General features: G+C 73.8%; 104 protein-coding genes and 4 pseudogenes (1 of these 108 cut by a window edge). 53 read left to right on the top strand and 55 right to left on the bottom strand.

All coding sequences use genetic code 11. The features are described 5' to 3' along the window. Both ABT023_RS06395 and ABT023_RS06390 read right to left on the bottom strand, forming a co-directional pair. A protein-coding gene (locus ABT023_RS06395) for a DUF1206 domain-containing protein (RefSeq protein WP_350882317.1) crosses the window boundary here: on the bottom strand, positions 1–3 show its start. It extends 822 nt beyond the left edge of the window; the window shows 3 of its 825 coding nt (coding positions 1–3); the start codon lies at positions 1–3; its stop codon lies off the left edge, out of view. A 60-nt stretch (positions 4–63) separates the two neighbouring features. Next, complete coding sequence (locus tag ABT023_RS06390; RefSeq protein ID WP_350882315.1) at positions 64–429, bottom strand: hypothetical protein; 366 nt, start codon at positions 427–429, stop codon at positions 64–66. Positions 430–578: 149 nt separating this feature from the next. On the opposite strand from ABT023_RS06390, the gene ABT023_RS06385 reads away from it, so the two are divergent. Further along, positions 579–863 carry a GNAT family N-acetyltransferase gene (locus ABT023_RS06385; RefSeq protein WP_350882313.1) on the top strand — a complete coding sequence of 95 codons (285 nt, stop codon included), beginning with the start codon at positions 579–581 and terminating at the stop codon, positions 861–863. 78 nt (positions 864–941) lie between these two features. On the opposite strand, the gene ABT023_RS06380 is transcribed toward ABT023_RS06385, so the two are convergent. Next, entirely contained in the window at positions 942–2,483 is a 1,542-nt protein-coding gene (locus ABT023_RS06380) for a glycoside hydrolase family 3 protein (protein ID WP_350882311.1), read from the bottom strand. Between the two features lie 148 nt (positions 2,484–2,631). On the opposite strand from ABT023_RS06380, the gene ABT023_RS06375 reads away from it, so the two are divergent. The 3 genes from ABT023_RS06375 (at position 2,632) to ABT023_RS06365 (ending at position 5,063) form a co-directional block, all read left to right on the top strand. Next, positions 2,632–2,757, top strand: a complete 126-nt coding sequence (locus tag ABT023_RS06375) for a hypothetical protein (protein ID WP_350882309.1) — start codon at positions 2,632–2,634, stop codon at positions 2,755–2,757. A gap of 96 nt (positions 2,758–2,853) precedes the next feature. Beyond that, on the top strand, positions 2,854–4,485 hold the full coding sequence (locus tag ABT023_RS06370) for a RecQ family ATP-dependent DNA helicase (RefSeq protein ID WP_350882307.1): 1,632 nt from the start codon (positions 2,854–2,856) through the stop codon (positions 4,483–4,485). Positions 4,486–4,559: 74 nt separating this feature from the next. Then, entirely contained in the window at positions 4,560–5,063 is a 504-nt protein-coding gene (locus tag ABT023_RS06365; RefSeq protein WP_350882305.1) for a hypothetical protein, read from the top strand. A 65-nt stretch (positions 5,064–5,128) separates the two neighbouring features. Here the strand turns inward: ABT023_RS06365 and ABT023_RS06360 are convergent, their stop codons facing one another. From ABT023_RS06360 to ABT023_RS06345, 4 genes are read right to left on the bottom strand one after another with little or no spacing between them, the layout of a single operon-like run. After that, the gene (locus tag ABT023_RS06360) at positions 5,129–6,358 is read right to left on the bottom strand and encodes an ABC transporter permease (protein WP_350882303.1); all 1,230 of its coding nucleotides are present in this window, start codon (positions 6,356–6,358) and stop codon (positions 5,129–5,131) included. Next, on the bottom strand, positions 6,355–7,047 hold the full coding sequence (locus ABT023_RS06355; RefSeq protein WP_350882301.1) for an ABC transporter ATP-binding protein: 693 nt from the start codon (positions 7,045–7,047) through the stop codon (positions 6,355–6,357). The genes ABT023_RS06360 and ABT023_RS06355 overlap by 4 nt, the downstream gene beginning before the upstream one ends. Beyond that, entirely contained in the window at positions 7,044–8,084 is a 1,041-nt protein-coding gene (locus ABT023_RS06350; RefSeq protein ID WP_350882299.1) for a peptidoglycan-binding protein, read from the bottom strand. The genes ABT023_RS06355 and ABT023_RS06350 overlap by 4 nt, the downstream gene beginning before the upstream one ends. Positions 8,085–8,096: 12 nt before the next feature. Continuing rightward, positions 8,097–8,753, bottom strand: a complete 657-nt coding sequence (locus tag ABT023_RS06345; protein ID WP_350882297.1) for a hypothetical protein — start codon at positions 8,751–8,753, stop codon at positions 8,097–8,099. Positions 8,754–8,885: 132 nt separating this feature from the next. On the opposite strand from ABT023_RS06345, the gene ABT023_RS06340 reads away from it, so the two are divergent. The 10 genes from ABT023_RS06340 (at position 8,886) to ABT023_RS06295 (ending at position 19,226) form a co-directional block, all read left to right on the top strand. Continuing rightward, a complete protein-coding gene (locus tag ABT023_RS06340) occupies positions 8,886–9,548 on the top strand; it encodes a response regulator transcription factor (RefSeq protein WP_350882295.1) in 663 nt (220 codons plus the stop codon). A gap of 44 nt (positions 9,549–9,592) precedes the next feature. After that, positions 9,593–10,828, top strand: a complete 1,236-nt coding sequence (locus tag ABT023_RS06335; RefSeq protein ID WP_350882293.1) for a sensor histidine kinase — start codon at positions 9,593–9,595, stop codon at positions 10,826–10,828. 251 nt (positions 10,829–11,079) lie between these two features. Further along, positions 11,080–11,487, top strand: coding sequence for a YciI family protein (locus ABT023_RS06330; protein ID WP_350882291.1), 408 nt, complete (start codon positions 11,080–11,082; stop codon positions 11,485–11,487). Between the two features lie 8 nt (positions 11,488–11,495). Beyond that, the gene (locus ABT023_RS06325; RefSeq protein ID WP_350882538.1) at positions 11,496–12,641 is read left to right on the top strand and encodes an RNA polymerase sigma factor; all 1,146 of its coding nucleotides are present in this window, start codon (positions 11,496–11,498) and stop codon (positions 12,639–12,641) included. Between the two features lie 207 nt (positions 12,642–12,848). Further along, complete coding sequence (locus ABT023_RS06320; RefSeq protein ID WP_350882289.1) at positions 12,849–14,447, top strand: ABC transporter substrate-binding protein; 1,599 nt, start codon at positions 12,849–12,851, stop codon at positions 14,445–14,447. Next, positions 14,417–15,466 carry an ABC transporter permease gene (locus tag ABT023_RS06315; RefSeq protein ID WP_350882287.1) on the top strand — a complete coding sequence of 350 codons (1,050 nt, stop codon included), beginning with the start codon at positions 14,417–14,419 and terminating at the stop codon, positions 15,464–15,466. The genes ABT023_RS06320 and ABT023_RS06315 overlap by 31 nt, the downstream gene beginning before the upstream one ends. Beyond that, the gene (locus ABT023_RS06310; protein ID WP_350882285.1) at positions 15,459–16,337 is read left to right on the top strand and encodes an ABC transporter permease; all 879 of its coding nucleotides are present in this window, start codon (positions 15,459–15,461) and stop codon (positions 16,335–16,337) included. The genes ABT023_RS06315 and ABT023_RS06310 overlap by 8 nt, the downstream gene beginning before the upstream one ends. After that, positions 16,334–17,338, top strand: coding sequence for an ABC transporter ATP-binding protein (locus ABT023_RS06305; RefSeq protein ID WP_350882283.1), 1,005 nt, complete (start codon positions 16,334–16,336; stop codon positions 17,336–17,338). Before ABT023_RS06310 ends, ABT023_RS06305 begins: the two co-directional genes overlap by 4 nt. Continuing rightward, positions 17,335–18,039 (top strand): ABC transporter ATP-binding protein, encoded by a 705-nt coding sequence (locus ABT023_RS06300; protein ID WP_350882281.1) that lies wholly within the window; start codon positions 17,335–17,337, stop codon positions 18,037–18,039. Before ABT023_RS06305 ends, ABT023_RS06300 begins: the two co-directional genes overlap by 4 nt. Positions 18,040–18,188: 149 nt before the next feature. Then, positions 18,189–19,226 (top strand): AraC-like ligand-binding domain-containing protein, encoded by a 1,038-nt coding sequence (locus ABT023_RS06295; RefSeq protein ID WP_350882279.1) that lies wholly within the window; start codon positions 18,189–18,191, stop codon positions 19,224–19,226. 319 nt (positions 19,227–19,545) lie between these two features. Here the strand turns inward: ABT023_RS06295 and ABT023_RS06290 are convergent, their stop codons facing one another. The 8 genes from ABT023_RS06290 to ABT023_RS06255 are packed head-to-tail and all read right to left on the bottom strand — an operon-like array spanning position 19,546 to position 28,409. Further along, on the bottom strand, positions 19,546–20,529 hold the full coding sequence (locus ABT023_RS06290; protein ID WP_350882277.1) for a DNA topoisomerase IB: 984 nt from the start codon (positions 20,527–20,529) through the stop codon (positions 19,546–19,548). Beyond that, positions 20,513–21,511: a glycosyltransferase family 9 protein gene (locus ABT023_RS06285; RefSeq protein ID WP_350882274.1), complete on the bottom strand. Its 999-nt coding sequence runs from the start codon at positions 21,509–21,511 to the stop codon at positions 20,513–20,515. The genes ABT023_RS06290 and ABT023_RS06285 overlap by 17 nt, the downstream gene beginning before the upstream one ends. Further along, the gene (locus ABT023_RS06280) at positions 21,508–22,194 is read right to left on the bottom strand and encodes an SDR family oxidoreductase (RefSeq protein WP_350882537.1); all 687 of its coding nucleotides are present in this window, start codon (positions 22,192–22,194) and stop codon (positions 21,508–21,510) included. Before ABT023_RS06280 ends, ABT023_RS06285 begins: the two co-directional genes overlap by 4 nt. 11 nt (positions 22,195–22,205) lie before the next feature. After that, positions 22,206–23,705 carry a PfkB family carbohydrate kinase gene (locus ABT023_RS06275; protein WP_350882272.1) on the bottom strand — a complete coding sequence of 500 codons (1,500 nt, stop codon included), beginning with the start codon at positions 23,703–23,705 and terminating at the stop codon, positions 22,206–22,208. Positions 23,706–23,717: 12 nt separating this feature from the next. Further along, on the bottom strand, positions 23,718–24,494 hold the full coding sequence (locus tag ABT023_RS06270; protein ID WP_350882270.1) for a D-sedoheptulose-7-phosphate isomerase: 777 nt from the start codon (positions 24,492–24,494) through the stop codon (positions 23,718–23,720). Further along, positions 24,494–25,711, bottom strand: coding sequence for a glycosyltransferase (locus ABT023_RS06265; RefSeq protein WP_350882268.1), 1,218 nt, complete (start codon positions 25,709–25,711; stop codon positions 24,494–24,496). The genes ABT023_RS06270 and ABT023_RS06265 overlap by 1 nt, the downstream gene beginning before the upstream one ends. Beyond that, the gene (locus tag ABT023_RS06260; protein WP_350882266.1) at positions 25,696–26,670 is read right to left on the bottom strand and encodes a glycosyltransferase; all 975 of its coding nucleotides are present in this window, start codon (positions 26,668–26,670) and stop codon (positions 25,696–25,698) included. The genes ABT023_RS06265 and ABT023_RS06260 overlap by 16 nt, the downstream gene beginning before the upstream one ends. Further along, positions 26,667–28,409 carry an HAD-IIIA family hydrolase gene (locus ABT023_RS06255; RefSeq protein WP_350882264.1) on the bottom strand — a complete coding sequence of 581 codons (1,743 nt, stop codon included), beginning with the start codon at positions 28,407–28,409 and terminating at the stop codon, positions 26,667–26,669. The genes ABT023_RS06260 and ABT023_RS06255 overlap by 4 nt, the downstream gene beginning before the upstream one ends. Before the next feature lie 160 nt (positions 28,410–28,569). On the opposite strand from ABT023_RS06255, the gene ABT023_RS06250 reads away from it, so the two are divergent. Both ABT023_RS06250 and ABT023_RS06245 read left to right on the top strand, forming a co-directional pair. Continuing rightward, a complete protein-coding gene (locus ABT023_RS06250; protein ID WP_350882262.1) occupies positions 28,570–28,998 on the top strand; it encodes an SRPBCC family protein in 429 nt (142 codons plus the stop codon). Positions 28,999–29,118: 120 nt separating this feature from the next. Further along, complete coding sequence (locus tag ABT023_RS06245; RefSeq protein WP_350882260.1) at positions 29,119–29,886, top strand: polyprenol monophosphomannose synthase; 768 nt, start codon at positions 29,119–29,121, stop codon at positions 29,884–29,886. A 140-nt stretch (positions 29,887–30,026) separates the two neighbouring features. Here ABT023_RS06245 and ABT023_RS06240 read toward each other — a convergent pair whose 3' ends face one another. After that, positions 30,027–31,631, bottom strand: a complete 1,605-nt coding sequence (locus ABT023_RS06240) for a phytoene desaturase family protein (RefSeq protein WP_350882258.1) — start codon at positions 31,629–31,631, stop codon at positions 30,027–30,029. Between the two features lie 72 nt (positions 31,632–31,703). Here ABT023_RS06240 and ABT023_RS06235 point away from each other — a divergent pair, with 72 nt between their 5' ends. Continuing rightward, the gene (locus ABT023_RS06235) at positions 31,704–33,137 is read left to right on the top strand and encodes an aldehyde dehydrogenase family protein (RefSeq protein WP_350882256.1); all 1,434 of its coding nucleotides are present in this window, start codon (positions 31,704–31,706) and stop codon (positions 33,135–33,137) included. Positions 33,138–33,210: 73 nt separating this feature from the next. Here ABT023_RS06235 and ABT023_RS06230 read toward each other — a convergent pair whose 3' ends face one another. Then, positions 33,211–33,612: a ChaB family protein gene (locus ABT023_RS06230; protein WP_350882254.1), complete on the bottom strand. Its 402-nt coding sequence runs from the start codon at positions 33,610–33,612 to the stop codon at positions 33,211–33,213. A gap of 187 nt (positions 33,613–33,799) precedes the next feature. On the opposite strand from ABT023_RS06230, the gene ABT023_RS06225 reads away from it, so the two are divergent. From ABT023_RS06225 to ABT023_RS06210, 4 genes are all read left to right on the top strand, one after another. Further along, positions 33,800–34,780, top strand: coding sequence for a YihY/virulence factor BrkB family protein (locus ABT023_RS06225; RefSeq protein ID WP_350882252.1), 981 nt, complete (start codon positions 33,800–33,802; stop codon positions 34,778–34,780). Between the two features lie 75 nt (positions 34,781–34,855). Next, complete coding sequence (locus ABT023_RS06220; protein ID WP_350882250.1) at positions 34,856–35,272, top strand: DUF2795 domain-containing protein; 417 nt, start codon at positions 34,856–34,858, stop codon at positions 35,270–35,272. Positions 35,273–35,324: 52 nt separating this feature from the next. Beyond that, positions 35,325–35,786: an SRPBCC family protein gene (locus tag ABT023_RS06215; protein ID WP_350882248.1), complete on the top strand. Its 462-nt coding sequence runs from the start codon at positions 35,325–35,327 to the stop codon at positions 35,784–35,786. Between the two features lie 111 nt (positions 35,787–35,897). Then, positions 35,898–36,161 (top strand): hypothetical protein, encoded by a 264-nt coding sequence (locus tag ABT023_RS06210; RefSeq protein WP_350882246.1) that lies wholly within the window; start codon positions 35,898–35,900, stop codon positions 36,159–36,161. Positions 36,162–36,226: 65 nt separating this feature from the next. On the opposite strand, the gene ABT023_RS06205 is transcribed toward ABT023_RS06210, so the two are convergent. Continuing rightward, the gene (locus tag ABT023_RS06205; RefSeq protein ID WP_350882244.1) at positions 36,227–37,414 is read right to left on the bottom strand and encodes an MFS transporter; all 1,188 of its coding nucleotides are present in this window, start codon (positions 37,412–37,414) and stop codon (positions 36,227–36,229) included. A 198-nt stretch (positions 37,415–37,612) separates the two neighbouring features. Here ABT023_RS06205 and ABT023_RS06200 point away from each other — a divergent pair, with 198 nt between their 5' ends. Then, positions 37,613–37,825, top strand: a complete 213-nt coding sequence (locus tag ABT023_RS06200; RefSeq protein WP_350882242.1) for a hypothetical protein — start codon at positions 37,613–37,615, stop codon at positions 37,823–37,825. Between the two features lie 38 nt (positions 37,826–37,863). Here ABT023_RS06200 and ABT023_RS06195 read toward each other — a convergent pair whose 3' ends face one another. After that, positions 37,864–38,310 carry a hypothetical protein gene (locus ABT023_RS06195; protein WP_350882240.1) on the bottom strand — a complete coding sequence of 149 codons (447 nt, stop codon included), beginning with the start codon at positions 38,308–38,310 and terminating at the stop codon, positions 37,864–37,866. Between the two features lie 163 nt (positions 38,311–38,473). Between ABT023_RS06195 and ABT023_RS06190 the strand changes: the two genes are divergently transcribed. Continuing rightward, entirely contained in the window at positions 38,474–38,848 is a 375-nt protein-coding gene (locus ABT023_RS06190; RefSeq protein ID WP_350882238.1) for a DUF6401 family natural product biosynthesis protein, read from the top strand. A 53-nt stretch (positions 38,849–38,901) separates the two neighbouring features. Here the strand turns inward: ABT023_RS06190 and ABT023_RS06185 are convergent, their stop codons facing one another. Further along, positions 38,902–39,789 carry a mechanosensitive ion channel family protein gene (locus ABT023_RS06185; RefSeq protein WP_350882236.1) on the bottom strand — a complete coding sequence of 296 codons (888 nt, stop codon included), beginning with the start codon at positions 39,787–39,789 and terminating at the stop codon, positions 38,902–38,904. A gap of 211 nt (positions 39,790–40,000) precedes the next feature. Here ABT023_RS06185 and ABT023_RS06180 point away from each other — a divergent pair, with 211 nt between their 5' ends. Next, positions 40,001–42,127, top strand: coding sequence for a SpoIIE family protein phosphatase (locus ABT023_RS06180; RefSeq protein ID WP_350882234.1), 2,127 nt, complete (start codon positions 40,001–40,003; stop codon positions 42,125–42,127). 58 nt (positions 42,128–42,185) lie between these two features. On the opposite strand, the pseudogene ABT023_RS06175 reads toward ABT023_RS06180, so the two are convergent. Both ABT023_RS06175 and ABT023_RS06170 read right to left on the bottom strand, forming a co-directional pair. Next, positions 42,186–42,365, bottom strand: a pseudogene (locus ABT023_RS06175) (DUF397 domain-containing protein); the annotation flags it as partial. Beyond that, a pseudogene (locus ABT023_RS06170) lies at positions 42,362–42,609 on the bottom strand (Scr1 family TA system antitoxin-like transcriptional regulator); the annotation flags it as partial. The pseudogenes ABT023_RS06170 and ABT023_RS06175, both read right to left, overlap by 4 nt. A gap of 161 nt (positions 42,610–42,770) precedes the next feature. On the opposite strand from ABT023_RS06170, the gene ABT023_RS06165 reads away from it, so the two are divergent. Beyond that, a complete protein-coding gene (locus tag ABT023_RS06165; protein WP_350882232.1) occupies positions 42,771–44,048 on the top strand; it encodes a cation:proton antiporter in 1,278 nt (425 codons plus the stop codon). Positions 44,049–44,189: 141 nt separating this feature from the next. On the opposite strand, the gene ABT023_RS06160 is transcribed toward ABT023_RS06165, so the two are convergent. Beyond that, positions 44,190–45,155: an NAD(P)/FAD-dependent oxidoreductase gene (locus ABT023_RS06160; protein ID WP_350882230.1), complete on the bottom strand. Its 966-nt coding sequence runs from the start codon at positions 45,153–45,155 to the stop codon at positions 44,190–44,192. Positions 45,156–45,358: 203 nt separating this feature from the next. On the opposite strand from ABT023_RS06160, the gene ABT023_RS06155 reads away from it, so the two are divergent. After that, entirely contained in the window at positions 45,359–45,958 is a 600-nt protein-coding gene (locus tag ABT023_RS06155) for a helix-turn-helix domain-containing protein (protein WP_350882228.1), read from the top strand. A gap of 230 nt (positions 45,959–46,188) precedes the next feature. On the opposite strand, the gene ABT023_RS06150 is transcribed toward ABT023_RS06155, so the two are convergent. After that, positions 46,189–46,689 carry a metallophosphoesterase family protein gene (locus tag ABT023_RS06150; protein WP_350882226.1) on the bottom strand — a complete coding sequence of 167 codons (501 nt, stop codon included), beginning with the start codon at positions 46,687–46,689 and terminating at the stop codon, positions 46,189–46,191. Between the two features lie 132 nt (positions 46,690–46,821). On the opposite strand from ABT023_RS06150, the gene ABT023_RS06145 reads away from it, so the two are divergent. Continuing rightward, a complete protein-coding gene (locus ABT023_RS06145) occupies positions 46,822–48,198 on the top strand; it encodes a glycoside hydrolase family 6 protein (protein WP_350882224.1) in 1,377 nt (458 codons plus the stop codon). A 130-nt stretch (positions 48,199–48,328) separates the two neighbouring features. On the opposite strand, the gene ABT023_RS06140 is transcribed toward ABT023_RS06145, so the two are convergent. Together ABT023_RS06140 and ABT023_RS06135 are read right to left on the bottom strand one after the other, a co-directional pair. Next, complete coding sequence (locus tag ABT023_RS06140) at positions 48,329–49,108, bottom strand: glucose 1-dehydrogenase (protein ID WP_350882222.1); 780 nt, start codon at positions 49,106–49,108, stop codon at positions 48,329–48,331. Next, the gene (locus tag ABT023_RS06135) at positions 49,108–50,952 is read right to left on the bottom strand and encodes a glycoside hydrolase family 15 protein (protein WP_350882220.1); all 1,845 of its coding nucleotides are present in this window, start codon (positions 50,950–50,952) and stop codon (positions 49,108–49,110) included. The genes ABT023_RS06140 and ABT023_RS06135 overlap by 1 nt, the downstream gene beginning before the upstream one ends. 223 nt (positions 50,953–51,175) lie before the next feature. On the opposite strand from ABT023_RS06135, the gene ABT023_RS06130 reads away from it, so the two are divergent. After that, positions 51,176–51,763 (top strand): general stress protein, encoded by a 588-nt coding sequence (locus ABT023_RS06130; protein ID WP_350882218.1) that lies wholly within the window; start codon positions 51,176–51,178, stop codon positions 51,761–51,763. Positions 51,764–51,840: 77 nt separating this feature from the next. Here the strand turns inward: ABT023_RS06130 and ABT023_RS06125 are convergent, their stop codons facing one another. Further along, positions 51,841–52,392 carry a GNAT family N-acetyltransferase gene (locus tag ABT023_RS06125; protein ID WP_350882216.1) on the bottom strand — a complete coding sequence of 184 codons (552 nt, stop codon included), beginning with the start codon at positions 52,390–52,392 and terminating at the stop codon, positions 51,841–51,843. A gap of 154 nt (positions 52,393–52,546) precedes the next feature. Between ABT023_RS06125 and ABT023_RS06120 the strand changes: the two genes are divergently transcribed. After that, on the top strand, positions 52,547–53,026 hold the full coding sequence (locus ABT023_RS06120) for a MarR family winged helix-turn-helix transcriptional regulator (RefSeq protein WP_350882214.1): 480 nt from the start codon (positions 52,547–52,549) through the stop codon (positions 53,024–53,026). A 10-nt stretch (positions 53,027–53,036) separates the two neighbouring features. Beyond that, positions 53,037–54,023, top strand: a complete 987-nt coding sequence (locus ABT023_RS06115) for a pirin family protein (protein WP_350882212.1) — start codon at positions 53,037–53,039, stop codon at positions 54,021–54,023. 19 nt (positions 54,024–54,042) lie between these two features. Here the strand turns inward: ABT023_RS06115 and ABT023_RS06110 are convergent, their stop codons facing one another. Further along, positions 54,043–54,207 carry a hypothetical protein gene (locus ABT023_RS06110; RefSeq protein ID WP_350882556.1) on the bottom strand — a complete coding sequence of 55 codons (165 nt, stop codon included), beginning with the start codon at positions 54,205–54,207 and terminating at the stop codon, positions 54,043–54,045. Positions 54,208–54,352: 145 nt separating this feature from the next. On the opposite strand from ABT023_RS06110, the gene ABT023_RS06105 reads away from it, so the two are divergent. Then, positions 54,353–55,942, top strand: a complete 1,590-nt coding sequence (locus ABT023_RS06105; RefSeq protein WP_350882210.1) for a phospholipase D family protein — start codon at positions 54,353–54,355, stop codon at positions 55,940–55,942. Here ABT023_RS06105 and ABT023_RS06100 read toward each other — a convergent pair. Beyond that, a complete protein-coding gene (locus tag ABT023_RS06100; RefSeq protein ID WP_350882208.1) occupies positions 55,891–56,643 on the bottom strand; it encodes a hypothetical protein in 753 nt (250 codons plus the stop codon). The genes ABT023_RS06105 and ABT023_RS06100 overlap by 52 nt on opposite strands. A gap of 471 nt (positions 56,644–57,114) precedes the next feature. Between ABT023_RS06100 and ABT023_RS06095 the strand changes: the two genes are divergently transcribed. Then, positions 57,115–57,939: a SigB/SigF/SigG family RNA polymerase sigma factor gene (locus ABT023_RS06095; RefSeq protein WP_350882206.1), complete on the top strand. Its 825-nt coding sequence runs from the start codon at positions 57,115–57,117 to the stop codon at positions 57,937–57,939. Positions 57,940–58,063: 124 nt separating this feature from the next. Here the strand turns inward: ABT023_RS06095 and ABT023_RS06090 are convergent, their stop codons facing one another. The 3 genes from ABT023_RS06090 to ABT023_RS06080 are packed head-to-tail and all read right to left on the bottom strand — an operon-like array spanning position 58,064 to position 60,849. Further along, positions 58,064–58,657 (bottom strand): GNAT family N-acetyltransferase, encoded by a 594-nt coding sequence (locus tag ABT023_RS06090; protein WP_350882204.1) that lies wholly within the window; start codon positions 58,655–58,657, stop codon positions 58,064–58,066. After that, the gene (locus tag ABT023_RS06085; RefSeq protein ID WP_350882202.1) at positions 58,654–60,180 is read right to left on the bottom strand and encodes an APC family permease; all 1,527 of its coding nucleotides are present in this window, start codon (positions 60,178–60,180) and stop codon (positions 58,654–58,656) included. The genes ABT023_RS06090 and ABT023_RS06085 overlap by 4 nt, the downstream gene beginning before the upstream one ends. A 42-nt stretch (positions 60,181–60,222) precedes the next feature. Then, positions 60,223–60,849 (bottom strand): GOLPH3/VPS74 family protein, encoded by a 627-nt coding sequence (locus ABT023_RS06080; RefSeq protein WP_350882200.1) that lies wholly within the window; start codon positions 60,847–60,849, stop codon positions 60,223–60,225. 144 nt (positions 60,850–60,993) lie between these two features. Here ABT023_RS06080 and ABT023_RS06075 point away from each other — a divergent pair, with 144 nt between their 5' ends. Next, positions 60,994–61,125, top strand: coding sequence for a hypothetical protein (locus ABT023_RS06075; protein WP_350882198.1), 132 nt, complete (start codon positions 60,994–60,996; stop codon positions 61,123–61,125). Between the two features lie 30 nt (positions 61,126–61,155). Next, positions 61,156–63,687, top strand: coding sequence for an ATP-dependent helicase HrpB (hrpB, locus tag ABT023_RS06070; protein WP_350882196.1), 2,532 nt, complete (start codon positions 61,156–61,158; stop codon positions 63,685–63,687). A 56-nt stretch (positions 63,688–63,743) separates the two neighbouring features. On the opposite strand, the gene ABT023_RS06065 is transcribed toward hrpB, so the two are convergent. Beyond that, positions 63,744–64,472, bottom strand: a complete 729-nt coding sequence (locus tag ABT023_RS06065) for a PP2C family protein-serine/threonine phosphatase (protein ID WP_350882194.1) — start codon at positions 64,470–64,472, stop codon at positions 63,744–63,746. Between the two features lie 221 nt (positions 64,473–64,693). Here ABT023_RS06065 and ABT023_RS06060 point away from each other — a divergent pair, with 221 nt between their 5' ends. Continuing rightward, positions 64,694–67,315, top strand: a complete 2,622-nt coding sequence (locus tag ABT023_RS06060; protein WP_350882192.1) for a glycoside hydrolase family 9 protein — start codon at positions 64,694–64,696, stop codon at positions 67,313–67,315. Positions 67,316–67,563: 248 nt separating this feature from the next. Here the strand turns inward: ABT023_RS06060 and ABT023_RS29070 are convergent, their stop codons facing one another. The 7 genes and pseudogenes from ABT023_RS29070 to ABT023_RS06030 all read right to left on the bottom strand — a co-directional run bounded on the left by ABT023_RS29070 (position 67,564) and on the right by ABT023_RS06030 (position 73,436). Continuing rightward, positions 67,564–68,283 carry a S1 family peptidase gene (locus tag ABT023_RS29070; protein ID WP_502890607.1) on the bottom strand — a complete coding sequence of 240 codons (720 nt, stop codon included), beginning with the start codon at positions 68,281–68,283 and terminating at the stop codon, positions 67,564–67,566. Between the two features lie 3 nt (positions 68,284–68,286). After that, positions 68,287–68,694, bottom strand: a pseudogene (locus ABT023_RS29065) (snapalysin family zinc-dependent metalloprotease); the annotation flags it as partial. 186 nt (positions 68,695–68,880) lie between these two features. Continuing rightward, complete coding sequence (locus ABT023_RS06050; protein ID WP_350882188.1) at positions 68,881–69,138, bottom strand: UBP-type zinc finger domain-containing protein; 258 nt, start codon at positions 69,136–69,138, stop codon at positions 68,881–68,883. After that, the gene (locus tag ABT023_RS06045; RefSeq protein WP_350882186.1) at positions 69,138–70,709 is read right to left on the bottom strand and encodes a Na+/H+ antiporter; all 1,572 of its coding nucleotides are present in this window, start codon (positions 70,707–70,709) and stop codon (positions 69,138–69,140) included. Before ABT023_RS06045 ends, ABT023_RS06050 begins: the two co-directional genes overlap by 1 nt. A gap of 37 nt (positions 70,710–70,746) precedes the next feature. After that, on the bottom strand, positions 70,747–71,709 hold the full coding sequence (locus tag ABT023_RS06040; protein WP_350882184.1) for a TIGR03885 family FMN-dependent LLM class oxidoreductase: 963 nt from the start codon (positions 71,707–71,709) through the stop codon (positions 70,747–70,749). A 38-nt stretch (positions 71,710–71,747) separates the two neighbouring features. Then, complete coding sequence (locus tag ABT023_RS06035; protein WP_350882182.1) at positions 71,748–73,160, bottom strand: NADP-dependent succinic semialdehyde dehydrogenase; 1,413 nt, start codon at positions 73,158–73,160, stop codon at positions 71,748–71,750. 12 nt (positions 73,161–73,172) lie between these two features. Next, the gene (locus ABT023_RS06030) at positions 73,173–73,436 is read right to left on the bottom strand and encodes a DUF6343 family protein (protein ID WP_350882180.1); all 264 of its coding nucleotides are present in this window, start codon (positions 73,434–73,436) and stop codon (positions 73,173–73,175) included. Positions 73,437–73,613: 177 nt separating this feature from the next. Between ABT023_RS06030 and ABT023_RS06025 the strand changes: the two genes are divergently transcribed. After that, positions 73,614–74,462: a GDSL-type esterase/lipase family protein gene (locus tag ABT023_RS06025; RefSeq protein ID WP_350882178.1), complete on the top strand. Its 849-nt coding sequence runs from the start codon at positions 73,614–73,616 to the stop codon at positions 74,460–74,462. A 17-nt stretch (positions 74,463–74,479) separates the two neighbouring features. On the opposite strand, the gene ABT023_RS06020 is transcribed toward ABT023_RS06025, so the two are convergent. From ABT023_RS06020 to ABT023_RS06010, 3 genes are all read right to left on the bottom strand, one after another. After that, the gene (locus ABT023_RS06020; protein WP_350882176.1) at positions 74,480–75,253 is read right to left on the bottom strand and encodes an EcsC family protein; all 774 of its coding nucleotides are present in this window, start codon (positions 75,251–75,253) and stop codon (positions 74,480–74,482) included. 43 nt (positions 75,254–75,296) lie between these two features. Continuing rightward, positions 75,297–75,443 (bottom strand): hypothetical protein, encoded by a 147-nt coding sequence (locus tag ABT023_RS06015; RefSeq protein WP_201754126.1) that lies wholly within the window; start codon positions 75,441–75,443, stop codon positions 75,297–75,299. 100 nt (positions 75,444–75,543) lie between these two features. Next, positions 75,544–76,551 (bottom strand): peptidase M23, encoded by a 1,008-nt coding sequence (locus ABT023_RS06010; protein WP_502890602.1) that lies wholly within the window; start codon positions 76,549–76,551, stop codon positions 75,544–75,546. A gap of 410 nt (positions 76,552–76,961) precedes the next feature. Between ABT023_RS06010 and ABT023_RS06005 the strand changes: the two genes are divergently transcribed. The 3 genes from ABT023_RS06005 to ABT023_RS05995 are packed head-to-tail and all read left to right on the top strand — an operon-like array spanning position 76,962 to position 79,085. Further along, on the top strand, positions 76,962–77,882 hold the full coding sequence (locus tag ABT023_RS06005) for a proteasome assembly chaperone family protein (protein WP_350882172.1): 921 nt from the start codon (positions 76,962–76,964) through the stop codon (positions 77,880–77,882). A gap of 37 nt (positions 77,883–77,919) precedes the next feature. Continuing rightward, on the top strand, positions 77,920–78,717 hold the full coding sequence (locus ABT023_RS06000; protein WP_350882170.1) for an exodeoxyribonuclease III: 798 nt from the start codon (positions 77,920–77,922) through the stop codon (positions 78,715–78,717). A 47-nt stretch (positions 78,718–78,764) separates the two neighbouring features. Next, the gene (locus ABT023_RS05995; protein ID WP_350882168.1) at positions 78,765–79,085 is read left to right on the top strand and encodes an antibiotic biosynthesis monooxygenase family protein; all 321 of its coding nucleotides are present in this window, start codon (positions 78,765–78,767) and stop codon (positions 79,083–79,085) included. A gap of 517 nt (positions 79,086–79,602) precedes the next feature. On the opposite strand, the gene ABT023_RS05990 is transcribed toward ABT023_RS05995, so the two are convergent. After that, a complete protein-coding gene (locus ABT023_RS05990) occupies positions 79,603–80,283 on the bottom strand; it encodes a class F sortase (protein WP_502890601.1) in 681 nt (226 codons plus the stop codon). An 8-nt stretch (positions 80,284–80,291) separates the two neighbouring features. Next, complete coding sequence (locus ABT023_RS05985) at positions 80,292–81,008, bottom strand: hypothetical protein (protein ID WP_350882166.1); 717 nt, start codon at positions 81,006–81,008, stop codon at positions 80,292–80,294. 128 nt (positions 81,009–81,136) lie between these two features. Between ABT023_RS05985 and trmB the strand changes: the two genes are divergently transcribed. From trmB to ABT023_RS05965, 4 genes are all read left to right on the top strand, one after another. Then, entirely contained in the window at positions 81,137–81,850 is a 714-nt protein-coding gene (trmB, locus tag ABT023_RS05980) for a tRNA (guanosine(46)-N7)-methyltransferase TrmB (protein WP_502890600.1), read from the top strand. Positions 81,851–81,905: 55 nt separating this feature from the next. Next, positions 81,906–84,419, top strand: coding sequence for a DEAD/DEAH box helicase (locus tag ABT023_RS05975; protein WP_350882164.1), 2,514 nt, complete (start codon positions 81,906–81,908; stop codon positions 84,417–84,419). A gap of 120 nt (positions 84,420–84,539) precedes the next feature. Further along, entirely contained in the window at positions 84,540–85,187 is a 648-nt protein-coding gene (locus ABT023_RS05970) for a hypothetical protein (protein WP_350882162.1), read from the top strand. 712 nt (positions 85,188–85,899) lie between these two features. After that, entirely contained in the window at positions 85,900–86,493 is a 594-nt protein-coding gene (locus ABT023_RS05965; protein WP_350882160.1) for an endonuclease domain-containing protein, read from the top strand. A 98-nt stretch (positions 86,494–86,591) separates the two neighbouring features. On the opposite strand, the gene ABT023_RS05960 is transcribed toward ABT023_RS05965, so the two are convergent. The 5 genes from ABT023_RS05960 to ABT023_RS05940 all read right to left on the bottom strand — a co-directional run bounded on the left by ABT023_RS05960 (position 86,592) and on the right by ABT023_RS05940 (position 92,713). After that, positions 86,592–87,533 carry an ABC transporter substrate-binding protein gene (locus tag ABT023_RS05960; protein ID WP_350882158.1) on the bottom strand — a complete coding sequence of 314 codons (942 nt, stop codon included), beginning with the start codon at positions 87,531–87,533 and terminating at the stop codon, positions 86,592–86,594. Between the two features lie 11 nt (positions 87,534–87,544). Further along, positions 87,545–88,393: an ABC transporter ATP-binding protein gene (locus ABT023_RS05955; protein WP_350882156.1), complete on the bottom strand. Its 849-nt coding sequence runs from the start codon at positions 88,391–88,393 to the stop codon at positions 87,545–87,547. A 98-nt stretch (positions 88,394–88,491) separates the two neighbouring features. Next, positions 88,492–89,556 carry a FecCD family ABC transporter permease gene (locus ABT023_RS05950; RefSeq protein WP_350882154.1) on the bottom strand — a complete coding sequence of 355 codons (1,065 nt, stop codon included), beginning with the start codon at positions 89,554–89,556 and terminating at the stop codon, positions 88,492–88,494. Then, the gene (locus ABT023_RS05945; protein ID WP_350882152.1) at positions 89,553–90,599 is read right to left on the bottom strand and encodes a FecCD family ABC transporter permease; all 1,047 of its coding nucleotides are present in this window, start codon (positions 90,597–90,599) and stop codon (positions 89,553–89,555) included. Before ABT023_RS05945 ends, ABT023_RS05950 begins: the two co-directional genes overlap by 4 nt. 53 nt (positions 90,600–90,652) lie before the next feature. After that, complete coding sequence (locus tag ABT023_RS05940; protein WP_350882150.1) at positions 90,653–92,713, bottom strand: multicopper oxidase family protein; 2,061 nt, start codon at positions 92,711–92,713, stop codon at positions 90,653–90,655. Between the two features lie 140 nt (positions 92,714–92,853). Here ABT023_RS05940 and ABT023_RS05935 point away from each other — a divergent pair, with 140 nt between their 5' ends. Further along, positions 92,854–93,213 carry a YciI family protein gene (locus tag ABT023_RS05935; protein ID WP_350882148.1) on the top strand — a complete coding sequence of 120 codons (360 nt, stop codon included), beginning with the start codon at positions 92,854–92,856 and terminating at the stop codon, positions 93,211–93,213. A 37-nt stretch (positions 93,214–93,250) separates the two neighbouring features. Here the strand turns inward: ABT023_RS05935 and ABT023_RS05930 are convergent, their stop codons facing one another. After that, positions 93,251–93,688 (bottom strand): cytidine deaminase family protein, encoded by a 438-nt coding sequence (locus ABT023_RS05930; protein WP_350882146.1) that lies wholly within the window; start codon positions 93,686–93,688, stop codon positions 93,251–93,253. 105 nt (positions 93,689–93,793) lie between these two features. Here ABT023_RS05930 and hrpA point away from each other — a divergent pair, with 105 nt between their 5' ends. Next, positions 93,794–97,843: an ATP-dependent RNA helicase HrpA gene (gene hrpA / locus ABT023_RS05925; protein ID WP_350882144.1), complete on the top strand. Its 4,050-nt coding sequence runs from the start codon at positions 93,794–93,796 to the stop codon at positions 97,841–97,843. Positions 97,844–97,927: 84 nt separating this feature from the next. On the opposite strand, the gene rfbB is transcribed toward hrpA, so the two are convergent. Together rfbB and ABT023_RS05915 are read right to left on the bottom strand one after the other, a co-directional pair. Next, positions 97,928–98,968: a dTDP-glucose 4,6-dehydratase gene (rfbB, locus tag ABT023_RS05920; RefSeq protein WP_350882142.1), complete on the bottom strand. Its 1,041-nt coding sequence runs from the start codon at positions 98,966–98,968 to the stop codon at positions 97,928–97,930. Positions 98,969–99,167: 199 nt separating this feature from the next. After that, complete coding sequence (locus tag ABT023_RS05915) at positions 99,168–100,097, bottom strand: LysR family transcriptional regulator (protein WP_350882140.1); 930 nt, start codon at positions 100,095–100,097, stop codon at positions 99,168–99,170. Between the two features lie 77 nt (positions 100,098–100,174). Here ABT023_RS05915 and ABT023_RS05910 point away from each other — a divergent pair, with 77 nt between their 5' ends. Genes ABT023_RS05910 through ABT023_RS05900 form a run of 3 tightly spaced genes read left to right on the top strand, consistent with a single transcriptional unit; the run spans position 100,175 to position 103,562 of the window. Further along, on the top strand, positions 100,175–100,864 hold the full coding sequence (locus ABT023_RS05910) for a succinate dehydrogenase cytochrome b subunit (protein WP_350882138.1): 690 nt from the start codon (positions 100,175–100,177) through the stop codon (positions 100,862–100,864). A 2-nt stretch (positions 100,865–100,866) separates the two neighbouring features. Next, entirely contained in the window at positions 100,867–102,804 is a 1,938-nt protein-coding gene (locus ABT023_RS05905; protein WP_350882136.1) for a fumarate reductase/succinate dehydrogenase flavoprotein subunit, read from the top strand. Then, the gene (locus tag ABT023_RS05900; protein WP_350882134.1) at positions 102,801–103,562 is read left to right on the top strand and encodes a succinate dehydrogenase/fumarate reductase iron-sulfur subunit; all 762 of its coding nucleotides are present in this window, start codon (positions 102,801–102,803) and stop codon (positions 103,560–103,562) included. Before ABT023_RS05905 ends, ABT023_RS05900 begins: the two co-directional genes overlap by 4 nt. An 87-nt stretch (positions 103,563–103,649) precedes the next feature. Here ABT023_RS05900 and ABT023_RS05895 read toward each other — a convergent pair whose 3' ends face one another. Beyond that, complete coding sequence (locus ABT023_RS05895; protein WP_350882132.1) at positions 103,650–104,618, bottom strand: peptidoglycan DD-metalloendopeptidase family protein; 969 nt, start codon at positions 104,616–104,618, stop codon at positions 103,650–103,652. A gap of 230 nt (positions 104,619–104,848) precedes the next feature. On the opposite strand from ABT023_RS05895, the gene ABT023_RS05890 reads away from it, so the two are divergent. From ABT023_RS05890 to ABT023_RS05880, 3 genes are all read left to right on the top strand, one after another. Further along, a complete protein-coding gene (locus tag ABT023_RS05890; protein WP_350882130.1) occupies positions 104,849–106,033 on the top strand; it encodes a zinc-dependent alcohol dehydrogenase in 1,185 nt (394 codons plus the stop codon). A gap of 131 nt (positions 106,034–106,164) precedes the next feature. Then, positions 106,165–107,175: a serine hydrolase gene (locus ABT023_RS05885; RefSeq protein ID WP_350882128.1), complete on the top strand. Its 1,011-nt coding sequence runs from the start codon at positions 106,165–106,167 to the stop codon at positions 107,173–107,175. 155 nt (positions 107,176–107,330) lie between these two features. After that, positions 107,331–108,470 carry an MBL fold metallo-hydrolase gene (locus ABT023_RS05880; RefSeq protein ID WP_350882126.1) on the top strand — a complete coding sequence of 380 codons (1,140 nt, stop codon included), beginning with the start codon at positions 107,331–107,333 and terminating at the stop codon, positions 108,468–108,470. Positions 108,471–108,485: 15 nt separating this feature from the next. On the opposite strand, the gene ABT023_RS05875 is transcribed toward ABT023_RS05880, so the two are convergent. Beyond that, positions 108,486–109,997, bottom strand: coding sequence for a deoxyguanosinetriphosphate triphosphohydrolase family protein (locus tag ABT023_RS05875; protein ID WP_350882124.1), 1,512 nt, complete (start codon positions 109,995–109,997; stop codon positions 108,486–108,488). 135 nt (positions 109,998–110,132) lie between these two features. On the opposite strand from ABT023_RS05875, the gene yidD reads away from it, so the two are divergent. Both yidD and ABT023_RS05865 read left to right on the top strand, forming a co-directional pair. Further along, positions 110,133–110,645: a membrane protein insertion efficiency factor YidD gene (gene yidD / locus ABT023_RS05870; RefSeq protein ID WP_350882122.1), complete on the top strand. Its 513-nt coding sequence runs from the start codon at positions 110,133–110,135 to the stop codon at positions 110,643–110,645. A 125-nt stretch (positions 110,646–110,770) separates the two neighbouring features. Further along, positions 110,771–113,155: pseudogene (locus tag ABT023_RS05865) on the top strand (Tex family protein); the annotation flags it as partial.

The following is a 113,155-nucleotide window of genomic DNA, read 5'->3' as shown; positions in this document are numbered from 1 at the left end:
CATGGCGCCACAATCTCCGATTGCGGAGATCCCCAAACGTCAGCCACCGCCGCCGCGGCGCTGCTAGCTGCCGGGATTACGCGAGACCCGGATCTTGACCTCCTGGTCGGTGACGCTGTCCAGGGTGACGGCGAAGCCGCCGACCTCGGTGGCCTGCTGGCCGACGGTCAGCGACAGCTGTTCACCGGCGACCTCGACGGTCACCTGGTCGCCCTGGGCGCCGACCAGTTTGGCCTCGACGCCGAGGATGGTGGCGCTGGCCTCGACGCCACGGTCGAAGGTGACCGTGCAGGCGTCCAGGCCGCAGTCGGTGGAGGCGCCCTCGCTGCTGCAGCCGGCGAGCAGGGCGACACCGAGTGCCAGGCCGGCCAGCAGGCCGACGGCCCGGCGGGCGGGGGTGGACGGGGGGGTACCGGGTCGGTTCGTCACCCGATCAAGGGTACGAGATCCGCGCGAACGCCGTCCGGCACGCGATCGCCCCTGCTCAACGCCTTCACACCCCGGTTGCCGGCCGAGAGGTGGACCCGGTTGCCGGCCGAACTGGACCAGCTGGCCGGGGCCCGGGGCACAATGGCCGGGTGAGCTTCCTGGTCGAGGACAACCCCGCCCGCCGTCGCTTCGAGATCCTGGTCGACGACGCGCTGGCCGGGTTCACCGCGTACCTGCCCCGGGGCGAGGTGCTGGTCTTCACCCACACCGAGGTCGACCCCGGGTTCCAGAACATGGGGGTCGGATCCGCGCTGATGCGGGCCACCCTGGACCAGGTCCGCGAGCGCGGCGGCCGGGTGGTGCCCAGGTGCCCGTTCATGGCCGCGTTCATCGAGCGCCACCCGGAGTACGCGGACCTGGTCGACTCCGCCTGAACCGGCGGGCACGCCCGACCGCCCCGCGGGCCGTCGGGCGACGGGCCGTGGGGCGGTGGGCCGTGGAGCGCGGGGCCGTCAGCCGGCGATGGGCTTCCCGAGGCCGGCCAGCGGCGCGGCGAGGGTGCCGGCGAGCAGCTCGGCGGCGGCCCGGGCGGCGGCCCGGGTGGCACCGTGGGTGGCCACGTGCACCACCCCGGCGACCAGCGCGGGCACGCCCAGTTCGACCACCACCGCGTCGGGCCGGGCGGCGATGGCCCGACCCACGGCGGCGCGCATCCACTCGTGCCGGTGCAGGTCACGCACGACCAGCACGAGCGGCCGGCCGGCCGCCCCGGCGGTCGGGTCGGCGGGCAGGTCGGCCTCGCCGAGGCGTACCGAGGTGGTGCCGGTGAGCAGGCCGGCGAGGGGGGCGGCGACCCCCCACGGGGTCTCCTGGCCGATCGCGATGTTGCGCGGCGGCTCGAACTCGACCACGTGCGGGGCGGCGACCAGGGGCAGCGCCGCCTCGGCGCCGGTGCGCGCGGTCACCCGGACCGCCCGGCGGGCGGCGGCCAGCCCGACCACAGAGCCGCCGACCGCGACGCCGGAGTGGACCGGATCGGCGGCCCGGGCCGCCGTCGTCCAGCTCGCCAGCTGGCCGACCCGCTGGGCCGCCTCGGCCAGCCGCTCCTCGGGCAGCTCGCCGGACACGACGGCGGCGACGATGGCGTCGCGCAGCTCGCGGGCGGAGTCCTCGTCGGCCCGCTCCCCGCCGACGCAGATCGCGTCCGCGCCGGCGGCAAGGGCGCGCACGGCCGCCCCGGCGAAGCCGTACCGGTCGGCGACCGCGCGCATCTCCACCGCGTCGGTGACCACCACACCGGTGAAACCGAGCTCGTCGCGGAGCAGGCCGCCGAGGATGCGCGGGCTGAGCGTGGCCGGCAGTTCCGGGTCCAGCGCCGGGACGAGCAGGTGGCCGGTCATCACCGCCCGCACCCCGGCCGCCACGGCGGCCCGGAACGGGACCAGCTCCGCGGCGTCGAGCTGTTGCCGGGTGCCGCCGATGCGTGGCAGGTCTTGGTGCGAGTCGACGCGGGTGTCGCCGTGGCCGGGGAAGTGCTTGGCGCAGGCCGCCACCCCGCTGGACTGCAACCCCCGGATCCAGGCGGAGGTGTGCCGGGCGACCAGGGCCGGGTCGGCCCCGAAGGCACGGACCCCGATGACCGGGTTGGCCGGGTTGGAGTTGACGTCGGCGTCCGGGGCGTAGTTGAGGGTGACACCGACCGAGGCCAGCTCGCGGCCGAGGTCGCGGGCCACCTCGTGGGTCAGCTCCGGGTCGTCGACCGCGCCGAGGGCGAAGTTGCCGGGGCGGGAGCTGCCCCGTCCGGACTCGATCCGGGTGACGTCGCCGGCCTCCTCGTCGATGCCGACCACCACATCGGGCCGCTCCGCGCGCAGATTCGCGGTGAGCTCGGCGACTTGGTCGAGGTCGACGATGTTGCGGGCGAAGAGGACCACCGAGCCGAGCCCTTCGCCGAGCCACCGGCAGACCCAGGGCGGTGGGGTGGTGCCGACGAATCCCGGTTGCAGGACAGCGGCCGCCAGGCTCGCCAGTCTTCCCGTCGGTGTGCTGCTCATGCGGCTGCGGTACCCCCGTCATTCCCGTTTCGGACCCGGCCGCGGGCTGCGGCGGTGCTTGCCATGGTCACACCGGGCACCACTAATAGTCAATAAACCTTACTGTTAATCCGTGGCGCGGCGCCGCCCTGCGTGGGAGAGTTCCCACATGCCACTGCCGCCCCTCGCCGACGCGACCAGCGCGGCCGACGTACCCGGTGTTCGGCTGCTCGGCCTGATCGTCGGCGGCCTGCTCCTGCTCGCCGCCATCCGGGCGATGTTCCGCCGGCGCTGACCCCGGCGGGCCGCCGCCGACCCGGGACGCGGGCGGGCCGGCGCGCTCCCGCCGCGGGGTTTCGCCGCTGATCGCGTCGGGTACCTCCGGCCCTCGATGAAACTGTCAACGCACTCGATGACGCTGCGCCGCGCGGCGCGCAGCCTGTTCGGTTGGACCGCCCTGCGGCCCAACCAGCTCGCCGCCATGCGCGCGGTGATGAAGCGACGCGACGCCCTGGTGGTGCTGCCCACCGGTGCCGGCAAGTCGGCGATCTACCAGATCCCGGCCAGTCTGATCCCCGGCCCGACCGTGGTGATATCCCCGCTGCTCGCCCTCCAGCAGGACCAGATCGCGGCGCTCAACGAGCGGCAACGCCCGGAGTTGCGGGCGGTGCGGATCAGCTCCGACGAGACCGCCGCCCAGCAGGCGGAGGCGATCGCCGAGATCCGCGAGGGCCGGGCGGAGTTCCTGTTCATCACCCCGGAGCAGCTCGCCAACCCGGACCGGATGGCGGAGGTGAAGTCACTCAAGCCGGCGCTCGTGGCGATCGACGAGGCGCACTGCATCTCGGCGTGGGGGCACGACTTCCGCCCCGACTACCTGGCGCTGGGCCACCTCATCGACGGCATCGGCCGGCCGCCGGTGGTCGCGCTGACCGCCACCGCCTCGCCGCCGGTCCGCGACGACATCATCGCCCGCCTGCGGCTGCGCGACGCCGAGGTGGTGGTCTCCGGGCTGGACCGGCCGAACCTCTTCCTCGAGGTGGCGCACTGCCCCACCGAGGACTACCGGTGGCGGCGGCTGATCGCGCTGCTGCGCGAGGACAGGCGGCCCGGGATCATCTACGTGCCGACCCGGCGCGCGGCCGAGGAGCTGGCCGGCCGGCTCACGGACGCCGGCTACCCGTCGCAGTACTACCACGGCGGCATGCCCGCCGGGGCGCGCGGCGAACTGCACACGGCGTTCCTCGCCGACCAGGTGCCGATCATGGTGGCCACCTCCGCGTTCGGCATGGGCATCGACAAGCCCAACATCGCCTGGGTGGTGCACATGGCCCTGCCCGACTCGCCGGACAGCTACTTCCAGGAGATCGGCCGGGCCGGACGCGACGGGGAGCCGGCCCGGGTGCTGCTGCTCTGGCAGGCCGAGGACGTCGGCCTGCAACGCTTCTTCTCCGGCGGCCTGCCGGACGCCACCGAGCTGCGCGACCTGGCCGCCCTGCTGCGCAAGAAGCCGGCCACCAAGAAGGAGCTGCGGGAGCTGACCGGCCTGGGGCCGCGCAAGCTCGGGCAGTACCTCGCCCTGCTGGAGCAGATCGGCGCAGCCGAGCCGCGGTCGAAGCAGCGGATCGGCGCGCCCCGGTATTCCCCCACGCCCGCCGAGGCCGGCGAGGCCGCGCGGGCCGAGGCGGAACGCCAGCAGACCGTGACCCGGTCCCGGACCGACATGATGCGGGCCTTCGCCGAGACCACCGGCTGCCGGGGGCAGACGCTGCTGGCGTACTTCGGCGAGCAGATGACGAAGGTGTGCGGGCACTGCGACAACTGCCTGGCCGGCACGAGCGTCGCGGACGACGGCGCCAGCGGGCCGTTCCCGGTGCACAGCAAGGTGCGGCACCCGGAGTGGGGGCCGGGCATGGTGCTCAGTTACGAGGACGACCGGATGACGGTGCTCTTCGAAGAGGTCGGCTACAAGACGCTGTCGGTGCGCGTGGTGTCCGAACAGGGGCTGTTGACCCTCGACTAGCCTGAGCCGGGCCCCGGCGACCGGGGTGCGGTGGCAGTCGAGCCGAGTGGGATCAGGATGAGAGGAGCGTGGACGTGATCGAGCAGCCGGCGTACACCGGGTTCGGTTTCTCCGACGAGGAGTGGGGGCTGCTGGCCGGCCTGCCGCAGGCGGTCCTCGCCGCGGCGAGCGTCGCCGAGCACGACAGCGCCCGTCGCACCATGGCCGAGAACGCCGCGGGCCTGGAGACCATCGCCACCGGCCGGGAGTCGGCCAGTCCCCTGGTCGCCGCCGTGGCCGGCGAGATCGTGTCCCGGGTGGGCGACCCGGAGGCCGGCGAGGAGCTGCCGGTGATCGTGCCGGCCGACCCGCGGGCGATGATCGAGGACGTGCTGAACCGGGCGGCCTCGGCGGCCCGGCTGCTGGCCACCAGGGTCGACGAGGGCGAGGCCGGCGCCTACAAGCACTGGCTGATGAAGATCACCGAGCACGTGGTGGGCGCGGCGTCCAGCGGCGGGATCCTCGGCCTCGGCGGCGACCAGGTGAGCGACTCCGAGCGGCGGTTCCGCGACCGGCTCTCCCAGGTCCTCAACGACTGATTCCGGGCGTCACTCCGGCCGTCCCCGCGCCGGGGGCGGCCGGAGTGAGCCCGCTTGCCGCCCCGTCAGGCGGTGCGGAGTGCTTCGTTGGGTGCAAGCCGGGTGGCTCGCCAGGCGGGGTAGGCCCCGGCGATGATCCCGACGATGAGAGCGAGCGCGGGTGCCGCGACGATCGCGGTGATGGGAAGAGCTGCGGCTTGCGCGTTGACTGCGGCATAGCCGATGGTGACCAGGATGCCGGTGCTGATGCCGATGGTCGCGCCGATGGCGGCGAGAGCAAGCGCTTCGAAGATGAACTGAGCGGCGATATGTGTGCGTCGCGCTCCGAGGGCGAGCCGGAGTCCGATTTCGCCGCGGCGTTCGACGACGGCGACGATCATGGTGTTGGCGATGCCGACCCCACCGATCAGGAGCGCGATCGCGGCAAGGGCCGTGGCGAGGTTGCCGAGGCTGGTGTCGGCAAGTTCCCGCATGTCGGCATAGTCGGAGAGCTGCGACACTCCGACGTACTGGGGTGCGGCGGGATTGGCGGTACCGGCGAGCACGGGACGCACCTGAGCGGCGGTGCCGGGGTGGGTGTTGACGTAGATGATGGCGATGCTGCCTGGTACAGCGCCGGTGGTGTCGGTGAATCGTGGCCAGATGGCGGCTTCGGCCCAGCCGTCGCCGAGGAAGACAGCGTGGTCGATACCGTCTGCGAGGACGACCGGGCGCAGAACACCGATTACGGAGTGCCATTGGTCGGCGACCCAGATGCGCTGTCCGGGGTGGGCGATGCCGAGCGTCGTGGCGGCTTGTGCTCCGAGCACGACGGTGGGCAGGATGCGGCTGGCGTTGCTGAACCACTGCCCCCAGGCCAGGTCGGCGTCGATCGCTGCCGGGAGACCGGGGCCTGCGGCCTGCACGAGCAGCCCGCTGGTCTGGTTGCTCGGGACGCGATCGGTGCGGTAGGCGTGCACCCTGTCGGGTACGGCATACACCGCGGCGGCCTTCGTGACGGGGGCGATGCGTTCGATCATCTCCAGCGCCGTGTCGGGCAGCGGTACGGTCCTGTCGTCCGTGTCCTTCCCCGGCTCGACGGTGAGCAGGTTCGCCCCCATGCCATCGAGCTCGCTCAGATACTGGGCCTTGTTGGAGCCGGCGACGCCGGTGATGGCGACGAGTGCGGCGATGCCGATCGCGATCCCGATGGTCGACAGGACGGTGCGCAGCGGTCTTGCCCAGGTTCCGGCGGTGGCGTCGCCGAGAAGGTCGCGGATGCGGATCCGGATCGGATCAAGGTCAGAGATGCTCATGCGGTGGACGCCCCGGTGTCGGTGGTGATGCGGCCGTCGCGGATTCGGACACGGCGCGGCATTGTGTCGGCGATGGCGTGGTCGTGGGTGATGACGATGACCGCCGTTCCGGAGCCGGCAATCTCGCTGAGGTGACGGATGATGTTCCCCCCGGTGGCCGTGTCGAGGGCACCGGTGGGTTCGTCGGCGAACACGATGCTCGGCCGCTTGACGAGTGCGCGGGCGATCGCGACGCGCTGCTTCTCACCTCCGGAAAGCTGCCCGGGCCGATACCGGGTCCGGTGGGCCAGCCCGACGGCTTCGAGAGCGTCTCGGGCCTGACGGAGGCGTTCGGCGTGTCCGGCGCCGGTGTAGAGCAGCCCGGTCGCGACATTCCTCTCGGCCGTGAGGGTGGGGATGAGGTGAAACTGTTGGAAGACAAAACCGATGTGCCGTGCCCGCAGGGCAGCACGCTGCGCGTCGCCGAGTCGAGCGACCGGGTGGCCCCGCACACGCACCGTTCCGCTGGTGGGGTCCTCAAGGGTGCCCATGATCGAGAGCAGAGTGGACTTGCCCGACCCGGACGGTCCCACGATCGCGACCAGCTCTCCGGCACGCACCGCCAGGTTGGCTGCGCTGATCGCGTGCGTCGGCGGGTCTGTCGGATACGTCTTGGAGACCTCCTCGACGGTGAGGACGAATTCGGTCACGGCGCCACCACCTCCTCCCCTTCCTTGAGGTCCCCGGTGATCTGTAACCGAGAATCGGCGACCAGCCCCACCTTCACGGGTACGAGGACCCGCTTGCCGTTCCGGAGCACTTCGACGCCGTACCCGCCGTCGGCCAGGGCGAGGAGCGCGGTGACCGGTACGACGATGGCTCCGTCGACGGTGTCGCTGGGGATGGTGACCCGCACCGCGGAGAGGCCGATCCTCGAGACCGGGGACTGGTCGGCGAATTCGATGACCGCACGGTCCGGCAGAGGTTTTCCGTCCTTGTCGGACCCGCGGTGCTTCTGGATCTGGGTGATCTGAGCGCCGATGGTCGACCCGTCGGGCAGGGCCACGGTCACCGGTTTCCCGGGCGTCAACGATCCGGCCTGCGCGGTGCTGAGGTTGGCGACTGCGTGCACGGTGGTGTCGGTGTAGTCGAGGATGTCTCCGTTGGCGGATGCCCCGAGCTTCACGTGAACGGTCTCGACACGGATCGCATTCGCCTGGGTGACGACGACATCGCCCGGGGCGAACACACCGGTGCGTTTGACGCGGAGGGAGTCCTGCCAGCGTTTGATCGCCAGGACGGTGGACCGGGTGAACGTGTCGTCCACGGTGAGGCCCACGCTGGAGCCCAGCTTGACGAGATTCCGTTCGAGTTGGCGCACGTCCTCGCCCGGGGCGACTCCGATTCTGAGCTCGCGCCAGAATGGCCGGGCGCCTTTCAGGAGCACGACGGGTCGCCCGTCCGTCTCGTAGACGCGTTGACCAACCCTGACCACCTTGCCGGGGGGCGGCAGCACCGTGAGGATGCCACCGCCGCCACCGATGAGAGTGTTTGGGTCGCCGTAGCTGAGCTGCGCGTTCAGGATCGTGTTCGACGTCAGTGCCTCTCGCACGATCGTCTGGGTGTTCACCTTCGGACCCGGTACGGCGGCATCCCTGCGCCAGGGCTGCCACACGTAGGCGGCAGCCACAGCACCGAGCGCCAGGACGACGGCTGCGGCGACGACGACGCGGTTACGGCTTCGCACTGCCCGCCTCGCCTAGGAGTTCGGGCCATCGATGATGCGGGAGTACAGCTCCTCGCTCCAGGCTGCGTCGAACGCGCCCGTGAAGTTCGGGGCAACGAACGTACCCTTCTTGTCGCCGGCCGGCACGATCGTCCTCTTGCATGCCGCGAACATGGCGAAGAACTGTTCCTTCGTCGTCCCGGCCGGCACTGCCATCTCCGCGGACGCGCCTTCCGGGTCCGGAAAGGCCGCGATGCCGTTCTCCCTGGCACACTTCGCGAACGCACGGGACGCCTCCGCCAGGGCCGGGTCGGTCCCGTCGCCGTTCCGTGGCGGCTCGTACTGGGGCACCTTCGCCCGGCAGACCTTTTCGGCGGCCGCGGAGAGTTCGGCCGCTGCCGCGTCAAACTTGACCGCGCCGGGGCTGCTGTTTCCCTGAGCGGAATCAATCGAGATACCGGGTCCGACATAGCCGTCCGGTCCGACCATCACGTTCTGCACCCCTTCGGCGCGCAAACAGTCCGCGTACGCTTCCGCCGCCGCCTTCGCATCGCCCTTACCCACGGGTACGTCGCCGGCGGAGGGCACCTTGGGCGTGGACGTGCAGCCGGCAAGGGTGAGAGCCGCGGCAAGCGCGGCGCCCACGACGAACAGCCTCGTCATGGCTGGCCGGTGGTCGTTGCTGAACATGGTTCGTCCTCACTGACGGGTTGCATCCCGGTGTCGCGGGATCGGTCAGGAGAAGTTCTAGACGGTCGGCGGTCAGCGAACGGTCAGCGCGCTCCTGACCGTTTCCTTACCGTCCGGCCGGACAATGGGGTGATGAGAGTGCTGATCGTGGAAGACGAGATCGACCTCGCCACGAGCCTGGCCGAGGGGCTGCGCGCCGACGGGTACACGGTCGACGTCGCTCACGACGGCGCGACCGCGCTCAGCCGGCTCCAGCTCAGCGATCCGGAGGTGATGGTGCTGGACCGCAACCTGCCCATCCTCGACGGTGACACCGTCTGCCGGACCCTGTCGGCCATGCGCCACCCCGTACGCATTCTCATGCTGACCGCCGCCGCCGGACTTGACGACCGCGTCGAAGGCCTGGACCTCGGGGCGGATGACTACCTGACGAAGCCCTTCGCCTACCGTGAGCTGACCGCCCGCATCAACGCCCTCGCCCGCCGACTCGACCCCGGCGATGCCTCCCGCAGCGTTGCGGACCTCGTCGTGGACACCGCTGGTCAGAAGGTGACCCGGCGTGGAACACCGGTGCGCCTCAGCACCAAGGAGTACGCGGTACTCGAAGCCCTTGTTGTCGCAAACGGAGGTCTCGTGACCTATCGGCAGCTCATCGACCATGCCTGGGACGAGGACTACGACACCGAACGCGCCGCCGTGAAGATGGCCGTCTACTCCCTGCGCCGTAAGCTCGGCACACCGGACCTGATTGTCGCTGAGCATGGACGCGGTTATCGAGTCGAGGCCCCGTCATGAGTCGCCGGACGCCCCGCCTGCACAGCTTCCGCACCCGACTCACGGTGACCTTCACCGCAGCGTTTCTCACCGCCGGAATCGTCCTGCTCGCCGTCGTCTACATCGCTGTGGCTCACCTGTTCGACACCGCTCAGCACGGCGGGGTCAATGAGTTCATCGGCACCGACGGCACGGTGGTTGCCTGGCAGAGCGGCGACCCGCTACTCGAACCGGGTTCCGTCACATACCCCGGCGAGCTGCCGACGGGGGGAATCCAAGGAGTTATTGATCGGACCCAGATCACGCTTCGCGACGACATACTCGCCGGCCTCGTGTGGTGGTGCCTGGGAATCCTCGCCGTCTTCGCCGTCTTCGCTGCTTTCGCCGCATCCAGGCTCTCCCGCGCCGCCCTCACCCGGATCGCCGACATCACCTCGTCCGCTCGTTCCATCACCCAACACCAACTCGACGCACGACTGAAGCTGCCCGGCCCGACCGACGAGATCAAAGAACTCGGCGACACGATCGACCAGATGCTTGACCGACTCGAAGATTCCTTCGCCCGGCAACGCGAGTTCATCGCCAACGCGTCCCATGAACTCCGTACCCCCGTCGCCACGGCCCGCACGGCCCTCGAAATCCCCCTCGAACAGGGACGAGTCCCAACCCACCTCGAACCAGCCGTCACCCGTGCGCTCACCGCGACCAAGCGCAGCGAGACCATCCTCAACGCCCTCCTGGATCTCGCCCGCGCCGAAACGTCCAAGATGGGGGAGCCAGAGCCGGTCGACTTGGCTGCGGCGATCCGCGAAGCCCTGACCGACCTCGACGGGCTGGTCGCCGTCCGCGGCCTGAACATCACCGTCGAGACAACGGATCGGCCGCTCACCGCGGACAAGACGCTGATCGAACAGTTCCTTCGCAACGCCATCATCAATGCCGTGCGGCACAACATCGACGACGGCCAGGTCGACATCCGAACCCTGGCCCGCGCCGGCGGCATCGACATCACCATCTCCAACACCGGGGAGCCCATCGACCCCGACACGATCGACGATCTCACCGCACCCTTCAACCACGGCAAAACCACTCGGCTCGCACAGGAGCAGAACCCGGGCTACGGGCTGGGCCTGGCCATCATGAAGCGCATCATCGAACGCCACAACGGCACACTGACCATCAACCCTCGAGAGAACGGCGGCCTCGTCGTCCATGCCCACGTACCGGACCGCCCTTTTACCAGCCGCGCGCAGAAACTGGTCACGCCGAATCCGAGCGTAGAGCTAGCGCCTCGTCTTTGAACGTTGGTTGGTAAACCCCTTGTTTCTTCGGATCCGCAGTCAGCCGACGAGAAGAGGATCCGCGAGCTCGTCGGGCGGACCCAAGAGGCGCAGTTCGACCCGGACGTGCTGCCGGCGCTGCACACCTCCGGTCTGGTGGCCGACGCCCCACCCGAAGAGACTCGGACGGCGATGTCGAGATCTCGTGACTGGCTCCGTCCCCGAGGCGAAGGTGACCAGAATGGGTCGCACCAGCATCGAGGAGAAACACGATGGCCAAGTATTTGCTGCTCAAGCACTACCGCGGCGCCCCGGCTGCGGTCAACGACGTGCCCATGGACCGGTGGACGCCGGAGGAGATCTCGGCCCACGTGCAGTACATGAACGACTTCGCGGCCCGGCTCGAAGGGACCGGCGAGTTCGTCGACGGTCAGGCGCTCGCCCCCGAGGGGACGTTCGTCCGGTACGACGGCGAGGGTCGCCCGCCCGTCACCGACGGTCCGTTCGCCGAGACCAAGGACCTCATCGCCGGCTGGATGGTGATCGACGTCGACAGCTACGAGCGCGCCGTCGAGCTGGCCGGGGACCTGTCGGCCGCCCCTGGGGCGGGCGGGAAGCCGATCCACGAGTGGCTCGAGGTACGCCCGTTCCTGGCCGCGCCGCCCACCATCACGGAGTGACCTTTCCGGTGACCGAGGTCCTGCTCCGGAGCCTCACGCCGAGCGTGCTCGGGATCCTCGGCCGCCGCGGAGCCGACTTCGCGGCGGCCGAGGACGCCGTGCAGGAGGCGCTGGTCGAGGCGGTCCGCGTCTGGCCGGCCGACCCGCCGCGGGACCCGAAGGGCTGGCTCGTCACCGTGGCCTGGCGCCGGTTCCTCGACGCGACCCGGGCGGACGCCGCCCGCCGCCGGCGTGAGGACCTCGTCGACGAGGAGCCGACGGCCGGGCCCGCGCCCACGGTGGACGACACGCTCCAGCTCTACTTCCTGTGTGCCCACCCGTCGCTGACGCCGTCGTCCGCGGTCGCGCTCACGCTGCGCGCCGTCGGCGGGCTGACCACCCGCCAGATCGCCCAGGCCTACCTGGTGCCCGAGGCGACCATGGCGCAGCGCATCAGCCGGGCCAAGCGCACCGTCTCCGGCGTGCGGCTGGACCAGCCCGGCGGCGTCGCCACCGTGCTGCGCGTCCTCTACCTGGTCTTCAACGAGGGTTACTCCGGTGACGTCGACCTCGCCGCCGAGGCCATCCGGCTCACCCGGCAGCTCGCGGCCGCGATCAACCACCCCGAGGTGGCGGGGCTGCTCGCCCTCATGCTGGTCCACCACGCCCGGCGCGCCGCCCGGACCGCGCCCGACGGCAGCCTGGTGCCGCTCGCCGAGCAGGACCGCCGACGGTGGGACACCAGGTCGATCGCCGAGGGTGTCGAGATCCTGCAGGCGGCCCTCGCCCGCGACCGGCTGGGCGAGTTCCAGGCCCAGGCCGCCATCGCGGCGCTCCACGCCGACGCGCCCACCGCCGAGGAGACCGACTGGGTGCAGATCGTCGAGTGGTACGACGAGCTCGCGCGCCTGACCGACAGCCCGGTCGTCCGGCTCAACCGCGCGGTGGCCGTCGGCGAGGCCGACGGGCCGCGCGCCGGCCTGGCGGCGCTCGCGGCGCTGGACGACTCATTGCCCCGCCACGCCGCAGTGGCGGCACACCTCCACGAGCGCGACGGCGACCTGGCGACGGCGGCACGGCTGTACGCCGAGGCAGCCCGAAAGGCACCGAACCTCGCCGAGCGCGACCACCTGACGCGCCAGGCCGCCCGGCTCAACGCCCGGGGGCATCGCTGACGGGTCGCGCCCGGACGCTTCCACAGCGATTGGCGCGGCGCCGCAGGCCCAGGACCTTGGGGTACGAAGACCACACCTGTTCATAATGCGGATATATGGCAATTGCAAAAGAGTTGCAACTATGCCACCGTAATGATCCACGGGTGCGGTTGCGGACGTGCTGCGCCCCCGCGCCCACACATCCACTCCCCACCACAGGAGCGTTCTGTGATCCGGTTGCGTCCGACCTTCCGGCGCCTCGTGGCGATGACCGCAGCGGCCGGGATGCTCGCCCTGGCCGCCTGCTCGGCCCCGGCCATCCCCGACGGTTCGGCCGGCGGCACGACGATGGTCGTGGCCACCTCCGACGAGCCGGACGCGTTGAACCCCGTGCTCAACTACGGCGTCGACGGCGCCTCGCTGATCTTCGACGGGCTCGTCGCCCGGGACCGCGACAACCGGCTGGTCCCCGGCCTGGCCGCAGATCTGCCGACGGTGTCGCCGGACGGCCGCACCGTAACGGCAAGGCTCCGCGACGGCGTGCTGTTTCACGACGGCACCGCGCTGAGCGCGCAGGATGTCGTCTTCACCTATCAGGCCGTGCTGGATCCGAAGGTGGACTCGACGCTGCGCTCCGACCTGGACATGGTGGAGTCGGTGGCAACGACCGACCAGGCTACGGTCGTGTTCCGGCTGCGCTACCCGTACGCGCCGTTCCTGCAGCGCCTCACCCTCGGCATCGTGCCGGCCAAGCTCCTTGCCGGGCAGGACATCAACACGGCCGGGTTCAATCGGAAGCCGGTCGGAACCGGGCCGTACAAGGTCGAGTCCTGGACGCCGGGCGACCGGCTGGTGCTCGCGGCGAACGAACGCCACTTCGGTGGCCGGCCGGCGAACAACCGAGTGGTGGTCGCGTTCGTCGCGGACGACAACGTCCGCGCCCAGCGGATGCGGGCCGGCGAGTTCGACGCGGCCGAGTTGCCGCCGAAGCTCGCCGCCGGTTTCGACCCGGACGCCGCGTACAAGGTGCAGCGGGTGCCGACCGCCGACTACCGCGGCGTGATGCTGCCGATGGGCAACCCGGTCCTCGCCGACCCCGCAGTCCGCCGGGCGCTCAACCTGGCCGTCGACCGGTCCGCGATGGTGTCCGGCATCCTCGGCGGCGCGGGCGATCCGGCGTTCGGCCCGGTCCCACCGACCTCCGAGTTCGCCGAGCCCTCGATCGTCGGCACGCCGACCGCCGACGTCGTGGCCGCGTCGGCGCTGCTGGACGCGGCCGGCTGGACGCCCGGACCGGGCGGGGTACGGGTCAAGGACGGCCGCCCGGCCCGGTTCGCGCTCATGTATCCGGCGACCGACACGCTGCGCAAGGAGCTGGCCCTGGCCGTGACCGCCGACGCGAAGAAGGTCGGCATCGAGGTGACCCCCGCAGGGCTGACCTGGGATGCCATTGACCCGCGGATGAAGTCCGACGCCCTGCTGATGGGTTACGGCACGCCGTACGACCCGGACTTCATCTCATACAAGCTCTTCGGTTCGCGGTTCGCCGGGCAGGGCTACTTCAACTCCGGCTCGTACCGCTCCGCGGTGGTGGACCGGGCCCTTCAGGAGGGCCGGGACCAGGCCGATCCGGCCCGCCGTAAGGCCGCGTACGCGCAGGTGCAGAAGGAACTCGCCGCCGACGTACCGTGGCTGTTCCTCACCTACCTGCGGCACAGCTACGTGCTGAAGTCCTCGGTCCAGGGGGTGACCCCCCGGGTCGAGCCGCACGAGCACGGGGTGGCGAACAGCCTCTGGTGGAACATCAACACCTGGACCCGGTCGTGACAGGCCGGGTGCCCTTGCCCCGCAGCCGCCCCCGCTCCGGTCGGCTGGCCGGGGCGGGGGCGGTGGTCCGGCGTCGGCTCCTGGTCGCCGTGCCGGTGCTTGCCGTGACCAGCGTCGGGATGTTCGCCCTCGGTGCCGCGTCACCGGTCGACCCGGCGAAGCAGTACGCGGGCGCGGCGGCCTTCACCACCAGCGAGGAGAACCTGGCGCAGATCCGCGCGAACTGGGGCGTCGACGACCCGCTGCCGGTGCAGTACCTGCGTTGGATCGGCAACCTGGTCCAGGGGGACCTGGGCTGGTCGACCAGCCGACACGAGCCGGTCGCCTCGGTGCTCGCCGCCCGGGCCGGCTGGACGCTGCTGCTGATCGGCGTCGCCCTCGCCGTGGTTCTGGTCGCGAGCCTGCTGCTGGGCGCGCTGGCCGCGTACCGGCGGGGTGGGTTGTTCGACCGGGCGTTGCGGGCGACCGCGTACGCGGTCGAGTCGATGCCGGTCTTCTGGCTGGGCCTGGCCGCGATCGCCGTGTTCGCCCTGGCCCTGGGGTGGTTGCCGGCCGGCGGGCTCACCGACGTCACCGCGACCGGCACGTCCTGGCCCGACGTGGCGCACCACCTGGTCCTGCCGGTCGGGGTGCTGGCCGTGTCCCAGGCACCGTGGTTCGTGCTGTTCGTCCGGGACGCGGTCGCGGAGAGCCTGCGCGATGACCACGTGCTCGCGGCGCGGGCCCGCGGGCTGCCCGGGCGGACGGTGCTGTTCGGGCACGCGCTGCGTACCGCGCTGCTGCCGTTCCTCACCCTGATCGGCACCCACCTGCCCGAGCTGGTCGGCGGGGCGGTGCTGGTCGAGACGGTCTTCTCCCTGCCGGGTCTCGGCGCCGTCACGGTCGCCGCCGCGTTGGGCAGCGACTTCCCGCTGCTGGCGGCGATCACGCTGGTCACCACCGCGGTGGTGCTGGCCGCGAATCTCGTCGCCGACCTCGCCTACGCCGCCGCCGATCCGAGGGTACGACTCGATGGCTGACCTCGCTGCCCGGCCCCGGCTGCTCCGGCCGGTCCGGTCCCGGCTGCGGCCCCGCCGGGTCGGTGCCGTCACGGCCGGCCTGGTCCTCCTGGTGGCCGTCGTCGGTTCGCTGCTCGCCCCACTCGTCTGGCCGCTCGACCAGAGCGCCGTCGCGTTGGACCAGACCCGGCTGGCACCGTCCTGGGCCCATCCCGCCGGCACCGACGACCTCGGTCGGGACGTGGCACATCGTGCCGTCTACGGCCTGCGGGTCTCGCTGCTCGTCGGCGCGGTCGCCGCGCTGGTCGCCACCGTCCTCGGCGGCGTCGTCGGCGGGATCGCCGGTACGCTCGGCGGCCGGGTCGACCGGATCCTGATGCGGATCGTGGACACCATCGCCGCGCTGCCACACCTGCTACTGGGCATCTTCATCGTCGCCATGCTGCGTCCTAGCCTCGGCGCGGTGATCGCCTCCGTCGGGCTCACCCACTGGCTCTCCACCGCCCGCATCGTCCGATCCGAGTTGCTCAGCCTCCGTACCCGGCCGTTCATCGACGCCGCGATCAGTGGCGGGGCAGGTCGGGGCCGGGTCCTGACGCGGCACCTGCTGCCGCACGTGCTGCCCCGGTTGGCGCTGGCCACCACCCTGATGATCCCGCACGCGGTGTGGCACGAGACCGCCCTGTCGTTCCTCGGCCTCGGCCTGCCACCGCACCTCGCCTCGCTGGGCAACATGATCAACGATGGCCAGGGATCGCTGCTGACCGGCGCCTGGTGGGCCAGCCTGGGGCCGGGCGCGATGATCGTCGTCGTCACCCTCGCCATCGCGGTTCTCGCCGCTCACTGGCGCGACCGCCTCGATCCCCGGGTCCGAGCGGAGCTGCAGCTGTGACCGCCACCGAACCGGCCACCGCGCCGGCTCCACCCGGCTGCCCCACGAGCCGGCCGCTGCTCGCCGTCGACGGCCTCGGCGTCCGGTTCCGGCTGCCCGACGTGAGCGTGCACGCCGTCACCGACCTCAGCCTCTCCGTACGGGCCGGCGAACTGCTGGCTGTCGTCGGCGAGTCGGGCTGCGGCAAGTCCGTCCTGGCCCACGCGCTGCTCGGCCTGTTGCCGGCCAACGCCACGATCACCGGCCACGCCGTGCTGCACCACCCGGACAGCGATCCGGTCGATCTTGTCACCTGCGGTCAGCGCCACCTGGCCCGGGAGGTGCGCGGTCGCCGGGTCGGCCTGGTGCCGCAGAGCCCGGCCACCGCGCTGAACCCGGTCCGCACCGGACGGCGACTGCTCCGCGAGACGCTCCGGGCGCACGGTCGGGACCGCGGGGGCGCCGACCGGCTCGCGGTCGATGTCGGGCTCGACCCGGCGGACCTGGACCGCTACCCGCACGAGCTCTCCGGCGGCATGGCCCAGCGTCTGGTCACCGCGCTCGCGCTGGCACCGGACCCGGCGCTGCTGATCGCCGACGAGCCCACCACCGGCCTGGACCGTCCTCTGGTGGATCACACCCTCGACCTGCTCCGGCGCCGCTGCGACAGCGGAGCCGCCGTCGTGCTCATCACGCACGACCTGGCCGCGGCGCGCCGGGTCGCCGACACCGTCGCCGTCATGTACGCCAGCCGCGTCGTGGAACATCGCGAAGGCGACCGGCTCTTCGCCTCGCCGACCCATCCGTACGGCGCGGCGCTGCTCGACGCCCTGCCGGACCGGGCCTTCCGGCCGGTTCCCGGCGACCCGCCGACGCTCACCGCCCTGCCCGTCGGATGCGCCTTCGCGCCTCGCTGCCCGCGCCGCACCGAAAGGTGCTCAGGCCAGCCGCCGCCGGCACCGGTCGCCGGCGGCGGCACGGTGGCCTGCCACCACCCGATTCCCACCGGAGCTGTCGCGTGACCAGCTCGCAGCACCTGCTGGCCGACGAGGTGACCGTCGGGTACGGCCGGCAGGTCGTGCTGGACGGCGTCACGCTACGGGTCGGCCGGGGCGAGACGGTCGGGCTCCGCGGACCGTCCGGCTGCGGTAAGTCCACCCTGGTCCGGGTCCTGGCCCTCCTGCACCGCCCGGACCACGGCCGGGTCAGCATCGACGGCACCCCGGTCACCGCCGTGCGGTACGGCGTACCGGTCGACCTGAGGACCCGAGTCGCCGTCCTCTTCCAGAGCCCACGCGCGGCCGCCGATCCCCGGCTGAGCCTCGCCGACCTGATAGCCGAACCGCTACGGGCCATCCGGACACCCGAGCCGACGGTCCGCGAGCGGACAGCCGAACTCGCCGACCTCGTCGGCCTCACCGCGGACCTGCGCACCCGCCGGCCGCACGCGGTGTCCGATGGGCAACTGCAACGCGCCTGCCTCGCCCGGGCCCTCGTGCACCGCCCCGACTACCTGCTCTGCGACGAGGCCACGGCGATGCTCGACGCCTCCACCCAGGCCCACGTCGCCGCCGTCATCAGCGACTACCAGCGGGCCCAGCACGCCGGCGTTTTGGTCATCACCCACGACCAGACCCTGATGGACCGCTGGGCCGACCGGTGCGTCGACCTGGCTCCCGCCGCCTCCTGGGTGCGGCAGCCCGGACCGCCCGGAGGGCCGTAGCGGGGCTCCGGTGGCGGCCCGGCCGCTCCCCGTGTCGACAATGGAGCCCTACCACGGACGGGGAGGTGGGTGATGGACGCGCCGACCGGCGATGAGCGGCGGCCGGCCCGGTCGCCAACCCGGCAGGGCACCACACGGGGAGGTCGGTGATGGGCACACTGCGGGCCGAGACGGTGGACACGGCGGAGCTGCCGCCGGCGGAGCGGTGGCCCTTCTGGGTCGACATGTCGGCACGGGTCTCCGCGCCGATCGCGTTCGCCAGCGACCACGCGGCCGACTTCCGGGGCCGCGCCCGGCTGGTCGACCTGGGCGGCGGGATCCAGCTGACCCGGTTCCGCTACCAGTCCCTGATCGGGCGGCGGACCCCCCGGCTGATCCGCCAGGCCGACCCGGAGGTCTACCAGATCCCGCTGACGGTCGCCGGGACCAGCGCGATCAGCGCCCGGCGCCGGGACACCGCGATGGGCAGCGGTGACTTCGCGCTCATCGACTGGGGTCGACCGCACGACATCATGCACGCCAGCCGGCAACACGGCCGGGAGGACGCCGCCTCGGCCACCGTGGTCATCTCCCGGGCGCTGCTGCCGCTGGACGCCGACAAGGTCGATCGGCTCTCGGCGGTGCGGATCTCGGGCACACAGGGACCCGGCGCGCTGCTCGCCCAACACCTGCACCGGATCACCCGGAAACCCGAGCAGTTCCGCGCCACCGATGCCCCGCACCTCGCCGACGTCACCCTCACCCTGGTCTCCCTGCTGCTCGCCCGCCACCTCGACGCCGAGGCCGCCCTCCCCACCGAGATGCGGCAACAGGCCCTGCTCACCCAGGTACGCGACTTCGTCGAGCGCCACCTCGGCGACCCGGACCTGTCCCCCCAGTCCGTCGCCGACGCCCACCACGTCGCCCTGCGCACCCTGCACCGCCTCTTCGCCGACCAGGACGAGTCCGTCAGCGGCGTCATCCGCCGACGCCGCCTCGAACGCTGCCGCCGCGACCTCGCCGACCCGCTGCTGCGCGACCAGACCGTCCAGGCCATCGGCGCGCGTTGGGGCTTCCGCGACAAGACCCACTTCAGCCGCGCCTTCCGCGCCGCGTACGGCACCAGCCCGCGCGCCTTCCGGGAGAGCCGGTGGCAGGAGACGGGCCGGCCCGACCGGCCCACGGCCGGCGCCGCACCGCAGGAGTGACCCCGTACCGCCCGCCGGAGCGCTTAACCGGACGCACCGCCCGCAACGGCACGGATCGTCAACCACCCGGCGTCCACCGTCAACTCGGTTCCGCCGCCGCCCACCGATACTGGGGCGGGCCGGCGAGCGGGACCACCGCCGCGGCGGCCCACACGTAACGGGGGCCGTGGCGAGGCGTCCGCGACCCACCGTCGCGGGCGACCGCCCGGTGCCGTCCGTCCGCGTCCCCAGCCGCGCGATGCGACGATCCCCGTGCGTCGGTCACCGGCCGCCGGCTCCGGCCCCGTCGCTCTCCCCCCAGGACCGTCGACGGGGCCGGTCAGGCGTCCTCCAGCAGTTCCAGCACCCGTCGCTCCGCCTCCGCCCGGGGCGTGCCCGGTTCCACCGGGGCGACCACCCCGTCGTGGAACAGGTCGACCACCCGGGGGTCCACGTAGGAGGTACGGGCCACGGTCGCGGTGTTGCCGAGCAGTTCGGCGACCTCGCGCATCACCGACGCCACCGCCCGCCTGCGGGCCGTCGCGGAACGGGCCGGGCCGAGGGTGGCCAGCTCGGTGGCCGCCAGCACGGTGGCGTGCCAGGTGCGGAAGTCCTTCGCGGTCATCTCACCACCGCTGGCGGCGCGCAGGTACTCGTTGACCTCGTCGCTGCGCACGTCCCGCCAGTCCCGGCCGTCCCAGTAGCCGAACAGCCGCTCGGCCCGGCGACGCCGGCGGCGCAGGTTGGTCAGCACCCGGCACAGCTCCGGGTCCTCGATCCGCCGCACCTGGTCGATGCCGCCCTTGGCGGGGAACTCGAACACCACGCAGCCCCGCCGGCTGCGGGCGTGCTCCGGGCGCAGGGTGGAGACGCCGAAGGTGGCGTCGTCGCCGACCGCGTACTGGTCGCTGCCGACCCGGAACATCCCCATGTCGAGCAGGCGGGCGACCGTGGCGAGCACCCGGTCCCGGTTCAGCCCGTGGCCGGACAGGTCGTGCTCCACCCGCTCGCGCAGCACCGGGAGCCGGTGGGCGACCTCCAGCACGTGGTCGAACTTCGCCTCGTCCCGGTTGCGCCGCCACTGCGGGTGGTAGAGGTACTGCTTGCGACCGGCGGCGTCGATCCCGGTGGCCTGGATGTGCCCGTTGTGGTACGGCGAGATCCACACCTCCCGCCAGGCCGGCGGGATCACCAGGTCCCGCAGCCGGGGCAGCTCACCGGGGTCGCGGACCGGCTCGCCCCTCGGGTCGAGGAAGGTCCAGCCCCTGCCGCTTCGCCGGCGGCCGTACCCCGGCCTGCCCGGATCGCTACGCCGTAACCGCACCGGAGATCCGCACCGCCCGTTCCGCGTCGTCCACGGCCGCCAGCACCTCGTCGAGGCGGACGGCCGCCAGTGTCGAATCGGTTGTTACCCCATCGAACGCGGGCCAATCGTCGGCCGCTTCGGGAGGCCGGGCGGCGGGCCGGTCGCGCGGGCCACCGTCGCCGTGCCAGAGCACCCGATGCCACGGGCGGTCCGGGGGCGGCCCCCACCGCGTCGGCGCGACGGGGCCGAAGAGCACCACCGACGCGGTGCCGTACCCGGTGGCGAGGTGGGCGACGCCGGTATCCCCACTGACCACCAGACGGGCGTGGGCGACGAGGGCGGCGAGGTCGCCGAGGTCCGTGCGGCCGGCGAGCACCGCGTGCGGTGCCAGCCCTCCGTGGTACGCCACCCACCCGGCCAGCTCCCGCTCGCCCGCCGAGCCGGTGACCACCACCCGGTGCCCCCGGCCGGTCAGCTCCCGGGCCAGCGCCGCGAACCGCCGGGCCGGCCAGCGCTTGGCCGCGACCTTGCTGCCGGGGTGCACCACCGTCGCCCCGGTCGGCACACCGCCGGGCGCGGGACGGCACAGGGCGAGGTCGGCGCGGTCGGCGCGGAGGCCGTACCAGCCGAGCAGGCGGCACCACCGGTCGACCTCGTGCTCGTCGGCCCGCCAGTCGGGGCCGTCGGCGTGGCCGGCGTCGGGACTGGCGAAGGCGAGCAGCCGGCCGGGGCGGGTGGCGGCCAGCACACGGTGCGACCGGGGGCCACGGCCGTGCAGGTTGACCCCCAGCTCCGGCGGCGGGCCGGACCACCCCAGGTTCGCCAGGCCGTCCGCCGGCACCAGGCGGTCGACGCCGCCGACCAGGTCGACCAGGGGGGCCAGCCAGCGCGGGGCGGCCAGGGCCAGCTCCCGGTCGGGGTACGCGGCGCGCAGGGCGCGCAGCGCCGGCACCCCGGTGGCGAGGTCGCCGACGCCGAGCGCCCGGAGCACGAGGATCACGGGTACGACGACTCCCGCTCGGCGCAGACCACCAGCTCGCGGACAGCGCTGCCGGGCGGTTGGGACAGGGCGAACATGACGGCGGCGGCGGTGTCGGCGGGGTCGTTCAGGTTGGCGTCCGGGCCGGGCCGGTACTGCGCGTCCCGCTCGTCGAAGAAGGCGGTGCGCATCCCGCCGGGGACGAGCAGGGTGACGCCGACCGCCCCGGCCAGCTCGGCGGCGAGGGCGCGGGTGAAGCCGACCACGCCGAACTTCGCGGCGCAGTACGCGGTGGCGTCGCTGACGGCCTTCACGCCGAGGGTGGAGGCGACCGTGACGACGTTGCCCCGCGACTCCTCCAGCCAGGGCAGGGCGGCCCGGATCACCGCGGCGGTGGCGAGCAGGTCCACGGCGATGATCCGGTCCCAGGTCTCCCCGGGCACGTCGGCGAGGCGGCCGGGCACGTCGATGCCGGCGGCGGTGACGACGGCGTCGAGCCCCCCGGAGCGCTCGGCGAGCCGCCGGGTGGCGGCCTCGGCCGCGCGGGTGTCGGACAGGTCGCACTCGATCCACGGCACCCCGTCGGCCGGGGCGTTGCGGTCCAGCACCAGCGGCCGGCCGCCGGCCCGGGCCACGGCCGTCACCACGGCCGCCCCCAACCCGCTCGACCCGCCCGTGACCAGGACGGTCGGCCCCGTCCCCACAGCGTTGCCGGTCATCGTGCCCCCTTCGCCGCCGCGACGTCCACGCCCACCGCCACGCCCGGCGGCGGGCCGGGCACCCGGTCGCCGGATCCGGCCGTCGCGCCACCGGCGCGGGCGGCGGCGATCATGTCGGACGTGGAACGCCCGTCGAGGTACGGCACGACCACCGTGTGCCCGCCCCAGCGGCTCAGCAGCTCCGCCTCGGGCAGCCCCGGCTCGCCGTCGGTGGCGTAGTCGCCGCCCTTGACCCAGATGTCGGGGCGCAGCCAGGTCAGGGCCGCCTGCGGGGTCGGCTCGTCGAAGACCAGCACCGCGTCGACGCAGCCCAGCGCCGCCAGCAGCCGGCCACGGTCGCCCTGCGGCACCACCGGCCGGTCCGGCCCCTTCAGGCCCGTCACGCCGGCGTCGGAGTTGAGGCAGACGACCAGGCAGTCACCGAGCCGGCGGGCCGCCTCCAGGGTGGCCACGTGCCCGGCGTGCAGCAGGTCGAAGCACCCTCCGGTGGCGACGACCGTGCCGCCGGCCGCGCGGACCGCCGCGACCACCGCGGCGGCGGCGCCCACCCCGACGCGGTCGCCGCCGCCGGGGCGGGACCCGGTCACCGGGACCGGCCGGGCCTGCGGCGGCAGGGCCGTGGCCACTCCCCCGGCCGCGACGTACGCCGACGCCTCGGTGACCGCCGCCTGCACCGCCTCGGAGACCAGCGCGCCCCGGGACAGGGCGATGCTGGCGGTCGCGGCGAACCGGTCGCCCGCACCACAGGTGTCCCCCTCGGCGCTGGCCGTGGCGGGCACCACCAGCGGCGTCGACCCGGCGTGGCAGAGCAGCGCCCCGTCGCCGCCCAGGGTGACGGTGACCGCCCCGGCCCGCCAGCGCCGGCGCAGCTCCTGCGCGCCCCGGGACGCGGTGGCCAGCCGGGACGCGCCCGGCCCGGTCTTCACCAGCTCGCGCACCTCCGACTCGTTCGGGGTGGCCAGGTGCACCCCGGGCACCGCCGCCGGGCCCCGGGGGTGCGGGTCCCACACCACGGGCGCGCGGGTCGCCGCGAGTGCGCAGCGCAGGGCCGGTTGCCGGGCCACCCCCCGGCCGTAGTCGCTGACCAGCACGGCGGACGCGGAGGCGAGCAGCCGCAGGGCGGCTTCGCTCGGCTCGCCGGGCTCCCCGGCCGGTCCGCCCCGGTCGTGCCGCAGCAGCACCCGTCCCCGGGCGTGCAGCCGGATCTTCTCCGGGGTGGCGCCGCGCAGCGGCAGCGCGTACACCTGCACCCCGGCGGCGGCGAGCAGCGTGCTAAGCCGGGCCCCGCCCTCGTCGTCGGCGAGGGCGGTCACCAGGGCCACCTCGGCGCCCAGCGCGGCGGCGAAGACCGCCGCCAGGCCGGCGCCGCCGGGCCGGTCCACGGCCGTCGACTCGTCGAGCACCGGCACCGGGGAGTCCGGACAGAGCCGGTTCACCACCCCCTCGACGTCCCGGTCGAGCAGGATGTCACCGACCACCACCACAGGTCCCGTCATCAGCTCGCCTCCTCAGCCCGCCTCGACCTGCCGGCCGGCCTCGCCGTCCAGCACCACCTCGACCCCGGCGCGCACCGGCCGGTCCGGCCCGCCGGCCGCGCCCGCCGCCGGCACCGCGCCGCCCGGGCCGCGCCCGCCCGCCGCCGCGAGGGCGGCGGGGAGCACCCGGTCGACGTACTCGCAGAGCACATGGACGGAGACCAGGTGCAGCTCCTGGACCACCTGGCTGTCCGGCGAGTCGATGGCGAGGGCGTCGTGGCAGGCGTCGGCGAGGGGGTTGGGGGTGGGACCGGTGAGGGCCCAGCAGCGCAGGCCGACCTCCCGGGCGGCACGGGCGGCGGTGAGGAGGTTGGTGCTGGTGCCGCTGGTGGACATGAGCAGGAGGATGTCGTCCCGCCGGCCGTGGGCGCGGACCTGCCGGGCGAAGGTGTGGTCGTAGCCGTAGTCGTTGGCGATGGCGGTGAGGGCGGAGGTCTCGGCGTGCAGGGCGATGGCGGAGAGGGGTTGCCGGTCGTCGCGGAGCTTGCCGACGAGTTCGGCGGTGAGGTGTTGGGCCTCCGCGGCGCTGCCGCCGTTGCCGGCCACCAGCAACCGGCCGCCGGCGGCGAGCCGGTGCGCCAGTTCCCCGCCCCACCGGGCCAGCAACTCCTCCGACCTGCGGTACGGCAGCAGGGCCGCGGCCAGGTTGGCCAGGTGCCCGTCGAGCACCGACGGGGCGGCCGGGCCGGCGGCACCGGCCGGGCCGGCGGCACCGGGCTGGCCGGCGGGACCAGGCGGCGCGGCGGCCATCAGGCGACCACCCGGGTGGGCCGGCGCACCGCCGCCACCTGGCCGTACACGTCGGCCAGCCGCTCGGCCGTGGCGGCCCAGGAGTAGCTGCGCCGGGCCCGGTCGCGGGCCGCCCCGGCGTAGGAGAACCGGCGGATCCGGTCGTCGAGCAGGCGTCGGATCGTGACGCCCAGCGCACGCGGGTCCCGGGCCGGCACCAGGTCGCCGGTCACGCCGTCGAGCACGGTGTCGGTCAGCCCGCCGACGGCCGTGCCGACCACGGGCACCCCGCACGCCATCGCCTCCAGCGGGGTCAGCCCGAACGGCTCGTACCAGGGGGCGGCCACCAGCACGTCGGCGGAGCGGTACCAGCGGCCCATCTCCTCGCGGGGCACCGCCCCGACCAGCGTCACCCGGTCGGCCACCCCGCTGGACTCGGCGAGGGCCCGCAGCCGCCGGGCGTGCGGGTCGGTCTCCAGCAGCCCTTCCGGCGGGCCGCCCACCACCACGCACTCGGCGTCCGGCACCAGCGGCATCGCGCGGATCACGTCCTGGAAGCCCTTGCGCTCCACGAGGCGGCCCACGGTGAGGAGGCGGGCCCGCCCCGGGTCCCGCTCGGCGGCCGGTCCGAGCGGCGTGAACGTGCCGAGGTTCACCCCGGACGGGACGACGGTGATCCGGGACCGGGGCACCCCGAGGCGGACCAGCTCGCCGACCTCGTCCTGACACTGGGCGACCACCCGGTCGACGGCCCGGCCCAGCTCCCGCTCGTGGGCGATCCGGCGGGGCGGGCTGGTGTCCTGGACGCCCTGGTGGCGGCGCTTCACCGCGCCGAGGGCGTGGTACGTCTGCACCACCGGCACCCCGGTCTGCCGGCCGGCGGCCAGCGCGGCCAGGCCGCTCATCCAGAAGTGGGCATGGATCACCTCGGGCGTCCAGTCCCCGGTACGCCACCAGTCGACCAGCCGGCGGCCGAACGCCCGCATGTGTGGCAGCAGCGCGTCCTTGGCGACCGGCTCGGCCGGCCCGGCCGGCACGTGCACCACGTCGTACCCGTCCGGGCTGCGGACCGTCACCGGCAGGTCCACCGCGTCCCGACGGGTGTACACCCGCACGTCGTGACCGGCGGCCGCGAGCGCGGCGGAGAGCTCCGCGACATGCGTGTTCTGGCCGCCGGCGTCCTCGCCGCCGAGGACGGCGAGCGGGCTGGCATGCTCCGAGATCATCGCGATGCGCATACTTCCTCCTCCAGCAGCCGGTCCCAGTCAGCGAGGAAACGATCCAGGCCGTAGCGGTCCCGGGCGGCCCGCCGGGCCGCCGCGCCCGCCCGGCGGGCGGCCGGCGGGTCGTCGAGGAACCGGCGGGTCGCCGCCAGCAGGTCGTCGACGCGGGTGGAGAGCGCGCCGGCCTCCGGCGGCACCGCCACCACCGCCTCGGTGGTGGCCAGTGCGACGACCGGCATGCCGATGCTCATCGCCTCGATCAGGCTGAGCCCGAGCGAGGTCCACCGGCACAGGTGCAGGTACGCCCGCCGCCGGGCCAGCTCGGCGTGCATCCGGTCCTGCGGCACGTCGTCGTGGCTGGTGACCCGGTCGGCGGGCAGTCCCAGCCGGTCGGCCAGCCCGGCGACCCCCATGCCGAAGACGTCCAGCGGGGCGAGGGCGGCGAACCGGGGCAGCAGGTCGGTGCCGGTGACCCGCCAGCGGCGTACCGGCTCGTTGATGACGACGGCGAGCCGGTCGAGTTCGCCGGTCCACTCGACGTCCGGGGCGACGATGCCGTGTTCGACGACGGTGCTGCGGGTGCTGCCGTTGTCCCAGAAGAGCTGGTTGAATCCGGTGACGTGGACGAGCAGCAGGTCGTCGCGGTCGGCCATCGGGTGACGGGTGTTGGGCACGTCCCCCTTGGGGGTGTTGTGCTCGACATAGACGGCCGGCACGTCCCGGCCGACCCGGCGGCCGAGCCACTCGGAGGCCAGGTCGAACTCCTCGGGGCGCTGGAGGACCACCACGTCCACCTCGGCCCGGCGCAGCTCGGCCGGGGTGACCTCGACGGCCCCGGCGGGCCACGGGTAGGTACGGGCCCGGCCGAGGCCGTAGGGGCCCCGGTCGGGGGTGACCGGCACCAGGTAGCGGTGCCTGCCGTGCACGAAGGACGTGGCCCAGGAGCCGTGCACGTGCCAGACCAGGACGTTCATCGGCCGCTCCCGCGACCGGCCGGCACGGCCAACGCCGGCGGCCCGCCCCCCATGTCGTCAGCGCCGACCACGCCGTCGGCCCCGGCGCGGGCGGCCCCCGACGTGGGCACGCCGAGGAGCCGGACCGCGTCGAGGACCGCTGCCGGGTCGACCCCGGCGAGGCAGGGATGCCCGGCGACCGGGCAGCCCGCCGAGCGGGTGTCACGGCAGGGTGCGTCGGCGTCGCCGAGTCGGACGGTCGGCACCCGGTAGGGCCCCCACTGTCCGAACGGGACGGTCGGGGCGAACAGGCTGACCACCGGGGTGCCGAGCGCGGCGGCGAGGTGGGCGGGGCCGGTGTTGCCGACGACGAGGGCGCCCGCGTCGGCGATGATCCCGGCCAGTTCGGCGAGTCCGGTGCGTCCGCCGAGGTCGGTGCCCCCGGCGGCGGCGACCCGGGCGGTCAGTTCCCGCTCGCCGGGCCCGCCGGTGACCACCACCCGGTGACCGGCGTCGGCGAGCACCCGGACGATCCGGGCGGCAAGCTCCGGCGGGCAGGCCCGGGCCGAGGCCGACGAGCCGGGGTGCACGACCACGTACCCGGGCGGGCCGAGCTGCGACGGCGCGGCCGGCACCGTGTCCCGGCGCAGGCGCAGTCGGGGTTCGTCGTCGGTGGGCAGGGCGTGACCGGCGGCGGCGGCCAACGACAGGGCCCGCTCCGGCTCCGGCACCCCCGACGGGACCCGGTGGCGCACGTCCAGCAGGCTCCCCGGGTAGTCGTCGCTGATCGCGGCGATCCGGGGCACCCCGGCCAGGCGCAGCAGCAGGGCCAGCGGCAGCGGCGACTGGTGGAAGCTGGTGAAGATCACCGCCTCGTCCGCCCCCACCGCCGCCAGCCGCCGCACCAGCCGACCGATCCGCTGCGGGTCGACCGGGGCCGGGTTCGGGTCGATCCACTCCAGGGGCCACTCGACGACCTCGTCCACCCCCGGAAGCAACCCCGCCGCCGCCCGACCCCGGGGCCCGCACAACAGCACCACCCGCCGCGCGTGCGCCGCCACCGCCCGGATCCCCGGCCCGGTCACCAGCACGTCCCCCGCCGAGTCCGACCGCACCACCAGCACCGTTCCCGCCGTACCCGGCACGGCGGGGACGACGGCAGCCTGCCGGCGCAGGATCTCCGCCACCGCGGCCGGCAGCGTCGGGGCGGTGTGCGGGGCGGCGGCGACCTCCTCGGCCCGGGTCACCGGCGTCGGCACCAACACCCCGGACGCGCCCGCCGCGAGGGCGGCGGTCATGTCCCGACCGATGTCGCCCACCACCACGCACCGCCCCGGAGTCGTGCCCAGATCGGCGGCGGCGGCGCGAACCAGCCCCGGCGCAGGCTTACGGCACCCGCACCCGGCCCCGTCGTCGTGCGGGCACACCTGCCAGGTGTCGAACGGCCCCAGCAACTCCTCGATCCGCGCGTGCACCCGACCCATCTGCCCGGCGGTGAAACACCCCCGGGCCAGACCCGACTGGTTCGTCACCACCCCCAGCCGCAGCCCCGCCGCCCGCAACCGGTCGAGCGCCTCCCGCGCCCCCGGCATCGGCCGTACCTTCTCCGGCTCCCCGTTGTACGGCACGTCCTCGACCAACGTCCCGTCCCGGTCCAGCAACACAGCGTCGAACAGGACACCGCCGGACCGACCGCGGTCAGCACCCGGGTCCACCCGAGCTGACCTGCGCCGATCCGGCTCCAACTGGTCCCGTCGCACGGGCGGCGGGTTCCCTGCGCCCCGAGGAGTAAACGTCGACCTCGGCGCGGTGCCGCCGCCGCACCGGTGCGGCGATACCCGCCGCCGCAGAACCTGACCCACCGGGTCGTTAGCCCCGCCCGGAGCCGGGTACGGAAGCGCAGTGGCGATTGTGGAGAAAGTGATCGAAGCACCCCCACAGCGGGTCTTCGACGTCCTCGCGGACGGCTGGACGTACAGCGACTGGGTGGTCGGCACGGTGCACGTGCGCGACGTCGACGACGCCTGGCCCCGGGTCGGCGCCCGGCTGCACCACAAGGCCGGGCCGTGGCCGTTCTCCCTCCAGGACGTCTCCACCGTGTTGGTCCACGAGCCGCCGCGCAAGCTGGTGCTCAGGGCCGGGCTGTGGCCGGCCGGCGAGGCGATCGTGGTGTTCACCCTGGAACCGGTCGGCGAGCACGCCACCCGGGTCCGCATCGGCGAGGACTTCGCCGCCGGCCCGCTGCGCTGGGTCCGGAACAAGCTCAACGACCTGGTGCTGCACCAGCGCAACAGGGAGACGCTACGCCGGCTCGCCGACATCTCGACCCGGCAGAAGGCGGACCGGTGACCGGCGGCCCGGCCGGGAAACACACCACGTCACACGTGCCAGACGGGGAGCCTTTACGACAGGGAACGGGTAACTGGCTACCCTCTTGATGAACCTGTCGGCAAACCGAGGATGTCCGTCATGATCGAACCCGTGCTGTTGCCCGAGCCGTGGCGAGACGCGCGCCTGACCGTCGTGGTCCCCACCTACAACGAGGCGGGCAACCTGCCGGTGCTGGTCGAGCGGCTCCTCGCGCTGCCGCTGCCGGGCCTGACGGTGCTGGTCGCCGACGACAACTCGCCGGACGGCACCGGTGACGTGGCCGACAAGCTGGCGCTCGAACACCCCGACCGGGTGCGGGTGGTGCACCGGGCCGGCAAGGAGGGGCTCGGCCGGGCGTACGTCGACGGGATCACCCGGGCGCTCGACGGCGGCGCCGAGTACGTGGCGCAGATGGACGCCGACCTGTCCCACCCGCCGGAGGCGCTGCCCGGCATGCTCGGCGCGCTGCTGTCCACCCGGGCGGGGGTGGTCATCGGCTCCCGTTACGTCCCCGGCGGCCAGCTCGACGAGGCGTGGCCGCTGTACCGCCGCGCGCTCAGCGGCTGGGCCAACCTCTACGTACACACGCTGCTGCGGGTGCGCATCCGCGACCTCACGGCGGGCTTCAAGATCTGGCGGGCCGACGCCCTGCGTGACATCGGCCTGGAGCGGGTGCAGTCGAACGGCTACAGCTTCCAGGTGGAGATGCACTACCTGGCCACGAAGCTCGGCCACACCATCCTGGAGGTGCCGATCCGCTTCGAGGAGCGCCGCGACGGCGACTCGAAGATGACCACCGCCACCAAGATCGAGAGCGCGCTGATGCCGTTCAAGCTGCGTACCCGGCACCGCAACATCGAGCGCTGACGGCCCACGGCCCGGGTGCCCGAAGCGCCCGGGCCCGCGCCACCCCGCCGCCGGTCGGCCACCCTCGGCCACTGGGCCGGCGGGTTCCGGCGGAGGACCGCGCGAGCTCGACCCCTACGGGCTCCGGCAGGCCGGCGAGCTCAGCGGTAGACCGCCCGGTGGGCCGCGCCGATCACCCCGGCGTAGAGGCCCCCGGTGACCGCCCGGTCGCGGGCCAGCGCCGCCCGGGCCGCGTTCGCGCCCGGCGCGCCGTGCACCCCGCCGCCCGGGTGCGCCGAGGAGCTGGCCAGGTACAGCCGGTCCACCGGGGTGTCCGCGCGGCCCAGGCCGGGGATCGGCCGCAGGAAGAGCTGCTGGTACGCCGCGGCGGTGCCGCCGCCCAGCGCCCCGCCGACCAGGCTCGGGTCGCCCCGTTCCAGGTCCGCCGGGCCGGCGACGTGCCGCCCGACGATCCGGGCCCGGAAGCCGGGGGCGGCTGCCTCCAGCACCTCCTCCATCCGGTCCACGTGCGCGGCGACGTCCTCGGCCCGCCAGTTCCGCCGGAACGGCAGGTGGGTGTACGACCAGAGCGACTCGGTCCCGGCCGGCGAGCGGCTCGGGTCGGCGACGCTCATCTGCCCGAGCAGCAGGAACGGGTCCCGGGGGATCTCGCCCCGGGCCAGCTCGGCGGCGTAGCCGGTCAGGCCGTTGAGGTCGGCGCCGAGGTGCACGGTGCCGGCGGTGGCCACCGTCGGGTCGGTCCACGGCACCGGCCCGGACAGCGCCCAGTCGACCTTCAGGGTGGACCCGTCCCACCGGAAGTGCGCCAGGTCCTCCACCAGCCGGGGCGGCAGCGCCGCCGGGCCGACCAGGTCCAGGTAGAGCGCGGGGGCGGGCACGTCGGCCAGCACCGCGCGGCGGGCCCGCCAGGCGGTGCCGCCGACGGTGCGTACCCCCATGGCCCGGCCCCGGGCGGTGAGCACCCGGTCCACCCGGGCGTCGTAGAGGATCCGGCCGCCCCGGGCGGCGAGCCGGTCCACCAGCGCGTCGGTGATCCGCTGTGCCCCGCCGACCGGGACCGGCCAGCCGACCTGCTGGCCGAGCATGGCCAGCAGCCAGCCGTACACGCCGGAGCCGGCCTCGTCCGGCGACAGGTCGGTGTGCAGGGCGCAGCCGGCCAGCAGCAGGGTGCCGCCCTCGCCGTCGAACATCTCGTCGCCGAGCTTGCGCACCGGCACGACGAGGCGGCGGGCCAGCCGCAGCGCCCCGCCCACTCTCAGCCGGCGCAGCAGGCCGAGCCCGCCGCGTACGGGCGGGAACGGGGTGGTGATGGTCTCCAGCATCGGCCCGGCGACGTCCAGCCATTCGGCGTACGAGCGCCGCCACCGCTCGCCGTCGCCGGGCGCGAACGCCTCCAGCGAGGCCGCCGTGGCGTCGAGGTCCCGGTTCAGCACCGCCGCCCGGCCGTCGGGCAGCAGGTGGGCCAGCACGTCGGGGGCGTGGGTCCAGGTCAGGCCGTGCCGGTCCAGCTCCAGGCCGGCCAGCACCGGGGAGGCGTACCCGAGCGGGTAGAAGGAGCTGTACAGGTCGCTGAGGTAACCGGGGGCGGTCACCTCGGCCGAGCGCACCGCCCCGCCGGGCGCGCCGGTCGCCTCCAGCACCAGCACGTCCCAGCCTGCGTCGGCCAGCAGGTTGGCGGCCACCAGGCCGTTGTGGCCCGCGCCGACGACCACGGCGTCCGCCGTCTGCACCCCGGTCGAGATCATCCGACCCGGCTACCCGGCCGGTTACCAGGTGAAACGCGTTTGCGCCGCCGGGGCCGGGGCATCCACCGCCGCATGTACACGGTTTCGCAGCTCATAGGTGGAGTGTGGGGCGCGGGCGGCACGGGCGGCGAGTTCGTCGTGCGCGACCCGGCCGACGGCTCGCCGGTCAGCACCGTGCCGGTGGCGACGGCGGACGAGGTCGGCAAGGCGGTGGAGGCCGCGCGGGGCGTGGCGGCCGACTGGGCGGCGACCGCCCCGGCCGAGCGGGCGGCTGCCCTGCACCGGGCCGCGGACGCGGTAGAGGCCACGACGGAGGAGCTGGCCGCGGCGATCACCGCCGAGATGGGCAAGCCCCTGGCGGACTCCCGGGGCGGCGTCGAGGCGGGTGTCGGCACCCTGCGACAGTACGCGGAGCTGGCCCCGCTGCGCGGCGGTCGGACCCTGCTCGGCGGCGCGGACGCCATCGATTTCATGACCCCGCAGCCGCGCGGGGTGGTCGCCGCGATCACCCCGTGGAACGACCCGGTGGCGGTCGCCTGCGGGCTGCTCGGCGCAGCCCTCGTGACCGGCAACGTGGTGCTGTACAAGCCGAGCGAGCGGACCCCGGCGACCGGGTGGCTGCTGGCGAGGGCGCTGGACGGCGCGCTGCCGCCCGGGGTGCTGTCGTTGCTCACCGGGGGCGGCGAGGTCGGCGCGGCGCTGGCCTCCGGTGACGTGGACGTGGTGGCGCACGTCGGCTCCACCGCCACCGGCCGGTCGATCGCCGCGGCGGCGGCCCGGACCGGCGCCAAGGCGCTGCTGGAGAACGGCGGCAGCGACCCGCTCGTCGTCGACGCCGGCGTGGACCCGGTCTGGGCGGCGGAGCAGGCGGCGCTGGGGTCGTTCGCCAACGCCGGGCAGATCTGCGTCGCGGTGGAGCGGATCTACGTGCACCGCGACGTCGCCGAGGACTTCGCCGACGCCTTGGTGCGGCGGGCCGAGGCGCTGCGGACGGGACCCGGGCGGGACCCGGGGACCGAACTCGGGCCACTGGTCGACCGGCGGCACCGGGACCACGTGCACGGGCAGGTGACGGCGGCGGTGGCCGACGGGGCGCGGGTGCGCACCGGCGGCGCGCTGCCGGACGGGCCGGGGGCGTTCTACCCGGCGACCGTGGTCACCGACTGTCGGCACGACATGGTCCTGGTCCGCGAGGAGACGTTCGGTCCGGTCGCCCCGGTGGTCGTGGTGGACTCGTTCAGCGAGGGGCTGCGGTGCGCCGCCGACTCGCCGTACGGGCTGGCCGCAACGGTGCTCACCAGATCGATGAGCCACGCCCATCGGGCCTGGCGGGAACTCCCGGTCGGCACGGTCAAGGTCAACGCCGTCTTCGGCGGCGCTCCGGGCGGCGCCGCCCAACCACGCCGCGCCAGCGGCCAGGGCTTCGGCTACGGCCCGGAACTCCTCGACGAGTTCACCGCCACCAAGGCGGTCCACCTGCAGGCCCCCGGCGGCGGCCACTGGTGAGCGACCCCCGGCCCGTCTCGTCGAGGAGTTCCGCACCGCCCCCGCCGGGGCGGTGGCGGTGCGGGTCGCGGGGTCAGTCGCCGCGGGCCCGACGGGTCTGCCGGTCGTTGGCCTTCTCGATGGCCTTGACCAGTTCGGGCTTGGTCATCCGGGAACGGCCGGGGACGTCCAGCTTGCGGGCCACCCCCATCAGGTGGTCCTTGGTGGCGTTGGCGTCCACCCCGCCCGCCGTGGGGGCCCGCCGCTCCGGGCCGCCGCCGGCCGCCTGGCGGTCGCTGGGTCCCCTGCGGCCCTTGGGCTCCCAGTGGTCGCCCACCTTCTCGAACTCGTGCTTCACGGCGGCGAAGGCGGTGCGGTGCGCCCGCTCCCCCTCGCCGTACGTCTCCACCGCCGAGTCGTGCGTCTTCTCCCAGGTGCGCTGCGCCTTGTCCGGGGAGCGCCGCAGCGTGCTGGGCAGTACCTCGCGCCCGGGCATGTGATTCCTCCTCCGCCTCGACTCCTTACTTACGGACTACCCACGGACCGCTCCCCCACCCCACCCCACCTCCCCTGCGCGCACAGGAGGAGGGGCGGGTTTGGTGAGTTTTGGGGTTGGGTACGGGCGGGGCCAGGCGAGCAACGGGGTGGCCGGCACCCGGGCCGCCGGGGCGCAGGGGGCAGTCATGACAGCGACGACGGAACCGGGCACGGCTCCTCCCCCCGGGCCGCTGCGGCTCCCCCGGCGGGTACGCCAGCTGAGTTGGCACACCTGGCGCGGGGTGCTGGTGCGCAGCGGTCGGGCCTTCGTGAAGGACAACTGCGCGGACTGGGCCGCCGCGCTCACCTACTACGGGGTACTCGCGCTGTTCCCGTCCACCATCGTGGTGGTCGCCCTGGTCGGGCTGGTCTCCGACGGCGAGCGGACGGTGGACACCGTGATCGACCTGGCCCGCGAGGTGGGGGCCGGGTCGGTGGTCGGCAACGACGGCTTCGTGAGCGTCGTACGGGGCGTGGTGGACCAGCAGAGCGGCGCGAAGGTGCTGCTCAGCTTCGGTCTGCTCGGCGCGCTCTGGTCGGCGTCGGGGTTCATCGGGGCGTTCACCCGGGCCTCCAACGCCATCTACGGGGTGCAGGAGGGGCGGCCGGTCTGGAGGCTGCGCCCGTTGCAGATCGGCCTCGCCGCCGTGACGCTGGTGCTGCTGGCCGTGGTGGCCACCGGCCTGATCGTCAGCGGCCCGGTCACCGATGCGGTGGGCGACCTGGTCAACGCCGGCGGGCTGGCCCGGACGGTGTGGAGCGTCGCGAAGTGGCCGGTGCTGGCCATGGTGATGATGGGGCTGCTGTCGCTGCTGTTCTGGATCGCCCCGAACGTGCGCCAGCCGCGGTTCCGCTGGCTCACCCCGGGTGGAACGGTGGCCCTGGTCTCCTGGGCGCTGGCCTCCTTCGGCTTCGGCCTGTACGTGGCGAACTTCGGCTCGTACGACGTCACCTACGGCAGCCTCGGCGCGGTCATCGCGTTCCTGGTCTGGCTCTACCTGTCGAACTGCGCACTGATGCTCGGCGTGCAGATCAACGCCGAGCTGCAGCGGGGCCGGCAGATTCAGGCCGGCGACCCCGACCCGGGCGAGCCGGTGCTGCAACCCCGGTCACCGGCCGATTCGTGACCGTCTGCCGCCTTCTGCCGCCTTCCGGGCGTCCCCTTCGGTTTACCGGCGGCCCCCTCGGGTAGCGCAGGAGGCATGGAACGTGGCAGCAGCAAGCACAGCCCGAGGGTCGACGAGCAGATGAGCCAGGAGGTCAGCGGCCTGGTCCAGGGCCCGGGGACCGGTGGCTCGCGGGTCGACGAGTCCCGGCAGCCCGAGCCCGCGGGCGAGGACCAGCCGGAGCCGACCACGGCGCCGGCCGGCGAGCTGCGCACCGGCTCCCCGCAGGGCATGAGCTCCTCCGACGTGGAGGCGCGCAGCCGGCTCGGGCGGTTCATCACGATGACCGCCCTGCCCGGCGACCGGGACACGCTGGTCGCGAACGCGCGCGACAACGACGCGCCCGACGACATCGTCGCCGCCCTGGAGGGCCTGCCGCCGGGCACCCGTTACCAGACGATCTCCGAGGTGTGGGCCGCCCTCGGGCACAAGAACGAGACGACGCGCTGGTGACCGGATCGGCCCACGATCCGGCGACGCACCGGCGCACTGAGGAGGATTGTCGATGAGTGGTGTCACCGAACACGTTGACGTGTCCGTCCCGATCCGGACCGCGTACGACCAGTGGACCCAGTTCGAGGAGTTCCCGCACTTCATGGAGGGGGTGCAGGAGGTCCGGCAGGTCTCCGACACGAAGACCCACTGGACGGTGGAGATCGCCGGGGTCAAGCGCGAGTTCGACGCCGAAATCACCGAGCAGCTGCCCGACGAGCGGGTCGCCTGGCGGTCCACCGGCGGCACCCAGCAGGCCGGCGTGGTGACCTTCCACCGCCTGGACGAGGGCAAGACCCGGGTCACCCTCCAGCTCGAGTTCGAGCCGCACGGCGTGGTGGAGCAGGCCGGCGACAAGCTCGGCGTCGTCGACCGCCGGGCCAAGGGCGACCTGGAGCGGTTCAAGCAGTTCATCGAGCGGCGCGGTCAGGAGACCGGCGCCTGGCGGGGCGCCGTCGACCGCCCCCAGCCCTGATCCCCCGGACACGCGCTGACGATGGCCGCCGGCTTCCGGCGGCCATCATCGTGTCCGGGTACGGCGGCGGCGCGGCCGTTTGCGATCACCCGCCCCGGGTACCGCGACAGCATGACCGACAACGACAGCCACGTGTGGCGTGACGAGGAACGGCTCCCGCTGAAGGACCTGGACCGGGCGATCGCCCGGTCGACGCTCGACGGGCAGTCCGACGACGTGACGGCCAACGACGCCGGCGAGGAGGCCACCTTCGGGCACGGCCCGGAGGCGGTGGACCGCGGCGCGGCGCCGGCCGAGCGGGAGCGCGAGCGCACGGACGCCGACCGGGCGTACCGGGCGTCGACCATGGGACGGACCGGCCCGGACAACATGTGATGCCCAGCCGCCCCGCCCCGGACGACGAGCGAGCGGGTCGGCGCCAACCGCGCGTGGTCGGCGGGTCAGCGCCGCCGGGTGGTGGCGGCGTGCAGGGCGAACAGCACCACGGCGAGGACCGTCAGCGCGGGCCCGAGGGCCTGGACCGAGGTGTTGCTGACCAGCACGCCGATCCCGGTGGGCACCAGCGCGCCACCGAGCCCGGCGACGGCGATCTGCACCCCGATGGTCCGGTCGGCGTGGGCGGCGCCGACCCGCTCGGCGGTGGTGAGCATGAGCAGCGGGAACACCGGCGCGGCGGCGAAGCCCAGCACCAGCAGGCCGGCCACCGCCACCCAGGCCGGGGCGGGCAGGGCGATCAGCGCGGTGCCCGCGACCATGCCGAGCAGGCTCCCGCGCAGCACCTTCGCGGCGCCGAGCCGTTCGGACCCGATGCCCTGGACCACCCGCCCCACGAACAGACTCCCCCAGTAGCCCGAGACGCAGACGCCGGCCACCCCGGCGGTCAGCCCTCGCCCCTCGGTGAGCAGCAGGAACGCCCAGAGCCCGGCGGCGATCTCGATCGCGACGTACACCGCGAAGGCGAGCGAGCCCAGCCAGACGGCCGGCAGTCGCAGGGTCTCGCGTACCCGGACCGGGGCGGCGGCCTCCTGCGGCCCGGGGTCGGGTGATCCGGGCCCGCCCGCACCCCGTTCCCGCCACGCCCGCACGGTGAGGGCGAACGCGGCGGCGAGGGCGAGCTGGGCGGCGGCGACCAGGCCGTACCCCCAGCGCCAGGAGAGGCCGTTGGCGAGCGCCCCGGTCATGATCAGCGGGCCGATGGCCACACCGAGGCCGAAGAACGCGTGCATCCAGTTCATGTGGCGCGGCCCGAACGCCCCGGCCGCGTACGCGTTGAGCCCGGAGTCGATCGCCCCGGAGCCGAGCCCGAGCACCAGCGCGCAGGCCGTCATGACGGCCAGGACGGGGCTGGTGGCGTAGCCGGTGAGGGCCAGGCTGGCCAGCAGGGTGCTGCCGGCCAGCAGCCGACCGACGCCGAGGCGGGCCAGGGTGAACCCGGCCAGCACGCTGGAGGTGAGGTAGCCCACGGTGCCGGCCGTGAGCACCAGGCCGACCGCCTCGGTGGGCACGTCGAAGTCCGCCCGGATGGACGGCCAGCCGACCCCGATCAGCCCGTCGGGCAGGCCGAGGCTGACGAACGCGAGGTAGGCGAGCAGGAGCAGCGAGGCGCGGGGCGGGGCGGGGGTGGACACGGCCGCCCATCCTGCCCCACCCCAGGCCGACCCGCCCAGGCCGGTCGGGGCCACGTCCGCCGGTAACAAACACCCGCGGCAACCACTACCCCCGAAACGACAAAAAGCGCGGTACGGGTGGCCGTGAAGGCGGACAGGTCATCCAGAATCGACCGATCGGGTGACGGCGATCGGCGGGTGCCGCGTAAGACTTTCGGAATGCAGCAGGCATCCGGGTTTCTCACCGTTCGTCAACGCCGCCTCGCCTGGCTCGGCTTCCTCCTCGCCGCCGTCCAGGCGCCGGTGGCAGCCAAGTTCGCCACCGACGACTCCTGGCTGTTCAGCCTCTGTGTCGCCCTGATGGTGGCCACGGTGATCGTCGCGGACGACGCCTCGCGTCGCCGCCCCGCCGGCGCGCCCTCCTCCGACTAGCCCTCGGCCGGCCCCGTGCCCCTGCTCGGGGCGCGGGTTCAGCCTTCGGCGTCCGGCCGCGCCTCGTGCCCGGCTCGACCCCGGGTGCGCCGCCGCTCCTTCATCTCCGCCTCGTACAGGTGCCGCCGGCCGCCGACCAGCTCCTCACGGGCCCGGCGGTCGAGGTCCCGGAACAGCGCGTGGTACCCGTCGTCGAAGTCCTCGACGATCTGGAAGGTCCACCGGCCGGCGATCACGTTTCGGCCGAGCAGATCGGTGGCGATCCGATCGGCGATCGCGTCGTGCCCGGCCGCGCGGAACTTCGCCACGGCGTCGTCGAGCATCAGGTCGGCGTGGCCGATGAGCTGGTGCATCGAGTAGAGATGCCCGCGGGCCCGCTCCACGGTCTCCAGCGCCTCGCTGAGCCTGCCCAGCGCCACGACGGCGGCGTCGCTCACCCCCGGCGGGCGGCGGTGCTGCTCGTCGGGTCCGTCCTGGTGTCCCATCCGTCCCTCCACGTGTCGGCCGCGCGGCGTACGCGCGTCCTCCCTTCTGCCCCGTCGCGACCGGGTCAATCCCCCCGGCCGATGCCGGCCGATGGGCGGATGACCCGGCACCGGCCGAGCGGCCGACTCCGCCCGGGTTACCCGACGGTTAACCTCGCTTCTCATGCGCGTGCCGTCGAACCAGGTGGTCAGCCGTTCCGCAGCGGACTCCGCCAACACCGTCCTCACCCGGCTGACCGTCGCGATCGGCACCGCCGGGCTCACCGCGGCGACGGCCCGGCCCGGGCTGCTCGCCGAGATCGACCAGCACGCCGCGGCCGTTCGGGACAGCCTCGACGGTGATCGCCGGCCGCTGAGCCCGGCCGCGCTCGCCGGGTACGCCGAGGGCGTCCGGGACGCGGCGCGGGAGCACGGCTGGCAGCCGCCCACCCGGTCGACGGACTGGTCGCAGCCCGACTGGACGCTGGCCCGCCTGCTGGCGGTGTGCGCCCTGGCCCGCTCGCTGGAGACCGGCCCGGCGCCGCTGCCCACCCTCTGACGTACGCGAGCGGGGAGGGGGCCCGCGCGGACCCCCTCCCCGTGCTCCTCCCGTCAGCTACCCGGGCGGCCGAACTGCTGGGTCTCGTCCCCCGGCGTGCCGCCGGAGCGGTACGCGCCCTGCTGCCCGCCGCGAGCGCCGGACATCGACCCCTCGGGCTGGGGCATGGCCTGGGTGCGCTCGGCGCCCGCCCGGTCGGCCATCTGGCGTTCGACGTCGCCCCGGCCGGCGGCCTGGGCCTGGCGGTGCGCCCGCAACGCCCGGGACTCCTCGGCGGCCCGGTTGAGCCAGCCCTCCCAGCGGTTCTGCATCGGCCGCACCAGGCCGCCGCCGACCCCGATGATCAGGATGCCGGCCACCGTGGCGAGCACCGCGATCAGCACCGGAGTGGTGACGGTGGTGGCGATGCCCACCTGGTTCAGCGCCGCGATGACGCCGAGCGCCAGGATGAAGATCGCTGTCACGTCGGCCAGCACCCGACCGTACGAGAGCCCGCCCAGGAAGCCGGTGACCAGGTCGCGCACCGCGTTGGCGATCGCCGCGGCCACCACCACGACGATGATCGCGATGAACGCCCGGGGCAGCCAGGCGACCACGCCCCGGATCAGGTCGCTGATCGCGTTCGGCCCCCACACCCCGAAGGCGAACTGCAGGGTGAACAGCAGGACGGCGTAGTACGCCAGTTTCGCCAGGATGTCGCTGGCGTCGTACTTGGTGCGTTCCAGCGCGCGCTTCACGCCGCCCCGTTCGACCGCGCGGTCGAACCCCACCCGTTCCAGTACCGTGTCCACGATCTTGAGGACCGCTTTGGCGATGAGCCACCCCACCACGAGGATCACGATGAACGCGATCGCCCTCGGGATGAAGAGCAGCACCGACCTCCACATATCGGTCAGGGCGGTCCCGATGTCTACCTGCCCGACCGCGAGGGTTTTCTGCATGGTGTCCCTCCTGTCGCATGGACTTCGGCGCGCGCATACCCGGTCCGCCTGACAGCACGCCGCGACACGGGCAACGATTTTCCCGGCATCTCCGTCCAGAACTACCCTGACCTGCACTGATGCGTACCGGGAGCGGGCGACGACGCGCCGCGCGCCGCCGCCCCGGCACGCGATCGGGCAGCCGTCAGGGCGCTCCGGCTAGGCTGCGGGCATGCCAGGCACGGTCGGGCGAGTACCCACGCCAGCAACGCGCGCCGCGTCGGAGACAGGGGCCTCCGGGGCGGCGAGCGTCGTTCTCGGCCATCCCTGGGCCGGCACGGCGCTCGGCCCGCCCCAGGGCTGGGACCCTGGGTTACGCGGGGTGGTGGACCTCATCCTCGCCTCGCCGGTGCCGATGGCGTTCACGTACGGCGACGACCACCTACTGCTCTACAACGACGGTTACGCGGCGCTGATCGGCGACCGCCACCCGGGCGCGGTGGGCCGGCCGGCAGCCGAGGTGTTCGCCGACGTGTGGGCCGAGCCGGGCGTCGGCGACGTGATCGACCGCGCCTACCGGCAGGGCGAGTCGTCCCTGGAGAAGGAGGCGGCGCTCCCGTTCGACCGGCACCGCCCCGGCTCCCGCGAGCAGGCCGTGTTCACCCGGGGCCACTCCCCGGTGCGGGACAGCGCCGGACGGATCGTCGGGGTGCTGACCGTCGCCGCCGAGACCAGCCAGGTCACCGAGCAGTTGCAGAGCCTCAGCGACGTGGCCGCCGCGCTGGCCGGCACGCTCACCCTGGACGACGTCGCCCGGGTCGCCCTGCGTTACCTGCTGACCGCGTTCGACACCGACCGGGTCACGTTCGGCGTGGACGACGGCGCGGGTTGGCGCACGGTCCGGCGGGTGCGCGGCGAGTTGCTGGACGAGGCCGACGAGCGGCTGCCCCCGCTCTGGCGGCGCTCGCCCGCCGACTCCCCCGGGCCGCTGGTCGTGGCCGCCCGCAGTGGCGTGCCCCAGTTCGTCGGCGACGGGCAGCCGCTGCGGGACATCGCGGTGGACCGGCACGACCAGAAGGTCCGGGCGCTGGCCGCCCAGCCGCTGCGGACGTCGGCCCTGCGCGGTGGCCTGACCGTGGGCTACCACGAGGCCCACCCGTGGCCGGCCGCCGAACGGGCCCTGCTGGCCGCCTCGGCCGAGCTGATCGGTCAGGCCGCCGAGCGCGCCCGCCGATTCGAGACCCAGCACGGCACCGCCCAACTCCTGCAACGCAGCATGCTGCCCGAGCGCCTGCCGGACCTGCCCCGGCTGCGGATCGCCGCCCGGTACGACCCCGGCGTCGACGGCAACGCCGCCGGTGGGGACTTCTACGACGCGTTCCTGCTGCCCACCGGCGAGCTGGGCATCGTGCTCGGCGACGTGGCCGGGCACGACGTGCAGGCGGCGGCGAGGATGGGCCAGGTCCGCGCGGCGCTGCGCGCGCTGGCCCTGGCCGACCCCCGGCCGGACGCCGTGCTCACCGGGCTGGACCGCCTGGTGGGCAGCCTCGGTACCGAGACCGGCACGTACGAGCTGTTCGTGACCGTGGTCTTCGCGGTTGTCGACACGCAGCGGGAGCTGCTCACCCTGGCCAGCGCCGGGCACCCCGCACCGCTGGTGCGCCGCGCCGGCCCCGACGGCGAGCCGGTGGCGCGGTACCTGGACGTGCCGCCCGGGGCCCCGCTCGGCCTGGGCTGCGCTCCGCGCACCACCACGGCCCCGTTCGCCCCGGGGGACACCCTGCTGCTGTTCAGCGACGGGGTGGTGGAGCGGCGGTGGCAGAGCCTGACCGCCGGGCTGGACGACCTGGCCGCCGCTGTGGCCGGCGCCCCCAGCGGCGACCCGCGGGCGCTGTGCGCGGTCGCGACCGCCGCCGTGGAAGGCGCCACCGAGGACGACGTCGCGGTGCTGGCGGTGGAGCACGCGCTGATGCCGAGCCGCTCGGCGAGCATGGAGGTGCCGGCGGAGCCGACCGCACCGAGCCGGGTGCGGCACTGGCTGACGGCCCAGCTGACCGGCTGGCAGGTGCCCGAGGCGGTGGTCGGGGCCGCCGTGCTGTGCACCAGCGAGCTGACCACCAACGCGCTGCTGCACGCCGGAACCGCCGCCCGGGTCGAGATCGACCTCAGCCCGGAGCGGCTGCTGGTGTCGGTGGCCGACTCCGGCACCCGGGGCACGGTGAGCCGGGCCCGCACCGACACGTTGAGCAGTCGGGGCCGCGGGCTCGGCCTGATCGAGCAGCTCAGCGACGCCTGGGGCACCGACCCGACCGTGCGCGGCTCGACGGTCTGGTTCGAGATCCTCGTCCCGTCGGGGTAGCCGGGCGTCGGCGGCGGGCGGACCGGTCGGGAGGGGACGTACGGCCACCGAGAGCACGGTGGCGCCTGACGAGGTCGACGAACGCCTGCCACGATCCCGGGTCGAACCGCAGCGTCCCGCCGTTCCGACCCCTCGCGTCCCGGACGAGGACCATGCCGGGCAGGTTTTCCGCCACCTCGCCGCAGGACCCTCCGTTGATACCGGATCGGGTCGACCTGTGCCACCGGGCCCCGGTCACGTCCATGCCTGCACCGCCTCCCTGATCAGATCGAGTGACTGCCGCCGCGAGAGTCCTCGCCCCGGACGATCTCCTACGTGCGCCGGAGTGCGACAAGGTCGTCCGCCTGGGCCACCACGCGCCTCCGGACCTGGTGATCGAGGTGCGCGACCACCGGACCGTCCGCCGGGGTGGCCAGAACGGAGCCGTCCCGCGGTCCAGAGTAGATCTCGGCGCCCTCCGGCACCACGAGATTCCGCACGTGCGAGGGATCGATGACCTTGGTCGGGTGGAGGAGCTGGTCGGGCTGCGCGCCGGCAGGGCCGGCGGATCAGTTGCGGGCGGCACGCATACCGGGACCGCCGACGGGGCAAGGTCCGTCACCACCTGCCCACGGCCGTGGGCGAGGTCGCGAAAGGTGGTGCGGTGGAACCGGTAGACGTCGCGTTCGCGGTGGTGGGGCTGGGCGCCCTGCTCGCCGGGATCCTCCCCCGGCTGCTGGAGCGCCGGCCATTGTCGATGCCGATCGCGTTCCTCGGCCTGGGCATGCTGATCTTCATCCTGCCCACCGGTCTGCCCAGCCCGGACCCGCTGGCGCATCCCGAGGTCGCCACCCACCTCACCGAGATCGGCGTGATCGTCGCGCTGATGGGTGCGGGTCTCAAGATCGACCGGCCGTTGAGCTGGGCCAGGTGGTCGTCCACCTGGCGGCTGTTGGCCATCGCGATGCCGATCTGCATCGCGGCCGTGGCGCTGCTCGGCTGGTGGTGGGCGGGCCTGGTGCCCGCCACCGCGCTGCTGCTGGGCGCGGCGCTGGCCCCGACCGACCCGGTGCTCGCCGCCGACGTGCAGGTCGGCGAGCCGACCGACGTGGAGGACTCCGAGGACGAGGTGCGCTTCGCGCTGACCTCGGAGGCCGGCCTCAACGACGGCCTGGCCTTCCCCTTCGTGTACGCGGCCATCGCGATCGCCAGCACCAGCCTCGCCCCGGCGGACTGGTTCGCCGACTGGTTCACCGTGGACGTGCTGTACAAGCTGGCCGTCGGTGTCGGCGGCGGGCTGCTGGTCGGCTGGCTGCTCGGCAAGCTGTTCTTCCGGGCCCCGAGCAAGCTGCGGCTCGCCCGGCACGCCGAGGGCTTCCTCGCGCTGGCCGCCACGTTCCTCGCGTACGGGCTGGTGGAGGTGGTCGGCGGCTACGGCTTCCTGGCCGTCTTCGTGGCGGCCCGGGCGATCCGGGCGGCGGAGCGGACCCACGAGTTCCACTCGGTGCTGCACGACTTCGCCGAGCAGATCGAGCGGCTGCTGACCGTCCTGCTGCTGCTGCTCTTCGGGGGCGCGGTGGTCGGCGGTCTGCTCGCCCCGCTGACCTGGCCGGCCGCGCTGGTCGGGCTGGCGCTGGTCTTCGTGGTCCGACCGCTGGCCGGGTGGCTGTCGCTGCGTGGCGCGCCGGGCCGACCGACGGAACACTGGGTGATCTCGCTGTTCGGCATCCGGGGCGTCGGCTCGCTCTACTACCTGGCGTACGCGACGACGAAGGCGGACTTCCCGCAGGCCGACCTGATCTGGGCCACGGTCGGTCTGGTGGTGATCGTCTCGGTGGTGGTGCACGGGGTCGCCGCCACCCCGGTCATGCAGCTCCTCGACCGCGCGGGCGAACGCACCGAGGACCCCTCCGAACGCACCGCCACTCCCACCCCCGCCTGAGCCCACCCGCGATCTTGCACTTACGGCCCGGGCATAACGGGCGAAGGCCACAGAGTGCGGGCCGTAAGTGCAAGATCGACGAGGACGGGACGGGACGGGGTGGGGTGGGGTGGGGTGGGGTGGGTCTGGGCGGTGGGTGGGTCAGGTGGGGGTCAGGCGGGTGGCCAGGGCGCGGCCCAGGTCGCGGCCCGAGCGCCAGGCGGTCTGCACCCGGGGCTTGCCGAAGGCGTCGCCGGCCAGCCCGATGCCGTCGGCGTCCAGGTGGTACGTCCCGGCCCCGCCGGGCACGGTCGGCGTGGCGTACGTCCAGCGGTGCACGTGCACGAGCGCGGCGGGCTCGGGCAGGCCGAGCAGGTCACGGACGGCCTGCTCGATGGCCCGGCCGGCCCCGGTCGGCTGGGCGAGGTGACCGGCGGCGAACGTCGGCGTGGTGTGCGCGACCAGCACCGGGGCGCCGTCGCCGCGCCGGTCACCGTCGTCGCAGACGAGCGTGAGCAGGGGATGGTCGTTGACGAACGCGCCGCGGAAGTCGGACCAGGAGCGGGCCGGGAAGCGCAGCACCGCGCTCAGCGTCGGCGACCACCGCTGCGCCTGCACGGCGGCGGTGGCCGCAGCGAGCGCCGGGTCGAGCAGCAGGGCCGCCTGCGGGCCGGGCACGGCCAGCGCCACGGCGGCGCAGGGCGAGCCGTCGACGGCCGGCCCCGGGTCGACGCCGAGCACCAGCCGGTCGACCACCACCGGCAGGTCGGCGGCCAGGTGCTCGACCAGCGACCGCAGCCCGCGCGGAGCCGCCCAGCGCACCGGCCCGGGGACCTCGCGCCGGCCCTGCGCGGAGTACGCCACGAAGGTGTCGGTCCACTCCCGGGCCAGCCCGGCGGCCGCCCAGCCGCGCACCACCTCGGCGAAGTCGGGGTCGCTGACAGTGAAGTACGCCGCGCCGATGTCCGCCGGGCGCCCGTCGAACCGCTTGCTGGCCATCCGGCCGCCCGCCACCCGGGCACGCTCCCGGATCTGCACCGGGACGCCCGCCCGGGCCAACTCGGCAGCGCACGCCACCCCGGCGATCCCCGCCCCGACCACCACGACCCGTGTCCGGTCCGCATCCATCCTGGTGATGGTAGGGCGTTTCCCGGCCGGCCCCGGCCCCGGCACGCGCGCAGCCGGCGCGCGGGGGCGGACAGGCGGAGGGACAGGCAGGGGCGCTCGCCCCGGCCCGGCCTCGCCCCGGCCCGCCCCGGCCCGCCCCGGCAACCGGGCCCGCCCGGCCGGGTGGGCCGCAAGCTCCGTTGCCGGCCTGGCAAGCTGGCGGCATGGGCGACGACCTCGACCGCGCGCTCGCCGGGGTGGGGCCCCGGCTCCGCGCGCTGCGCCGGCAGCGCGAGACCACCCTGGCCGACCTCTCGGCGGCGACCGGGATCTCGGTGAGCACCCTGTCCCGGCTGGAGTCCGGCACCCGCCGGCCGACCCTGGAGCAACTGCTCCCGTTGGCCCGGGCGCACGGCGTGACGCTCGACGACCTGGTGGGCGCACCGCCCACCGGCGATCCGCGCGTGCACCTGCGCCCGGTCAGCCGGCACGGCCTGACCATGCTCCCGCTGACCCGCCGGGCCGGCGGCATCCAGGCGTACAAGCTGGTGATCCCGGGCGGTGGTCGCCGGCGGGAACCGGATCCGCAGACCCACGAGGGCTACGAGTGGCTCTACGTGCTCAACGGCCGGCTGCGGCTCGTCCTCGGCGAGCGGGACATGGAGCTGGCCCCCGGCGAGGCGGCCGAGTTCGACACCCGGGTGCCGCACTGGTTCGGGGCCGCCGACGGCGAGCCGGTCGAGTTCCTCAGCCTCTTCGGCAGGCAGGGAGAGCGCGCCCACCTGCGCGCCCGGCCGAAGGCCCAGCACCCGCCGGAGGGCTGACCCCACGGTCGTCCAGGGCCGTGCCCGGCGTACCCGCCTCCGGACGACTTCCTTGATCGTCTGCTGTTCACCGGCACGACACGCCGATCGAACCGTCCGTAACCAGCAGACGATCAACGGCCACCCCGGCGGGGTGGGGTGTTGAGGTCCAGCAGGCGACGCGCCCGCAGGGCCGGCACAGCTCGGGCACCCGCGGCACCGGACAAGCGACCGGCCGCCGTAGCGGGAGGTCAGCGTGGCGGCAGGCGGTGCAGCTCGACCCGGTCGAGCCGTCCCGCCGCCACCCGCGCCGTCAGGTAGGTGGCGTACGGCTGGCGGCGGCGGTCGGTCGGCGAACCGGGGTTGAGCAGCCGCAGCCCGCCCGGGGCGACGGTGTCCCACGGGATGTGCGAGTGGCCGAAGACGAGCAGGTCCGCGTCGGCGTACACGGCGGCGCAACGCTCCTCGCGGCGGGCGCGCGGGCCGGTCTCGTGCACCACGGCGACCCGCAGGCCGTCCAGCTCGACCCGGGCCACCTCGGGCAGCCGGGCCCGCAGCTCGGGCCCGTCGTTGTTGCCGTACACGCCGATCAGGCGGCGGGCCCGGTCCTCGATGGCGTCGAGCAGCGCGGCGTCCACCCAGTCCCCGGCGTGCAGCACCACGTCGGCGGCGGCGATCGCCGCCCAGAGCGGCTCCGGCAGGTCGCGGGCCCGCTTCGGCACGTGGGTGTCGGCCGTGATCACCAGGCGCATACCCGCAATTCTCGCCCCCGTGGGCCGGCGGGGGCGTGACCGGGTCTTCACAGGTCGGCAACAGGCGCGTACCTTGACGGAAACGCGTGGGAGCGCTTCCACGCACATCCATCGATCCGTGGAGAATGCCCCATGCGAAGCAGACCGGCGCTCGCGGCCCTCGCCGCCGGCGCGACCACACTCACCGCCGCCGCCACCGTCGCGGTCGGCCTCGTCGGATCCGCGCCGGCCGTGGCCGCCGACTCCGTGTTCTACGTCGACCCGCAGACCAACGCCGCCCAGTGGGTGGCCGCCAATCCGGGCGACCAGCGCGCCGCGGTGATCAGGGACCGGATCGCCGCCGTCCCGCAGGCCCGCTGGTACACCCGAACCAACACCTCCACCGTACGGGCCGAGGTGGACCAGTTCGTCGGGGCCGCAGCCGTGGCGGGGAGGATCCCGATCCTGGTGGTCTACAACATCCCGAACCGGGACTGCAGCGGCGCCAGCGGCGGCGGTGCGCCGAACCACGCCAGCTATCGGCAGTGGGTCGACGAGGTGGCCGCCGGACTGGCCGGCCGGCCCGCCTCGATCGTGCTGGAACCGGACGTGCTCCCGCTGATGACGAGTTGCCAGAGCGCCGCCCAGCAGGCCGAGACGAAGGCGTCCATGGCGTACGCCGGCAAGAAGCTCAAGGCCGGTTCGGCGCAGGCGAAGGTCTACTTCGACGCCGGGCACTCGGCGTGGCTCTCCCCCTCCGACATCGCCGCCCGGCTGACCGGCGCGGACGTCGCCAACAGCGCCGACGGCATCTCGCTCAACGTCTCCAACTACCGGACCACCGCCGAGTCCGTCGGGTACGCCAAGCAGGTCATCGCCGCCACCGGCGTGTCCCGGCTGAAGGCCGTGATCGACACCAGCCGCAACGGCAACGGTCCGGCCGGCTCGGAGTGGTGCGACCCGCCGGGGCGGGCGATCGGCACCCCGAGCACCACCGCCACCGGGGACGGCACGATCGACGCGTACCTCTGGGTGAAGTTGCCCGGGGAGGCCGACGGCTGCCTCGCCGGGGCCGGCCAGTTCGTCCCGCAGCGGGCGTACGACCTGGCGGTCGCCGCCGGGCCGGTCCCGACCACCGCGCCCCCAACGACCGCGCCCCCGACCACACCGCCCCCGACCACACCGCCCCCGACCACACCACCGCCGACCACGCCGGCCCGGGGCTGCGCGGTCACCTTCACCCCGAACACCTGGACCGGCGGGTTCACCGCCGAACTGCGGGTGACCAACCGGGGCGGCTCGCTCAACTCGTGGACGGTGGCCTTCACCGCCGGCCCCGGCGTACGGCTCACCAGCGGCTGGAACGGCGAGTGGAGCCAGAACGGCGAGCAGATCACCGTGCGCAACTCGGCCTGGAACGGCAGCCTGCCGGCCGGCGGCACGCTGAGCGTCGGTTTCCAGGGCACCTACTCCGGCGGCACGCTGCCCACCCCGGTCGGCTTCACCCTCAACGGGGCCGCCTGCTCCTGACCCCGCGACGGCGACGCCGACGCGCGTCGCCCCCGCCGGACCGCGGGGCCCCGCACCCGGGGCCCCGCGGTTCCGTGCCGTCGACGGCTGACCGGGGAGCGCCCGCGCACCGGCGATCGAGGGGACGCGCTCAGGCGCCCTGGCCCTGGTTCTGCATCAGCCCGCCGTCCATGAAGTACGTAGAACCGGTCACGTAGTCGGCGTCGTCGCTGGCCAGGAAGACCGCCAGCTTGCCGATCTCCTCCGGCTGGGCGGCCCGCTTCCACGGGATGCTCTGCACCTGCTCCTGGAGGTACGCCGGGTCGTCGATGGCCTTCTGGTTGAACGGGGTGAGCACCATCCCCGGCCCGATGTTGTTGACGTTGAGGTGCATCGGCGCCACCTCCAGGGCCAGGCTCTTGGCGAACTCCAGCAGCGCGCCCTTGCTGGCGTCGTAGTCGGAGCCGCCGGCCCGGGCCACCTCCTGGTGGACCGAGGTGATGTTGATGATCTTCCCGTGGCCGCCCTGGTCCCGGCGGTGCCGGACGAACCGGCGGGAGCAGAAGAACGCCCCGTAGACGTTGGTCCGGATGGCCCGGTCCCAGGTCTCGGTGTCCAGGTCGGCCACCGGGATGCCGGAGGCGTCCACCCCGGCGTCGTTCATCAGCACGTCGAGCGCCCCGAACTCCGCCAGGGCCTCGTCGAACATCGCCTCGACCTGGGACTCCTCGGTGATGTCGCACTGCACCACCACTGCCCGCCGGCCGGCCTGCGCCACCTTGTCCCGGGTGTGGTTGGCCCCGGCGTGGTCGTGCAGGTAGTGCACCACCACGTCGGCGCCCTCGCGGGCGAACTCGATCGCCGTGGCCTGGCCGATGCCCGAGTCCGAGCCGGTGATCAGGGCGGTCCTTCCGTCGAGCCGTCCGGTCATCAGCGTGCTCCCTCCGTTCGCCCCGCGCCTGTCGGCACGGTCCGGCGCGGGCCGTCCGCGCCCTGGCGTCGCCGCTCGCCGGCCTCGGTCAGCCAGCCGGCGGCGTTGATCAGTCCGATGTGCGAGAAGGCCTGCGGGAAGTTGCCGAGCTGCTCCCCGGTGTTTTGGTCGATCTGCTCGGCGAACAGGCCCAGGTCGTTCGTCCGGCCGACGAGCGACGTGAACATCCGCTCGGCCCGGTCCAGCTCCCCGGCCAGCGCCAGGCAGCTGGCCAGCCAGAACGAGCAGATGACGAAGCCGGCCGGATCTCCGTCCCAGCGGCGCAGCAGGCCGTCGCGGGACAGCCGGGCCTCGACGACGTCCATGGTGGAGCGCATCCGGTCGTCGTCGGCGGGCAGGAACCCCACCAGCGGCATGATCAGCACCGAGGCGTCCAACTCGTCCGAGCCGAAGGCCCCGGTGTACGCGCCGAGCCGGTCGTTCCAGCCGCGGTCCAGTACCGCCGCGCGGATTTCGTCCCGGGCGGCGGCCCAGCGGGCCAGGTCGGCGGAGTCACCGAGGCGGGGGCCGAAGCGCACCGCCCGGTCCAGAGCGGTCCAGCACTGCACCTTCGACGAGACGTAGTGCCGCTCCGCGTCCCGGGCCTCCCACATCCCGGCGTCCGGGCGGTGCCAGTCGGCGACCACCTGGTCGGCGAGGGCGCGCAGGAGCTGGTGCACCTCGGGGTCCATCGGATCGAGGTAGTGGCGCATCAGCCACGCCGCGTCGAGAACTTCCCCGAGCACGTCGGTCTGCCGCTGTTTCCAGGCGTCGTTGCCGACGAGGACCGGCCGGCTGCCGGCGTACCCGGCGAGGTTGTCGAGGCGGTGCTCCGTGAGGTCCCGCTCCCCCTCCACGCCGTACATGATGGGCACCGGCTGGTTCCCGATGCGGCCCATCGCGCGAGCCACCCAGGCGAACTGCCGGTTCGCCTCGTCGGGACAGGCCGCCAGCCAGAGCGCCTGCAGGGTGAGGCTGAAGTCGCGGACCCAGACGAAGCGGTAGTCGTAGTTGCGGTCCCCGCCGAGTTGCTCGGGCAGCGAGGTCGTCGCCGCGGCGACGATCGCGCCGCTGGGCTGGTAGGTCATGCCCTGCACGACCAGCGCGCTGCGGCGCACCTGCTCCGCGAACCGGCCGTGGTACGGATGCAGCCCGGCCCAGGACCGCCAGCCCGCCACCGCCTCGGCAACCGTCGGTGCCGCGTCCGGCGTCACGGGCGGGTCGGAGTCGTAGGTCGGTCCGTACCCCAGCGTGAAGCCGTACGACTCGCCGGCCCGGACGACGAACGTCGCGGCTGCCTCGCCCTCGCCGCACCGCACGGGCACGTCGCCGCGCAGTCGCAGGCGGGCCGCGCCGGCGGTCGCCTCCACCCCGTCGTCGGTGGGCACCAGGTACGGGACGACCCGGCCGTACTCGAACCTTGGGCGATAGCGCAGCCGAACCGGCACGGCGCCGGTGACGCCCTGCACCAGCCGGGCCAGCACCCGGGGCGAGTGCAGCCCGATGTCGTGGCCACGCGCGCCGGGCTCCAGCGCCAGCGTGTCGGTCACCGCCACCGAACCGTCCCGGGTGGTGAAGACGGTCCGCAGCACCAGGGTGTCCTCCAGGTAGGAGCGTTCGGTGGTGAAGTCGCCGTCGGGCCGGATCGACCAGTGGCCCGCGTCGTCGTCGAGCAGCCGCCCGAAGACCGACGGTGCGTCGATCCGCGCCGGGCACCACCAGTTGACCGATCCGGCCCGGTCGACCAGCGCCGCGCTGCGGCCGTCGGCCAGGAAGCCGTGCTCGCTGATCCGTCCGCTGTCCACGGCCGTGCCTACCCGGCGGCGCCGACCAGCATTCGTCGGGGCACCGCCGGATGCGGCCGGACCGGTCCCGCGCGTCGTCCCTCCCGGTCGGGGCGAGTCGACCGGAGACCGGCCCGGCGCGTCGGGCATCCGGATCGCGGCTGGGCCCACCGGACCGGGGGAAGGCGGCGCGTTACCGGCCGCCGCCCGGGGGAAGGCGGGAGGTCGACGAAGGAGGATGCTCATGAACAGGCCCTCGAATCCCACCGCGACCCTGCGATCCGGAACGTCGGGCGGAAACGACCTCCCGTCCGGCCCGGCGGGCCGCCCCACCCCGCCCGGCGGCGACGGCCACGGCCCGCCGACCGGGGCCCCGACCGTGACGATCGGGTCGTACCCGGACTATCCGTCCGCGCAGCGGGTGGTGGACTACCTGGCCGACAACCGGTTCCCGGTGGAGCGCACCGCGATCGTGGGGACGAACCTCACCCTGGTCGAGACGGTGCTGGGCCGGATGACCACGGGCCGGTCGGCCCTGGTCGGCGCGGGCACCGGCGCCTGGTTCGGCCTGTTCATCGGGCTGCTCTTCGGCATCTTCACCGCCGGCAACTGGGTGGCGGTGATCCTGGTCGGCCTGGTGATCGGCGCGATCTGGGGCGCGGTGTTCGGCGCGGTCGCCCACGCGATGACCGGTGGGCAGCGGGACTTCGCTTCCGCCAGTTCCCTGCGCGCCGGCCAGTACGCGGTCACCGTCGAGGCCGACCAGGCCGACCAGGCCCGGCAGCTGCTGGGCCGGATGCACCTGACGCCCACGGGCGCGACGGCCCGCTGAGGCCGACGGCCCCGGGGCTGTCCCCGGGGCTGTCGCTCCGCCCGAATCACCCGCTCGGACCACGCGACGGGAGACCGTCACGGCATCCCCGGGCCACCCTGGCCGGGGTCGGTGGCGAGGCGCGCGTGCAGGTGTTCGTCGTGGCGGCGGCCGTCGCCGTAACGGTACGACTCGCGCAGCGTGCCCTCGACGAGGTAACCCGCCCGCCCGGCCACCCGGCAGGACGCCACGTTCGGCACGGCGTGGCAGAGCTCGATGCGGTGCAGGCCCAGCGCCGCGAAGGCCCAGGTGGTGAGCCGCCGGACCGAGCCCGTGGCGACGCCCCGACCCCGGGCGGCGGGGACGGTCCAGTAGCCGATGCTGGCGTTGCCGCCGTCGATCCGGTGCAGCGACACCGCCCCGAGCAGTTCGGCGTCGCCCGGGTCGGCCACCGCGAGGGACATGTGCTCGCCGCTCGACCAGTCCGCCCGCCGACGCACCCAGTCGCGCGCCCGCGCCTCGTCCATGTCGCCCTGCGGGTTCCACGTCGCCACCTCCGGGTCACCGAGGGCGGCCAGCACGTCGGGGGCGTCGGCCGCCCGCCAGGGGCGCAGCAGCAGGCCGGGGGCGGCGAGTACGACGTGGTCCACGGGGCAGTCTGGCACGCCGCCGGCCCGGCCACCCGGAGGTTTTCCCGGCCGCCTCCCTTCAAATCCGAAGCTTCACACCCCAATGCACGTGCCCACACCCCTAACGCAGCCAAGAGTCGGTTGTTAAATTTTGAAAGAGTGCTACTGTTTCGGCATGACGGAGAGCCTGGACGGCGAGCGGATGGCCTGCTGGCGCGCCTACATCGAGGCGAGCCAGCGACTGTTCACCCAACTCGAGGACGACCTGCGGGCCGACAGCGAGCTGAGCTTCGCCGACTACCACGTGCTGGTCCTGCTCTCCGAGGCACCGGGGCAGCGGCTGCGGATGGGCGAGCTGGCCGGCCGGTTGGTCTTCTCACCCAGCCGGTTGACGTACCAGATCTCCTCGATGCAGAAGCGCGGCCTGGTGGCCAGGGAAGCCTGCCCCGCGGACCGTCGCGGCAGCGAGGCGGTGCTCACCGCCGCCGGGCTGCTGGCGCTGCGCGAGGCCGCGCCGCACCACCTGCGCTCCGCGCGCACGCACCTGATGGACGACCTCGACGACGCCGAGATCGCCTGCCTGAACCGGGTCTTCGAACGCCTCGGCCGGCGCCTGCGCGCCGACCGCGACGGATCGTCCACCCTGAGCGAATAAGGAGTTCGAGATGCCCGCCATCACCGTCGACGACGTCCTCGTCCTGCCCCGCCTGCCCCGGCTCGACGAGACCACTGTCTACCGGCCGGTCCGCCGGCTGACCACCGCCCCCAGCGGGCACGAGGGCGAGGGCTTCCCCGTCCGCCGGGCCTTCGCCGGGGTGCCGACGCACGAGCTGGACCCGTTCCTGCACCTCGACCAGATGGGCGAGGTGGACTATGCGCCGGGCGAGCCGAAGGGCACCTCGTGGCACCCGCACCGCGGCTTCGAGACGGTGACCTACATGATCGACGGGATCATGGACCACCAGGACTCGCAGGGCGGCGGCGGCACCATCACCGACGGCGACACCCAGTGGATGACGGCCGGCAGCGGCCTGCTGCACATCGAGGCGCCGCCGGAGCACCTGGTGGCCAGCGGGGGCCTCTTCCACGGGCTCCAGCTCTGGGTGAACCTGCCGAAGGTGGCGAAGATGATGCCGCCGCGGTACCAGGACATCCGCGGTCGGGAGTCGGCGCTGCTCACCACGCCGGACGGCGGCGCGCTGATCCGGGTCATCTCGGGCGAGGTGGCCGGGCACCGGGGGCCGGGCTCGACCCACACCCCGATCAGCATCGCCCACGTGACGGTGCAGCCCGGCGCCGAGCTGACCCTGCCCTGGCAGCCGGACTTCAACGCGCTGGTCTACGTGCTCGCCGGACGCGGCACGGTCGGCACCGACCGCCGGCCCTTCCACACCGGCCAGCTCGCCACCCACGGCGCGGGCGACGCGCTGCGGGTCACCGCCGACCGGAAGCAGGACTCCAACACCCCCGCCCTGGAGCTCTACGTGATGGGCGGGCGGCCGATCCGGGAGCCCGTGGCGCACTACGGCCCGTTCGTGATGAACACCCGCGACGAGCTGATCCAGGCGTTCGAGGACTTCCAGGCCGGCCGGCTCGGGGTGGTCCCGGCCGAGCGGCTGCCGCACACCGGCGGCCAGGGCGACCGCCCCTGACCGCAGGACGTGACGGGCGTCACCGGGGCTGCCCCGGTGGCGCCCGCCGGCGGGCGCAGGAGACCGCGAAGATCCCCGCCACCCCCAGCAGCACCATCACCAACACGGCCACCAGGGCCCCCCGCTCGCTCTCCACCGGCTGTTCGCGGTCCTCGGTCACGGCGTCGGTCTGCTCGATGGGCATCGTGTGGCCTCCTCGGTGTTTCGCGTCAGGGTCGTCGGGCGTCGCGCGGAAAACGTCGGCCAGGTCACCGGGGGTGCCGGCCGGCGTGCGGGCCCGGCGCGAGAGGCCTACCGTGAGGACGTCGTCGACCTCGGGAGGATGGAGCGTGCCGATGCGGGACTGGTTCCTCACCGCGCAGGAACGCGCCAACCCAGCCTCCGAGTTACCCGTCTGGACGACCGGAAACCTCGCCGAGCCGCTGATTCACGGCGCGGCGTACTTCGACCGGCTGGTCAGCGAGGTGGAGGCGCTTCAGGAGGGCGACCACCTCTTCTTCACCGACTGGCGCGGCGACCCCGACGAACGGATGCGCCCGGACGGGCCGACCGTGGCCCAGCTCTTCAGCCGCGCCGCCCAGCGCGGCGTGGTGGTCAAGGGCCTGCTCTGGCGCTCGCACCTGGACTCGTTGTCGTTCAGCGAGGCCGAGAACCGCAGCCTCAGCGAGACGATCTGCGCGGCCGGCGGAGAGGTGCTGCTCGACCAGCGGGTCCGCCGCGGCGGCTCGCACCACCAGAAGCTGGTGGTGCTGCGCCATCTCGCCGCCCCCGAGCGGGACGTCGCCTTCGCCGGCGGGATCGACCTGTGCCACAGCCGCCGGGACGATGCCGAGCACCACGGCGACCCGCAGGCGGTCGGGATGTCCCCCCGGTACGGCGACACCCCGCCCTGGCACGACGTGCAGCTCGCCCTGCGCGGGCCGGTGGTCGGCGCGCTGGACACGGTCTTCCGGGAACGGTGGACCGACCCCATGCCGCTGGACTCGGAGAATCCGCTGGCGTACCTGCGGGACCGGCTGCGCGGCTCGGACCTGCGCCCGGACCCGCTGCCCGAGAAGCCGGCCGACCCCCCGCCGTGCGGCCCGCACCGGATCCAGGTGCTGCGCACCTACCCGGCGGTGCGCCCGCGCTACTCCTTCGCCCCCGACGGCGAGCGCACGGTGGCGCGCGGCTACACCAAGGCCGTACGCCGGGCCCGCCGGCTGATCTACCTGGAGGACCAGTACCTCTGGTCGACCGAGGTGGCCGACCTGTTCGCCCGGGCGCTGCGCGACAACCCGGACCTGCACCTGGTGGCGGTCGTCCCACGGCACCCGGACGTGGACGGTCGGTTCGCCCTGCCGCCGAACATGGTCGGCCGGGAGCAGGCGCTGGCCCTGTGTGGCAAAGCCGCCCCGGACCGGGTGCACGTCTTCGACGTGGAGAACCATGCGGGCGACCCCGTGTACGTGCACGCCAAGGTGTGCGTGATCGACGACGCGTGGGCCAGCGTGGGCAGCGACAACCTCAACCGCCGCTCGTGGACCCACGACAGCGAGCTGTCCTGCGCGGTGCTCGACGACACCCGGGACGAGCGGGCCCCGCTGGACCCGGGCGGCCTCGGCGACGGGGCCCGACTGTTCGCCCGGGAGCTGCGACTGCGGCTGTGGCGCGAGCACCTGGACCTGGACCCGGACGGCGGCGCGGACGACGGCCTGCTGGACCCGGCGTCGGCGGTCGAGACGATCACCGCGTCGGCCGACGCGCTGCAACGCTGGCACGACTCGGGCCGGGTCGGGCCCCGGCCGCCGGGCCGGCTGCGCCCGCACCGGCCGGAGCGGCTGCCCTGGTACACCCGGGCGTGGGCGCTGCCCGCGTACCGGCTGGTCTACGACCCGGACGGCAGGCCGCTGCGGGCCCGGCTGGCCGGCACCTGGTGACCGGCCTGGCCGACCGTCGCCGCCGGGCTGCGGGCGAGCACGCTCTCCCCGCCTGGGTACGCGAACGACGCGCGCGGTGAGTAGAAGCCGGCGGCGATGACCAGCGGGTTGGCCGGGCGGAGCGGGTAGACCGGGTGGTCCGGGTCGAAGAAGTCCACCGACTCGACCTCGAACGGGGCCACCGGCTCGGCCAGGTACGGATAGACGCCGCTGACCAGGGCGTCGCCCCGGCCCGTCAGGTAGCGGTGGTGGCCGCTGCGGATGACGTGCCCGGTGTCGCCGACCCGGGCCCGGGTGCGGATCAGGGGCACCCCGTCGACCTCGGTCTGCGCCACCAGCGTGTCGCCCCGCTGCTCCAGCCAGGTGCGCCCGGCGGCGACCGGGGCGCCGCGCGCGGCGGCGTACCCGCGCACCCGGGGGCTGGAGCAGAGGTAGTGCGTCCACCAGCCGCCCGCCATGGGGCGGTCCGGGGCGTCGAGGCCGGCGACCGACACGCCGAGATAGGTCAGCGAGTACGCGCCGAACCCGGAGGTCTGGGTCTCGTCGTCGACCACGTACTGGTTCATGAAGACCCGGCGGTCCTGCTCGGCGCGCAGGCCTGCCGGCAGCAGGGCGGCGATCACGTCCGGGTCCGCCGGCAGCCAGCTCAGATAGATCATCCGGCTGTGCACGACGAGGTGCGGATCGGCGGGGTCGAGCACGCTGCCTCCGGGCCAGGGGGATTTCCCCGCGACGCTACGGGCGGCCCCTCGGGCGGACAAGGACGGAAAGCCGACAGGCGGGCCCGTCTGTCGGCTTTCATGTTGACGTGGGACAGGCACACATCGGCCGATCGGGCACCACGCCCGGGCTGGCCGGCCGCGTGCGGTCCCTGACCTCCCGCGCGGACCTCGCCACAGGGGCGGGGACGGTCGCCGGACGGTCGCGCGGCGTGACCCGTCCGGCCCGCGCCGGACTGACCGATCGGCCCGCGAACCGGTAATCACGATCACATCTTCCGGCCTCTACGCACCTTTCGCGAGGCTTGTTCCCGTAAGTACCTTAAGTACATCGTACTTTCGGCTAGATTTTGGGGAGCCGATCAGGCTAAGGTGGGTCCCGAACGGACGATCTGAATCTAAACCACAGCGTCACGTCTTTATCCGCGGACGAGGTGCAGGGAGGACCACCGAATGACCGCGCCAACGATCAGCGAGCAGACGAAGACAGCGCCGGCCGCCACCAAGAAGCTGGACCCGCGAGCGCTCACCGACAGCGCGGCCGACGTCCTCAACGCGATGGCAGCGCTGCCCGCCAACCACCCATCGCGCGCCGCACTGCGGGACAAGGCGATCGAAGCCTGGCTGCCGCTCGCCAACCACCTCGCCCACCGCTACAGCGGCCGGGGGGAGCCCACCGACGACCTGGCGCAGACGGCCGCCATCGGCCTGATCAAGGCCATCGACAAGTTCGACCCGTCCCGCGGCGTCGACTTCGCCGGCTACGCCATCCCCACCATCATCGGCGAGCTCAAGCGCCACTTCCGCGACCGCACCTGGGACATCCGGGTGCCGCGTCGCCTCCAGGAGCTGCGGCTGGCCATCTCCGACGCCAACAGCTCGCTGCTGCAGACGCTGGGGCGCTCCCCGACGGTCGCCGACATCGCCGCCCACCTGAAGGTCACCGAGGAAGAGGTCCTGGAGGGCCTGGAGGGTGCCCGCGCGTACAACGCGGTGTCGCTGTCCACCCCGACCGGCGACGGCGACCGGGCCACCGAACTGGGTGACATGCTCGGCGGCGAGGACGGCGAGTTCGAGCTGGCCGAGCTGCGGGTGGCCCTGGGCCCGGCGCTCGCCACGCTGGACGAGCGCGAGCAGAAGATCCTCACCCTGCGCTTCTACGGCAACCTGACCCAGTCGCAGATCGCCGATCAGATCGGCGTCTCGCAGATGCACGTGTCCCGGCTGCTGGCCCGGGCGCTGACCAAGCTGCGCGGGCAGCTCGACGGCACGTACTAGGGGCACCACCGGTGGTCCGGTCGGCGGGCCTGACCACCGGTGAACCCGCAAGGCCCGGTCGGCGATGCGCCGACCGGGCCTTCGCCGTGCCGGGCCTGCCCGCTCCGGTCCTTGACCCGCCGAGTCAGACCCCCGCCGGCTCTCGCCACATGGGGTAGAACGGGGTGCCGTCCGGCAGCCGGAAGCTCTCCCGCGTCCGGTAGCCGTGCCGGGCGTACAGGTCCCGGCCGATCTCGCTGCTCGCCTCCAGGTAGCCCGGCGCCCCGTCGGCGTCCAGCCTGGCATGGTGGTGCCGCAGCAACGCGGAGCCGAGCCCCTGCCCCTGCCGGTCCGGGGCGACGGCGAGGAAGGCCAGGTGGTGGTGGTCGGCGTGCGGGTGGTTGGCGGCGAACAGCACATCGAGGTGCCGGAACCGCTCGACCCACTCCCCGCAGGCGGCGGCCAGCCGGGCGTCGTAGTCCGCCGGCGGCGGGACCTCGCCGCCGACCTGCGGGAACCACACGGCCACCGCCGCCCGGTCCGCGGTGGCGTGGACGTGGCCGTGCGCCATCGCGTGCCCGACCAGGATCTCGAAGTTGTCGGCCAGCACGGTCTCCCGCTCGGAGTCGTCCGGCACCAGCCACCGGGTCGCCGGGAGCACCAGGAACGCCCGGGCGATCCGCTCGGCCACCAGCCGGGTCTCGGCCGCGCCGAGGCGCTCGACGCGCACGTCGCTCACCGCCGACTCCCCGTCCCCGCCGGGGCCTGCTCACCGGCGGGACCCGACGGGACCAGCATGGCCGCGCTCTCCGCGCCCATTCCGATCCGGGCGTAGGCGTCCGGCCGTCTGCGGCGCAGCACCAGCGCCCAGTGCAGGCCGAGCAGCGCCACCACCGGGAACGCCGCCGGAACGGCCCAGCGGAGCACGGAGTCGGGTGCCACGCCGAGCAGGACGGCGAAGTTGTCCAACGCCACGATGATGATGGCGACCAGCGCCACGGCGGCCAGCCCGGGGGCGACCAACCGCCGCCACAGGCTCTCCTCGACGCGGGTCCGGGCGAAGTACGCGATCACCGCGATGGAGGTGGTGGCGATCAGCAGCAGCACGCCGAAGCCGCCGCCGACGCCGGTGTAGTAGAAGAGCTGGCGCACCGGGTCCCAGCCGTTGGTCGCGTACAGCAGGATCACCAGCAGGCCGAGGACGCTCTGCGCGAGCGAGGCGACCCGGGGCGACCCGGTGCGCGGCGAGGTCCGCCCGAACGCCTCCGGCAGCACCCGCTCCCGGCCGAGCGCGAAGATGTACCGGGCGGTGGTGTTGTGGAACGAGATCATCGCGGCCAGCACGGAGGTCATGAACAGCGCCTGGCCGATGGCGACGGCGGTGTCGCCGAGGTGCGCCCCGGCCAGGTTGAAGATCAGCTCGACGCTCTGCTCGCCGGCCTGCGCGGCGACCTGGTCCGGGCCGGTGGCCACGGTCATGGTCCACGACGACAGTGCGTAGATCCCGGCGATGACGGCCACCGACACGTAGGTGGCCCTCGGGACGGTGCGCTTCGGGTCCTTGCTCTCCTCGCTGAACACCACCGCGGACTCGAAGCCGACGAAGCCGGTCGCGGCGATCACCAGCAGCGCGCCCGCGCCCGGGACGAGCAGGCTGTCCGGGGAGAGGGCGGCGAAGCTCGCCGAGCCGCCGGCCGGGTGGTTGAGCTGCCCCAGGTCGAACACGAGGATCACCGCGATCTCGGCGACCAGCAGCACCGCGAGCACCATGCCGTTGACGTCGACCCGGAGCAGGCCGAGCACGGCGACCATGGCCCAGGCGGCCAGCGCCACCACCCACCAGGCCGGGTCGACGTCGAAGAGCCGTTGCAGCACCGGGGAGGCCGCCGCTCCGATCGCGCCGTACAGCCCGACCTGGAGCGCGTTGTACGACATCATGGCGATCCAGGCCGCGCCGACGCCGGCCGGCCGGCCCAGTCCCCGGGAGACGTACGCGTAGAACGCACCGGCGTTCTCCACCCGGCGGGCCATCGCCACGTAGCCGACGGAGAACAGGGCGAGCACCGCCCCGACCACCAGGAAGGCCAGCGGCATGCCGGTGACGCCGGTGACGGCGTAGCCGGTGGTGACCACGCCGGCCACCACGGTCAGCGGGGCGGCCGCGGACAGCACGAAGAAGATCACCGACGGCACACCGAGCCGACCGCGGGCCAACGCGTCGGAGACGTTGCTCGGTCGTTGGACGGTCGCTGTTGGGGACATTGGGGGTGCTCCGGTTCCAGGGAGGGGTGAGGGCCCGGCCGGTCAGGGCATGCCGCGCAGCACCGACGCGCCCACGGCGGCCTCGGCGTGCGCGACGAGCTCCTTCAGCGGCGGGGGCAACGCGGGGATGAGGACGCCGAGCCGGTGCTGGGCGCGGGGGTTGGCGCTCCAGAGCACCTCGCGGGTGAGCCCGGCGGCGGAAACCAGGCCGAAGAGCAGCGCGTCCGGCACGGCCGGCGGCTCCGGCCGGTCCAGCAGGGCCCGCAGCCGGGTGGCCGGCCAGGCCACCGCGTTCAGGTCGATCGGTACGTAGCCGATGGTGGTACGCAGCAACCGACGGCTCTCCTGCCGGTGCAGCACCCCGGCCCGGGCCAGCCGCTCCGCCACCGACGTCGCCGCGGACTGCCCGAGGAAGCTCAGCCAGGTGCGGACCGACTGGTGCTGGGGCTCACCGATCAACTGGTCCAGCACCGTGTGCGCCAGGGCGTCGGCCGGCGGGCGGCGGTCCGTCACCGTCACGTTGCCGGTGCTGACGGTGATCCGGCCGGACAGGACCAGCTCGCCGAGGAGCCCGGCCGCCAGGCAGATGCCCACCGCGCTGGGGTGCAGCTTCGCCCGGCCCCGGCTGTCGTTGTGGGCGATCAGATAGAACTCGTCGGCGGTGAGCAAACGAGCCTCCCGAACGGATTGTCCACAACAGATCAACGCCGGGTGAAAGGATGCACGCCCTCTGTTTGCAACGCAACTCCCAGCCTTGACAGTTGCACTCCGTGCACATGCGACCTGCGATTCCTGTCGCGACGGACTCGGAGGGTGACCGCCGGCCCGATCGTCCGTGCCGCGCCGGCGCTCCACCGGGTCACCGGGGACCACGCCGAGGCGTTGATCGAGAACGCGACGCGGCACACCCACCCGCCGGTCCTCGGCGCGGCACGCCCCGACTGACGCGCGCGCCGTCGGTGCGACAGTAGGTGCGTGCTCGACGACGTACCTCTCGACCTGCCGGTCCGGCCCGTGCTGCCGGCGCTGCTCGACGCGCTGCGCGCGGCCGGCGGCGCGGTCCTCGTGGCGCCCCCGGGCACCGGAAAGACCACCCTCGCCCCGCTGGCCGTGGCCGGGGCGGTCGCCGGCCGGGTGGTGATCGCCCAGCCCCGCCGGGTGGCCGCCCGCGCGGCGGCGCACCGGATGGCCGCCCTGCTCGGCGAGCGGGTCGGCGACCGGATCGGGTACGCGGTGCGCGGCGAGCGCCGGGTCGGCCCCGCCACCCGGGTCGAGGTGGTCACCACCGGCCTGCTGGTACGCCGGCTGCACCACGACCCGGAGCTGCCCGGGGTCGGCGCGGTGCTGCTGGACGAGTGCCACGAGCGGCAGCTCGACGCCGACCTGGCGCTCGCGTTCACCGTCCAGGCGCGGGCGACGCTGCGTCCCGACCTGTGGCTGGCCGCCATGTCGGCCACCCCGGACGCGGACCGGTTCGCCGAGCTGCTCGGCGCCGACGGCACGCCCGCCCCGGTGGTCCGGGCCGCCTCGGCCCTGCACCCGGTGACCCGGGTCTGGGCCCCGCCGTCCCGGCCGGTCACCCCTTCCGGGGCCGGCCGCGTCGACCCGGCGCTGCTGGACCACGTCGCGGCGACCGTACGCCGGGCCCTGGCCGAGCGGGACGGGGACGTGCTGGTCTTCCTGCCCGGGGTGGGCGAGATCGCGGCCGTGACCCGCCGACTGGCCGACCTGCGGGGCTCCGTCGCCCTGCTGCCGCTGCACGGCCGGCTGCGCGGGGCGGAGCAGGACGCCGCGCTGCGTCCCGCCGACCGGCGGCGGGTGGTACTGGCCACCGCCGTGGCGGAGAGCAGCCTCACCGTCCCCGGGGTCCGGACGGTGGTCGACGCCGGGCTCGCCCGGGTGCCCCGGGTGGACCTGGCCCGAGGGCTGGGCGCGCTGGTCACGGTACCGGTGTCCCGGGCCGCCGCCACCCAGCGGGCCGGCCGGGCCGGCCGGGAGGCCCCCGGGCACGTGTACCGGTGCTGGTCGGAGGCCACCCATGCCCGGCTCGCCGCGCAGCCGGAACCGGAGATCGCCACCGCCGACCTCACCGGGTTCGCCCTGGAGCTGGCCGCCTGGGGCGAGCCGGACGGCAGCGGGCTGGCCCTGCCCGACCCCCCGCCGGCCGCCGCGATGACGGTCGCCCGGGAGACCCTGACCACCCTCGGCGCGCTGGACGCGGCCGGCCGGATCACCGCCCGGGGGCGGGGGATCGCCGGCGCGGGGGCGCATCCCCGGCTGGCCCGGGCCCTGCTGGACGGAGCACCGGTGGTCGGCGCCGACCGGGCCGCCGAGGTGGTGGCGTTGCTCGCCGAGGACACCGTCGCCGGGCCGGGCGACGACCTGGCCGCCGGGTGGCGCCGGCTGCGCTCGGGTGCCGACCCGGGTGCCACGGCCCGCTGGCGTGCCGAGGTGCGTCGGCTCCGCGCCGCCCTGCCCTCCGGGACGAACGGCAGCACGTCCGCCCGGGAACGCGGGGCGGGCCGGCTGCCCGACGATCTCGCCGCCGGGCTGCTGATCGGGTTGGCGTACCCGGAGCGGCTGGCCCGGGTGCGCCGGGCCGGCGGGTCGGCGTACCTGATGGCGGGCGGAACCGAGGCGGAGCTGGCGCCGGGCTCGGGGCTGGCCGGCGCGACGTGGCTGGCCATCGCGGTGGCCGACCGCTCCCCCGGCGCGCCGACCGCCCGGGTCCGGCTGGCCACCGGCCTGGACGAGGCGACCGCCCGCGAGGCCGGCGGCCCGCTGCTACGTTCCGCGCGGGAGGTGACCTGGTCCGGCGACGTGGTGGCCCGGGAGGTGGTCCGGCTCGGCGCGATCGAGCTGGTCGCCCGGGCGCTGGCCCGGCCGGAGCCGGCGCTGGTGGCCGCGGCGCTGCGCGACGGGCTGCGCCGCAACGGCCTGACGCTGCTGACCTGGACCCCGGCCGCGCGGGCGCTGCGTGAGCGGATGGCGTTCTGCCGGCACGCCCTCGGCCCGGACTGGCCGGACGTGGGCGACGAGGCGCTGCTCGCCGGGGTGGACGCCTGGCTCGGCCCGGAGCTGGCCGCCGCCCGACGCCGGGCCGACCTGGCCCGGGTCGACGTCACCGCCGCCCTGCGCAGGCTGCTGCCCTGGCAGCAGGCCGCCCGGCTCGACGAGCTGGCCCCGGAGCGGCTCGCCGTGCCCAGCGGTTCCCGCGTCCGGGTGGACTACGCCGACCCGGCCGCCCCGGTCCTGGCGGTGAAGCTCCAGGAGACCTTCGGCTGGCCCGAGGCGCCCCGGATCGCCGGCGGTCGGGTGCCGGTGCTGCTGCACCTGCTCTCCCCCGCCGGCCGCCCGGTGGCGGTCACCGCGGACCTGGCATCGTTCTGGCGCACCGGCTACCCGCAGGTCCGCGCCGAGCTTCGCGGGCGCTACCCCCGGCACCCCTGGCCGGAGGACCCGACCACCGCCGAGCCCACCCGCCGGGCCGCCCCGCGCCGCCGCTGATCCGCCGCCGCACCGGCCGACGGCCGGGCCCGGACGGGTGCGCGCAAGGGGGCGGGTCAGTCCTCGGCGACCACGTCGGCGACGACGACGGTGATGTTGTCGGGGCCGCCGGCACGTAACGCCAGATCGATCAGCCGCCGGGCGCACCCGTCCCGGTCCGGGTGGGCGCCGAGCACCTCGGCGAGGGTGTCCGGGCGAACCATGTTGGACAACCCGTCGCTGCACAGCAGCCACCGGTCGCCGGCCCGGGGCACCATCGTCGCGTACGCCGGGGAGACCTGCTCGCCCTGCAGCGCCTGGGTGACCACGGCCCGGCGGGGGTGGCTCGCGGCCTGGTCGGCGGTGATCACGCCCTGGTCGACGAGCATCTGCACGAAGGTGTCGTCCCGGGTGATCTGCTTGAGCACCCCCTCCCGGTAGAGGTAGGCGCGGGAGTCCCCGACGTGGGCCAGGGCGAGGCAGCTTCCGGTTCGGGCGAAGAGCAGAGCGGTCAGCGTGGTGCCCATGCCCTGCCGCTCCGGGTCCTCCCGCACCGCCTCGCGGATCCCCGCGGTCGCCAGCTCGATCCCGCTCTGCAGGGCGGCGACCAGGGCGTCCTCCGGGGTCGCCAGGTCCAGCGGCCCGACCGCGTCGATCGCGATCCGGCTGGCCAGGTCGCCGGCCGCCATCCCGCCCATGCCGTCGGCGACGGCGACGAGCCAGGTGCCGGAGTGCAGGGCGTCCTGGTTGCCACTGCGGATCAGCCCGCGGTCGCTCACCCCCACGGAACGCAGCTTCAGGGTCATGGGACGCAGCCTGCCAGTTGGAGGGCGCAGTTGTCTCTAGGAGATCGCCACGACGTCGCGCGGCGCGGCGAATCTCACGCGGCGGACCGGACCGGGGTGTGAGCGGGTCCAGTTTATTCAGCATCCTCAATTGACACGACGGACACCCGCTGGAAATATCGAAGCGATAAGTGGGAGCGCTCCCAAAGATCGCCGCAGTCCGTCCCCCGGAAGGAACCCTCGTGACGCCATCCCGACGCCGCCGACGCCGCCTCGCGGCGCTCGCCGCGGCGACCACCCTGGCCCTCACCGGCACCACCGCCGGCATGGCCCACGCCGAGGTCCCACCGGACGCCCCCGAGCAGCTGAAGAACGGCGACTTCAGCGCGGGCGTCGCCCCCTGGTTCTCCTACGGCACCGGCCCGCTCGGCGTCACCGACGGCCGGCTCTGCGCCACCGTCCCCGGCGGGCTGGCCAACCCCTGGGACGCCGGCATCGGCCAGGACGCCGTGCCGCTGAAGGCCGGCGCCGAGTACGAGCTGGCCTTCGACATCTCCGCCACCCCCGGGGCGAACGTCAAGGCCGTCCTCCAGCTCGGCGCCGCCCCCTACACGCAGTACGCCAGTGTGGACGCCGCCGCCACCAGCGGCAGCCAGCACTTCGCCAAGACCTTCACCGCCGGCGAGGACAACCCGGGCGCACAGCTCATCTTCCAGGTCGGCGGTGCCGCCGCCGAGCAGACGGTCTGCCTGGACAACGTCTCGCTGCGCGGCGGCGAGCCACCCGAGCCGTACGAGCCGGACACCGGCCCCCGGGTACGGGTGAACCAGGTCGGCTACCTGCCCGGCGGCCCCAAGAACGCCACCGTGGTCACCGAGGCCACCGACCCCCTCGACTGGCAGCTCCGTTCCGCCGCCGGCGTCGTGGTGGCCGGCGGGCGAAGCACCCCGCGTGGGGTCGACGAGGCGTCCGGCCAGAACGTGCAGACCGTCGACTTCTCCGCCTACCGCACCCCGGGCACCGGCTACACCCTGGTCGCCGACGGCGAGACCAGCCACCCGTTCGACATCTCCGGCACGCTCTACGACACGCTGCGCGCCGACGCCCTCCAGTTCTTCTACGTCCAGCGCAGCGGCATCGCCATCGACGGCGACCTGGTCGGCGACGAGTACGCCCGCCCCGCCGGCCACCTCGGCGTCGCCCCCAACCAGGGCGACACCAGCGTGCCCTGCCAGCCGGGGGTCTGTGACTACTCCCTCGACGTGCGCGGCGGCTGGTACGACGCGGGCGACCACGGCAAGTACGTGGTCAACGGCGGCATAGCCACCTACCAGCTCCTGAACGCCTTCGAGCGGACCAAGACGGCGGCCACGGCCGACGGCGGCGCGGGTCTGGCCGACGGCTCGCTGCGGGTGCCCGAGCGCGGCAACGGCGTGCCGGACGTCCTCGACGAGGCCCGCTGGGAGTTGGAGTTCCTGCTGCGCATGCAGGTGCCGGCCGGCAAGCCGCTGGCCGGGATGGCCCACCACAAGATCCACGACAGGAACTGGACCGGCCTGCCGCTCGACCCGGCCGCCGACCCGCAGCCGCGCGAACTGCACCCGCCGTCCACGGCCGCCACCCTCAACCTGGCCGCCGTCGCCGCCCAGTGCGCCCGGCTGTTCGCCCCGTACGACGCGGCGTTCGCCACCCGCTGCGGCACCGCCGCGAAGACCGCGTACGCGGCGGCCAAGGCCCACCCGGCGGTGTACGCCAGCCCGGCCGACGCCACCGGCGGCGGCGCGTACGACGACACCGACGTCAGCGACGAGTTCTACTGGGCCGCAGCGGAGCTGTACCTGACCACCGGCCAGCCGGCGTACCTGACCGACGTGACCGCCTCCAAGCACCACACCGGCGCGGTCTTCGGCGACCAGGGCTTCGGCTGGCAGGGCGTCGCCGCGCTGGGCCGGCTCGACCTGGCCACCGTGCCGAGCGGCCTGCCCACCGCCGACCGGAACCGGGTGCGCGCCTCGGTGACCGCCGCCGCCGACCGCTACCTGGAGATCCTGCGCGGCCAGGCGTACGGGCTGCCGATGCCCGGCGACGCGGCCAGCTACTTCTGGGGCGGCAACGGCAACATCGCCAACAACGCGGTCGTGCTGGGCACCGCCTTCGACCTGACCCGGGACGCGAAGTACCGGGACGGGGCGGTGCAGGCGGCGGACTACCTGTTCGGCCGCAACGCGCTCAACATCTCGTACGTGACCGGGTGGGGCGAGCACGCCGCGCGGAACCAGCACAGCCGGATGTTCGGCAACCAGTTCGACCCGACCCTGCCGAACCCGCCGGCCGGCTCGCTGGCCGGTGGCGCGAACGCCGCCCTCCAGGACCCGTTCTCGGCGAACCTGCTGGCCGGCTGCGAGCCGCAGTTCTGCTACATCGACGACATCAACTCGTACTCGACGAACGAGGTGGCGATCAACTGGAACTCGGCGCTGGCCTGGCTGGCCTCGTTCCTCGCCGACCAGGACGACGCGGCGGCCGTGCCGGCACCGACCTGCGCCGTGACGTACACCAACTACGGGGCCTGGCAGGGCGGCACCGGGTTCACCGCCCAGGTGACGATCCGCAACACGGGCTCCGCCGCGGTGAACGGCTGGACCGCCCGGTTCGCGTTCACCGGCGACCAGCGGGTGCGGGAGGCGTGGATGGCGAGGGTGACCCAGTCCGGGGCCACGGTGACCGCGAAGAACGAGTCGTACAACGCCCGGATCGACCCGGGTGCCACCGCGACCTTCGGCTTCAACGCGACCACCGCCGGCGGCGCCAACCCCGCTCCCGCCCTGATCACGGTCAACGGCTCCCCCTGCACCCTCTCCTGACCCCACCCACCCACCAGACGGCAAGCTCGCGCAATTTCACGGAATTGGTGGCCTCCAAGCACGAGGAGGCCACCAATTCCGTGTAATCAGCACGGATCACCCGCGTTCCCGCGCACGCTGAGCTGCCGGGCCACAACCGTTTTTCGCCGCGCACGCGACCGGGGCGCCCGCTCCCCTCGTGTCGCGGGAGGAGCGGGCGCCCCGGTCGTGCCGGTGAGGCAGTGGTACCGGGTGGTGATGCGCCAGGATCAGGCGGGGAGGCCGCCGACCTGGGTGTTGATCCAGGCGCGGATCGACGGCAGGTCACCGTAGATGGACGGGCCGGTGGCGCAGGTGGGGTTGTTGTTGCCGGCCCGGCTGGTCGCGCCGATCAGGTTCCACACGCCGCTGACCTTGCGGACCTGAGGGCCGCCGGAGTCGCCGTAGCAGGCGCCGGCGACGCCGCCGGTGTTGTTGGTGCAGATCTCGTACGTGGCGTTGATGCCGCTGCACCGGCTGTCGGCCACGATCGAGGTGTCCAGTTCCCGGGCCACGGTCGGCGCGGAGCCGCAGCCGGACGTCGGGCAGGTCTGGCCCCACCCGATGATCCGGGTGGCGGTGCCCACCGCTCCCGAGGTGGTCGGGATGACGGCCGGCGCGTGGCTGACCGAGGTGGCGAGCTGGAACAGCTTGACGTCGATCGACGGATGGTTGACCGCCCTGCTCACCGCGGCGACGGTGCCGCCGCTGGTGCGGTTGGTGCTGCCCACCCGCACCGAGGCCGGCGTCGGGCAGTGCTTCGCGGTGACCACCCAGTTGGCCTTGATCAGCGAGGCGGTGCAGCCGGAGCTGTACACCAGGAAGGAGTAGTTCTCCGAGGCGGTGACGCCGCCGACGACGTTCGGCGAGATGTCCCCGTCGGCCTCCTCGCCGTTCCAGACGTACGTCTTCTCGGCGGTCGACCCCGCGGCGAGGCTGCCGGCGAACAGCGAGTTGACCCGGGACGCCTCGGCGGCGCTGGGGTTCGCGTTGGCGCAGGAGACCGGCGCGCTGCTGCCCGACATCAGGTCGGTGCAGAGCCCGGTGCGGTTGTCGGGCAGGCCGAGGATGTGGCCGATCTCGTGGGTGGCGATCCGGGTCCGGTTGTACCCCTGGTTCACCGCCTGCCAGCCCATCCACACCCGGCCGTTGCCGAGCGACGTCGTCTGCGCCCGGGGCCAGCCGGTGTCGACGTAGATGGTGATGTTGCCCGGGGTGGCCGGCAGCAGCCGGACGGTGCTGACCTTGCCGTTCCAGATCTGGGCGGCCTGGTCGAAGTTGGTACGGAACTCGCCGGCCCGGCTGGCGTCGTAGTAGACGGTGCGGACGGCGGACGCGCTGGTGCCGGTGGCGGCCAGCATGCCGGCCGCGGACAGGACCACCGCGGCAACGGCTCCCACCGTGCGCAGCAGGTGTCGTCGGATCACACGCACTCCTCTGGATCACGGCGGCGCTGCCGCCTCCATCGATGTGCGTCGACAATAAATCGGGCTCGGTCGATCCACTGCATAGCGGTTGCGTCATACGACCACGGAGCGCGGGAGGCGTCAGCCGATCTCCTCGTCGACGAAGCACCAGCGCCACATCTCCCCCGGCTGGATCGAGCGCATCACCGGGTGCCCGGTGGCCTCGAAGTGCTTCGTCGCGTGCTGGTACGGCGAGGAGTCGCAGCAGCCGACCTGCCCGCAGGCCAGGCAGGCCCGCAGGTGCACCCAGTCGTCGTTGCCGACGGCAACGCATTCGGGGCACTCCGTCGTGGTCAGCGGCTCGACGGCACCCGCCTCGGTGAGATGCTGGCAGCTCATCACTCGATCTCCTGTCGCAGCAACGACTCCTCCAGGTCCAGGTCACGGTAGGCCCGCACCAGCACCTCCTCGGGAATCCGGCCGGCGTCGCGGGCGGCCCGGAACACCTCCCGCTCCGCGTCGATCATCTCCTGCCGCAGCCGACCGTACGCCTGGGACGGGGTTTCCCGATCGGCGCCGCCCAGCCGCTCCCAGGCCAGGTTGGTGCGGTCCTCCAGCCCTCGGCGCAGCCGGTCCACGACCGCCTTCGGCGCGCTGTCCGCCAGCGCGTCGAGCCGCTCCCGGGCGGCCCGGCTGGCCTGCTGCTGGACGCCGGCCGCGGAGAGCGCGTCCTGCATCGGGTCGTCCGGCGGCAGCCTGAGCCGGCGGGCCACCGCCGGCAGGGTGGCCCCCTGGGCGACCAGCGTCACCACGATCACCGCGAAGGCCAGCCAGATGAACAGCTCCCGGGGGTAGGGGCGGTCCTGCGCGAGGGTGAGTGGCAGGGCCAGCGCGGCGGCGAGCGTCACCACGCCACGCATCCCGGCCCAGCCGATGACGATCGGGAACTTCGCCGACGGTCTCGTCTCGCGCTGCCGGACCCGGGGCACCAGCCGGGCCAGGTACGTGGCCGGGAAGATCCAGACGAACCGGGCCAGGACGACGGTCGCCAGCACCGCCGCGGTGATCGCGGTCAGGAAGCCGAGCGGCTCGTCGAGATCCCGCACCACCTCGCGCAGTTGCAGGCCGACGAGCAGGAAGACCAGCCCTTCCAGCAGGAACCGGGTCAGCCGCCAGAACGCGCCGATCTGAAGGCGGGAGGCCGCCGACATCAGCATCGGCATCCGGTGCCCGATCCCGAGCCCGGTCACCACCACCGCGACCACGCCGGAGGCGTGGATCGCCTCGGCGGCGAAGACCACCGCGAACGGCACGATCAGCGACAGCGCGTTGTCCAGCACGGCGTCGCTGATCCGCTTGTGCAGGAACCCGAAGACCACCACGCCGGCCAGCCCGACCAGGATGCCGCCGCCGGTGGCCGCCACCACCTCCCAGGCCACGTCGCCGACCCCGACCGAGGTGCCGATCGTCGCCATCGTGGCCACCCGCAGCAGCACCAGCGCCGTGGCGTCGTTGATCAGGCTCTCGCCCTCGAGGATGGTCACCACCCGGCGGGGCAGCCCAATCCGCCGGGCGATCGCGGTGGCGGCCACCGCGTCGGGCGGGGCCACCACCGCGCCGAGGGCCAGGCAGACCGCGAACGGCACCGCCGGCAGCAGCAGGTGCACGACGAGGCCGACGGCGAACGCCGTGAAGATCACCAGGCCGACGGCGAGCAGCAGGATCGGCCGCAGGTTGAGCCGGAACGCCGGCACCGACGTCTCCAGCGCCGCCACGTACAGCAGCGGCGGCAGGATGCCCACCAGCACCAGGTCCGGGTCGAGCCGGACCTGGGGGAAGCCGGGTACGAAGGAGAGCACGAGGCCAAGCACCACCAGCACGATCGGCGCGAGCAGGCCGAGCCTGCGGGCCAGCGCCGCGCCGAGCGTCGCGATCGCGAGGAAGACGACGACCTCGAACAGTGACTCCATGGGGTACGAGCCTAGGGCCCGACCCCGTCCGGGTGGATCACGCCGCCCGCAGTTTGGGCAGCACCTCGGCGCCGAAGGTGTCGATGAAGGCCCGCTGCTCCTGCCCCACGTGGTGCAGGGCGATCTGGTCGAAGCCCAGCTCCACGTACTCCTGGAGCCAGCCGACGTGCCGGCCCGGGTCGGCCGAGACGTTGACCGTCGAGGTGACCTTCGCCATCGGCACGTCGGCGGAGACAACGTCGAAGTGCTCGGCCGTGTCCAGGTCCCAGCAGATCGGCGGGGCGAACACGTTGCTGCGCCACTGGTCGTACGCGAGGGCCTCGGCCTCGGCCTGGTCGGGCGCCCAGCTCACGTGCACCTGGAGGTGCAGCGGCCCCCGGCCGCCCGCGTCCCGGTAGGCGTCGATCATCTGCCGGAGGTGGTCGGTGGGAGCGTTGACGGTGATCAGCCCGTCGGCCCACTCGGCGCACCAGCGGGCGGTGGCCACACTGACCGCCGCGCCGATGAGCGCGGGCGGCTGCTCGGGCCGGGTCCACAGCCTCGCCCGGTCGACCGTCACCAGGCCGTCGTGGCTGACCTCCTCGCCGGCCAGCAGCGCCCGGATCACGTCGACGCACTCACGCAGCCGGGCGGCGCGGATGTCCTTGCGCGGCCAGACGTCCCCCGTGATGTGCTCGTTGCTGGCCTCGCCGGTGCCCAGGGCCGCCCAGAACCGGCCCGGGTACATCGCTCCGAGAGTGCCGATCGCCTGCGCGATGATCGCCGGGTGGTACCGCTGGCCGGGCGCGTTGACCACGCCGAAGGGCAGGTCGGTGGCCTGGAGGGCGGCCCCGAGCCAGGACCAGGCGAACCCGGACTGGCCCTGCCGGGCGCTCCACGGGGAGAAGTGGTCCGAGGACATGGCCGCGTCGAAGCCCGCCCGCTCGGCGTGGATCACCGCCTCCAGCAGCTTGGCCGGGTGGATCTGCTCGTGGGACGCGTGGAAGCCGAACACCGTCATGGGGGCACCTCCTACCCATGACGGTGTCCGGCCAATCGCTACTCGGCGTGCGCCCCGGCGCCGGCCGAGGCCTCGCCCCGGCCCACCCAGACGGTCTTGGTGTTGCAGAACTCGCGCATGCCCAGCGCGGACAGCTCCCGGCCGTACCCGGAGTTCTTCACCCCGCCGAAGGGCAGTTCCGGGTACGAGGTGGTCATCCCGTTGACGAAGACGTTGCCGGCGTCCAGGTCGGCGGCGAAGCGCTCCTGCTCGTCCGGGTCGGTGGTCCAGGCGTTGGAGCCGAGGCCGAACGCGGTGCCGTTGGCCACCTCGACGGCCTCGTCGTACGAGGAGACCCGGTAGAGCCCGGCGACCGGCCCGAACACCTCCTCGGTCCACATCCGCATCTGCGGGGTGAGGTCGGTGACCACGGTCGGTGGGTAGAACCAGCCGTCCCCGGTCGGCTTCTCACCGCCGCACAGCACCGTGGCGCCGTGGTCCACGGCGTCCCGCACCTGGGCGTGGACCTCGTCCCGGCCGCCGGAGCTGGCCAGCGGCCCCACGTCGGTGCCGGCGTCCATCGGGTCGCCGACCCGCAGCGCGGCCATGTTCGCGGCGAACCTGTCGGCGAACGCGTCGAAGACGTCGGTGTGCACGATGAACCGCTTCGCGGCGATGCAGGACTGGCCGTTGTTCTGGCAGCGGGCGGTGGTGGCGACCTCGGCGGCCCGGTCCAGGTCGGCGGAGGGCATCACCACGAAGGGGTCGCTGCCGCCCAGCTCCAGCACGGTCTTCTTCAGCTCCCGGCCGGCGATCTGGGCGATCGACCGGCCGGCGCGCTCGCTGCCGGTGAGGGTGGCGGCGCGCACCCTCGGGTCGCTGAGGATCCGGTCCACCGCGTCCGAGCCGACGAGCAGGGTGGTGAACGCGCCCTCCGCGAAACCGGCCCGACGGAACAGGCCCTCCAGGTACAGGGCGGTCTGCGGCACGTTCGAGGCGTGCTTGAGCAGGCCGGTGTTGCCGGCCATCAGCGCCGGGGCGGCGAACCGCATGACCTGCCAGAGCGGGAAGTTCCACGGCATCACCGCGAGGACCGGCCCGATCGGCTGGTACCGGACGAACGCGCGGGTGGCGTTGACGGCGCGGGCGTCGGCCGGCTCGTCGGCGAGCATCCGCTCGGCGTGCGCGGCGTAGAACCGGCAGGCCGCCGCGCACTTGGTCACCTCGGCCTGGGCGGCGGCGTACGTCTTGCCCATCTCGGTGGTCATCAGCCGGGCCGTGTCGTCGCGCTCGGCGTCGAGCAGGTCGGCGGCGGCACTCAGCCACCGACCCCGCTGGGCGACGGTGGTCCGGTGCAGGTCCCGAAAGGCTAGGTCGGCCCGCTCGATCGCCGCGTCCAGCTGCTCGGTCGACATCGGGTCGTACGACTTGAGCACCTGCCCGGTGGCGGGGTTGGTGGTGGCGATGGGCATCTCGTACTCCTGTCACTCGAACAGCGAGTGCCGCGCGCCCGGCTGCTCCCGGCGGCGCGCGGCCCGACGGCGCTGGATGACGAAAAGGTCGACCACGGCGACGGCGGCGAAGACCGCGCAGACCAGGCCCAGCCACACCAGGCCGGCCCAGAACGCCAGCCCGGCGAAGACCGCCATGGTCACCAGCCCGAAGCCGGCGAGCGCGAGGCGGAGGTTGAGCGCGCTGTACGCGTGGCCCACCGTTCCGCGGGCGCGTCGGGGCTGCGATCTCGTCATCCTGCGAGCTACCCCCGATCGGCGCGGTTAACCGACCCAGCCGCACCGCATGCCCTTTACCACTCGCTGGGCGATGACGGGACAGACTGCCGGAAATCCGACAGGAGGCCACCTCCCGGCCCGGTGTCCCGCATAGGGTTACCGCGCTGTCGCACTCCGCCGCGGGACTGGGGAATCATGCCTCGACGCTGGGTCGCCGCGGTCGCCTGCCTGGCGGCCCTGGTCGCGCTCGCCTGTGAGGACGGGGGCAGCGCCCAGCCCCGGCCGCCGGGCGGGTCGCCCGCGCCCGGCACGCCGGCCGCGATGGCCGCGCTCGGTGACTCGATCAGCGCCGGCTTCGGCTCCTGCCTGATGCTCAGCTCGTGCGAGCGCAACTCCTGGTCGACCGGGGACGGGCTGCGGGTGGACAGCCACTACCAGCGGCTGGTCGACCGGAACCCGAAGCTGCGCGGGAAGGCGTACAACCACGCCAAGCCGGGCGCGCGGGCCGCGGCGCTGGCCGGGCAGGCCGAGGCGGCGGTACGCGACCGCGCCGACTACGTCACGGTGCTGATCGGCGCGAACGACGTGTGCCGCGACGATGTCGACGCGATGACCCCGGTGGCCACCTTCCGCAACGAGGTGGACCGGGGCCTGCGGGTGCTGCGCAAGGGTCGCCCGAAGGCGCGGGTGCTGGTGGTCAGCATCCCCGACCTGTACCGGCTGTGGGAGGTCGGGCACACGGACTCCCGGGCGGTGCGGGCCTGGCGGCACGGCATCTGCCCGGCGCTGCTGGCCGACGCGACCTCCACCGCGCCCGCCGACGTGGCCCGCCGGGCCAGGGTGCGGGACCGGATCGACGCCTACAACGCGCAGTTGAAGGCGGCCTGCCGGGCGCACGGTTCGCGGTGCCGGTACGACGGCGGGGCGGTGCACCGGGTGCGCTTCACCCTCGACCTGGTGAACGCGCTGGACTGGTTCCACCCCAACGTCGCCGGGCAGGGCCGGCTGGCCGACGCGACCTGGCGGGCCGCCGGCTTCGACTGAACCGCCGGACCCCCGTGTCAGCTGGGGGAGCCGGGCGTGCCCGTGCTGCGGTAGAGCTGCCGGGAGCGCTCGGCGAGTTCCTTGGTGGCCGACGAGTTGGCCCAGGTGCCGAGGATGATCGCCGCGCCCGGGATCACCTTGGCGAAGACCCGCTTCGCCGCCCGCACCCCGGCCATCTGGGCCAGCCGCACGCCCAGCCGGATCATCGCCTTGCCCAGCGCGTTCTGCCCCCCGGAGCCGAACAGCGCCCCGGCCCGTTCCCGCCCGGCGGCCACCCCCAGCGCCAGCCGGGCGGTCCCGGCGACCTTGTGCACCTTCTGCAGCACCAGCAGGTCGGTGGCCCGGTCGGGGTGGGTCGGGTCGATCTCGTGGGCCGCCGCGATGTGCAGCACCATCCGGGCCTGCGTCCAGGCCAGCACCCCGACGTCGATCACCGCGCCGGGCAGCCCGGCCGCGCCCGAGACCGCGCCGGAGAGCCGGGCCAGGGTGACGAACTTGCGGACCGCCTGGTCGGCCAGTTCCTCGGCCGGCACACCCGGCCGTTCCGCCCGCGCCCGGGCCGCCCACTGGGCCGCCTCGGGCCCGAGGCGGCGCACCGCCTCCAGGGCGAGGTGCTCCGGGGCGTACTGCGGATCCTCCCGCATCCGGTCCCAGAGCCGGGCCGGCGGCGCCTCCGGGACGTCCTGGGCGGCGGTTGGGGCCACCACTGAGGCCGCCACAGGTGGACGCGGCGCGGCCGGCTCCGGGGCGGGGGTGCTGGGCTGGCCGTCGACGGGGGCGGGGTCGGTCACGGAGTGGCTCCCGGGGGTCGGTGACGTGCGGGTACGACGGCGCTCAGCGCCGGGTGGACAGGCGGGAGGCCAACTGCTTCAGTTTGCGCTGGGTCTCCGGCTTCGCCATCTCGCGGCGGCCCCGGTCGACGATCTTCTGTCCCTGCGGGGAGCGGAGGAACCGGCTGATCCGCTGTACCAGTGCTGACATGTCGTCCTCCTGTAAGTTGCCTCCACCATGTGTACCCCGTGGGGGCAACCGTCATGCGTCCATTGTGGTCGTCATCGGGCTTGCCCGGTCCGCCCGGTGATCACTTCACGGCAGCCAGGTGCGCGTCGACCACCTGGGTCGCCCGCCGCTCGTGCTGGGCGTACAGGTCCGGATACGCGGAGATCTGCACGGCCTGGGCCGCCACGGTCAGCGGCAGGTCACGCCAGCCGGGGATCTGCTGGAGCGCGGCGAGGAACTGCCGGGTGGCGAACGCCGGGTCCATGAGCTGACCCACCTCGCCCCAGCCGCTGCTGGCCCGCTGCTGGAACAGCCCGACCGAGTCGTGGTCCCAGCCGACCCCCTGGTGCGGGTACTCCTGCGACTCGGGCAGCACGCCGCTGGCCACGTTGTAGAGGTTGCTCTCCTGCATCGCGGTCGCCACGGCGATGACCAGCCCCCGGCGGGGCACCCCCATCGCCCGGCCGGTCCGCACGATCACCTTCGCGTTGGCCATCTGCGCCTTGGTCAGTCCGGCGACCGGGGCGGGATCGGCCGGGCGCGCGGGCCGCTTGCGGGGGGCGGGCGAGCGGGTGGTGTCCGGAGCGGCGGCGGCGGTGGTGGTGGCTGAGGCGGACGGGGTGGCGGCGGAGGGGCTGACGGGCGCGGACGGGGCCGTCGCGGACACCCGGTCCAGCGACCGGGAGGCTGCGTCGGCGGCGGCACGCCGCTCCAGGTCCGCGCCGGCGACGGCCGCCCGGGCGGCGGTGTCCTCCCGCGTCTCCTGCTGGGCCTGGGCCAGGGCGGCCAGGCCGAGGCAGCAGGTCACGCCGGCGGTCAGGGCGACCACGGCCCGCCCGGGCCGGCGCGACGGGCCGCCCGGGGCGGCGGGACCGGACGCGGAACGGCCGGGGGCGAGCAGGTTACGCAACCGCCCGGAGCGGGTAGTCGTACCGCCAGGGGAAGGAATCCGGTGGGGCTCGGGGCGAGTGCCGTCGGTGGTGGTGGTAGCGGTAGTAGCAGCTGGCCGTTCGGACGAGGTGGTAACGTCCGAACGGCCAGCCGCCACGCCCGGGTTCTGCTGGTCGTCGAGGGTGCCGTCGTCACGCATCCGCCGACACTAGGCGGGACAAATCCGGATGACGCCGCACCAATGGGTGGCCATCGTCACACTTCCGCCCGCCCCGCCAGGCATCCCGGCAGCCGGCGGGCCACACCGGTACGAGCCGGGCGGACCGGACGAACCTCCGGGGCCGGCGGAGGCGCACCGAGCCGGGCAGCTAACGCCCAGGGCGAGCGGGGGGACCGACCACTCCCCCGTTCGGCCGACACCTGGCCGGCCGTCCGGCCCCGGCGGTACGCGCGACGCCACCGGAACGGGGCGTTCACCTAATTGTGATCATGAAACTTTCCGTCGGAACGTCGACGCAGGAATGCACGAGGATGGCGGGTACGTTCCCCGAACCGGGGGCTGTGCGCGGCACGGCGCCCCGTTGGCACATTCCAGGGAGGTCCGCACCGGTGCTCGACCCACACGAGCTCTATGAACTCTCCGACGAGCTGCCCGACCTCGGGCAGCCGGTCCTCATCCAGGCCCTCACCGGCTTCGTCGACGCCGGGAGCGCCACCCGGCTGGCCCGGGAGCAGCTGCTCACCTCCCTCGACGCGCGCCAGGTCGCCCGCTTCGACGTCGACCAGCTCTACGACTACCGGTCCCGGCGCCCGTCGATGACCTTCGTCGAGGACCACTGGGAGGAGTACGAGGCGCCCACGCTGGAGGTGCACCTGCTGCGCGACGACGACGAGACCCCCTTCCTGCTGCTCACCGGCCCCGAGCCGGACCTGCAGTGGGAGCGTTTCGTGGCCGCCGTCGCCGGGTTGTCGGCCCGGCTCGACGTCCGGCTCACCGTCGGGCTCAACTCGATCCCGATGGCGGTCCCGCACACCCGGCCGACCGGGGTCACCGCACACGCCACGAGACGCGAGCTGATCTCCGGGTACGAGCCGTGGCTGCAACGCGTCCAGGTCCCCGGCAGCGTCGGGCACCTGCTGGAGTTCCGCCTCGGCGAGCTGGGCCGCGACGCGCTCGGCTTCTCCGCCCACGTGCCGCACTACGTCGCCCAGGCCGAGTACCCGGCCGCCGCCGAGGTGCTGCTCGCCTCGGTGTCCCGCAGCACCGGGCTGCTGTTGCCCCGCGACGGGCTGCGCTCGGCCGCCGAGGTGGTCCGGGTCGAGATCGACCGTCAGGTCGCACAGACCGAGGACGCCGCCGCCCTCGTCTCGGCCCTGGAGGAGCAGTACGACGCGTTCGCCCGGGGCCGCGGCGAGAAGAACCTGCTCGCCGCCGAGGCCGGCCCCCTGCCCACCGCCGACGAACTCGGCGCCGAGCTGGAACGGTTCCTGGCCGAGCAGGGCCGACCGGGCGACACCCCGGGGAGCTGACCGGGCGGCCGGGGCGGGGATACGGCAGGCTGGAGGCATGCGCCTGGCGACCTGGAACGTGAACTCGGTGAAGGCCCGCCTGCCCCGGCTGCTCGACTGGCTGGCCGCCACCGGCCCCGACGTCGTCTGCCTTCAGGAGACCAAGTGCCCCGACGGGGCGTTCCCGGTGGCCGAGGTCGGCGAGCTGGGCTACACCGTGGCCAGCCACAGCGACGGCCGGTGGAACGGGGTGGCGATCCTGTCCCGCGTCGGGCTGTCCGACGTGACGGTCGGCTTCCCCGGCGAGCCGGGCTTCCCCGAGCCGGAGGCCCGGGCCATCTCGGCCACCTGCGCCGGGCTGCGGGTCTGGTCGGTGTACGTGCCCAACGGCCGCGCCGTCGACGACCCGCACTACGCGTACAAACTGGCCTGGTTCGCCGCCCTTCGGGAGGCGCTGGAGCGGGAGCTGACCGGCGGGCCGCCGGTGGCGGTGTGCGGCGACTTCAACGTGGCCCCGACGGACGCCGACGTCTGGGACCCGGCGCTGTTCGCCGCCTCCACCCACGTCACCCCCGCCGAGCGGGCCGCCCTCGCGGCGCTGCGCGACCTGGGGCTGCACGACGTGGTGCCCACCCCGATGAAGGGCCCGCACCCCTACACGTACTGGGACTACCGGGCCGGGATGTTCCACCAGAACAAGGGCATGCGAATCGACCTGGTGTACGCGTCCGCGCCGTTGGCCCTGGCGGTCCGCGCCGCGTACGTGGACCGGGAGGCCCGCAAGGGCAAGGGGCCCTCGGACCACGCCCCGATCGTGGTGGACGCCGACCTGGTCCCGGCCGCCGAGACGTTCTGACCTGCGCCCCGCCGTCGGGTGGCCTTGCCGGTGGTTAGGGTGGACCCATGGCAGTCGTGAAGATCAACGCGATCGACGTTCCGGAAGGCGCGGGCGAGGAACTGGAGCGGCGATTCGCGGCCCGGGCCGGCGCGGTGGAGGGTTCCCCCGGTTTCCTCGGCTTCGAGCTGCTCCGCCCGGTCGGCGGCGAGAAGCGCTACTTCGTCTACACAAAGTGGGAGACCGAGGAGGCGTACCAGGCGTGGGCGGCCGGGCCGTCGCGGGCCGCGCACGCCGGCGGCGAGGGCGGCGAACAGCGGCGCCCGGTCGCCTCCGGCGCGAGCCTGCTGGAGTTCGACGTGGTCCTGCAGGTGCCGCCCCGGCCCTGATCCGGGTCGCGGAACCCGTCAGGGGGCCGACCTCGACACACGATCCGCCGTTGTTGCCGCTCTTCCTTGCTCGGTTCGACGGCCTCACGGACGCGACACGCCGTGCCGGTTCTCGCTGAACGACAGACGATCATGAAACGACGCGCGCGGGGCAGAAAAGAGGGGGGAGCACGGGGGCCTTACGGTGATCCAGTCCCACTGGCGCCCAGGAGAGAGCCCGTCGGCGTCACTCTGGCCGGACGCGTCTACGTGAGAGTGCAGTGACGCGGATTTCCTCCGGTCGAACGCCGAGCTGGGCCTGACCGTGAACACGGCGTCGTCCACGGCAGGACACGGCACCCTTCCTGTCTCCGCCACCCTCATCCATCGGGCGATGCTCTGGATTCGCAGCATCCATGGTTCCGTCTCCGCCTACCTCGTGAAGCACGGAGCCGAGGAGTCGGAGCTGACGGCGCTGCGGATGCAGGTGGCCTGACGGCCAGGCCGGCGTGCGGCCCCTTCGCCAAGTTAGGGGCCGTCAGGGGCGGCGGGTGTCCACCAGCGAGGCGAAGGCGACCACGTTGTCGGCGTAACCCGTCCGCCCGCCCACCCACTGGCCGCCGCAGGTGATCAGCCGCAGCCCCGGCGGCCCGTCGTCGCCGTACACCCGGTCGGCGGGCAGGGCATCCTTGCCGAAGTGCTCGACCGAGTCCACCGCGAAGAGCACCACGTCGCCGTCGGCGCGGGTCACCTCGATCCGGTCGCCGGTCGTGAGCTTGCTCAGGTCGTAGAAGACCGCCGGGCCGTTCTTCGTGTCCACGTGCCCGACGATCACGGCCCGGCCCGGCTCGCCCGGGGTCGGGCCACGGTCGTACCAGCCGGTCTCATCGGCTTTCGCCAGCGGCGGCACGTCGACCGACCCGTCGGGCGCCTGCCCGACCGGAGCCACGGGCGCGGACACCCGGATCGCCGGCACGGCCAGGGACACCGGTCGGCTGGCGGCCAGCCGGGGAGCGCCCGCGGCGGAGGCTGCGGGCCGGCCGGCGGTTCCGGCGACCCAGTCGAGCGGCCCGGACACGCGGCCCAGCCCCGCGCCGGTGGCGAAGACGCCGACCAGCACCAGGACCACGGCGACGGGCACGGACCACGGCCGGCGCTCCGCCGGCTGCCCGGCACCGGCCGGCGAGGCGGGCAACCGGGGTACGCGTGCGGAGGCCACGACCGGCCTCAGCGCCCGGCGGCGGTGCGGCGGGCGCGGGGCCGGCGTCTGGAGGCCAGGCCGATCGTCACCCCGGCCACGGCCAGCGCCACGCCCCCGGGCAGCAGCAGCCCGCCGGTGGCCGCCCCGGCCGTGCCGCCGAAGCCGGTGTTCGGGCCCCGGCTCGGGTGCTGCGCCGCAGGGTGCGACGGGTGCGGGGCCGGCTCGCGCGTCGGCCTGTGGGTGGGCGAGGGCGGGGGCGAGGGCGTCCGCTTGACCACCTGGAGCATCGTGGTCGCGGTCTCCCCGCCCCGGCACTCCAGCTTGACCCGGTAGTTGCCCGGCCAGACCCGCTCCCGGACCATCGGGGACGCTGTCAGCAGGCCACGGTCCGGTCGGGCGGCGACCCGGCCGAAGGCGTCGGAGACCACGATGGCCGGCACCGAGTTGTCGTGGCAGCTCGCCCGGACGGCGACCAGGTAACCGGGCTGCACCGTGCCGGGGCTGACCTCGACGAAGACGAGCCAGCCGGGCTGTCCGCCGCCGGGCTGTCCGCCATCGGGTCGGCCGCCGCCGGGCTGGTCGGCCGACGCCTCGGGCACCGGGACGACCGCGGGGGCACCGGCGGCCCGCGCGACCCCCGCGAGCGGGCCGGCCATCACGCCGACCGTGGTGACCGCGAGCGGGCCGGCGACCGCGGCGACCGCGACCGCCAGCGCGGCGCCGAGGCGCGTGGCTGACCCCATGACCCCTCCCGGCGCGGTAACGCGACGCCGGGCACCGGCCGCCCGGCCTGCCGTACGGGACGGGTCCGCCCGTCCCGGTCGTACATCACATCCGGTCCGGCGTGGCCGTCGCGTACGCTCGGGTCGCTGTGACCTCCACCGACCCGAACCCCGCCGCGACCGTGCCGCCGCACGCGCCCCGGATCCGCACCTTCCACCCCCGGCGCGGCCGGATGAGCGACCGTCAGGTCGACGACCTGGACCGGCTCTGGCCGGCGTACGGCATGACGATCACCGACGACCTCGCCGCGCCGGTGGACCTGGCGGCGCTGTTCGGCCGCCGGGCCCCCGTGGTGCTGGAGATCGGGTCCGGGATGGGGGACGCCACGGCCGAGATGGCCATCGGCGACCCGAACCGAGACTATCTGGCCGTCGAGGTGCACACGCCCGGAATCGCCAACCTGCTGGGTCTGGTGGAGCGCCACGGCCTGGGCAACGTGCGGGTCGGGCGGGGCGACGCGCTCGACCTGGTCCGGGCGCTGCCGGAGGGCTCGTTGGACGCGGTGCACGTGTTCTTCCCCGACCCGTGGCCGAAGTCGCGCCACCACAAGCGGCGGATCATCCAGCCGGCGCACGTGGCGCTGCTGCGTTCCCGGCTGGTCCCCGGTGGGACGCTGCACTGCGCCACGGACTGGGCCGAGTACGCCGAGTCGATGCGCGAGACGCTGACCGCCGACCCGGGGCTGACCGACGTGCACGACGGGTACGCCCCGCGTCCCGCCCACCGGCCGATCACCAAGTTCGAGCGCCGCGCGTTGACCGCCGGCCGCCCGGTTCTCGACCTGATCCACCGTCGGGCGTGACCGGCAGGCTCCCGGTTGGCGCGGGAGGCCCTACGGCAGGCACGATGGACGGGCTATGACGCTCACCGCCGCGCTGCCGACAAGCGCCGACCCCGACACCCTCTTCGACGCGTTCGCCGGCTGGGCGAAGGAGCGCGGCCTCGACCTCTACTCCCACCAGGAGGAGGCGGTCATCGAGATCGTCTCCGGCGCGAACGTGATCATGAACACGCCGACCGGCTCGGGCAAGAGCCTGGTGGCGATCGCCGCGCACTTCGCCGCCCTGGCCGACAGCCGGACCACCTTCTACACCGCCCCGATCAAGGCCCTGGTGTCGGAGAAGTTCTTCGCCCTCTGCGAGGTTTTCGGCGCCGACAACGTCGGCATGCTCACCGGCGACGCCAGCGTCAACGCCGACGCCCCGATCATCTGCTGCACGGCCGAGATCCTGGCCAACCTCGCGCTGCGCGAGGGCGAGCGGGCCGACGTCGGCCAGGTGGTCATGGACGAGTTCCACTTCTACGCCGAGCCGGACCGGGGCTGGGCCTGGCAGGTGCCGATCATCGAGCTGCCCCAGGCGCAGTTCGTGCTGATGTCGGCCACCCTCGGCGACACCACCCGCTTCGTCGACGATCTCACCCGGCGCACCGGCCGGCCGACCGCCGTCGTCCGCTCGGCCGAGCGGCCGGTCCCGCTCATCTTCACGTACGCGATGACGCCGATGCACGAGACCCTCGAGGAGCTGCTGGAGACCAAGCAGGCCCCGGTGTACGTCGTGCACTTCACCCAGGCCGCCGCCCTGGAGCGCGCCCAGGCGCTGATGAGCGTCAACGTCGCCAGCCGGGCCGAGAAGGACATGATCGCCGAGGCGATCGGCCGGTTCCGGTTCACCTCCGGGTTCGGCAAGACCCTGTCGAGGCTGGTCCGGCACGGCATCGGCGTGCACCACGCCGGCATGCTGCCGAAGTACCGCCGCCTCGTCGAGACCCTTGCCCAGGCCGGGCTGCTCAAGGTCATCTGCGGCACCGACACCCTCGGCGTCGGCATCAACGTGCCGATCCGCACCGTGCTGTTCACCGGCCTGAGCAAGTACGACGGCATCCGCACCCGGCTGCTCAAGAACCGCGAGTTCCACCAGATCGCCGGCCGGGCCGGCCGGGCGGGCTTCGACACCATCGGCCGGGTCGTCGTGCAGGCCCCCGAGCACGTCATCGACAACGAGAAGGCCCTCGCGAAGGCCGGCGACGACCCGAAGAAGCGGCGCAAGGTGGTCCGCAAGAAGCCGCCGGAGGGCTCGATCGGCTGGGGCCGGCCCACCTTCGACCGCCTCGTCGAGGCCGAGCCGGAACCGCTGACCTCAAGCTTCCAGGTCAGCCACTCGATGCTGCTCAACGTCATCGGCCGCCCCGGCGACGCGTTCACCGCCATGCGGCACCTGCTCACCGACAGCCACGAGGAGCCCGCCGCACAGCGCCGGCACATCCGCCGGGCGATCGCCATCTACCGGGCGCTGCGGGCCGGTGGAGTGGTGGAGGAGCTGCCCGAGCCGGACGAGACCGGCCGCCGGGTCCGGCTCACCGTCGACCTCCAGCTCGACTTCGCGCTCAACCAGCCGCTGTCACCGCTCGCCCTGGCCACCATCGAGCTGCTGGACGCCGAGTCACCGTCGTACGCCCTCGACGTGCTCTCGGTGATCGAGTCGATCCTCGACGACCCCCGCCAGGTGCTCTCCGCGCAGCAGTTCAAGGCCCGCGGCGAGGCGGTCGCCGCGATGAAGGCCGAGGGCATCGAGTACGAGGCCCGACTCGAACTGCTCGACGAGGTGACCCACCCGAAGCCCCTCGCGGAGCTGCTGGAGGCCGCGTACGAGATGTACCGGCAGGGGCACCCCTGGGTCGCCGACCACCAGCTCTCCCCCAAGTCGGTCGTCCGCGACATGTACGAGCGGGCGATGACCTTCACCGAGTACGTGCAGTTCTACTCCCTCACCCGGTCCGAAGGGCTGGTGCTGCGGTACCTCGCCGACGCGTACAAGACGCTGCGCCAGACCGTCCCCGAGGACGCCAAGACCGAGGAGCTGGTCGACCTCATCGAGTGGCTGGGCGAGCTGGTCCGCCAGGTCGACTCCAGCCTGATCGACGAGTGGGAGCGGCTGCGCAACCCCTCCGACGTCGCGGAGGCCGCCGAGGCGTACGCCAACCTGGACGACCGGCCGCCGGCGGTCACCCGCAACGCCCGGGCGTTCCGGGTGCTGGTGCGCAACGCGCTGTTCCGCCGGGTCGAGCTGGCCGCCCTGCGCCGCTGGTACGACCTGGGTGAGCTGGACGGCGGGGACGGCTGGAACGCGGACGCGTGGGCCGACGCGCTGGAGCCGTACTTCGAGGCGTACGACTCGATCGGGGTCGGCCCGGACGCCCGCGGCCCGGCGCTGCTGATGATCGAGCAGGGCCGGGAGCGGTGGACGGTCCGGCAGATCCTCGACGACCCGGACGAGGACCACGACTGGGGCATCAGCGCCGAGATCGACCTGGCCGCCTCCGACGAGGTGGGCGCCGCCGCCGTCCGGATCACGGACGTCGGCCAGCTCTAGCCGATCTTCACAGGAGGGGCAGTCCGGACGTCCGGACTGCCCCTCCTTTTCGCTGGGAGATGTCAGACCCATCGATTAGAATGTGTGTACTAAACCAAGTCCTGACCTGGGAGGACTTCCGTGAACGCGTCCACCTCCAGCACCCTCCCGCCCTACGCCACCCTCCTCGGCTTCACCCGGTACGTCGACCGCACCGGGCCCACCAAGGCGAGCTTCGTCGGGGGCCTGCGCAAGCAGCGGGCGAGCCGGCACGGCTTCAACCCGCACGGCCAGTTCGTCAAGGCGCTCAAGGCCGACGTCGCGTTCCACACCGGCGGCACCCACCTGGCGCAGGTCGCCGACGTGGTCAAGCCGCGCTGGCGCCCGCTCTACCAGGCGCTCGTGCCGGGCGCGACTGCCTGGCTGCGCTCCCTCGGCGAGCCGACCGCCGTCGACCTGGCCCAGACCCGCGACGCCCTGGCCATGCTCGGCGACCTCCCCGTCAAGATCAACCCCCACTTCGGCATCCGGTACGCCGAGGACGGCCGCGCCGAGGCCGTCCGCCTGCACTTCGACGAGGCCCCGCCCAGTGAGGAGACGGCCCTGGCCACCCTGCACCTGATGGCCCGGCACATGGACGCCGTCCTCCCCCACGCCACCCCGGTCCTGGTAGACGTCCGCCGAGGCGAGGCATACCGGATGCCGGGCAGCGTCAAGCCCGATCAGGTCGAGCAATGGCTGGCCGGCGAGGCGGCAGCCTTCCGCGCCATCTGGTCCACCGCCGCCTGACCCACCCCCAATCCGACGCGCCGCCTCCCACCCGTCCACGGGAGGCGGCGCGTCGGCCCGTTCCGGGCTTGGCCGTGGGAGGCGGCGCGTCGGCCCGTTCCGGGCTTGGCCGCCGGCTGTCGACGTGGAGGTCGTCGCTGCAAGGTCACGCTCGATCCGGGAAACAGTGGTCACCGTGGCGCCCGGAGGCCCCTGTTTCCTGGATCGAGCACGACTTTGACACGACCCTGAGGGGCCACAACGGGGTTATCCACAGGGGACGGCGGAGTCCGACCGAAATCGGCAGAGTCGGGGCATGCCAAAAGCTCCGTTACGACCTCCGCAGTTGCGGGGCCGAATCTTCCGTGGCTCGGTGGCCGTGTCTCACGGGCTCCTCACCCGCAACGAACTACGCAGTTCCGCCTGGCGCCCGTTGTTCCGGGATGTGTACGCGGACGCCCGCCTCACGGTCACCCACCGCCACCGGTGCGCTGCGGTGGCCCGCTGGCTGGTGTCTCCCGGCACGGCCGTCGCCGGGCGATCAGCGGCGGCGTTGTACGGGGTGGGCCGCGTCGCCCTCGACGAGCCGATCGACGTCCTGACGCCCAAAGGGCCGTTCCCCCTACCCTCGCACCCGACGGCAGCGCCCCGGTCGGTACCAGGAGGTGGCCACCGGCAGGAAGCAGGAGGGGGTGATCGGCAGGGCCCGAGGGTGGGACGCCGGCAGGGGCCGATGACAGGGCTGCGGGTGCATCGGGCCGACGTGGATCCGTCGGATGTCGTCAATCGGGCGGGCGTGCTCGTGACCACTGCGGCCCGTACCTGCTGGGACCTGGCCCGTTGGCTGGACGTCGTGGAGGCGGTCGTCGTCATCGACGGACTGCTGGCGCGTCGCCTCACCGACGTTCCGGCGCTGCGCGAGTACGCGCTGACCCGGGCCGGGCTGCGGGGCTGGCGTTCCCTGCTGCGCGCGGTCGAACTGGCCGACCCGGGGGCCGAGTCGCCGCAGGAGTCCCGGACCAGGGTGCGGCTGGTGCTGGCCGGGCTGCCCCGGCCGCGTACCCAGTGGGTCGTCTCCGACGGTGGGCGATTCGTGGCCCGGCTGGACCTGGCCTGGCCCGAATTCAGGGTCGCCGTCGAGTACGACGGGCTCTGGCACGACGACCCCGAGCAGTTCCACCGCGACCGCCGTCGACTCAACCGGCTCCTCGGCGAGGACTGGCTCGTGCTTCATGTGACGGCGCGGCGCCTGCGCGCCGACTTCGACGGCTTCGTCGCCGAGGTGCGGGCGGCGCTGCGCTCCCGCGGCCACCGCCGCCGGGCGTGATGAGGCTCGAACATGGAAGTAGTGGCCTCCTGTGCGTCAGAGGCCACTACTTCCTGGATCGAGCGCGATCATGCCCGGCGGGGCAGCGCGAGGGCCGGTCAGGAAAGGAACTTCTCCAGGTCGTCGATGATCTTGTTGGCGGCGCCGACGCCGATGCCGGTCATCCAGACCTCGTCGGAGACCGGGTACGCCTTGCCGGCCTTAACCGCGGACAGGCCCTTCCACAACGTGCCGCCGGAGACGGTGCTCTGCTCGGCGGCGGCCTTCTCGCCGTACGCGGTCACGAAGATGACGTCGGCGTCGACCTCGTTGACCCGCTCGGGGCTGACCGCGTCGAAGCGCTTGTCCTCCTTGTCGGCGAGCTTCTGCCGCTCGGGGCGGCCCAGCCCGGTGTCACCGATCACGATGCCGGAGAAGGAGTCCGGGCCGTAGACCCGGATCGAGCCGGGCATGAAGCGCACGATGGAGATCTTCCGCTGGGCGGCGTCGCCGAGCTTCGCGCCGAAGTCCGCAGCCCGCTTCTCGTACGTGGTGAGCAGCTCGCGGGTCTGCTCCTCCTTGCCGAGCGCCTTGCCGTCGAGGAGGAGGTTCTCCTTCCAGGTGATGCCCACCTGCTCGGTGAACACCGTCGGGGCGATGGCGGCCAGCTCGTCGTAGAACTTCTCCTGGCGGAACTTGCTGCCGAGGATCAGGTCGGGCTTGAGGGCGTTGATCGCCTCCAGGTCGGGCTCGGTGACCACCCCGACCGTCTTGATCCCGGCCAGCTTCTCCTCACCGAAGTAGGTCGGCCAGCCCTTCGCCTCGCCCGCGGTCGCCGCACCGACCGGTGTGATGCCCAGCGACAGCGTTGTGTCGATCTTGTCTGTGTCGAGGACCACGACCCGCTTCGGATCGGCCGGCACCTTGGTGGTGCCCATGGCGTGGGTGATCTCCCGGGTGTCCCCGGCGGCGGTGTCGGCGACGGGGTCGCTCTCTCCGCAGGCGGTGAGTCCGACGCTGAGGGCGACGGCCGCGGTGAGCACGGCGGCGAGACGACGCATCGATGTTCCTTTCAGAGGGTTCCGCCGGCCGGTGAGCCGGAGGAGGTGACGGAGGAGGCGGCCCGAGCGGGCGCTGCCAGGGAGGGGCTGGTGAGGGCCGGTACGACCAGAGGCGCGCCGGTCACCGGGCAGGGCACGACGACGCAGTCGAGCCCGAAGACGTCGCGGACCAGCTCCACGGTGAGGATCTCCCGGGGCGGGCCGGCGGCCACCACCCGGCCGGAGCGCATGGCGATCAGGTGGTCGGCGTACCGGGCGGCCTGGTTGAGGTCGTGCAGCACGGCGACCACGGTCCGGCCCCGCTCGGCGCGCAGCCGGTGCAGCAGGTCCAGCACCTCCACCTGATGGGCCAGGTCGAGGAAGGTGGTCGGCTCGTCCAGCAGCAACGCCTCGGTGTCCTGGGCCAGGGTCATCGCGATCCAGACCCGCTGCCGCTGCCCGCCGGAGAGGGTGTCCACCGGCCGGTCGGCGAGGCCGGCCACGTCGGCGAGCTCCATCGCCTCGTCGACGGCGGCGCTGTCCCGCTCCGACCACTGCCGCCACCACCGCTGGTACGGCTGCCTGCCCCGGCCGACCAGGTCGGCGACCGTGACCCCCTCGGGCACCAGCGGGCTCTGCGGCAGCACGCCGAGACGTTGGGCGACCTCCCGGGTCGGCAGGTCCCGGATCGCGGTGCCGTCGAGCAGCACCGCGCCCCGGCTGGGGGTGAGCAGCCGGGCCATGGTGCGCAGCAGCGTCGACTTGCCGCAGGCGTTCGGGCCGACGACGACCGTGAAGGCGTCGGCGGGCAGCTCGAGGTCGAGGCCGTCCAGGACGGTCCGCTCGTCGTAGCCGACGACCAGGTCGCGGGTGGAGAGCATCGCGGCTCCTCGGGAGGGGACGACGGACGGGGACGGTGGGGACGCCGGGGGACGACGCGGCGCCGGCAGGGCGCCGTGGCCGGCGCCGGTCGTGGGCATCAGGACGGCCGCCGGCGTCCGCGCAGCAGCAGGAAGATCAGGTACGGCCCGCCGATCGCGGCGGTCAGCACGCCCGCCGGGAGCTGGGTGGGGGCGAGCAGCCGACGGCCGGCGAGGTCGGCGAGGACCAGCAGCAGCGCGCCGAGCAGGGCGGAGCAGAGCAGCGGGGGACGCTCGGCCCGGACCAGCCGGCGGGCGAGCTGGGGCGCGACCAGGGAGACGAAGTCGACGGCGCCGACCTGCGCGGTGACCATCGCGGCGGCGAGCACCCCGGTCCCGGCCAGGCCGATCCGGCGGGCGACCGGGCGGACGCCGATTCCGCGTGCGGTGTCGTCGTCCAGGGCGGTGCTGTTCAGTGCCCAGCCGGCCCAGAGCAGCACGGGCAGCAGCGCCAGCAGGGTGACCGCGATCCATGCCGCCTCGGTCCATCCCTTTCCGGCGAGGGTGCCGACCAGCCAGATCTGGGCGCGCATCCCGTCGATCGGGTCGACGGTCATCAGGACCACCTCGATCAGCGCCCGCAGCGCGAAGGCCACCGCGACCCCGGCGAGGACGAATCGCTGGGCGGCCAGCCCGTGCCGGGCACCGAGGGCGAGCACCAGCGCCGCCGCGGCCAGCCCGCCGAGCAGCGCCGCCGGGGCGACCAGGACGGCGGCTGCCCCACCGGTCAGGGCGACGGTGGCGGCCAGCCCGGCCCCCTGGGTGATGCCGATGACGTCCGGGCTGGCCAGCGGGTTGCGGGCCACGCTCTGGATCAGCGTGCCGGCGACGCCGAACGCCGCGCCGGCCACCGCCGCGAGGACCAGTCGGGGCAGCCGCAGGTCGAGCACCACCAGGTCGTACGGGGTGCCGGCGCCGGAGAGGGCGCGCAGCACGTCGGCCGGCGCGACGTACGGGGTGCCGAGGGCGAGGCTGAGCACCCCGGCGGCGACGAGCAGCCCGGTCAGCGCGGCGGCGACCAGCACCGGCCGGCGGCGTACCGGCACCCGCAGCGGGCCGAGGCGCAGCAGGGTCCGGCCGGGCGGGGCGGATCGGGGACGGGCCCCGGTGGCGAGGGCGCTCACGCCGTCACCACCCGGGCGCGGCGGACGAGGAAGGCCAGCAGCGGGGCGCCGATCAGCGCGGTGATCACCCCGGCGGGCACCTCGCCGGGCGGGGCGACGAGCCGGCCGACGACGTCGGCGCCGAGCAGCAGGGCGGGTCCGAGCAGGGCGGCGACGGCGAGGGTCCACCGGTGGTCCGCGCCGACCAGGGCCCGGGCCAGGTGCGGCACGGCGAGCCCGACGAACGCGATCGGCCCGGCCGCCGCCACGGCCGCCCCGGTGAGCAGCACCCCGGCCGCGCCGCCGCCGAGGCGGACCAGGCCGATGCGGTGGCCCAGTCCCCGGGCCACGTCGTCGCCGAGGGCGAGCGCGTCCAGGCCCCGGGCGACCAGGACGGCCAGCACGAGCCCGGCGAGGACGAGCGGCAGCACCTGACCGGTGACGCCGACGTCCCGGCCGGTCAGCCCGCCGACCACCCAGAACCGGTACTCCTCGAAGGTGCGGGCGTCGATGCTGAGCAGCGCGTACACGACGGCGCCGAGACTGGCGTCGAGCGCGGCGCCGGTCAGCGCGAGGGTGACCGGCGAGGCGCCCTCGCGGGTCCGGTTGGCGACGGCGAACACGGCCAGGCCGGCCAGGAGCGCCCCGGCGACGCCGAACCAGACGTACCCGGCGAGGCTGCCGACGCCGAAGACGGCGATGGCCAGCACCACGCCGCACGACGCGCCGGCGCTGATGCCGAGGATGCGCGGCTCGGCCAGCGGGTTGCGGGTCAGCGCCTGGAACAGCACCCCGGCGACGGCGAGGGCGAGACCGACGACGATGCCCAGGGTGGTGCGCGGCATCCGCAGCTCGCGGACGATGGTGGTGGCGTCCCCGCCGTCGGGGGCGACCAGCGCGTGCCACACGTCGTCGGGCGCGAGCGGCCGGCTGCCGAGGGCGAAGCTGGCGAGCACGGCGAGTGCCAGCACCGCCGCCGCTCCCACGGTGACGGCCACCCGGCGGCCCGACCCGCGGGCGGGCCGGCTGGCGGCCCGGATCGGCCGCGCGGCGACGGTGGTCACGAAACTCCCTCAGCTTAGGCTCGCCTTACCTTAACTGAGCTGCTCAGACCCGCCTAACCGAGGGGATGTAGATCCGGATCGCGTGCGCCGTGCAGCATTCCCGCGCCCAGGGCGGCGGCCCCGAGGGCCGCCACGCCGGCCAGGCCGAGCCCGGAGGAGCCCGCCGCGCCGATCCCGCCGTCGCCGGTCGCCGCCCCACCGGAGGGCACGACGTCGTACGGCCGCATCATCTCGTTGTCCTCGTGCTCCAGCAGGTGGCAGTGCCAGGCAAAGCGGCCCGGAAGGTCGAACCGGGCCTTGATCCGGGTCACCTCCCCGGGGAGCACGGCCACCGTGTCCAGCCACCCGCGCTCGGCCGGGCTCGGCGGCTGCTGGCCGGTCGGCCCCCGCCCGACCAGCTCGAACTGCACCTGGTGCAGGTGGATCGGGTGGGCGGCCGGGGTGAAGTTGTGGAACTCCCAGATTTCCGTGCCGTACAGCCGCGGCGTCTCGGTGACCGGCGCGTTCCAGCGCAGCGGCACCGCCCGGCCGTCCCGGTCGACGGTGCCCAGCAGCGCGGCCACCGGGCCGGCGCCGGGCGACGTCGACATCGTCTCGTTCAGCGACAGCCGGCGGACCCGTTCGGCCGGGCCGAGCGGTCGCGACGACGGCAGGTCGAGCTGGTCCGGCGGGACGCTGCGGTCCGGGCCGCTCGCCTCGGTGACGACGAGCTTCAGCACCTGGCCGGTGGTGTGCGGGTCGGCCGGTTCGACGTCCGCCCCCGGGCCGCCGGACAGCCCGTCCGGGCCCTCGTTGACCAGGTACAGCTCGGTCCCCGCCGGCACGTCGGAGAAGTCGACCACCGCGTCGACCCGGGAACCGCCGCCCAGCGGCAGCTTGCCCAGTCGCACCGGCGCCGGCAGGAACCCGCCGTCGCTGCCGATCTGCCAGAACGGCACCGCCGGCCGCGCCGGCCGCGCCGTGGGATGCGCCGCCACCGACAGCAGCAGGAACCGCGAGTTGCAGCCGTTGAGCAGGCGGAACCGGTAGCGCCGACGTTCCACCTCCAGCACCGGCCAGGTGCGGCCGTTGACCACGATGGTGTCGGCGAAGACCGCCGGGTGCCAGATCGGCGACACGTCCGTCTCCGGCACGTACCGGCCGGGACGGCCGTCGAACTCGGCCCGGCTGGCCGGGTAGCGCAGCGAGCCGTCGACGGTGAAGCTGCGGTCCTGGATCACCAGCGGGATCTCGTGGTGGCCGCGGGCGGAACCGCCGGCCGGGCCGGTCGTCGCGCCGGGGAGCACCCCGGGCGGCAGGTCGGAGGCGCCGCCGCGCAGCAGGTACAGGCCGATCGGCCCGGCGTACATGGTCAACCGGGTCAGGCCGAGGGCGTGGTCGTGGTACCAGAGGGCGGTGGCGCGCTGGTCGTTGGCGTACTCGACGGTCGCCGCGCCGGGCGACCACCGGGTCCCGCGGTAGTCGGCGTACCGGTCGCCGAACTCGCGGTACGAGCTGCCGTACCGCGCGTACCCGGCCGGGAGGTCGCGGCAGTCCGGCAGGTACCAGGCCTCCGGGTGGCCGTCGCTCTCCTGCCGGTTGTGCCCGCCGTGCAGGTGCACGACGAGCGGCACCGGTCCCAGGTAGGGGCCCGGCGTGCGGCGGAAGCGGCCGGCGTGGTCCCGCCCCTCGTCGCCGCCGGCCGGGTTGGCCCAGTGCAGGGTCGGGTCCACCGGGAGCAGGTGCGGCAGGTACCGGCCACGCCGGTCGAGGAGCTGGTTGAGCCAGGTGACCCGGACGGGCCGGCCGGCCCGGGCCTCGATGGTGGGGCCCGGGTACCGGAAGCTGCCGGGGTGGGCCGCCGAGCCGAAGCCCCAGACGGTGGTGGGCGGCAGCGACCGGGGCAGGACCTGCTGGCGGAACTGCCGCACCGCGACCGCGTACTCGTCGGCGTCGGGGGCCCCGAGGTCCCGGGGCATGGCCCGGGGAACCGGGAGCGGGGTGACGTACTTCGGGATGTCGCGCGGGTCCAGCGGCGGGGCCGGACGCGGCCCGGCGACCGCCCACCCGGCCGGTGTCAGCGCGACCGCGCCACCCGCCGCCCCCGCGATGAGCAGACCTCTCCTGGAGACCATCTCCCCGCACCTCCCCGCGTCGTCGTCCCGAGACCGAGGCTAGATGGAATGAATTTCGCTCAGAGTGGCAAAAGCCGCTTTCTTCTCGGAAACCCTCGTTCAGGCGATGACGGCACCATTCACCCCCATACGCTGGTCGCATGGAATTCGACCAGCACACCGTCGTGCTCCTGGCCTGGCCCGAGAACGCGCCGGAACTGCCCCGGGACGCTGCGGACCGGCTGCGCGACGCCCACCTGGCCCACCAGGCGGGGCTGGTGGAGCAGGGCCTCGTCCTGGCGGCCGGGCCCTTCCTCGACCCCGACGACGACCGGCTGCGCGGCTTCGCGGTGCTCGCGGTCGATCGGGCGGCGGCCCGCGAGCTGTACGGCAACGACCCGGCGGTCCGGGCCGGCCAGCTCGTCGTGCGGGTGATGAGCTGGCTGGTGCCGCAGGGCAACGTACGGTTCGGCGACGTGCCGATCCCCCGGTCGATGCTGGAGATGGCGGCGGGCGACTGAGCCGGCACCGGCACGGGGCCGGGGGCCGCCGGGGTGGTCAGCCCGCGGCGTCCTCGCGGGGCGTCGGCACCCCGACACCGGCGTCGACCTGGTGGTCGGCCCAGACGTACTCCGTGGGCAGCAGCTCGGCGACCGGCACGGCGCGCAGCGCGTCCGCCGGGCCGACGATGACCCGGATCGACGGGAAGTAGTCCAGCAGCACCTGCCGGCACCGGCCGCACGGCGGGATGACGCCCCGTCCCCGGTCGCCCACCGCCACGATCGTCTCCAGCTCGCCCGCGCCCTGGGTGGCGGCGGCACCGATCGCGACCACCTCGGCGCACGGCCCACCGGTGAAGTGGTAGACGTTCACGCCGGTGAAGACCCGGCCGTCGGCGGTACGGGCGGCGGCGGCGACGGTGTGGTTGTCGCTGCGACAGCGCAGCTTGGCGACCGCCGTGGCGGCCTGCACCAGGGCCCGGTCGGTGTCTCGCATGGTCATTTCTCGGCGTCCCCGCGGTCGGTGTCGGTCGGCGGTCAACTCTAGACGGCGGTAACCGGGGGGCGGTCGGCACTCGGGCTGCCTATCCTTGGCGACGACATGCAGAATCCAGCCGTTCCCGCCGCACCCGCCGCGTCCGACACCGTCCGCGAGCTGCACCGCCGCCTGCCCACCCTGATGTTCCGCGACCAGCGCCGGCTCCAGCGGCGCCTCGACGGCGCCCGGCGGCTGCGCGACCCGCAGCGGCGCGAGGCTGCCCTGGCCGAGATCACCGCCGATGCGGCCCGGGCCGAGCAGCGGCTCGCCGACCGTCGGGCGGCCGTGCCCGTGATCACCTACCCGGCCGGACTGCCGGTCAGCGACCGCAGGGACGACATCGCCGCCGCGATCCGCGACCACCAGGTGGTGATCGTGGCCGGCGAGACCGGTTCCGGCAAGACCACCCAGCTGCCGAAGATCTGCCTGGAGCTGGGGCGTGGGGTGCACGGGCTGATCGGGCACACCCAGCCGCGCCGGCTGGCCGCCCGGACGGTGGCCGACCGGATCGCCGAGGAGCTGGGCACCGAGCTGGGCGACGTGGTCGGCTACAAGGTCCGCTTCCACGACCAGGTCGGCGACCGCAGCCTGGTGAAGCTGATGACCGACGGCATCCTGCTGGCCGAGTTGCAGACCGACCGGATGCTGCGCCAGTACGACACGCTGATCATCGACGAGGCGCACGAGCGCTCCCTCAACATCGACTTCATCCTGGGGTACCTGCGGCAGCTCCTCCCCCGCCGCCCCGACCTCAAGGTGATCATCACCTCGGCGACCATCGAGACGGACCGGTTCGCAAAACACTTCGCGGACCCCGAGGGCAGGCCGGCCCCGGTGGTCGAGGTGTCCGGACGGACGTACCCGGTGGAGCTGCGGTACCGGCCGCTGGTCGAGGTGGCCGAGGCAGAGGCCGACGAGGCCGACGACGAGGAGAACGTCCGCGACCAGGTCCAGGCGATCGGCGACGCGGTGGAGGAGCTGGCCGCCGAGGGGCCGGGCGACATCCTGGTCTTCCTCTCCGGCGAGCGGGAGATCCGGGACACCGCCGACGCGCTGGCCAGGCTGGTGGAGAGGAAACGGTCGCTGCTCGGCACCGAGATCCTGCCGCTGTACGCCCGGCTGTCGTCCGCCGAGCAGCACCGGGTGTTCGCCCCGCACGCCGGGCGCCGGGTGGTGCTGGCCACCAACGTCGCCGAGACCTCGCTGACCGTGCCGGGCATCAAGTACGTGGTGGACCCGGGCACCGCCCGGATCTCCCGGTACTCCAGCCGGCTGAAGGTGCAGCGGCTGCCGATCGAGCCGGTGTCCCAGGCGTCGGCCAACCAGCGCAAGGGCCGCTGCGGACGTACCTCGGACGGCATCTGCATCCGCCTCTACGACGAGCCGGACTTCCTGTCCCGCCCGGAGTTCACCGACCCGGAGATCCTGCGCACCAACCTGGCCTCGGTCATCCTCCAGATGACCTCGATCGGGCTGGGCGACGTCGCGGCGTTCCCGTTCATCGACCCGCCGGACCGGCGCAACGTCGCCGACGGGGTGAACCTGCTGCACGAGCTGGGCGCGCTCGACCCGGCCGAGACGGACCCGGACAAGCGGCTCACCCCGCTGGGCCGGCGGCTGGCCCAGCTCCCGGTCGACCCCCGGCTGGCCCGGATGGTCCTCGAGGGCGAGCGCAACGGTTGCGCCACCGAGGTGGTGGTGATCGCCGCCGCGCTGTCCATTCAGGACCCGCGCGAGCGGCCGGCGGAGCGGCAGGCCCAGGCCGACCAGGCGCACGCCAGGTTCGCCGACAGGGAATCGGACTTCGTCGCGCTGCTGAACCTGTGGCGGTACCTGCGGGAGCAGCAGCGGGAGCTGTCGTCGAGCGCGTTCCGCCGGATGTGCAAGGCGGAGTACCTCAACTACCTGCGGGTGCGCGAGTGGCAGGACATCGTCAGCCAGCTCCGCCAGGTGCTCCGTACCCCCGAGCAGGGCGACGGCCGACGGGGCGGGCGCGGCGCGAAGGAGGCCGGGGCGGACGGCGGCCGGCGCGGCCCGGCCGCGGACCTGCCGGAGGAGATCGACACCCCGAAGGTGCACCAGTCGCTGCTGGCCGGCCTGCTGTCCCACGTCGGGCTCAAGGACCCGCAGAAGCACGAGTACCTGGGCGCGCGGGGCGCGAAGTTCGCCCTGTTCCCGGGGTCGGCGCTGTTCAAGAAGCCGCCGCGCTGGGTGATGGCCGCCGAGTTGGTGGAGACCTCCCGGCTGTGGGGGCGGGTGGCCGGCCGGGTCGAGCCGGAGTGGGTCGAGCCGCTGGCCCAGCACCTGGTCAAGCGCAGCTACAGCGAGCCGCACTGGGAGAAGAAGCAGGCGGCGGTGCTGGCGTACGAGAAGGTCACCCTGTACGGCGTGCCGCTGGTCACCGCCCGGAAGGTGAACTTCGGACGGATCGACCCGGCGCTGTCCCGGGAGCTGTTCATCCGCCACGCCCTGGTCGAGGGCGACTGGCAGACCCACCACCAGTTCTGGCAGGACAACCAGCGGCTGCTGACCGAGATCGCGGAGCTGGAGAACCGGGCCCGACGGCGGGACATCCTGGTCGACGACGAGACGATCTTCCAGTTCTACGACGAGCGGATCCCGGCCGACGTGGTGTCCGGTCGGCACTTCGACGCCTGGTGGAAGCAGACCCGCCGGGAGCGGCCCGACCTGCTCACGTTCACCCGGGAGCTGCTGGTCAACGCCGGCCGGGGCGGGGTCGCCGAGGCCGACTACCCGGACGAATGGCGGGCCGACGGGGTCGCCCTCCCGCTGACCTACACCTTCGATCCGGGCACCTCGACCGACGGCGTGACCGTGGACATCCCGCTGCCGCTGCTCAACCAGGTGCCGGTGGAGAGCTTCGACTGGCAGGTCCCCGGCCTGCGCGAGGAGATGGTGATCGCGCTGATCCGGTCGCTGCCCAAGCCGGTCCGGCGCAACTTCGTCCCGGTCCCCGACTACGCCCGGGCGGCGCTCGCCGCGATCACGCCGGGCGAGGAGCCGCTGCTGGACGCGCTGACCCGGCAGCTGCGCCGGATGACCGGGGTGACCGTGCCCCGGGACGCCTGGGAGCCGGCGAAACTCCCCGCCCACCTGCGGGTCAGCTTCCGGGTGCTCGACGAGGAGAACAAGCCCGTCGCCGAGGGCAAGGACCTGCCGGCCCTGCAACGCCGGCTCCGCCAGGAGGTGCGCCAGGTGGTGGCCGCCGCCGCGCCGGAGGTGGCCCGCACCGGGCTGACCCAGTGGAGCATCGGCGCCCTGCCGCGCACCATCGAGCAGGTCCGCGCGGGGTACGCGGTGACGGCGTACCCGGCGCTGGTCGACGAGGGGCCGACGGTCGGGGTGAAGGTCTTCGACTCCGAGGCCGAGCAGGCCGCCGCGCACTGGGCCGGCACCCGGCGGCTGCTGCGGCTGACCGTGCCGTCCCCGGCGAAGTTCCTCCAGGGGCGGCTGTCCAACGAGGCGAAGCTGGCGCTGAGCCGCAACCCGCACGGCGGCGTGCAGCAGCTCATCTCCGACGCGGCCGGGGCGGCGATCGACAGGCTGATCGCCGAGGCCGGCGGCCCCGCGTGGGACGCCGAGGGCTTCGCCGCGCTGCGCGAGCGGGTCCGCGCCGACCTGGTGGACACCGTGGTCGAGGTGATGGGGCGGGTGCGGCAGGTGCTCGCCGCCGGGTACGCCGTCGAGCAGCGGCTCGGCAAGACCCAGAACCTGGCCGTGGTTGCCGCCCTGGCCGACATCCGGGCCCAGCTCTCCGGCCTGGTGCACGCCGGCTTCATCACCGAGACCGGGTACACCCGCCTGCCCGACCTGCTGCGCTACCTGACCGCGATCGAACGACGGCTGGACCGGCTGCCGAGCAACCCGCAGCGGGACCGCCAGCAGCAGGACCGGATCGCGGTGGTGCAGAAGGAGTACGCCGACCTGCTCGCCGCGCTGCCGCCGAGCCGACGGCAGTCGACGGCGGTGCGGCAGATCCGCTGGATGATCGAGGAGCTGCGGGTGAACGTGTTCGCCCAGGCGCTCGGCACCCCGTACCCGGTCTCCGAGCAGCGGATCTACCGGGCGATGGACGACGCCGAGGGTCGCTGAGCCGGCCGGGGCGGGGGTCGGACCGGCCCTCCCCCGGGCGGTACGGCCGCCGCCCAGAGGGCCGGACGGCGTGGCGGCGGCGGGTCAGTGCACCGGGGCGGGCACCGCCCGGCCGGCCGGGAGCCCCCGCACGGAGTTGGTCAGGCCGCCGGAGCGGGCCTCCGGGTACGCGTGGGCCCACCAGGCCCGGTTCTCCCGGTACCAGTGGAAGACCTCGGACAGCCCCTCGGCGAACCGGATCTGCGGCTCGAAGCCGAGCTCGTCGGAGATCTTGGTGTAGTCGAGCGAGTACCGCTGGTCCTGGACCTTGCGGTCGGCGACGTGCCGCACCCGCTCCCAGCCGGCCCCGGCGAGCAGCAGGATCTTCTCGGCCAGGGCCTTGTTGGTCAGCTCGACGTCGCCGCCGATGTTGTAGACCTCCCCGGCGCGGCCCTTGCCCAGCACCAGTGCGATGGCCCGGCAGTGGTCGTCGACGTGCAGCCACTCCCGGACCGCGCCGCCGTCACCGTGCAGGGTGATGTCCCCGCCGGTGAGCAGGCTGGTGACGAAGCGCGGGATGACCTTCTCCACGTGCTGGTAGGGCCCGTAGTTGTTGGCGCACCGGGTGATCGACACGTCGACGTCGAAGGTGCGCCAGTACGACCGCACGACGTGGTCGCTGGCCGCCTTCGACGCCGCGTACGGCGAGTTGGGCTCCAGCACGCAGCGCTCGGTCCACGCGCCGTCGGTGATCGACCCGTACACCTCGTCGGTGGAGACGTGCACGACCCGGCCCACGCCGGCGCGGGCGCAGGCGGCCATCAGGCGGTGCGAGCCCATCACGTTCGTCTCGAAGAACGGGGCCGGGTCGTCGATGGAGCGGTCCACATGCGACTCGGCGGCGAAGTGCACCACCGCGTCGTGCCCGGGAACGAGGTCGGCGAGCAGCGGCCGGTCGCAGATGTCGCCGCGGACGAAGGCCAGGCGGGGGTGGCTGACGGGCAGGTTGTTGCGGTCGCTCGCGTAGGTCAGCTTGTCCAGGACCGTCACGTGGCAGTCCTCGAAGCCGGTGTACCGCCCGTTGAGCAGGCTCCGGGCGAAGTGTGACCCGATGAAGCCGGCACCGCCGGTAACCAGGATCCTCATGTGGTGGCCTCCCTGCCACGCGAAGCCCGCGCGTTCGACTTCGTCTTCGACAGGCCGACGGGGCGTCGTGCCTGTGCAAGGCTTCACCATAGGGGACCAACAGGAGCAACGCGGCTGATACAACGCCCTTAAGGACTATTTAACTCAAGCACGGCACAAAGGGGCGGGATACTCGCACCGTTCCCCCGACCGGGGTCTCTCACCTCGGCTCCACCCCGGGCGGTAGGCCGTCCGCCTCGATCGCGGTGTGCACGTAGTCCATCAGGATGCGGCGCAGCTCGCGCCCGGCGTGGGTGGGCTCGACGTCGCGGCGGCGGGCCACGGCGATGGTCCGGCGCACCCCCGGCGGGGCCAGCCGGGTGACCCGGATGGCGGGTCGGCGGGCCACCACGATGCCGGGCACCAGCGCCACCCCGAGCCCGGCCTCGACGAAGCTGAGCACGGCGTCCATCTCGCCGCCGTCGACGGAGAGGGTGGGCTCGAAGCCGGCCTCCCGGCACGCCTGGAGGGTGGCGTCGCGCAGGTCGTAGCCCTCGCGGAACATGACCAGCGGCTGGCCGCGCAGGTCGGTGACGCGCAGCTCGCCGGCCGCCGAGGTGCCGGGGACCTCGTCCAGCGAGGCCACCACCAGGCTCTCCCGCAGGATCTCCTCGGTGTGCAGCCCCGGATCCGCGCCGTGGGCGGGCATGATGATCAACGCCAGGTCGAGGTCGCCGCGGAGCAGGTCGCGGACCAGGTTCTGCGAGCCGCCCTCCTCCACCCGCAGGTCGACGGCGGGGTGGGCGTCGCGGAACCGGCGCAGCACCGGCGGGGCGAGCGCGGTGGCCAGGCTCGGGGTGGCGCCGAGGCGGACCCGGCCGCGCCGCAGCCCGACCAGTTCCTGGACCTCGCGGGTGGCGGTCTCGACGTCGGCGAGGATCCGCCTGGCCAGCGGGAGCAGCACCTCGCCGGCGGCGGTGAGGGCGATATTGCCCCGCACCCGCTCGAACAGCGGTGCCCCGAGGTCCGCCTCCAGGGCGTGAATTTGCTTACTCAACGAGGGCTGGGTTATGCCGACGACATCGGCCGCCTGGGTGAAATGTCGCACTTCCGCGACTGCGACGAAGTAGCGGAGCTGATGGAGCTGCATCTACATAGCCTATGGCTATCAAGACTGCGAGTTCGATGCATTGGACGACTAGTCGAAGTGCTCCTAGCGTCGGTCAAGTGGTACTCACGAAAACTCGGTCGCCCATCCGCTCCAACGTCGGCCTGAAGGCCGTCATGGCGGTGACGGGCATCCTCCTTGTGCTGTTCCTGATCGCCCACATGCTCGGCAACCTGAAGATCTTCACGGGCGAGACCGCGTTCGACCACTACGGGCACTGGCTGCGCGACCTCGGCACGCCGCTGCTCCCGTCGACCTGGTTCCTGTGGATCCAGCGCACGGCGCTGCTGGTCGCCGTGCTGGGTCACATCGCCGCCGCCACGGTGCTCGCCCTGCGCGCCCGCGCCGCCCGCCCGGTGCGGTACGCCCACCGCAAGGCGGTCCGGGGCAGCTACGCGGCCCGGACCATGCGCTGGGGTGGGGTGATCATCCTGCTCTTCGTGATCTACCACATCCTGGACCTGACCACCGGTCACCTGAACCCCAAGGGCGATTCCAGTAACCCGTACGGCAACGTGGTCGCCGACTTCGCGCCGGAGCGCTGGTACGTCACGCTCTTCTACACCCTGGCGATCGTGGCGCTCGGCTTCCACCTGCGCCACGGCGTGTTCAGCGCGTTCCGCAGCCTCGGCCAGCAGACCCCGGGGGGCGAGCGCCGGGCGCGCGTCGCCGCACTCGTCTTCGCCGTCGCGCTCTGCGCCGGCTACCTGGTGGTCCCGTTCGCCGTACTCACCGGATTGGTGGCCTGACCATGGATCTGTTCACCGAGGGCGACCCGATCGCCGACACGGCGGCTCCCGGCGGCCCGGTCGAGGACCGCTGGGACACCCGCCGCTTCGAGGCCAAGCTGGTCAACCCGGCCAACCGCCGCAAGATGACGGTGATCGTGGTGGGCACCGGCCTGGCCGGCGGGTCGGCCGCCGCCACGCTGGCCGAGCAGGGTTACCGGGTCAGGTCGTACTGCTACCAGGACAGCCCGCGCCGGGCCCACTCGATCGCCGCGCAGGGCGGCATCAACGCCGCCAAGAACTACCGCAACGACGGCGACTCGGTGCACCGGCTGTTCTACGACACCGTCAAGGGCGGCGACTTCCGCTCCCGGGAGTCGAACGTGCACCGGCTGGCCGAGGTGTCGGTCAACATCATCGACCAGTGCGTCGCCCAGGGCGTGCCGTTCGCCCGCGAGTACGGCGGCCTGCTCGACACCCGCTCGTTCGGTGGCGCGCAGGTGCAGCGCACCTTCTACGCCCGGGGCCAGACGGGCCAGCAGTTGCTGCTCGGGGCGTACCAGGCGCTGGAGCGGCAGATCGGCCTGGGCAACGTCGAGATGAACGCCCGGCACGAGATGCTGGAGCTGGTCGTCGTCGACGGGCGGGCCCGGGGCATCGTGGTCCGGGACCTGGTCACCGGCGAGATCAGCACCGAGATGGCCGACGCGGTGGTGCTCGCCTCCGGCGGGTACGGCAACGTCTTCTACCTCTCCACCAACGCCAAGGGCTGCAACGTCACCGCGACCTGGCGGGCGCACCGCAAGGGCGCCTACTTCGCCAACCCCTGCTACACCCAGATCCACCCGACCTGCATCCCCGTCTCCGGCGACCACCAGTCGAAGCTGACGCTGATGAGCGAGTCGCTGCGCAACGACGGCCGGGTGTGGGTGCCGAAGACCAAGGGCGACGACCGCGCCCCCCGCGACATCGGAGAGGACGAGCGGGACTACTACCTGGAGCGGATCTACCCGTCGTTCGGCAACCTGGTGCCCCGGGACATCGCCTCCCGCGCCGCGAAGAACGTCTGCGACGAGGGGCGGGGCGTGGGCCCGACGAAGCTCGGCGTCTACCTCGACTTCGCCGACGCCATCGACCGGCTCGGCCGCAAGGCCATCGAGGCGAAGTACGGCAACCTCTTCGAGATGTACGAGCGGATCACCGGCGAGGACCCGTACCAGGTCCCGATGCGGATCTACCCCGCCGTGCACTACACGATGGGCGGCCTCTGGGTCGACTACGACCTCCAGTCGACCATCCCCGGGCTGTTCGTGATCGGCGAGGCGAACTTCTCCGACCACGGCGCGAACCGGCTCGGCGCGTCGGCGCTGATGCAGGGCCTGGCCGACGGCTACTTCGTGCTGCCCAGCACCATCGCCAACTACCTGGCCTCCGGGCCGCTGGAGAAGGTCGACGCCAGCCACCCGGCGGCGGTCGAGGCCCGCGCCGACGTGGAGGACCGCGTCCGGCGGCTGCTGGCGGTCGACGGCGACCGGACGGTCGACTCGTTCCACCGCGAGCTGGGCCAGATCATGTGGGAGCACTGCGGGATGGAGCGCAGCGAGGCCGGGCTGCGCAAGGCGATCGACGAGATCCGCGCGCTGCGCGAGCAGTTCTGGCAGCGGGTCCGGGTGCCGGGCGACGGCGAGGGGCTCAACCAGTCGCTGGAGAAGGCCGGCCGGGTGGCCGACTTCTTCGAGCTGGCCGAGCTGATGTGTGTCGACGCCCTGCACCGCGAGGAGTCCTGCGGCGGTCACTTCCGGGCCGAGCACCAGACCCCGGACGGCGAGGCGCAGCGCGACGACGACCGGTTCGCCTACGTGGCGGCCTGGGAGTACACCGACCCCGGCGAGCCGGCCGTGCTGCACAAGGAAGACCTGAAGTTCGAATACGTGCACCCGACGCAGCGGAGCTACAAGTGAACCTGACCCTGCGCATCTGGCGCCAGCCCGGCCCCGAGGACAAGGGTCGGATGGTGACCTACCAGGTCGACGACGTCTCCCCCGACATGTCGTTCCTGGAGATGCTCGACGTGCTCAACGAGCGGCTGACCCTGACCGGCGAGGAGCCGGTGGCGTTCGACCACGACTGCCGCGAGGGCATCTGCGGCATGTGCGGCCTGATGATCAACGGCGACGCGCACGGGCCGCAGCGCGGCACCACCGCCTGCCAGCTGCACATGCGGCAGTTCTCCGACGGCGACACGATCGACATCGAGCCGTGGCGGGCCCGCGCCTTCCCGGTCATCAAGGACCTGGTGGTCGACCGGGGCGCCTTCGACAAGATCATCGCCGCCGGCGGTTACATCACCGCGCCGACCGGCAGCGCCCCCGAGGCCCACGCCACGCCGGTGGCCAAGGCCGACGCGGACGCCGCATTCTCCTCGGCCGCCTGCATCGGCTGCGGGGCCTGCGTGGCGGCCTGCCCGAACGGCTCCGGCATGCTCTTCACCGCCGCCAAGCTCACCCAGCTCTCGCTGCTGCCGCAGGGCCAGCCCGAGCGGTACACCCGGGTGATCGGGATGGTGGACGCGCACGACGAGGCCGGCTTCGGCGGTTGCACCAACGCCGGCGAGTGCACGGTGGTCTGCCCGAAGGGCATCCCGCTGAACACCATCGGCCGACTCAACCGCGACTACCTCACGGCGACCGCCAAGGGCGGCGGCACCCCGGGCTCCTGACCCGAGCGCACCCCGACGACCGACCGCCACGTCCCACCGGGGGCAGGCGGTCGGTCCGTCTTCAGGCGGCCGGTGATCGACGACGGCTCAGATCAGCACGCTCCAGGTCACCGGGCCGACGAGACCATCGGCGACGAGACCGTTGCGACTCTGGAAGCCGCGTACCGCGCTGGTGGTGACCGAACCGAAACCGCCGTCCACGACGAGGCCCGCGCCCCGGCCGTTGAGCGCGGTCTGCAGGCCGCGGACCAGGTCGCCGGAGTTGCCCTCAAGCAGGGGCAGGACGAGGGCGGTCCAGGTGATCGGGCCGACCATCCCGTCGGCGTAGAGGCCTCGGCCGCTCTGGAACGACCTCACCGCCGAGGCGCAGGCCGGTCCGAAGACGCCGTCCACGACGACGGAGATGCCGCGCGCCCGCACCAGGTACTGGATCACCTTGGGCACCCACCCCGAGGCGCCCTGGCCGACGCTCGGGTAGCCGGTGCTGCCGACGGGGGCCGTCGAGCCGAGGGTGATACCCCGGTTGGCCAGGAAGACCCGGGGGTCCGTCGAGGTCAGCCGGGGTCGGTGGATCTCGAAGTGCAGGTGCGGGCCGGTCGAGTTGCCGGTGGTGCCCATCAGGCCGATCAGCTGTCCGCAGCTGACCTGCTGGCCGTCGCTGACCAGCACCCGGTGGAGGTGGCCGTAGTAGGAGAAGTAGCTGTCGGCGTGGTCGAGGTGGACGCTGTTGCCGGTGCGACCGCCCAGGGGGCCGCTCGACGTGTCGCCCGGGTACGAGTTGGTCCTGATGTCCCGGACCGTTCCGGCGGCCGTCGCGTAGACCGGGGTGCCCTGGCTGTTCGCCACGTCCCAGCCCAGGTGGGTGGGACGGCCGGGGCTCTTGTATCCGGAGGTCAGCGCGCCGAGCGTCGGGTTGCTCCAGCCGGCGACCGCCGCCATCGCCGGGCTGGGCACGCCGACGACCCCGACCCCGATCCCGACGCCCAGCGCCGTGAGGAGGGTGCGGCGACGCGCCGGCGCGTCGAGTAGGCGGCCCGTTTCCGGATCGTCGCTCATTGTTGTCTCCCGAGGCTCGCTCGTGCCGTGGCCGGTGGACGATCCGGTGGCGGCCGGTAAGCGATCGTAGATCTTCCATATCGATAGATCAATATCAACTGTGCGAGCCGCAGGCGGGACGGGCCCTCGCGGGCTCGACGTACGAGCCACCGGCGCCCGCCCCCGGTTCAACGGCCCCGACGGGGGTAGCAGTCCCGTAGTGGCGGCACCGACGAGGGGACGATGACGACATGAAGGCACTGACCTGGCAGGGCAAACGGGACGTCCGGGTCGAGGAGGTGCCGGACCCGCGCATCGAGGAGCCGACCGACGCGATCGTCCGCATCACCTCGACCGCCATCTGCGGCTCCGACCTGCACCTGTACGAGGTGCTCGGGTCGTACCTGAAGCCCGGCGACATCCTGGGGCACGAACCGATGGGGATCGTCGAGGAGGTCGGCGCGGGGGTGACCCGGCTCAAGCCGGGCGACCGCGTGGTGGTCCCGTTCAACATCTCCTGCGGCTCCTGCTGGATGTGCGACCGGCAGCTCTACGCCCAGTGCGAGACCACCCAGGTGACCTCGGAGGGCAAGGGCGCCGCCCTGTTCGGCTACACCTCGCTGTACGGCTCGGTGCCCGGCGGGCAGGCCGAGTACCTGCGGGTGCCGCACGCCCAGTTCGGGCCGATCAAGGTTCCGGAGACCGGCCCGGACGAGCGCTGGCTGTACCTGTCCGACATCCTGCCCACCGCCTGGCAGGCGGTGCGGTACGCCGACACCCCGCCCGGCGGCACCCTCGCGGTGTTCGGGCTGGGCCCGGTGGGGCAGCTCTGCGCCCGGATCGGCCGGCACCTCGGCGCCGACCGGGTGATCGGGCTGGACCTGGTGCCGGAGCGGCTGGAGCTGGCCCGCCGGCACGGTATCGAGACGCTCGACGTCAGCCGGCTCGACAACGTGCCCGACGCGCTGATCGACCTGGTCGACGGACGCGGACCGGACGCGGTGATCGACGCGGTCGGCATGGAGGCGCACGGTTCCACCTCGGGCAAGCTGGCCCAGGCCGCGGCCGGGGTGCTGCCGGACAAGCTGGCCCGGACCATGACTGACAGGGCGGGCGTGGACCGGTTGACCGTGCTGCACGCCGCGCTGAAGGCGGTCCGCCGGGGCGGCACTGTGTCGGTCTCCGGGGTGTACGGCGGGGAGGTCGACCCGATGCCGCTGATGGAGATGTTCGACCGGGGCGTCCAGGTTCGGATGGGGCAGTGTCACGTACGCCGGTGGACCGACGAGATCATGCCGCTGCTCTCCGGCGACGACGACCCGCTGGGCGTGGAGGACCTGCGGACCCACCGGGTGCCGCTGGCGCAGGCGGCGCAGGCGTACCAGATGTTCCAGAACAAGGAGGACGGCTGCGTCAAGGTCGTGCTCGCGCCGTGACCCGTACGGCTCCGTCCACGGGGGCGTCGGTCGCCGGCCCCGACGACCGGGTTTCGGGGCCCACCGGAATCGATCTTCTCCCCTAGGGTGGCGGTGGTACGGATCATCCGCGACCACCGACGGGGAGACAAATGACGATCAGGGTGAACCGCAGGGCCGCGCTGGGGCTCGGCACGGTGGCGACCGCCGGCACGGTGCTCGGTGCCGGCACACCGGCCTCCGCCACCGCGATGCGTCCCCGGACGGCGGCCAACGCGGTCGAGGCCGCGAGCTGGGTGGCTGCCAGGTACGCCCTGGAGTCGAACCGGGCCGGTGGCAACTGGCAGGCGTACGTGACCGTCGCCAACTCGTCCGCCGCCCCGCTGGTGGCCGTCGCCGACGAGGCGGACACCCAGGTCGAGGCGTACAGCGTGAACAAGATCGCGGTGGCCACGGCCGTGCTGGACAAGGTCGACCGGGGACTGCTCACGCTCGCCCAGCAGGTCGACGTGACGGCGTCGATCGTGGTGCCCGGCGGGGACGGGATCTTCAGCCTGGACGGCGCGTACCCGAGCAGCGTCACCCTGGGGCACGCGCTGGCGAACCTGCTCACCGTCTCCGACGACACCGCCGTCCGGCTCTGCGGCCTGGTCTGCCCGGCGGCCGAGCTGAACCAGATCCTGGTGGCGAAGGGCTTCCCGAACACGCAGGTGCAGCCGGTGGCCAACCCGAACCGGTTCTTCCTCGGCACCAGCACCCCCCGGGAGACGCACGACCTGTTGCGGGCGCTGGTCGCCGGCACGCTGCTGTCGGCGTCCTCGACGGCGTTCCTGCTCGGATTGCTGCGCTCCCCCGTCGCGTTCACCGACGGCATCCGGCGCGAGATGTCCTCCGCGCAGCGGGCCCGGATCGCCACCAAGGCGGGCTGGTTCGGCGACGCCCGGCACGAGGCCGGCGTGATCTTCGACTCCGCCGGCGCGGCGGTGCTGACCTACGCCCTGTTCGCCGCCGGGCAGGCCGAGGCGGACAACTTCGGCGCGACCCACCCGGCGGTGCAGGCCCGGGCCCGGATGGGGCGCAGCTTCCTGGCCACCATCGACGGGCTGACCGGTGTCGGCGCCATCTACCGGCCGACCGTGCGGCGGCCGAGCAACGGCGGCTGACCAACGGCGGCCGAGCAACAAGGCCGAGCAACGGCGGCTGACCAGGCCCCTTGAGCACCCGCGCGGCCGAGCCGACCCGACCGGCGCTCGGCGCGCGGGTGCGGCGGCGGACTACCGTGTACTGGCGGGACACCGGCGGAGGGGGGCGCACGACGATGGCGGAACCAGCGGAACGGGCCGTTGAGCGGGCACTCGGGCGGCGGCTGCGCGGCGCGGCCGGGCTGGCCGCGCTCGCCGGCCTGGCCTGGGTGGCACGGGACGTTCCGGCGGCGTTGGGCGGGCGGCTGACCGGGGCGCGCGCCGCGCGGGCGGCCCGGTCGCCGCAGTTCCGCGACGGCACCTTCCACAACCGGCCGAGCACCCGCACGACGCCCGGCGCGTTCGACCGCAACCTGGTCCGCGAGCTGATCTTCGGCAAGCAGAAGCGCCGGCCGGCCGCCGCCGTCCCGCTGCGGCGTCCGGCCGACGCGCCCGCCGCGACCGAGCGCGAGCTCAACGTCGTCTGGTACGGCCACGCGTCGGCGCTGGTCGAGATCGAGGGGCGCCGGGTGCTGATCGACCCGGTGTGGAGCGACCGGTGCTCGCCGTCGGCGCTGGTCGGCCCGCGGCGGCTGCACGAGCCCCCGGTCGGCCTCGACGAGCTGCCCGCCGTGGACGCGATCCTGATCTCCCACGACCACTACGACCACCTCGACATGGCCACCGTGCGGGCGCTGCTGGCCGGGCAGTCGGCACCGTTCCTGGTGCCGCTGGGCGTCGGCGCCCACCTGGACCGCTGGGGCGTGCCGGGGCACCGGATCGTCGAGCTGGACTGGTCGGAGAGCCACCGGGTGGGGCCACTGACGATCACCGCCACCGCCGCCCAGCACTTCTCCGGCCGGGGGCTGCGCCGCGACGGCACGCTGTGGAGCTCGTGGGTGGTGGCCGGCGCGCACCGCCGCCTGTTCTACACCGGCGACTCCGGCTACTTCGACGGGTACGCCGAGATCGGCGCGGAGCACGGCCCGTTCGACGTCACGCTGATGCAGATCGGCGCGTACGACCGCGCGTGGCCGGGCATCCACATGTTCCCGGAGGAGGCCGTGGCGGCCCACCTCGACCTGCGCGGCGGGCTGCTCGTTCCGGTGCACTGGGCGACGTTCAACCTGGCCCTGCACGACTGGTCGGAGCCGGTGGACCGGATCTGGGCCGAGGCGAAGGCCCGCGACGTGCGGCTGGCCGTGCCCCGCCCCGGCGAGCGGGTGGTGGTCGACGACCCGCCCGCGGTCGACGGCTGGTGGCAGTCGGTCGCCTGAGCGCCCGCGCCGCCCTCACAGCACGAAGGCGTCCGTCCACAGCGCGCCGGAGCGACCGGAGAGGGCATCCAGCATCGCCACCGCCTGGCCGTCGGTGAGCTGCGCGACGAAGTCGATGATCGCCCGCCCCCGGGCCCGGCCGACCCGGTCCGGGGTGCGCGGGTGCAGCTCCGCCTCTGCCAGCTCGACCAGGTCGTGCAGCCGGCGCGGCAGCCGGGACTCCTCCTCCGGGTCGAGCAGCCACTCCCACAGCGCCTCGACGAGGGTGCCCAGCAGCCGGGCCTGGCCGCGCTGGTGCAGGGCGAGGTCCGGCCGGGCCAGCACGAACCGGTGATGGACGAACTTGAGCACCTGCACCTCGTGCCACTGCGCCGGGGCGAGCAGCACGTGCCCGGAGCGCACCGACGGGGCCTCGGCGACGGTGATCGCGTCGACGAACCGGGTGGTCCACCGGGCGGAGAACCGGGCCACGTACTGCTCCGCCTCGACAGAGCCGTCGAACGGCATGGCCAGCAGCCCCTCGACCAGTTCCTCGCGGACGTGCTCGACGGCGGCGGCGAACGCCTCGTCGTCGGTGATCCAGGCGTCCTTGCGGTGCAACTGCCGGCGCAGCCGCTCGATCGCCGCCCCGGGCCGCCGGGCCGCCCCGGCCAGGGCCGGCTCGGTGACCGCCCGGAAGTGCACGTTCTCCCGCTGCCAGGCCGTCAGCTCGGCGGCCACGGCGCCCTGCTGGAGCACCCCGACCCGGTAGAAGTCCTCCACGTCGTGGATGGCGTACGCGATGTCGTCGGCGGTGTCCATCACCGACGCCTCGACGGTCTGCTGCCAGTCGGCGATCCGCCCGACGAACGGCTCCCGGGCCTGCCGCAGGTCGGCCAGCTCCGTGCGGTACGCGCCGAACTTGGCCGAGCCGCTGTCCGGGTCGTCGGGCGGGGCGGCGGCGCCCCGGGGCGGCGGGGCGAGGTGCCGGGGGTGCGGGTCCGGGTGGTCCAGCCGGGTCCACGGGTACTTCAGCAGGGCCGCCCGGACCGCCGCGGTCAGGTCGAGGCCGGTGGTCGCCGCGCCCCGGATCTCGGTACTGGTGACGATCCGGTACGACTGCGCGTTGCCCTCGAACCCGTCGGCCAGGCCGAGCCGGTGCCGGGCCAGCCGGTCGAGCACCCGCTCCCCGAGGTGCCCGAACGGCGGGTGGCCGAGGTCGTGGGCGAGCGCGGCGGCCTCCACCACGTCCGGGTCGCAGCCGCCCAGCTTCTCCAGCAGGCCCTGCCAGCGATCATCGGCGGTGAGCCGCTCGGCGATCGCCCGGGCCACCTGGGCCACCTTGAGGCTGTGGGTGAGCCGGTTGTGCACGAGCAGCCCGGAGCCGCCGGGGCTGATCACCTGGGTGACCCCGCCCAGCCGGGTGAAGAAGGGCGAGGCCACGATCCGGTCCCGGTCGGCCCGGAACGGGCTGCCGGCGAGATCGCCGAGGGCCCGGGCGCTGCCGCCGAACAGCCGGCGCGCCCGCGGGTCAGCGGGAGGTTCCATGATCACCACGCTAGTGCGGTGTCCACGGATGTTCACCGGGTTTCCGGTCACGTTTTGTGGATCCTCCCGGGGCGGGCGGGCCCACCAGGGCGGCTCCGGCTGAACGCCTCGCCCGGACCAGGCATGATGTCGCCCATGAAGATCACCGGCGCCGGCGACTCCGGTGGCCGGGGGCCCTGCCCCTGCCGCAAGCCGACCCACTGTCATGCCACGGGCCACTGCCACGGCGAGGTCGGCGCGCGTCGTCAGGGACCCGGCTGCAAGGGCCGCAAGGGGGCCCTGGACTCCTGTGGCGACGACCCTTGCAGCAGCCCGGGCTGCTGCGACTTCGGGCTCTACTCCACCCTGCTCACCCTGGGCGCCGCCGTCGCGGGCGCCGCCGGCGGCCAGGCACCCGCCCGCCGGGGCCGGACGGCCGGCAATCGCCCGGGACCGCTGGACCGGGCCGGTCTCGCCGCGATCCGCGGCTACCGCCGCCGGCTGTCGCACCGCTGGCCGGGGCAGTGCCGGTACACCCCGACCTGCAGCGCGTACGGACTCGCCGCCGTCGACCGGTACGGGCTGGCCGTCGGCGGGCGACTCGCGGCGGCCCGGCTGCGCCGTTGCCGGCCGCAGGTGCCGCGCGGAACCGCCGACCCGCTGCCCTGACCGCCGCTCACCTCGAAGATCAGCCGAAGAAGCCGTCGGGCTCAGGACCAGCCACCCGCCACTCGGGCGGCGGCGACGTGCGCGGGAGGTGGGTCAGGGCGGCGGCGTCGGGGGCGGGCGGCACAATGCAGGACGGAACCCACCCGAGAAGGCGGATCAGATCGTGACCCAGTCTGTGCACCAGCGGATAGCCGACGAGCTCGGCGTCGCCGAACGACAGGTACGGGCGGCCGTGGAGCTGCTCGACGGCGGCTCCACCGTGCCGTTCATCGCCCGCTACCGCAAGGAGGCCACCGGCCTGCTCGACGACGCCCAGCTGCGCACCCTGGAGGAGCGGCTGCGCTACCTGCGTGAGCTGGACGAGCGTCGCGCCGCGGTGCTGGAGTCCATCCGCGGCCAGGGCAAGCTCGACGAGGCCCTGGAAGCGCAGATCATGGCGGCCGACTCGAAGTCCCGGCTGGAGGACATCTACCTGCCGTACAAGCCGAAGCGGCGGACCCGGGCGCAGATCGCCCGCGAGGCCGGGCTGGGGCCCCTGGCCGAGGCGCTGCTGGCCGACCCGGGGCAGGACCCTCGGGAGCGGGCCGCCGGGTTCGTCGACGCCGAGCGGGGGGTGGCCGACGCCGCCGCCGCGCTGGACGGCGCGCGGGCCATCCTCATCGAGCGCTTCGCCGAGGACGCCGACCTGATCGGCACGCTGCGCGAGCAGATGTGGTCGCGGGGGCGGCTGGTCGCCCGGGTACGCGACGGCCAGGAGGCCGCCGGCGCCAAGTTCTCCGACTACTTCGACTTCGCCGAGCCGTACCCGAAGCTGCCCTCGCACCGGATCCTGGCGATGCTGCGCGGCGAGAAGGAGGGCGTGCTCGACCTGACGATGGCCCCGGAGACCGAGGGCGACCCCGACGCCGCGCCGACCGGCCCGAGCAGGTACGAGGCGGCGATCGCCGGCCGGTTCGGGGTCACCGACCACGGCCGGCCCGCCGACCGGTGGCTGGCCGACACGGTGCGCTGGGCCTGGCGCACCCGGATCCTCATCCACCTCGGCGCCGACCTGCGGATGCGGCTGTGGCAGGCGGCCGAGGAGGAGGCCGTGCGGGTCTTCGCCACCAACCTGCGCGACCTGCTGCTCGCCGCCCCCGCCGGTGCCCGGCCGACCATGGGCCTCGACCCGGGCCTGCGCACCGGGGTGAAGGTCGCGGTGGTCGACGCCACCGGCAAGGTGGTGGCCACCGACACGATCTATCCGCACGAGCCGCGCCGGCAGTGGGACGCCTCGGTCGACACCCTCGCCCGGTTGGCCGGGGCGCACGGCGTCGAGCTGATCGCCATCGGCAACGGCACCGCCAGCCGGGAGACCGACAAGCTCGCCGCTGACCTGATCAAACGGCACCCGGAGCTGACGCTGACCAAGGTGGTGGTCTCCGAGGCCGGCGCGTCGGTCTACTCCGCCTCCGCGTACGCCTCTCAGGAGCTGCCCGAGCTGGACGTTTCGCTGCGCGGCGCGGTCTCCATCGCCCGCCGGCTCCAGGACCCGCTCGCGGAGCTGGTCAAGATCGACCCGCGCTCGATCGGGGTCGGGCAGTACCAGCACGACCTGTCCGAGGTGAAGCTCTCCCGGTCGCTGGACGCCGTGGTCGAGGACTGCGTGAACGCCGTCGGCGTGGACGTCAACACCGCCTCCGCGCCGCTGCTGACCCGGGTCTCCGGCATCGGCGCCGGGCTGGCGGAGAACATCGTGCTGCACCGGGACGCCAACGGCCCGTTCCGCTCCCGCAAGGAGCTGAAGAAGGTGGCCCGGCTCGGCCCCAAGGCGTTCGAGCAGTGCGCCGGCTTCCTGCGCATCCCCGGCGGCGACGACCCGCTGGACTCCTCCAGCGTGCACCCGGAGGCGTACCCGGTGGTGCGGCGGATCCTCACCAGCACGGGCCAGGACCTGCGTTCGCTGATCGGGCAGAGCGGCATCCTGCGCGGCCTGCGGGCGACCGACTTCGTCGACGACACGTTCGGCCTCCCCACGGTCACCGACATCCTGGCCGAGCTGGAGAAGCCCGGCCGGGACCCGCGGCCGGAGTTCCGGACCGCGACGTTCGTCGAGGGCGTGGAGAAGATCGGCGACCTGACCCCCGGCATGATCCTGGAGGGCGTGGTCACCAACGTGGCGGCGTTCGGCGCGTTCGTCGACGTCGGCGTGCACCAGGACGGCCTGGTGCACGTGTCGGCGATGTCCCGCACCTTCGTCAAGGACCCGCGCGACGTGGTGAAGTCGGGCGACGTGGTCCGGGTCAAGGTGCTCGACATCGACGTGCCGCGCAAGCGGATCTCGCTGACGCTGCGGCTGGAGGACGAGACCGAGGCGGGCCGGGGCGGCCCGGACGACGGGCGACGCGAGCGCGGCGGCGGCCGGGGCGGGCAGTCCGGCGGCGGCCGGGGCGGGCAGTCCGGCGGCGGCCGGGGCGGGCAGTCCGGCGGCGGCCGGGGCGAGCAGTCCGGCGGCGGCCGGGGCGAGCAGT

It is taken from the genome of Micromonospora sp. NPDC002296 (assembly GCF_040296145.1).
GTDB lineage: Bacteria > Actinomycetota > Actinomycetes > Mycobacteriales > Micromonosporaceae > Micromonospora.
The sequence above is the reverse complement of the archived record's forward strand: the minus strand, read 5'-3'. Positions and strand labels throughout refer to the sequence as shown.

Coding starts and splice junctions, on each gene's coding strand:
- ABT023_RS06380 (WP_350882311.1), bottom strand. CDS start 2,483: ATGAGCAGCACACCGACGGGAAGACTGGCGAGCCTGGCGGCCGCTGTC.
- ABT023_RS06375 (WP_350882309.1), top strand. CDS start 2,632: ATGCCACTGCCGCCCCTCGCCGACGCGACCAGCGCGGCCGACGTACCC.
- ABT023_RS06370 (WP_350882307.1), top strand. CDS start 2,854: ATGAAACTGTCAACGCACTCGATGACGCTGCGCCGCGCGGCGCGCAGC.
- ABT023_RS06360 (WP_350882303.1), bottom strand. CDS start 6,358: ATGAGCATCTCTGACCTTGATCCGATCCGGATCCGCATCCGCGACCTT.
- ABT023_RS06345 (WP_350882297.1), bottom strand. CDS start 8,753: ATGTTCAGCAACGACCACCGGCCAGCCATGACGAGGCTGTTCGTCGTG.
- ABT023_RS06340 (WP_350882295.1), top strand. CDS start 8,886: ATGAGAGTGCTGATCGTGGAAGACGAGATCGACCTCGCCACGAGCCTG.
- ABT023_RS06330 (WP_350882291.1), top strand. CDS start 11,080: ATGGCCAAGTATTTGCTGCTCAAGCACTACCGCGGCGCCCCGGCTGCG.
- ABT023_RS06310 (WP_350882285.1), top strand. CDS start 15,459: ATGGCTGACCTCGCTGCCCGGCCCCGGCTGCTCCGGCCGGTCCGGTCC.
- ABT023_RS06295 (WP_350882279.1), top strand. CDS start 18,189: ATGGGCACACTGCGGGCCGAGACGGTGGACACGGCGGAGCTGCCGCCG.
- ABT023_RS06275 (WP_350882272.1), bottom strand. CDS start 23,705: ATGACGGGACCTGTGGTGGTGGTCGGTGACATCCTGCTCGACCGGGAC.
- ABT023_RS06270 (WP_350882270.1), bottom strand. CDS start 24,494: ATGGCCGCCGCGCCGCCTGGTCCCGCCGGCCAGCCCGGTGCCGCCGGC.
- ABT023_RS06265 (WP_350882268.1), bottom strand. CDS start 25,711: ATGCGCATCGCGATGATCTCGGAGCATGCCAGCCCGCTCGCCGTCCTC.
- ABT023_RS06260 (WP_350882266.1), bottom strand. CDS start 26,670: ATGAACGTCCTGGTCTGGCACGTGCACGGCTCCTGGGCCACGTCCTTC.
- ABT023_RS06245 (WP_350882260.1), top strand. CDS start 29,119: ATGATCGAACCCGTGCTGTTGCCCGAGCCGTGGCGAGACGCGCGCCTG.
- ABT023_RS06240 (WP_350882258.1), bottom strand. CDS start 31,631: ATGATCTCGACCGGGGTGCAGACGGCGGACGCCGTGGTCGTCGGCGCG.
- ABT023_RS06235 (WP_350882256.1), top strand. CDS start 31,704: ATGTACACGGTTTCGCAGCTCATAGGTGGAGTGTGGGGCGCGGGCGGC.
- ABT023_RS06230 (WP_350882254.1), bottom strand. CDS start 33,612: ATGCCCGGGCGCGAGGTACTGCCCAGCACGCTGCGGCGCTCCCCGGAC.
- ABT023_RS06225 (WP_350882252.1), top strand. CDS start 33,800: ATGACAGCGACGACGGAACCGGGCACGGCTCCTCCCCCCGGGCCGCTG.
- ABT023_RS06220 (WP_350882250.1), top strand. CDS start 34,856: ATGGAACGTGGCAGCAGCAAGCACAGCCCGAGGGTCGACGAGCAGATG.
- ABT023_RS06215 (WP_350882248.1), top strand. CDS start 35,325: ATGAGTGGTGTCACCGAACACGTTGACGTGTCCGTCCCGATCCGGACC.
- ABT023_RS06210 (WP_350882246.1), top strand. CDS start 35,898: ATGACCGACAACGACAGCCACGTGTGGCGTGACGAGGAACGGCTCCCG.
- ABT023_RS06200 (WP_350882242.1), top strand. CDS start 37,613: ATGCAGCAGGCATCCGGGTTTCTCACCGTTCGTCAACGCCGCCTCGCC.
- ABT023_RS06195 (WP_350882240.1), bottom strand. CDS start 38,310: ATGGGACACCAGGACGGACCCGACGAGCAGCACCGCCGCCCGCCGGGG.
- ABT023_RS06190 (WP_350882238.1), top strand. CDS start 38,474: ATGCGCGTGCCGTCGAACCAGGTGGTCAGCCGTTCCGCAGCGGACTCC.
- ABT023_RS06185 (WP_350882236.1), bottom strand. CDS start 39,789: ATGCAGAAAACCCTCGCGGTCGGGCAGGTAGACATCGGGACCGCCCTG.
- ABT023_RS06180 (WP_350882234.1), top strand. CDS start 40,001: ATGCCAGGCACGGTCGGGCGAGTACCCACGCCAGCAACGCGCGCCGCG.
- ABT023_RS06160 (WP_350882230.1), bottom strand. CDS start 45,155: ATGGATGCGGACCGGACACGGGTCGTGGTGGTCGGGGCGGGGATCGCC.
- ABT023_RS06155 (WP_350882228.1), top strand. CDS start 45,359: ATGGGCGACGACCTCGACCGCGCGCTCGCCGGGGTGGGGCCCCGGCTC.
- ABT023_RS06150 (WP_350882226.1), bottom strand. CDS start 46,689: ATGCGCCTGGTGATCACGGCCGACACCCACGTGCCGAAGCGGGCCCGC.
- ABT023_RS06145 (WP_350882224.1), top strand. CDS start 46,822: ATGCGAAGCAGACCGGCGCTCGCGGCCCTCGCCGCCGGCGCGACCACA.
- ABT023_RS06140 (WP_350882222.1), bottom strand. CDS start 49,108: ATGACCGGACGGCTCGACGGAAGGACCGCCCTGATCACCGGCTCGGAC.
- ABT023_RS06130 (WP_350882218.1), top strand. CDS start 51,176: ATGAACAGGCCCTCGAATCCCACCGCGACCCTGCGATCCGGAACGTCG.
- ABT023_RS06120 (WP_350882214.1), top strand. CDS start 52,547: ATGACGGAGAGCCTGGACGGCGAGCGGATGGCCTGCTGGCGCGCCTAC.
- ABT023_RS06115 (WP_350882212.1), top strand. CDS start 53,037: ATGCCCGCCATCACCGTCGACGACGTCCTCGTCCTGCCCCGCCTGCCC.
- ABT023_RS06110 (WP_350882556.1), bottom strand. CDS start 54,207: ATGCCCATCGAGCAGACCGACGCCGTGACCGAGGACCGCGAACAGCCG.
- ABT023_RS06095 (WP_350882206.1), top strand. CDS start 57,115: ATGACCGCGCCAACGATCAGCGAGCAGACGAAGACAGCGCCGGCCGCC.
- ABT023_RS06085 (WP_350882202.1), bottom strand. CDS start 60,180: ATGTCCCCAACAGCGACCGTCCAACGACCGAGCAACGTCTCCGACGCG.
- ABT023_RS06065 (WP_350882194.1), bottom strand. CDS start 64,472: ATGACCCTGAAGCTGCGTTCCGTGGGGGTGAGCGACCGCGGGCTGATC.
- ABT023_RS06050 (WP_350882188.1), bottom strand. CDS start 69,138: ATGAGCTGCCAGCATCTCACCGAGGCGGGTGCCGTCGAGCCGCTGACC.
- ABT023_RS06045 (WP_350882186.1), bottom strand. CDS start 70,709: ATGGAGTCACTGTTCGAGGTCGTCGTCTTCCTCGCGATCGCGACGCTC.
- ABT023_RS06040 (WP_350882184.1), bottom strand. CDS start 71,709: ATGACGGTGTTCGGCTTCCACGCGTCCCACGAGCAGATCCACCCGGCC.
- ABT023_RS06035 (WP_350882182.1), bottom strand. CDS start 73,160: ATGCCCATCGCCACCACCAACCCCGCCACCGGGCAGGTGCTCAAGTCG.
- ABT023_RS06030 (WP_350882180.1), bottom strand. CDS start 73,436: ATGACGAGATCGCAGCCCCGACGCGCCCGCGGAACGGTGGGCCACGCG.
- ABT023_RS06025 (WP_350882178.1), top strand. CDS start 73,614: ATGCCTCGACGCTGGGTCGCCGCGGTCGCCTGCCTGGCGGCCCTGGTC.
- ABT023_RS06015 (WP_201754126.1), bottom strand. CDS start 75,443: ATGTCAGCACTGGTACAGCGGATCAGCCGGTTCCTCCGCTCCCCGCAG.
- ABT023_RS06010 (WP_502890602.1), bottom strand. CDS start 76,551: ATGCGTGACGACGGCACCCTCGACGACCAGCAGAACCCGGGCGTGGCG.
- ABT023_RS06000 (WP_350882170.1), top strand. CDS start 77,920: ATGCGCCTGGCGACCTGGAACGTGAACTCGGTGAAGGCCCGCCTGCCC.
- ABT023_RS05995 (WP_350882168.1), top strand. CDS start 78,765: ATGGCAGTCGTGAAGATCAACGCGATCGACGTTCCGGAAGGCGCGGGC.
- ABT023_RS05985 (WP_350882166.1), bottom strand. CDS start 81,008: ATGGGGTCAGCCACGCGCCTCGGCGCCGCGCTGGCGGTCGCGGTCGCC.
- ABT023_RS05975 (WP_350882164.1), top strand. CDS start 81,906: ATGACGCTCACCGCCGCGCTGCCGACAAGCGCCGACCCCGACACCCTC.
- ABT023_RS05965 (WP_350882160.1), top strand. CDS start 85,900: ATGACAGGGCTGCGGGTGCATCGGGCCGACGTGGATCCGTCGGATGTC.
- ABT023_RS05960 (WP_350882158.1), bottom strand. CDS start 87,533: ATGCGTCGTCTCGCCGCCGTGCTCACCGCGGCCGTCGCCCTCAGCGTC.
- ABT023_RS05955 (WP_350882156.1), bottom strand. CDS start 88,393: ATGCTCTCCACCCGCGACCTGGTCGTCGGCTACGACGAGCGGACCGTC.
- ABT023_RS05940 (WP_350882150.1), bottom strand. CDS start 92,713: ATGGTCTCCAGGAGAGGTCTGCTCATCGCGGGGGCGGCGGGTGGCGCG.
- ABT023_RS05935 (WP_350882148.1), top strand. CDS start 92,854: ATGGAATTCGACCAGCACACCGTCGTGCTCCTGGCCTGGCCCGAGAAC.
- ABT023_RS05930 (WP_350882146.1), bottom strand. CDS start 93,688: ATGCGAGACACCGACCGGGCCCTGGTGCAGGCCGCCACGGCGGTCGCC.
- hrpA (WP_350882144.1), top strand. CDS start 93,794: ATGCAGAATCCAGCCGTTCCCGCCGCACCCGCCGCGTCCGACACCGTC.
- rfbB (WP_350882142.1), bottom strand. CDS start 98,968: ATGAGGATCCTGGTTACCGGCGGTGCCGGCTTCATCGGGTCACACTTC.
- ABT023_RS05915 (WP_350882140.1), bottom strand. CDS start 100,097: ATGCAGCTCCATCAGCTCCGCTACTTCGTCGCAGTCGCGGAAGTGCGA.
- ABT023_RS05905 (WP_350882136.1), top strand. CDS start 100,867: ATGGATCTGTTCACCGAGGGCGACCCGATCGCCGACACGGCGGCTCCC.
- ABT023_RS05895 (WP_350882132.1), bottom strand. CDS start 104,618: ATGAGCGACGATCCGGAAACGGGCCGCCTACTCGACGCGCCGGCGCGT.
- ABT023_RS05890 (WP_350882130.1), top strand. CDS start 104,849: ATGAAGGCACTGACCTGGCAGGGCAAACGGGACGTCCGGGTCGAGGAG.
- ABT023_RS05885 (WP_350882128.1), top strand. CDS start 106,165: ATGACGATCAGGGTGAACCGCAGGGCCGCGCTGGGGCTCGGCACGGTG.
- ABT023_RS05880 (WP_350882126.1), top strand. CDS start 107,331: ATGGCGGAACCAGCGGAACGGGCCGTTGAGCGGGCACTCGGGCGGCGG.
- ABT023_RS05875 (WP_350882124.1), bottom strand. CDS start 109,997: ATGGAACCTCCCGCTGACCCGCGGGCGCGCCGGCTGTTCGGCGGCAGC.
- yidD (WP_350882122.1), top strand. CDS start 110,133: ATGAAGATCACCGGCGCCGGCGACTCCGGTGGCCGGGGGCCCTGCCCC.